Source organism: Serratia inhibens (assembly GCF_003591175.1).
Classification (GTDB): Bacteria; Pseudomonadota; Gammaproteobacteria; order Enterobacterales; family Enterobacteriaceae; genus Serratia; species Serratia inhibens.
This window is the reverse complement of sequence record NZ_QYYG01000001.1, coordinates 1,379,398-1,494,740: the sequence shown is the minus strand read 5'-3', so window position 1 is coordinate 1,494,740 and position 115,343 is coordinate 1,379,398. Positions and strand designations below refer to the sequence as shown.

General features: G+C 52.5%; 106 protein-coding genes (2 of these 106 only partly in view). 61 read left to right on the top strand and 45 right to left on the bottom strand.

What is annotated here, in order from left to right; genetic code table 11:
• The 4 genes in view from D4100_RS07090 to D4100_RS07075 are tightly spaced (at most 60 nt apart) and all read left to right on the top strand, a layout consistent with a single transcriptional unit that may run on beyond the window.
• Nucleotides 1-1,315, top strand: partial view of an MFS transporter gene (locus D4100_RS07090; RefSeq protein WP_119803765.1) — the 3' portion only. 107 nt of this gene lie to the left of the window's left edge; only the last 1,315 of its 1,422 coding nucleotides appear in the window; the start codon falls outside the window, past its left edge; the stop codon is at nt 1,313-1,315.
• 60 nt (nt 1,316-1,375) lie between these two features.
• Nucleotides 1,376-2,008, top strand: coding sequence for an FMN-binding negative transcriptional regulator (locus D4100_RS07085; RefSeq protein WP_119803763.1), 633 nt, complete (start codon nt 1,376-1,378; stop codon nt 2,006-2,008).
• 38 nt (nt 2,009-2,046) lie between these two features.
• Nucleotides 2,047-3,006: a DNA-binding protein YbiB gene (gene ybiB / locus D4100_RS07080; protein WP_065506118.1), complete on the top strand. Its 960-nt coding sequence runs from the start codon at nt 2,047-2,049 to the stop codon at nt 3,004-3,006.
• Nucleotides 3,007-3,055: 49 nt separating this feature from the next.
• On the top strand, nt 3,056-4,912 hold the full coding sequence (locus tag D4100_RS07075; RefSeq protein WP_119803761.1) for a M3 family metallopeptidase: 1,857 nt from the start codon (nt 3,056-3,058) through the stop codon (nt 4,910-4,912).
• 67 nt (nt 4,913-4,979) lie between these two features.
• Here the strand turns inward: D4100_RS07075 and bhsA are convergent, their stop codons facing one another.
• Nucleotides 4,980-5,240 carry a multiple stress resistance protein BhsA gene (gene bhsA, locus D4100_RS07070; RefSeq protein WP_119803759.1) on the bottom strand — a complete coding sequence of 87 codons (261 nt, stop codon included), beginning with the start codon at nt 5,238-5,240 and terminating at the stop codon, nt 4,980-4,982.
• 165 nt (nt 5,241-5,405) lie between these two features.
• Nucleotides 5,406-6,044, bottom strand: coding sequence for a flavin reductase family protein (locus D4100_RS07065; protein WP_119803757.1), 639 nt, complete (start codon nt 6,042-6,044; stop codon nt 5,406-5,408).
• A 120-nt stretch (nt 6,045-6,164) separates the two neighbouring features.
• Here D4100_RS07065 and rlmF point away from each other — a divergent pair, with 120 nt between their 5' ends.
• From rlmF to D4100_RS07045, 4 genes are all read left to right on the top strand, one after another.
• Entirely contained in the window at nt 6,165-7,130 is a 966-nt protein-coding gene (gene rlmF, locus D4100_RS07060; RefSeq protein ID WP_119803755.1) for a 23S rRNA (adenine(1618)-N(6))-methyltransferase RlmF, read from the top strand.
• Between the two features lie 308 nt (nt 7,131-7,438).
• Nucleotides 7,439-8,002, top strand: a complete 564-nt coding sequence (locus D4100_RS07055; RefSeq protein WP_119803754.1) for a TetR/AcrR family transcriptional regulator — start codon at nt 7,439-7,441, stop codon at nt 8,000-8,002.
• A 17-nt stretch (nt 8,003-8,019) separates the two neighbouring features.
• Nucleotides 8,020-8,649 (top strand): GNAT family N-acetyltransferase, encoded by a 630-nt coding sequence (locus tag D4100_RS07050; protein ID WP_119803752.1) that lies wholly within the window; start codon nt 8,020-8,022, stop codon nt 8,647-8,649.
• Entirely contained in the window at nt 8,646-9,656 is a 1,011-nt protein-coding gene (locus tag D4100_RS07045) for an alpha/beta hydrolase family protein (protein WP_065506124.1), read from the top strand. The genes D4100_RS07050 and D4100_RS07045 overlap by 4 nt, the downstream gene beginning before the upstream one ends.
• Before the next feature lie 139 nt (nt 9,657-9,795).
• Here the strand turns inward: D4100_RS07045 and glnQ are convergent, their stop codons facing one another.
• The 5 genes from glnQ to dps all read right to left on the bottom strand — a co-directional run bounded on the left by glnQ (nt 9,796) and on the right by dps (nt 13,352).
• Nucleotides 9,796-10,518 carry a glutamine ABC transporter ATP-binding protein GlnQ gene (gene glnQ / locus D4100_RS07040; RefSeq protein WP_006322077.1) on the bottom strand — a complete coding sequence of 241 codons (723 nt, stop codon included), beginning with the start codon at nt 10,516-10,518 and terminating at the stop codon, nt 9,796-9,798.
• A complete protein-coding gene (glnP, locus tag D4100_RS07035) occupies nt 10,515-11,174 on the bottom strand; it encodes a glutamine ABC transporter permease GlnP (RefSeq protein WP_006322079.1) in 660 nt (219 codons plus the stop codon). The genes glnQ and glnP overlap by 4 nt, the downstream gene beginning before the upstream one ends.
• A 105-nt stretch (nt 11,175-11,279) precedes the next feature.
• Entirely contained in the window at nt 11,280-12,023 is a 744-nt protein-coding gene (gene glnH / locus D4100_RS07030) for a glutamine ABC transporter substrate-binding protein GlnH (protein ID WP_006322080.1), read from the bottom strand.
• Between the two features lie 371 nt (nt 12,024-12,394).
• The gene (locus tag D4100_RS07020) at nt 12,395-12,661 is read right to left on the bottom strand and encodes a DksA/TraR family C4-type zinc finger protein (RefSeq protein WP_119803750.1); all 267 of its coding nucleotides are present in this window, start codon (nt 12,659-12,661) and stop codon (nt 12,395-12,397) included.
• Nucleotides 12,662-12,848: 187 nt separating this feature from the next.
• A complete protein-coding gene (gene dps / locus D4100_RS07015; RefSeq protein WP_119803748.1) occupies nt 12,849-13,352 on the bottom strand; it encodes a DNA starvation/stationary phase protection protein Dps in 504 nt (167 codons plus the stop codon).
• Nucleotides 13,353-13,746: 394 nt separating this feature from the next.
• Between dps and D4100_RS07010 the strand changes: the two genes are divergently transcribed.
• Entirely contained in the window at nt 13,747-14,286 is a 540-nt protein-coding gene (locus D4100_RS07010) for a P-loop NTPase family protein (protein WP_119803746.1), read from the top strand.
• 4 nt (nt 14,287-14,290) lie between these two features.
• On the opposite strand, the gene nanQ is transcribed toward D4100_RS07010, so the two are convergent.
• Together nanQ and rhtA are read right to left on the bottom strand one after the other, a co-directional pair.
• On the bottom strand, nt 14,291-14,758 hold the full coding sequence (gene nanQ, locus D4100_RS07005) for an N-acetylneuraminate anomerase (protein ID WP_043913176.1): 468 nt from the start codon (nt 14,756-14,758) through the stop codon (nt 14,291-14,293).
• Between the two features lie 146 nt (nt 14,759-14,904).
• Nucleotides 14,905-15,792 (bottom strand): threonine/homoserine exporter RhtA, encoded by an 888-nt coding sequence (gene rhtA / locus D4100_RS07000; protein ID WP_006322085.1) that lies wholly within the window; start codon nt 15,790-15,792, stop codon nt 14,905-14,907.
• A gap of 399 nt (nt 15,793-16,191) precedes the next feature.
• On the opposite strand from rhtA, the gene ompX reads away from it, so the two are divergent.
• On the top strand, nt 16,192-16,710 hold the full coding sequence (ompX, locus tag D4100_RS06995; protein ID WP_119803744.1) for an outer membrane protein OmpX: 519 nt from the start codon (nt 16,192-16,194) through the stop codon (nt 16,708-16,710).
• Between the two features lie 97 nt (nt 16,711-16,807).
• On the opposite strand, the gene D4100_RS06990 is transcribed toward ompX, so the two are convergent.
• Nucleotides 16,808-17,791, bottom strand: a complete 984-nt coding sequence (locus D4100_RS06990) for a nitrilase family protein (protein ID WP_006322089.1) — start codon at nt 17,789-17,791, stop codon at nt 16,808-16,810.
• A gap of 93 nt (nt 17,792-17,884) precedes the next feature.
• On the opposite strand from D4100_RS06990, the gene D4100_RS06985 reads away from it, so the two are divergent.
• Nucleotides 17,885-18,760: a LysR family transcriptional regulator gene (locus tag D4100_RS06985; RefSeq protein WP_119803742.1), complete on the top strand. Its 876-nt coding sequence runs from the start codon at nt 17,885-17,887 to the stop codon at nt 18,758-18,760.
• Between the two features lie 9 nt (nt 18,761-18,769).
• On the opposite strand, the gene D4100_RS06980 is transcribed toward D4100_RS06985, so the two are convergent.
• The 6 genes from D4100_RS06980 to D4100_RS06955 all read right to left on the bottom strand — a co-directional run bounded on the left by D4100_RS06980 (nt 18,770) and on the right by D4100_RS06955 (nt 23,063).
• Complete coding sequence (locus tag D4100_RS06980; RefSeq protein WP_119803740.1) at nt 18,770-19,300, bottom strand: GNAT family N-acetyltransferase; 531 nt, start codon at nt 19,298-19,300, stop codon at nt 18,770-18,772.
• Between the two features lie 66 nt (nt 19,301-19,366).
• Nucleotides 19,367-20,143, bottom strand: a complete 777-nt coding sequence (gene otnI, locus D4100_RS06975; RefSeq protein WP_119803738.1) for a 2-oxo-tetronate isomerase — start codon at nt 20,141-20,143, stop codon at nt 19,367-19,369.
• 255 nt (nt 20,144-20,398) lie between these two features.
• The gene (locus D4100_RS06970; RefSeq protein WP_119803736.1) at nt 20,399-20,932 is read right to left on the bottom strand and encodes a hypothetical protein; all 534 of its coding nucleotides are present in this window, start codon (nt 20,930-20,932) and stop codon (nt 20,399-20,401) included.
• 124 nt (nt 20,933-21,056) lie between these two features.
• The gene (locus D4100_RS06965; protein ID WP_006322095.1) at nt 21,057-21,824 is read right to left on the bottom strand and encodes a molybdopterin-dependent oxidoreductase; all 768 of its coding nucleotides are present in this window, start codon (nt 21,822-21,824) and stop codon (nt 21,057-21,059) included.
• Nucleotides 21,817-22,422 carry a cytochrome b/b6 domain-containing protein gene (locus D4100_RS06960; protein ID WP_006322096.1) on the bottom strand — a complete coding sequence of 202 codons (606 nt, stop codon included), beginning with the start codon at nt 22,420-22,422 and terminating at the stop codon, nt 21,817-21,819. Before D4100_RS06960 ends, D4100_RS06965 begins: the two co-directional genes overlap by 8 nt.
• 14 nt (nt 22,423-22,436) lie before the next feature.
• On the bottom strand, nt 22,437-23,063 hold the full coding sequence (locus D4100_RS06955) for a hypothetical protein (RefSeq protein WP_119803734.1): 627 nt from the start codon (nt 23,061-23,063) through the stop codon (nt 22,437-22,439).
• A gap of 140 nt (nt 23,064-23,203) precedes the next feature.
• On the opposite strand from D4100_RS06955, the gene D4100_RS06950 reads away from it, so the two are divergent.
• Together D4100_RS06950 and D4100_RS06945 are read left to right on the top strand one after the other, a co-directional pair.
• On the top strand, nt 23,204-23,875 hold the full coding sequence (locus tag D4100_RS06950; RefSeq protein WP_119803732.1) for a heavy metal response regulator transcription factor: 672 nt from the start codon (nt 23,204-23,206) through the stop codon (nt 23,873-23,875).
• Nucleotides 23,872-25,338, top strand: a complete 1,467-nt coding sequence (locus tag D4100_RS06945; RefSeq protein WP_119803730.1) for a heavy metal sensor histidine kinase — start codon at nt 23,872-23,874, stop codon at nt 25,336-25,338. Before D4100_RS06950 ends, D4100_RS06945 begins: the two co-directional genes overlap by 4 nt.
• Before the next feature lie 72 nt (nt 25,339-25,410).
• On the opposite strand, the gene D4100_RS06940 is transcribed toward D4100_RS06945, so the two are convergent.
• Nucleotides 25,411-27,450: a choline transporter gene (locus tag D4100_RS06940; protein WP_006322120.1), complete on the bottom strand. Its 2,040-nt coding sequence runs from the start codon at nt 27,448-27,450 to the stop codon at nt 25,411-25,413.
• Between the two features lie 388 nt (nt 27,451-27,838).
• Between D4100_RS06940 and betI the strand changes: the two genes are divergently transcribed.
• The 3 genes from betI (at nt 27,839) to betA (ending at nt 31,772) form a co-directional block, all read left to right on the top strand.
• On the top strand, nt 27,839-28,435 hold the full coding sequence (gene betI / locus D4100_RS06930; protein ID WP_006322121.1) for a transcriptional regulator BetI: 597 nt from the start codon (nt 27,839-27,841) through the stop codon (nt 28,433-28,435).
• Nucleotides 28,436-28,455: 20 nt separating this feature from the next.
• Complete coding sequence (betB, locus tag D4100_RS06925; protein ID WP_006322122.1) at nt 28,456-29,928, top strand: betaine-aldehyde dehydrogenase; 1,473 nt, start codon at nt 28,456-28,458, stop codon at nt 29,926-29,928.
• A gap of 176 nt (nt 29,929-30,104) precedes the next feature.
• Nucleotides 30,105-31,772, top strand: a complete 1,668-nt coding sequence (betA, locus tag D4100_RS06920) for a choline dehydrogenase (protein ID WP_119803726.1) — start codon at nt 30,105-30,107, stop codon at nt 31,770-31,772.
• A 101-nt stretch (nt 31,773-31,873) separates the two neighbouring features.
• On the opposite strand, the gene D4100_RS06915 is transcribed toward betA, so the two are convergent.
• The 3 genes from D4100_RS06915 to D4100_RS06905 form a co-directional block, all read right to left on the bottom strand.
• Nucleotides 31,874-33,496 carry an FMN-binding glutamate synthase family protein gene (locus tag D4100_RS06915; RefSeq protein ID WP_006322124.1) on the bottom strand — a complete coding sequence of 541 codons (1,623 nt, stop codon included), beginning with the start codon at nt 33,494-33,496 and terminating at the stop codon, nt 31,874-31,876.
• Nucleotides 33,497-33,671: 175 nt separating this feature from the next.
• Nucleotides 33,672-34,262, bottom strand: coding sequence for a LuxR family transcriptional regulator (locus D4100_RS06910; RefSeq protein WP_043913165.1), 591 nt, complete (start codon nt 34,260-34,262; stop codon nt 33,672-33,674).
• Nucleotides 34,263-34,284: 22 nt separating this feature from the next.
• Complete coding sequence (locus D4100_RS06905; protein WP_043913167.1) at nt 34,285-35,001, bottom strand: EAL domain-containing protein; 717 nt, start codon at nt 34,999-35,001, stop codon at nt 34,285-34,287.
• Nucleotides 35,002-35,474: 473 nt separating this feature from the next.
• Here D4100_RS06905 and D4100_RS06900 point away from each other — a divergent pair, with 473 nt between their 5' ends.
• The 4 genes from D4100_RS06900 (at nt 35,475) to D4100_RS06885 (ending at nt 40,500) form a co-directional block, all read left to right on the top strand.
• Nucleotides 35,475-36,032 (top strand): fimbrial protein, encoded by a 558-nt coding sequence (locus D4100_RS06900; protein WP_006322127.1) that lies wholly within the window; start codon nt 35,475-35,477, stop codon nt 36,030-36,032.
• A gap of 65 nt (nt 36,033-36,097) precedes the next feature.
• Nucleotides 36,098-36,826, top strand: coding sequence for a fimbrial biogenesis chaperone (locus D4100_RS06895; RefSeq protein WP_006322129.1), 729 nt, complete (start codon nt 36,098-36,100; stop codon nt 36,824-36,826).
• A gap of 78 nt (nt 36,827-36,904) precedes the next feature.
• Nucleotides 36,905-39,463, top strand: coding sequence for a fimbria/pilus outer membrane usher protein (locus D4100_RS06890; protein WP_119803724.1), 2,559 nt, complete (start codon nt 36,905-36,907; stop codon nt 39,461-39,463).
• On the top strand, nt 39,460-40,500 hold the full coding sequence (locus tag D4100_RS06885) for a fimbrial protein (RefSeq protein WP_006322133.1): 1,041 nt from the start codon (nt 39,460-39,462) through the stop codon (nt 40,498-40,500). The genes D4100_RS06890 and D4100_RS06885 overlap by 4 nt, the downstream gene beginning before the upstream one ends.
• A gap of 61 nt (nt 40,501-40,561) precedes the next feature.
• Here D4100_RS06885 and D4100_RS06880 read toward each other — a convergent pair whose 3' ends face one another.
• The 3 genes from D4100_RS06880 to D4100_RS06870 all read right to left on the bottom strand — a co-directional run bounded on the left by D4100_RS06880 (nt 40,562) and on the right by D4100_RS06870 (nt 44,076).
• Nucleotides 40,562-41,020: a helix-turn-helix domain-containing protein gene (locus D4100_RS06880; RefSeq protein WP_006322135.1), complete on the bottom strand. Its 459-nt coding sequence runs from the start codon at nt 41,018-41,020 to the stop codon at nt 40,562-40,564.
• A 204-nt stretch (nt 41,021-41,224) separates the two neighbouring features.
• Nucleotides 41,225-42,802: a malate dehydrogenase (quinone) gene (gene mqo / locus D4100_RS06875; protein ID WP_119803722.1), complete on the bottom strand. Its 1,578-nt coding sequence runs from the start codon at nt 42,800-42,802 to the stop codon at nt 41,225-41,227.
• 434 nt (nt 42,803-43,236) lie between these two features.
• Complete coding sequence (locus D4100_RS06870) at nt 43,237-44,076, bottom strand: NmrA family NAD(P)-binding protein (RefSeq protein WP_119803720.1); 840 nt, start codon at nt 44,074-44,076, stop codon at nt 43,237-43,239.
• Nucleotides 44,077-44,173: 97 nt separating this feature from the next.
• Between D4100_RS06870 and D4100_RS06865 the strand changes: the two genes are divergently transcribed.
• Nucleotides 44,174-44,797, top strand: coding sequence for a TetR/AcrR family transcriptional regulator (locus D4100_RS06865; RefSeq protein ID WP_119803718.1), 624 nt, complete (start codon nt 44,174-44,176; stop codon nt 44,795-44,797).
• Nucleotides 44,798-44,951: 154 nt separating this feature from the next.
• Here D4100_RS06865 and phoA read toward each other — a convergent pair whose 3' ends face one another.
• The 3 genes from phoA to D4100_RS06845 form a co-directional block, all read right to left on the bottom strand.
• The gene (gene phoA / locus D4100_RS06855; protein ID WP_119803716.1) at nt 44,952-46,379 is read right to left on the bottom strand and encodes an alkaline phosphatase; all 1,428 of its coding nucleotides are present in this window, start codon (nt 46,377-46,379) and stop codon (nt 44,952-44,954) included.
• Between the two features lie 131 nt (nt 46,380-46,510).
• Nucleotides 46,511-47,218: a glutathione S-transferase N-terminal domain-containing protein gene (locus tag D4100_RS06850; RefSeq protein WP_006322145.1), complete on the bottom strand. Its 708-nt coding sequence runs from the start codon at nt 47,216-47,218 to the stop codon at nt 46,511-46,513.
• Nucleotides 47,219-47,281: 63 nt separating this feature from the next.
• Nucleotides 47,282-47,965 carry an ArsR/SmtB family transcription factor gene (locus D4100_RS06845; RefSeq protein ID WP_119803714.1) on the bottom strand — a complete coding sequence of 228 codons (684 nt, stop codon included), beginning with the start codon at nt 47,963-47,965 and terminating at the stop codon, nt 47,282-47,284.
• A 74-nt stretch (nt 47,966-48,039) separates the two neighbouring features.
• On the opposite strand from D4100_RS06845, the gene D4100_RS06840 reads away from it, so the two are divergent.
• The 6 genes from D4100_RS06840 to D4100_RS06815 all read left to right on the top strand — a co-directional run bounded on the left by D4100_RS06840 (nt 48,040) and on the right by D4100_RS06815 (nt 53,187).
• Nucleotides 48,040-48,387: an antibiotic biosynthesis monooxygenase family protein gene (locus D4100_RS06840; RefSeq protein ID WP_006322149.1), complete on the top strand. Its 348-nt coding sequence runs from the start codon at nt 48,040-48,042 to the stop codon at nt 48,385-48,387.
• Nucleotides 48,388-48,583: 196 nt separating this feature from the next.
• Nucleotides 48,584-49,084 (top strand): P-loop nucleotide/nucleoside kinase family protein, encoded by a 501-nt coding sequence (locus tag D4100_RS06835; protein ID WP_119803712.1) that lies wholly within the window; start codon nt 48,584-48,586, stop codon nt 49,082-49,084.
• Nucleotides 49,085-49,545: 461 nt separating this feature from the next.
• Nucleotides 49,546-49,971: an MchS3 family protein gene (gene mchS3, locus D4100_RS06830; RefSeq protein ID WP_119803710.1), complete on the top strand. Its 426-nt coding sequence runs from the start codon at nt 49,546-49,548 to the stop codon at nt 49,969-49,971.
• Nucleotides 49,972-50,377: 406 nt separating this feature from the next.
• Nucleotides 50,378-51,049 carry a hypothetical protein gene (locus D4100_RS06825; protein ID WP_119803708.1) on the top strand — a complete coding sequence of 224 codons (672 nt, stop codon included), beginning with the start codon at nt 50,378-50,380 and terminating at the stop codon, nt 51,047-51,049.
• A gap of 585 nt (nt 51,050-51,634) precedes the next feature.
• Nucleotides 51,635-52,294 (top strand): TetR/AcrR family transcriptional regulator, encoded by a 660-nt coding sequence (locus D4100_RS06820; protein ID WP_147417743.1) that lies wholly within the window; start codon nt 51,635-51,637, stop codon nt 52,292-52,294.
• Complete coding sequence (locus tag D4100_RS06815) at nt 52,294-53,187, top strand: hypothetical protein (protein ID WP_119803704.1); 894 nt, start codon at nt 52,294-52,296, stop codon at nt 53,185-53,187. Before D4100_RS06820 ends, D4100_RS06815 begins: the two co-directional genes overlap by 1 nt.
• A 61-nt stretch (nt 53,188-53,248) precedes the next feature.
• Here D4100_RS06815 and D4100_RS06810 read toward each other — a convergent pair whose 3' ends face one another.
• Both D4100_RS06810 and D4100_RS06805 read right to left on the bottom strand, forming a co-directional pair.
• Complete coding sequence (locus D4100_RS06810; RefSeq protein ID WP_119803702.1) at nt 53,249-54,595, bottom strand: site-specific DNA-methyltransferase; 1,347 nt, start codon at nt 54,593-54,595, stop codon at nt 53,249-53,251.
• 255 nt (nt 54,596-54,850) lie between these two features.
• Nucleotides 54,851-55,066 carry a helix-turn-helix domain-containing protein gene (locus D4100_RS06805; RefSeq protein ID WP_119803700.1) on the bottom strand — a complete coding sequence of 72 codons (216 nt, stop codon included), beginning with the start codon at nt 55,064-55,066 and terminating at the stop codon, nt 54,851-54,853.
• Between the two features lie 153 nt (nt 55,067-55,219).
• Here D4100_RS06805 and D4100_RS06800 point away from each other — a divergent pair, with 153 nt between their 5' ends.
• The 3 genes from D4100_RS06800 to D4100_RS06795 all read left to right on the top strand — a co-directional run bounded on the left by D4100_RS06800 (nt 55,220) and on the right by D4100_RS06795 (nt 56,797).
• Nucleotides 55,220-55,708, top strand: coding sequence for a hypothetical protein (locus D4100_RS06800; protein ID WP_119803698.1), 489 nt, complete (start codon nt 55,220-55,222; stop codon nt 55,706-55,708).
• A 74-nt stretch (nt 55,709-55,782) separates the two neighbouring features.
• Nucleotides 55,783-56,019 (top strand): hypothetical protein, encoded by a 237-nt coding sequence (locus D4100_RS25580; protein WP_147417742.1) that lies wholly within the window; start codon nt 55,783-55,785, stop codon nt 56,017-56,019.
• 58 nt (nt 56,020-56,077) lie between these two features.
• The gene (locus tag D4100_RS06795) at nt 56,078-56,797 is read left to right on the top strand and encodes a hypothetical protein (RefSeq protein WP_119803696.1); all 720 of its coding nucleotides are present in this window, start codon (nt 56,078-56,080) and stop codon (nt 56,795-56,797) included.
• A gap of 479 nt (nt 56,798-57,276) precedes the next feature.
• On the opposite strand, the gene D4100_RS06790 is transcribed toward D4100_RS06795, so the two are convergent.
• Nucleotides 57,277-57,918 (bottom strand): recombinase family protein, encoded by a 642-nt coding sequence (locus D4100_RS06790; RefSeq protein WP_119803694.1) that lies wholly within the window; start codon nt 57,916-57,918, stop codon nt 57,277-57,279.
• Nucleotides 57,919-57,980: 62 nt separating this feature from the next.
• Entirely contained in the window at nt 57,981-59,492 is a 1,512-nt protein-coding gene (locus tag D4100_RS06785) for a recombinase family protein (protein ID WP_119803692.1), read from the bottom strand.
• Between the two features lie 38 nt (nt 59,493-59,530).
• Between D4100_RS06785 and D4100_RS06780 the strand changes: the two genes are divergently transcribed.
• Nucleotides 59,531-61,123 (top strand): ABC-F family ATPase, encoded by a 1,593-nt coding sequence (locus tag D4100_RS06780; RefSeq protein WP_119803690.1) that lies wholly within the window; start codon nt 59,531-59,533, stop codon nt 61,121-61,123.
• Between the two features lie 887 nt (nt 61,124-62,010).
• Here the strand turns inward: D4100_RS06780 and moeB are convergent.
• Nucleotides 62,011-62,766: a molybdopterin-synthase adenylyltransferase MoeB gene (gene moeB, locus D4100_RS06770; protein ID WP_119803686.1), complete on the bottom strand. Its 756-nt coding sequence runs from the start codon at nt 62,764-62,766 to the stop codon at nt 62,011-62,013.
• A 2-nt stretch (nt 62,767-62,768) separates the two neighbouring features.
• The gene (moeA, locus tag D4100_RS06765) at nt 62,769-64,007 is read right to left on the bottom strand and encodes a molybdopterin molybdotransferase MoeA (RefSeq protein WP_119803684.1); all 1,239 of its coding nucleotides are present in this window, start codon (nt 64,005-64,007) and stop codon (nt 62,769-62,771) included.
• A gap of 113 nt (nt 64,008-64,120) precedes the next feature.
• On the opposite strand from moeA, the gene D4100_RS06760 reads away from it, so the two are divergent.
• The 8 genes from D4100_RS06760 to D4100_RS06725 all read left to right on the top strand — a co-directional run bounded on the left by D4100_RS06760 (nt 64,121) and on the right by D4100_RS06725 (nt 71,989).
• Nucleotides 64,121-64,657: a DUF924 family protein gene (locus tag D4100_RS06760; RefSeq protein WP_119803682.1), complete on the top strand. Its 537-nt coding sequence runs from the start codon at nt 64,121-64,123 to the stop codon at nt 64,655-64,657.
• A gap of 389 nt (nt 64,658-65,046) precedes the next feature.
• Nucleotides 65,047-66,003 (top strand): isoaspartyl peptidase/L-asparaginase family protein, encoded by a 957-nt coding sequence (locus D4100_RS06755; protein WP_006322165.1) that lies wholly within the window; start codon nt 65,047-65,049, stop codon nt 66,001-66,003.
• Between the two features lie 19 nt (nt 66,004-66,022).
• Nucleotides 66,023-67,900 (top strand): dipeptide ABC transporter ATP-binding protein, encoded by a 1,878-nt coding sequence (locus D4100_RS06750; RefSeq protein ID WP_006322167.1) that lies wholly within the window; start codon nt 66,023-66,025, stop codon nt 67,898-67,900.
• 23 nt (nt 67,901-67,923) lie between these two features.
• Nucleotides 67,924-69,462, top strand: a complete 1,539-nt coding sequence (gene gsiB, locus D4100_RS06745) for a glutathione ABC transporter substrate-binding protein GsiB (protein ID WP_119803680.1) — start codon at nt 67,924-67,926, stop codon at nt 69,460-69,462.
• A gap of 52 nt (nt 69,463-69,514) precedes the next feature.
• Nucleotides 69,515-70,435: a glutathione ABC transporter permease GsiC gene (gene gsiC / locus D4100_RS06740; protein WP_119803678.1), complete on the top strand. Its 921-nt coding sequence runs from the start codon at nt 69,515-69,517 to the stop codon at nt 70,433-70,435.
• Nucleotides 70,436-70,444: 9 nt separating this feature from the next.
• Nucleotides 70,445-71,353: a glutathione ABC transporter permease GsiD gene (gene gsiD / locus D4100_RS06735; RefSeq protein WP_199685656.1), complete on the top strand. Its 909-nt coding sequence runs from the start codon at nt 70,445-70,447 to the stop codon at nt 71,351-71,353.
• An 82-nt stretch (nt 71,354-71,435) separates the two neighbouring features.
• Complete coding sequence (locus D4100_RS06730) at nt 71,436-71,678, top strand: type II toxin-antitoxin system CcdA family antitoxin (protein WP_006322175.1); 243 nt, start codon at nt 71,436-71,438, stop codon at nt 71,676-71,678.
• Between the two features lie 2 nt (nt 71,679-71,680).
• Complete coding sequence (locus D4100_RS06725; RefSeq protein WP_119803676.1) at nt 71,681-71,989, top strand: CcdB family protein; 309 nt, start codon at nt 71,681-71,683, stop codon at nt 71,987-71,989.
• A gap of 36 nt (nt 71,990-72,025) precedes the next feature.
• On the opposite strand, the gene fghA is transcribed toward D4100_RS06725, so the two are convergent.
• Genes fghA through ptrR form a run of 3 tightly spaced genes read right to left on the bottom strand, consistent with a single transcriptional unit; the run spans nt 72,026 to nt 74,956 of the window.
• Entirely contained in the window at nt 72,026-72,868 is an 843-nt protein-coding gene (fghA, locus tag D4100_RS06720) for an S-formylglutathione hydrolase (protein WP_006322178.1), read from the bottom strand.
• A gap of 14 nt (nt 72,869-72,882) precedes the next feature.
• Nucleotides 72,883-74,010, bottom strand: a complete 1,128-nt coding sequence (locus D4100_RS06715; RefSeq protein ID WP_006322179.1) for an S-(hydroxymethyl)glutathione dehydrogenase/class III alcohol dehydrogenase — start codon at nt 74,008-74,010, stop codon at nt 72,883-72,885.
• A 28-nt stretch (nt 74,011-74,038) separates the two neighbouring features.
• Nucleotides 74,039-74,956 carry a putrescine utilization regulator PtrR gene (gene ptrR / locus D4100_RS06710; protein WP_006322180.1) on the bottom strand — a complete coding sequence of 306 codons (918 nt, stop codon included), beginning with the start codon at nt 74,954-74,956 and terminating at the stop codon, nt 74,039-74,041.
• Between the two features lie 107 nt (nt 74,957-75,063).
• On the opposite strand from ptrR, the gene D4100_RS06705 reads away from it, so the two are divergent.
• From D4100_RS06705 to mglC, 7 genes are all read left to right on the top strand, one after another.
• Nucleotides 75,064-76,221 carry a YbfB/YjiJ family MFS transporter gene (locus D4100_RS06705; protein ID WP_006322181.1) on the top strand — a complete coding sequence of 386 codons (1,158 nt, stop codon included), beginning with the start codon at nt 75,064-75,066 and terminating at the stop codon, nt 76,219-76,221.
• 248 nt (nt 76,222-76,469) lie between these two features.
• A complete protein-coding gene (folE, locus tag D4100_RS06700; protein ID WP_004942347.1) occupies nt 76,470-77,135 on the top strand; it encodes a GTP cyclohydrolase I FolE in 666 nt (221 codons plus the stop codon).
• A gap of 189 nt (nt 77,136-77,324) precedes the next feature.
• Nucleotides 77,325-78,506 carry a DUF418 domain-containing protein YeiB gene (gene yeiB / locus D4100_RS06690; protein WP_043913173.1) on the top strand — a complete coding sequence of 394 codons (1,182 nt, stop codon included), beginning with the start codon at nt 77,325-77,327 and terminating at the stop codon, nt 78,504-78,506.
• Between the two features lie 129 nt (nt 78,507-78,635).
• The gene (galS, locus tag D4100_RS06685; RefSeq protein WP_119803674.1) at nt 78,636-79,673 is read left to right on the top strand and encodes an HTH-type transcriptional regulator GalS; all 1,038 of its coding nucleotides are present in this window, start codon (nt 78,636-78,638) and stop codon (nt 79,671-79,673) included.
• Between the two features lie 254 nt (nt 79,674-79,927).
• The gene (mglB, locus tag D4100_RS06680) at nt 79,928-80,920 is read left to right on the top strand and encodes a galactose/glucose ABC transporter substrate-binding protein MglB (RefSeq protein ID WP_006322185.1); all 993 of its coding nucleotides are present in this window, start codon (nt 79,928-79,930) and stop codon (nt 80,918-80,920) included.
• A gap of 176 nt (nt 80,921-81,096) precedes the next feature.
• Entirely contained in the window at nt 81,097-82,605 is a 1,509-nt protein-coding gene (gene mglA, locus D4100_RS06675) for a galactose/methyl galactoside ABC transporter ATP-binding protein MglA (protein WP_006322187.1), read from the top strand.
• 11 nt (nt 82,606-82,616) lie between these two features.
• The gene (gene mglC / locus D4100_RS06670) at nt 82,617-83,627 is read left to right on the top strand and encodes a galactose/methyl galactoside ABC transporter permease MglC (RefSeq protein WP_006322189.1); all 1,011 of its coding nucleotides are present in this window, start codon (nt 82,617-82,619) and stop codon (nt 83,625-83,627) included.
• Nucleotides 83,628-83,812: 185 nt separating this feature from the next.
• Here the strand turns inward: mglC and sanA are convergent, their stop codons facing one another.
• The 8 genes from sanA to metG all read right to left on the bottom strand — a co-directional run bounded on the left by sanA (nt 83,813) and on the right by metG (nt 93,673).
• Entirely contained in the window at nt 83,813-84,556 is a 744-nt protein-coding gene (gene sanA / locus D4100_RS06665) for an outer membrane permeability protein SanA (protein WP_006322190.1), read from the bottom strand.
• Between the two features lie 167 nt (nt 84,557-84,723).
• Entirely contained in the window at nt 84,724-86,421 is a 1,698-nt protein-coding gene (locus tag D4100_RS06660) for an NAD-dependent malic enzyme (RefSeq protein WP_006322191.1), read from the bottom strand.
• Nucleotides 86,422-86,642: 221 nt separating this feature from the next.
• The gene (gene cdd / locus D4100_RS06655) at nt 86,643-87,527 is read right to left on the bottom strand and encodes a cytidine deaminase (RefSeq protein ID WP_006322192.1); all 885 of its coding nucleotides are present in this window, start codon (nt 87,525-87,527) and stop codon (nt 86,643-86,645) included.
• A 137-nt stretch (nt 87,528-87,664) separates the two neighbouring features.
• The gene (locus D4100_RS06650) at nt 87,665-88,360 is read right to left on the bottom strand and encodes a CidB/LrgB family autolysis modulator (protein ID WP_006322197.1); all 696 of its coding nucleotides are present in this window, start codon (nt 88,358-88,360) and stop codon (nt 87,665-87,667) included.
• Nucleotides 88,357-88,764 (bottom strand): CidA/LrgA family protein, encoded by a 408-nt coding sequence (locus D4100_RS06645; protein ID WP_006322199.1) that lies wholly within the window; start codon nt 88,762-88,764, stop codon nt 88,357-88,359. The genes D4100_RS06650 and D4100_RS06645 overlap by 4 nt, the downstream gene beginning before the upstream one ends.
• Before the next feature lie 138 nt (nt 88,765-88,902).
• Nucleotides 88,903-90,129, bottom strand: coding sequence for an MFS transporter (locus D4100_RS06640; RefSeq protein WP_006322201.1), 1,227 nt, complete (start codon nt 90,127-90,129; stop codon nt 88,903-88,905).
• A 215-nt stretch (nt 90,130-90,344) separates the two neighbouring features.
• On the bottom strand, nt 90,345-91,421 hold the full coding sequence (locus D4100_RS06635) for a sugar ABC transporter substrate-binding protein (protein WP_119803672.1): 1,077 nt from the start codon (nt 91,419-91,421) through the stop codon (nt 90,345-90,347).
• 224 nt (nt 91,422-91,645) lie between these two features.
• A complete protein-coding gene (gene metG / locus D4100_RS06630) occupies nt 91,646-93,673 on the bottom strand; it encodes a methionine--tRNA ligase (protein WP_119803670.1) in 2,028 nt (675 codons plus the stop codon).
• A gap of 160 nt (nt 93,674-93,833) precedes the next feature.
• Here metG and apbC point away from each other — a divergent pair, with 160 nt between their 5' ends.
• Entirely contained in the window at nt 93,834-94,946 is a 1,113-nt protein-coding gene (apbC, locus tag D4100_RS06625) for an iron-sulfur cluster carrier protein ApbC (protein WP_006320981.1), read from the top strand.
• Between the two features lie 49 nt (nt 94,947-94,995).
• Here the strand turns inward: apbC and D4100_RS06620 are convergent, their stop codons facing one another.
• Nucleotides 94,996-95,625 carry a phosphatase PAP2 family protein gene (locus tag D4100_RS06620; RefSeq protein ID WP_119803668.1) on the bottom strand — a complete coding sequence of 210 codons (630 nt, stop codon included), beginning with the start codon at nt 95,623-95,625 and terminating at the stop codon, nt 94,996-94,998.
• 243 nt (nt 95,626-95,868) lie between these two features.
• On the opposite strand from D4100_RS06620, the gene udk reads away from it, so the two are divergent.
• From udk to dcuC, 4 genes are all read left to right on the top strand, one after another.
• On the top strand, nt 95,869-96,510 hold the full coding sequence (gene udk, locus D4100_RS06615) for a uridine kinase (protein WP_004942376.1): 642 nt from the start codon (nt 95,869-95,871) through the stop codon (nt 96,508-96,510).
• 126 nt (nt 96,511-96,636) lie between these two features.
• Nucleotides 96,637-97,218, top strand: coding sequence for a dCTP deaminase (gene dcd, locus D4100_RS06610; protein WP_004942378.1), 582 nt, complete (start codon nt 96,637-96,639; stop codon nt 97,216-97,218).
• Nucleotides 97,219-97,262: 44 nt separating this feature from the next.
• Nucleotides 97,263-99,095: an outer membrane assembly protein AsmA gene (gene asmA, locus D4100_RS06605; protein WP_119803666.1), complete on the top strand. Its 1,833-nt coding sequence runs from the start codon at nt 97,263-97,265 to the stop codon at nt 99,093-99,095.
• A 190-nt stretch (nt 99,096-99,285) separates the two neighbouring features.
• Nucleotides 99,286-100,644 carry an anaerobic C4-dicarboxylate transporter DcuC gene (dcuC, locus tag D4100_RS06600; protein WP_119803664.1) on the top strand — a complete coding sequence of 453 codons (1,359 nt, stop codon included), beginning with the start codon at nt 99,286-99,288 and terminating at the stop codon, nt 100,642-100,644.
• Between the two features lie 29 nt (nt 100,645-100,673).
• Here dcuC and D4100_RS06595 read toward each other — a convergent pair whose 3' ends face one another.
• Complete coding sequence (locus D4100_RS06595; protein ID WP_006320971.1) at nt 100,674-102,260, bottom strand: TerC family protein; 1,587 nt, start codon at nt 102,258-102,260, stop codon at nt 100,674-100,676.
• 682 nt (nt 102,261-102,942) lie between these two features.
• On the opposite strand from D4100_RS06595, the gene galU reads away from it, so the two are divergent.
• The 10 genes from galU to D4100_RS06545 all read left to right on the top strand — a co-directional run.
• Complete coding sequence (galU, locus tag D4100_RS06590) at nt 102,943-103,842, top strand: UTP--glucose-1-phosphate uridylyltransferase GalU (protein ID WP_119804116.1); 900 nt, start codon at nt 102,943-102,945, stop codon at nt 103,840-103,842.
• Nucleotides 103,843-103,887: 45 nt separating this feature from the next.
• A complete protein-coding gene (locus D4100_RS06585) occupies nt 103,888-104,781 on the top strand; it encodes a UTP--glucose-1-phosphate uridylyltransferase (RefSeq protein WP_119803662.1) in 894 nt (297 codons plus the stop codon).
• A 325-nt stretch (nt 104,782-105,106) separates the two neighbouring features.
• Complete coding sequence (locus D4100_RS06580) at nt 105,107-106,243, top strand: polysaccharide export protein (protein WP_119803660.1); 1,137 nt, start codon at nt 105,107-105,109, stop codon at nt 106,241-106,243.
• A 9-nt stretch (nt 106,244-106,252) separates the two neighbouring features.
• Nucleotides 106,253-106,687, top strand: a complete 435-nt coding sequence (locus D4100_RS06575; protein WP_119803658.1) for an arsenate reductase/protein-tyrosine-phosphatase family protein — start codon at nt 106,253-106,255, stop codon at nt 106,685-106,687.
• Nucleotides 106,688-106,698: 11 nt separating this feature from the next.
• Entirely contained in the window at nt 106,699-108,873 is a 2,175-nt protein-coding gene (gene wzc, locus D4100_RS06570) for a tyrosine-protein kinase Wzc (RefSeq protein WP_119803656.1), read from the top strand.
• Nucleotides 108,874-109,023: 150 nt separating this feature from the next.
• A complete protein-coding gene (locus D4100_RS06565; protein WP_244941641.1) occupies nt 109,024-110,163 on the top strand; it encodes a glycosyltransferase family 4 protein in 1,140 nt (379 codons plus the stop codon).
• Nucleotides 110,164-110,312: 149 nt separating this feature from the next.
• Nucleotides 110,313-111,473, top strand: coding sequence for a hypothetical protein (locus D4100_RS06560; protein ID WP_119803654.1), 1,161 nt, complete (start codon nt 110,313-110,315; stop codon nt 111,471-111,473).
• 39 nt (nt 111,474-111,512) lie between these two features.
• On the top strand, nt 111,513-112,670 hold the full coding sequence (locus D4100_RS06555) for a glycosyltransferase family 4 protein (protein ID WP_119803652.1): 1,158 nt from the start codon (nt 111,513-111,515) through the stop codon (nt 112,668-112,670).
• 189 nt (nt 112,671-112,859) lie between these two features.
• Complete coding sequence (gene wbaP, locus D4100_RS06550) at nt 112,860-114,293, top strand: undecaprenyl-phosphate galactose phosphotransferase WbaP (RefSeq protein ID WP_119803650.1); 1,434 nt, start codon at nt 112,860-112,862, stop codon at nt 114,291-114,293.
• Between the two features lie 54 nt (nt 114,294-114,347).
• Nucleotides 114,348-115,343 carry the 5' portion of a glycosyltransferase family 4 protein gene (locus D4100_RS06545; RefSeq protein ID WP_119803648.1) on the top strand. 72 nt of this gene lie beyond the right edge of the window, so 996 of the gene's 1,068 nt are visible here — the first part of the coding sequence; it begins with the start codon at nt 114,348-114,350; its stop codon lies off the right edge, out of view.

The window sequence follows — 115,343 nt, the reverse complement described above, 5'->3', positions numbered from 1 at the left end:
ACCGGTTATCCAGCAGCAGTTCGCCGCCGATTTTGCCGGCGTGGGGCTGATTATCGCCGGCTATGAGCTGGCTTTCGGCGTGTTGTTGATAGCCGGCGGGCGCTTGGGCGATCGCTTTGGCCGTCGCCGCCTGTTCAGCCTCGGCATGTTGGGGTTCACCCTGACTTCGGCGCTGTGCGGCATGGCTACGTCGCTCGGTATGCTGATTGCGGCGCGTTTTCTGCAAGGGGCGGCAGCGGCGCTGTTGTTCCCGCAGATCTATGCTTTGCTGCGCGTATTGTACGGCCCGCAACAGCGGCGGCGCGCCTTTGCCTGGCTGGGCATGACGCTGGGGCTGGCGGCGATTTTCGGCCAGATCCTCGGTGGGTTCATTATTGAGGCCGATGTTTTCGGCAGTGGCTGGCGCATGATTTTCCTGATCAACCTGCCGATTGGCGTGCTGGCTTTGCTGGCGGCGCGGCGCATTCCCGAATCGCGCCTCGAGCAGGCGCAGCGGCTGGATGGCGTTGGTCTGCTGCTGGCCGCTGTGGGCTTGTTGTTGCTGTTAGTGCCGTTACTGGAAGGGCCGTCGCGCGGCTGGCCCTGGTGGGTGTGGCCCGCGCTGGCAATGGCGGTGTCGGTACTCTGGGTTTTTGTGCGTTGGGAACGCCGGTTGGCGCTGCATACCGGCGATGCGGTGATCGATCCGGCGCTGTTCCGGCAGGGAAGCTTTGGCCCCGGGGTCGCGGTGGTGTTGGCAATTTACTCGACTGCCTCCTCGTTCTTCCTGTGTTTTGCGCTGCTGTTGCAGGCGGGGATTGGCCTGACGCCGTTTCAGGCGGGCAGTTTGTTCGCGCCCGCCAGCGCGGCCTTTATGCTGGCCTCGTTTCTTGCGCCAAAGCTGGCGCAGCGCTGGGGTAACGGCGTCTTGGCCGGTGGCGTGGCCGTCTACGCCGCCGGGATGATGTTGTTGGTGGCACAGGTGTTGTGGGGCGCGGCGCTGGCGAATCCGCTCCGGTTGCTGCCGGGGTTGGTGATCCTGGGATTTGGCCAGGCATTGAGCATGACGCCGTTGCTTAACCTGGTGCTCGGGCTGGCAAAGGAGCAGCAGGCCGGCATGGCCGCCGGGGTGATTTCCACCGTGCAGCAGGTGGGCGGGGCGCTGGGTATTGCCGCCAGCGGCGCGTTTTTTGTTCCGTTGTTGGCTGCGGGCGGCGGAGCGGATCGCTATGGGCAGGCATTTGCCGGTGCCATGATCTACAACCTGTCGGCGATGGGGGTGGCCTTTGTGCTGCTAAGGTGGATCATCCAACAACAGCCTAAACTGGCTCTTTAGCAAACCGACGGCGGGTGTTATTGCTAGTGGCTTCTACTCGACGTCAAAGGAGCCAAACGCATGTATCAACCCGCCTCATTCCGTGAAGATGACCTGGAAGCACAAATTGCGCTGGTGCGCGCCAACCCGCTGGGCATGTTGATCAGCCAGGGTGAGCAAGGGCTGGTGGCGGATCCGCTGCCGTTTTTGGTTGATGCCGACGCACAGGGAAACATCTGCTTGCGGGCGCACCTGTCACGCGCCAATCGCCACTGGCAAGGGTTGCAGGCGGTGCAGGAGTGTCTGGTGGTGTTTCAGGGGACGGATGGCTATATCTCGCCGGGCTGGTACGAAACCAAACGCCAGACCGGCAAGGCGGTGCCGACCTGGAATTACAGTCTGGTGCAGCTATACGGCGTACCGACGGTAACCGAAGATGCGGGCTGGTTGCGCCGGCAACTGGCAGGGTTAACGGCATTGCAGGAAGGCCGACAGCCTGAACCCTGGCGGATTGACGATGCCCCGGCGAACTATATCGCCGCGCAGATCAAGGGCATTGTCGGCATCGAAATCGCCGTGACCCGGCGCGAGGGCAAATGGAAGATGAGCCAGAACCGCAGCAGTGACGATATCGACGGCGTGATCGCCGGACTGCGCGCCGGTAACGCCGACCAGCAGCGGTTGGCGGATGAGGTTGAGCGGCGGCGTGGATAGGGTATGCTAATCCCAGACTGAATCAGGGGACGCAGGCGATGGATTACACCAAAATTATCAAAGAAATAGGCCGTGGCAAGAACCACGCGCGCGATCTGGACCGAGAAACCGCCTTCCAGCTTTATCAAAAGATACTGGCTGATGAGGTGGGTGAACTGGAGTTGGGCGGCATTCTGATCGCCATGCGCATCAAAGGGGAAGCCGAAGAGGAAATGCTGGGCTTTTACCAGGCGATGCAACAGCAGGTGATGCGCCTGCAGGCGCCGCAGGGGCGACCGATGCCGGTGGTGTTGCCCAGCTATAATGGCGCGCGCAAACAGGCGAATTTGACGCCGCTGCTGGCGCTGCTGTTGACGCGCGTCGGCCTGCCGGTGGTGGTACATGGCGTGCTGGATGACAGCACCCGCGTCACCAGTGCGGAAACCTTCCGTGCGCTGGGCCTGCCCTGGTCGCAAGATGCCGCCCATGCCCAGCAACGTCTGGACAACGGCGAAACGGTATTTATCCCGGTCAGCGCCTTATCCGCCCCGCTGGACAGGCAGCTTGGCCTGCGCTGGCGCATGGGGGTGCGCAACAGTGCCCATACGCTGGCCAAACTGGCAACGCCCTTTGCCGAACAGGATGTGCTGCGCATCGCCAGCGTGTCGCACCCGGAATATGTCGGCCGCGTGGCATCCTTCTTTCGCCAGATTGGCGCCCGCGGGTTGCTGATGCACGGTACCGAAGGGGAAGCCTACGCCAACCCGCAGCGCTGCCCGCAGATCCATTACATCGTCAATGGCGAGCAGCAGGTGCTGCTGGAGCGGCCGGCACAGGACGAGACGCCGGAGCTGCCGGCGACCAAGGATGCCGAAACCACCGCGCGCTGGACCGAACGTTGCCTGGCGGGGGAAGTGGCTATTCCGCTGGCGATCCAACGCCAGATTGCCTGCTGTCTGCTGGCCGCCGGTGAAGTCGACAGCCTGGAGCAAGGATTGGCGCGTTTACGCAGCGCGTAAATCCCTTGGCTATACTGGAACATCACGCATATTGGCCGAAAGGATGGTTATGCAACAGGCTCTCGATTACTTCAATCAATTGAATCAGGACTACCTCGAGGTTCACCGCACCAAAGAAGATCTGTTCTGGCAGAACTATATGGGTACCGGCGGTGATGGGGTTTCGGCGCGTTTCTCGGCGGCGGAAAGCGCCTACAAGCGTTTTATCGGCGAACCGCGTCGGTTGGCTGAAATTCGCCGATTGCTGGCCGCGCTGGAGATCCTGCCGCAGGATGCGCAGCGTGACGCGTTGCAACATGGGTTGAACGGTTGGCTGCGTTTCTTCGACTGCAACGCGATTGAAGATGTGCAAGCGCAAACGTTGCTGGATCAGATCATCAGCGCCGAGGCGGACCTTTATACCCGGCGCAAGGCCAACCCGGTCAGCCACCTGAATGCCGCAGGGCAGCGGGTGAATGCTTCGCTCGGCGAGCTGTTGACCAATCAGGCCACCAATGAAAACGAAGACTACCGCCGCAGTTCGCAAGAGGCGCTGCGCGAGCTGGAACAGTGGCTGCTGCACAATGGCCTGCCGGAACTGATTAGCCTGCGCAACCGCTTCGCACGCCAGATGGGTTTTCGCAACTATTTTGACTACAAGGTGAACAAAACCGAGCGTATGACGCCGGAACAGCTGTTCACCATCCTCGATCGTTTCGAGCTTCAGACCCGGGAAGCCAACTCACGCAGCTTGCAACAGCTGGCGGCGGAGAAGGGCGCGCAGGCGCTGGAGCCCTGGAACCTGCGTTTTGCCAGCGCCGGTGACGTGACCCGCCAGTTGGATCCCTATTTCCCGTTTGCTCAGTCGCTGGAACGTTGGATAAACAGCTTCAAACGGCTGCACATCGGTTTTCGCGGTGCGCAGATGGATCTCGATCTGCTGGTGCGCCCTGGCAAGTATGAAAACGGCTTCATGCACGGGCCGGTGCCACCGTTTATCCAGCAGGGCAAATGGCTGCCGGCGCGGATTAACTTTACCAGCCTGGCGCAGCCGGATCAGGTAGGCAGCGGCGCTCATGGCTTGAACACCCTGTTCCACGAGGGCGGGCATGCCGCGCACTTTGCCAATATTTGTCAGAACGCACCCTGTTTCTCGCAGGAGTTTCCGCCGACGTCAATGGCCTATGCCGAAACGCAATCGATGTTCTGCGACAGCTTGCTGGACGATGCCGATTGGCTGAAACGCTATGCGAAGAACGCCGCCGGCGAACCGGTGCCGGATGCGCTGATTGAGGCCAGTATCGCAGCACGCCAACCGATGCGGGCCTTCAACGAACGCCATATCTTGCTGGTGCCTTACTTTGAATGGGCGCTGTACCAGTGGGAGGATGAACAACGTACGCCGGAGGCGATTACCGCGCTGGCGCGCGAGGTAGAAAGCAAAATACTGGGTATCAGTGGCAGCCCGCGCCCGACGCTGGCGATCCCGCATCTGTTGTCGCTGGAGTCGGCCTGCTCGTATCAGGGCTATCTGCTGGCGTTGATGGCGGTTGAGCAGACGCGCCAATTCTTCCTGCAGCGCGACGGTTATCTGACCGACAACCCGGCGATTGGCCCGGATCTGGCGCGCCACTACTGGCTACCGGGCAACGGCGTCAGCCACGACGATACGCTGCGTAGCCTGACCGGCGAAGGCTTTAACCCGGACTATCTGGCGCAGGCCTGTAACCAGACGGTAGCGCAGTCCTGGCAGGAGGCGCGGCAGACTATTGCCGATGCCGCCGCCCGGCCGCAACCGGCGGCGGATTTCGATCTGGCGGCGCATATCCGGGTGGTGGATGGCGATCAGGTGCTGGCGGATAACGCTGAGGGCGACGATCGGATGTGTCGTGATTTCGCTGCGGCGATTAACGCTCGCCTGGCCTGACAGCCCATTGAAAAAAGCCCGCCGATAGCGCGTATCTGCGGGCTTTTTTTTATCTGAAATCAAATTCTTAGTTGTAGATTACCGCAGTGGCATGCATCAGGTTATTACCGCTGGTAGAGGTAATGGTAAAGGCTTTGGCGCCGGCCGCATCGGCTTTGGCCGCCAACTGAGCTTTCAGGGTGCTCAGGTCGGTAGCGCCGCTGGCGGTGATCACGCCGGCTTTTTCGAACTGGGCGGCGTCTTGTGCGCTGACATGCTCAGCGGCAAAAGAAGTGAAAGAAAGGGTAGCCAGAGCGATAGCAGCAGCAAAAGTTTTGATGTTTTTCATGAGAGTCATTCCTGTCAGTTTTGTAAGGGAGAAAGGGGCTTGCCTTTCGATGGAGTGATTATTGCGCAGTGACGGACAGGATGAAATCGGAGAGTATTGATAATCTTTTTCAGATTTTTTGATTGTTAACTCCCCCTTCTTCCCGCGGAAGAAAAGGGGGCTTGTTCAGCGCTTCAGGGCGTCCGGGCGCAGCAGATCGAAACGGTGCTGTTCCGAAATGCCGTAGTAGGCGCTCGGCCCGCCGGCGCGCAGGATCGGTTCGGCAGCGGCGGTTTGATACACGCCATGCTCGTCCAGCAACGCAGGGTCGATATGCACCGCGATCACTTCACCCAGCACCAGCCAGGTTTCCACTTTCTCGCCGGCGGCGCTTTGCAGCTGAATGCACTGCGTCAGGCGGCATTCAAAGTTTACCGGGCTTTCCGCTACGCGCTCGGCCTTCACTCGCCGGCCGGGCAGCGGCGTTACGCCGGCAAAGGCAAATTCATCTTCGCCGCGCGCCAGGCTGGCGGAACTGTTGTTCATGGCCTCGGCGAGCGGGCGCGTCGCCAGGTTCCACACAAACTCCCCGGTTTCCACGATATTCGCCACGCTGTCTTTCCAGCCGGTGCTGGCGAAGCCGATGATGGGCGGGCGGTAGTTGAAACAGTTAAAGAAGCTGTAAGGCGCCAAATTGCGCTGGCCGTTGGCGCCGACCGAGGAGATCCAACCTATAGGGCGCGGGCCGACGATGGCGTTCAGCGGATCGTGCGGCAGACCGTGGCCTGCGGCGGGTTCATAGTAATAACGGGACTCACTGCTCATAAATGACCTGGTGTGGATAAACCGAGCTTTTATTTTGACGGGTTTCTCGTCGGCTGCAAGTTTGACGTCGCTTTATGGTATCTTACGCGCCAGAAATGCCTTTAAAGAGAGCCCGTCACGGTGGAAAAAAAGAAAACCTTCCCGCAGCAGAAAAGCGGCCTGCACCCGCGTAACCGTCATCGCTCACGCTATGATTTTCCGGCGCTGATCGCCAGTTGCCCGGCTTTGGAGCCGTTCGTCAAACCGAACGCCTGGGGCGATATCTCGGTAGACTTTGCCGATCCGGCGGCGGTTAAAATGCTCAACCGTGCGTTGCTGCAACATTTTTATGGTATCGAACACTGGGATATTCCCGCCGACTACCTTTGCCCGCCGATCCCTGGGCGAGCCGATTACCTGCACCATCTGGCGGACCTGCTGGCCACCAGCAACGGTGGCGAGATCCCGCGCGGTAAAGGCGTGGCGATCCTCGATGTGGGCATTGGCGCCAACTGCATTTATCCGATCGTCGGCCTGCGCGAGTACGGTTGGCGTTTCACCGGTTCGGAGATCGACCCGGTATCGCTCAATTCGGCCAAGATGATCGTAGAGATGAACCCGACGCTGAGAAACAGCGTGCGTTTGCGCCTGCAGAAACAGCCGGAGTTTATTCTTGACGGCATTATCGGCGTGGCGGAGAAGTTTGACGCCACGCTGTGCAACCCGCCGTTCCACGGTTCAGAACAGGAAGCGCGCGCCAGCACTCGCCTTAAACTGCACAAGCTGGGTAAAGGCGAAGTGGCCGATAAGCCGATACAGAATTTCGGCGGCAAGAATAACGAACTGTGGTGTGAAGGCGGCGAAGAAGCCTTCGTGCGCAAGATGGTTGAAGAGAGCGTCGGCAAGGCACAGAACTGCCTGTGGTTTACCTCGCTTATCTCCAAAAATACTACTTTGCCAAGCATTTACCACGCACTGAAGCTGGCGGGCGCGGTGGAAGTGCGCACCATCGAGATGGCGCAAGGGCAAAAGATCAGCCGTTTCGTTGCCTGGACCTTCCATGACGCCGAACAGCAAGCTGCCTGGGCGGCGGAACGCTGGCATTGATTTTATCGGTGCTGGTTTTTTCGACCGGCACCTATAAATATTGTAATTTATTATCAATGAGTTGATGGATAATAAAGTTATTGCTCGTTTGTTTTTGAAAGAAAAATAGTCACCTCACTGAATAGAGCTACTCACCGGTCAGTCTTTCCCTCGTTTAACTATTCCCTGCCTCGATTGTTGAGCTTCTGTTTAAGCAAGCTGGCTTGACAGGATTTGAGTTACGCCTGAATATGAACGAACGTTCGTTCTTTATCAGTTTATTTAATCCTGGCGGCAATAGCCGTCTCTTCAACTGCAGGACAGGGCCGATGGGAAACCGTGAAAAAATCGTTGATGCCGCGTTGTACAGCTTTACCCACAAAGGGTTCCACCAGACCAGCATGCGGGATATTGCGCAGGTGGCAGGGGTTAGCGTGGGCAATCTCTACAATCACTTTGCCGGAAAGGAAGCGTTGATCGGCGAAATTGCGTTTATGGAGAGTCGTTTTTTTACCGAGCTGGCTACCCAATTGATGGCCGAAAAGGATCGGCCGAGGCAGGCGTTATCCGCTTTTTTTACCGCCTATTATGCTTTTGTTGCTTCACCGGACAACGTGCAACTGTCGGCGGAAATCGTGGCGGAAGTGGCACGAAACCCTGCCCTGGCCAAGACATTCAGCGCCAATCAGCAGCAACTGACGGATGCGCTGGAGCAGGTCATTACTCTGGCGCAACAAAGCGAAGTGATAGAGCCGGCATTAAATCCTCGCGAACTTGCCCAACTCATCCTTGACGCTATCGAAAGCCAGGCCTGGCGTCAGACGATTTTTCCATCCGGCACACCGACGGCGGTCACGCCAAACCCACTGCTGGAGCAGTTGATCTTCCGATAACAATAACGGAGACCGCGATGCTTGATGTGGAGCCTTATCGTGAATCCTGCCGTTTGCAGACGGCAGCGCTTATTTATTCCGCCTTCAGCGATAAATTTCGACGTCCGAGCGGTTTAAGCGCGCGTCAGCAGTGGCGGCTGTTTTACCGGCTGTGGAACTGGAAACAGCGTGACAGCCAAGAGCATAACTTTGTCGTCAGGCGATCCGGCAAGATAGTTGCGGCATTTGGATTGACCTTTGCCGACTCGTCGGGAAATGCCGTCTTACGGGGACGATCTCTGCCGATAATGCGTCTGTGCCGTTGCTACGGCCTGTGGAATTTTTGGCGGATGTACCTGCAAATTGCGGTGCTGCAGCATGTTCCTGCAGCCGATGAGGTCTATCTCTCATATCTGGCGGTGGATGAAACGCAGCGCGGAAAAGGCGTGGGAAAAATGTTGCTTCAATGGATAGACGAATATGCAGTGGCGCGTCGGCCGAACCTCCGACTATGTCTGCATGTGAGCCAACAAAACGTCGGTGCGCAGCACCTCTATCGGCAATGCGGCTTCAGGAGCGGTCAACCAAAGCAATACCTCTCGCTTTGGTTGCTGTTCCGCCAGGCCAGTTGGCTGGTAATGGAAAAAAACCTCGGAGTGGGACGATGAAAAAAATAGTGGCCTGCGCGTTGATGCTGATATTGGCGATGCTGGGGTGGGTCCTCTATGCCAATGATTACCAATTTATCACCGAACGGATCGCGCTGGAGGCAGGCGGAAATCGGTTGACCGGTACGCTAGTGCTACCTAAGCTCGCGTCCGGCAAACCGGGCGTGATCGTCTTCATTCATGGCGATGGCCCAGCCAACGCCAGCCTCGATGAAGGCTATTACAGCGTCTGGGAAACCATGGCGAAGCAAGGATACGCCGTCTTGGCCTTCGATAAAGCGGGTGTCGGCGGTTCCTCCGGCAACTGGCTGCATCAAACCATGAACGATCGGGCCAAAGAAGCGGTCGACATTATTGATTGGGCCAGAAAGGATGAGCGTTTTAATTCGCAATGCGTCGGACTGTGGGGGGCCAGTCAGGCCGGCTGGGTAATGCCGGAAATTGCCGGGCAACGACCGGATATCGCCTTTACGTTAGCGGTAGCGCCGGCAATTAACTGGCTTCGTCAGGGGCGTTATAACACCCGTGCGGAGATGGCCGCGGCGGCGATGACTGAACGACAGATTCAGACGCGCGAGGCGCAGGATCGACACCTGCTGTCGTTGCTTGGCCAGCCGAACGGCTATGCGCAGTACGGCAGAGAATATGGGCCTCTGGCGCCGTTAAGCGCCGATCGCTGGCGGTTTATTCGCGCCAATATGGCCAGCGATGCCACCAAGGGATTGCGTAACTTCACAACGCCGGTGCATCTGATCGTCGGTGGGCGCGATCTTAATGTGGATGTGGATGAAACCGAACGCGTGTATCGGCAAAATATTCCCGCCAGCCTGTTGACGGTCACGCGGATTGAGCGCGCTGACCACAAGATGTTAAAGCCACTGTTTGTCCGCCATCCGGTGCTGATCAATGTGATTGGCCTATTCGCCCCCCGATCGGTGCAGGATGAAGCTTATCTGCAGGACGTGGCGGCCTTCCTTGGCGACCAGCCTTGTAGCCGCGGTCGATAACCGCTTGGGGGCGGCAGGATGCTCGCCTGCGACTTAAAAAACAGGGAATACTCGGAAAATGGAGATGTGTGTGGCGTGAGAAAGCCGGCTAAAATAGAAACGGCGGGCGCAGAATGCGCCCGCCGCTGAGCAGGATAAATCAGGAAACGTGCTGCAGGAACTCTTGCAGGCGCGGGCTTGGCGGCGAGTTGATCAGATCGTGCGGGTTGCCGTCTTCGGCTATACGGCCCTTGTCGATGAAGATCAGACGCGACGCCACTTTCTCGGCAAAGCCGACTTCGTGGGTCACGATCACCATGGTCATGCCTTCTTCGGCCAGATCTTGCATAACCTTCAGCACTTCGTGACGAAGTTCCGGGTCAAGCGCCGAGGTGGGTTCATCGAACAGCATCATTTTCGGTTTTACCGCCAGCGCACGGGCGATAGCCACGCGCTGCTGTTGGCCGCCGGACAGTTCGGAAGGGTAGTGATGCGCGCGTTCCGCCAGGCCCACTTTGGCCAACAGTTCACGCGCCAGTTTTTCCGCTTCCGACTTTTTCAGACCGCGTACGCGGATCGGGCCAAAGGCGACGTTTTCCAGCGCCGTCAGGTGCGGGAACAGGTAAAACTGTTGGAACACCATGCCGGCTTCCTGACGGATCAGGCGATCGTCGACCTTGGGATCGTTGGCTTTCAGACCATCGACGAACAGATCGCCGCTGGTGATCTCTTCCAGTTTGTTGATGCAGCGCAGCAGCGTGGATTTGCCGGAGCCGGAAGGCCCGATAATCACTACGACTTCACCCTGGTTAATTTTCAGGTCGATATTGTGCAGCACTTGGGTTTGGCCAAAATGCTTGGAGACGTTTTTAAATTCAATCACAGGATTTTCATCCTTCTTTCCAGACGACGCAGAACGAAGCTCAGCACCAGGGTGATAATCAGATAGATAACCGCCACGGCGCTCCAGATTTCCAGCGCACGGAAGTTGCCGGCAATAATTTCCTGGCCCTGACGGGTCAGTTCCGCCACGCCGATCACGATGAACAGCGACGTGTCTTTAATGCTGATGATCCACTGGTTACCCAGCGGCGGCAGCATGCGGCGCAGCGCCAGCGGCATAATGACGTAACGGATGGTTTCACGGCGCGACAGACCCAACGCCAGGCCCGCTTCACGGAATCCGTTGTGGATCGACAACACCGCACCACGGGTAATTTCCGCAATGTAGGCGCCGGAGTTGATCATGATGGTGACCACCGCCGCGCTAAACGGATCTATGCGTAAATCGCTGAACGCCATTGGCAGGGCGAAGTAAATAAACATCACCTGCACCACGATTGGCGTACCGCGGATCACTTCGATGAACGCCAGGGCGATATGGTTGGCAATCCAACCGCCGTAGGTACGGGCAAAGCCGGCGACAAGGCCGATGATCAGGCCGCCAGTCAGACCGAGGACCGAAATCCACAGGGTCATTTTGGCGCCTTCTAACAGAATGGGGATGGCGGGCCAGATGGCGCTCCAGTCGAACTGCATGGTGTTTTCTCCCGATGATCCCAACGCTGGGAATCAGATACAACAAAGCGCAGGGGCTAAGGCACAACCCCCGTGCTCAAGTTAAACAGTGGCTGACTTCACCCGTTATTTAGGTTCGGTACCGAACCATTTTTTGTAGATTTCGTTGTAGGTACCGTTGTCGCGCAGCGTTTTCAACGCCCCGTTCACCTTCACGCGCAGATCGTCACTGCCTTTCGGGAAGGCGATGCCGTATTGCTGGGCTTCCAGAGATTCACCGACGGTTTTGAACTTGCCTGCGCCTGCGGTTTTAATGAAGTACAGGATGTTTGGCGTATCGTGCAGTACCGCGTCAGCGCGCTTGGTACCCAGTTCCATATAGGCGTTATCGATGTTCGGGAACTGACGCAGATCTTTGGTTTTGATGTTCTGCTTGGCGTAATCCACCGAGCCGGTGCCGCTCTTCACCGCTACCACTTTACCGTCCAGATCCTTCACGCTTTTTACGCTGTCGTCGTTGGCATTAACCATAACCAACAGGCCGCTTTTGTAGTAACCGTCGGAAAACTCGATGGCTTTTTTACGTTCTTCGGTGATGGTGATGCCTGCCAGCGCCAAATCGATGTTTTTGGTTTGCAGCGCCGGGATAATGCCGCTGAAATCCATAGGTTTCAGGGTGTAATCCAATTTCAGTTCTTTAGCGATCGCGGCCCACAGGTCGATATCGAAGCCAACGTATTTGTCGCCTTGTTTGAATTCAAAAGGAACGAATGCGGTATCGGTTGCGACGACCAGTTTGTCTGCTGCGTGGGAGCTTACGGCAAAAGCCAGCGAAAGTGCGGCCAGGGAGACTTTGAAAATTGACTTCATGTGAGGAATTTCCTGTACAGGTTGCGGATTACCCATTTTTTATATTGCAGTTGGTGCCATGAAAAAATCGTGCCATGTTTGCAACTACCATAAAAACAAAGAGTTGTGATGCGATGTTGTGCCTTAAAGGCGTATTATTATTTTTATGCACCAAACTGAGGCCCCAAAATGGTGCTTTTGGTTTCGTGCTGGTGCATTGGCCTATCATTAACCAAATAATGGGGGTGAAACAACCGATAGTTAACAGTTTCGCTTCAATATTGATAACTAACTCTAACTTTTATGATTCATGGTTGTTGCATATGGTGCAGGAGTGTTCGATAAGTACAGAAAATGGCTTCAGAACCCGGTGCTCTTGATTAGCCGCCACCTTAGCGCAACTGGCTGTCTTTGCTTCCGCGCCGGTTATACAAGCCGCTGTCGGCCTGCTTTTTGTCCTGTTCGGTTTGGCAGACCAGACAATAGCGGACGCCTTTTAACGCCTGGCGGCGCACCAGGGGGATTTCTTCGCCGCACTCCTGACAATAACGTTCGCTTTCACCTTGACCCAGTGCATGTCGTGCACGTTGCACTGCATCATCAACGGTGGAGTCGATTTGATCCTGTACGGCACCATCCGCCGCCCATCCGTTTGCCATGTTGACCTCGCTTCGGTGTCTTCGCCGTATTCCTCTGTATATAACGCGACCAGGCGCTGTCTGATTAAGTCTACTATGGGCGTTTTTTTGAGCAATTCAAGCGGCGCAAAAAGAAAAACAGGCCGGAGAAAAAGCCCGCAGCCTGTTTAATCCCGCAAAGCGGGTTGGGGATAACGCTTACCGGGGGTTATTCAATATTGGATTCGATAAACCACAGGTACTTGTCCAGATCGCGTGATGCGGCAGTGAACATATCGGCAGTATCTTCATCTTCTACTTCGGAGATGGCCTTGCGAATGTCGTTCGCCACTGCGCCATAACGATCCGCCAAGGCTTTCAGATGTTCTTGCACGCTGTGGATGTTGGTTGGGTAGCTTTTCAGGGGCGTTTTATCGTTCACCACCTGCACGGTACCCAGTGCCACGCCGCCCAACTGCACTATGCGCTCGGCGAAGGTATCCTGATGCTCGGTGATCGCGGTGCGGAACCCGTCCAGCATTTCATGGACGGCAATAAAGTTGGCACCGCGCATATTCCAGTGTGCCTGTTTGGTGATCAACGACAGGTCAATAAACTGCACTACCTGATGGTTCAGGGCCTTGATAGCAGCCAGTTTTGTTTTTTCGTCCATGTCATTACGGGTGTAAAGCAGATCAGAAGATTTCGTTTTCACCAGTTTAGCGGTACTCATATCAGATATCCTCTTTGTGGGTCGTTGTCCTATTTTTGTCACGGAAATAATTATAGCAGCCATATTCATTCTTGCAGCACGAAAATGGCTATTGGATAAATAGGTCATAACGAATGGAAAATTGGCATTAGAAATTAAAATGCAATTTTCTCCACTCGTTTTATTTAATTAACCAATTGAATTTTATGTATTTATATCTTTAAAGATAGAGTGTGATTCGAGCGATGATAATAATTTAAATATGAGGAGTTGCCGTTGTGGTTTTATTTTTCATAAGAATATATTTTTAATTGGTAGTTATTGTGTAAGCATATTAATTGACTGTTAATTCAGGTTGATAGCTTGATAACATCTGGTTAAAATAATTCCCCCTCTTATTTATCGCTATAATCCTATGAAAATTAACGTAGTGGGAACCAGCGGCAGTGGCAAAAGCACGGTGGCGCGCCAGTTGGCAGAGAAATTCGCAGTCCCTTATATCGAGCTGGATAGGCTGTTTTGGCGGCGGGACTGGCAAGGCACGCCGGATGACGAGTTTTTGGCCCGTCTCGCTCAGGTGTTGGGCGATGCGGACAGCGGCTGGGTGCTGGACGGCAATTATACCCGAACCAAATCGCTCAAGTGGCGTGAGGTCGATTGGGTCGTGTGGGTGGACTACGGGTTCTGCCGCACGTTGTTTCAGGCGGTGCGCCGTGCGGCCATGCGCGCCTGGACCCGCACTGAATTGTGGCCCGACACCGGTAATCGTGAAAGTTTTCGCCGCTCTTTTTTCAGCCGCGACTCGATAATTCTGTGGACCCTCAAAACCTACCGTAAAAACCGGGCCAGTTACCTTGATGATATGAATAATGCCCGGTATGGGCATATCCGTTTCATTCGGCTGCGTTCACCCGGGCAGACCCTGGAGTTTATTCGTTCTTTACCCCAAGGTTAATCGACTACAGCAGCAGGCTGTAATGCACGTTCACCACCGCTTTCTTGATAACCGTTGGGGCAGTCAACTGGCAGTTGGGTTGATGCGGCTCATGGGGCAAGAAGATGGCGTACATACCGGGAAACATATGCAGCGTTTGGCGATGGCGGCTGATATCCGACAGTTGCTGATCCTGCTTCTCGTCGTAGGGCTGATCGCTTTGCCAACCTCCCGGCAGCCCGTAATCGATGCGCTCTTCGCCGCTGATTAGCAGATGGATAGCGGCATATTCCCGATGCAGTTCGGCTCGATGGGCTTGCGCCGGCCCGGTTGTCAGCGACATTACCTCCATAAAGAGCTTCTCGCCGTCGATCTCATGCCGCCCCAGCGCCAGCTCAGGCAGATCGTATTGACGGAGGGCCGTAAGGGCTTTAACCAATATCGGCGACATGCCACGGCCGTAGCGTGGGTTAAACAGGGTGTTATAAATCACTTTAGTTTTCTCCATGTGATCAACCCAGCCGGGTTGGGTTCCATAAAAAGCATCGGTTGCTGTGGGAATAGTATGCCTGCTTATCAGTGCGAAAACAGTTAACCCGCCAGCATTCCGCTTCTGGCAAATGTGGGCGTATCCGATTTTCAGGACAGTTTTTCGATTTGCGGTTTGGATTTGATGGTCAGAGTCGAGCCCATCGATGCCGCGATAATCGCCGCCAGAGCCAGCCATTGCACCGGGGTCAGGTGCTCATTAAGGAACAGCATGCCGGAAAGTGCCGCCATTGCCGGCTCAAGGCTCATCAGAGTGCCGAAGGTACGCGCCGGGATTTTGGGCAGTGCGATGATCTCCAGCGAATAAGGCAGTGCGGTGGAGAGGATCGCCACCGCCAGCGCCGTGGGCAGAATATCGACATTCAGCAATACGCTACCGGCTTGCCAGGCCCCAATCGGGCAGAATACCAAAGCGGCTATCAGTGAACCGACCGCCACCGTGCCTGGCCCGTGATCGCCGCCGGCCTTCTGGCCAAAAATAATATAGACCGCCCAGCAGGCGCCTGCGCCAAGCGCACAGGCCGCGCCAAACGGGTCGATGCTGCCCATATCATGGCCAAGTGGCAACAGGAACCACAACCCGACCAGCGCCAGCGCTACCCATAAAAAGTCGATCGCGCGGCGTGAGGAAAACATGGCGACCGCCAGCGGCCCGGTGAACTCCAGCGCCACGGCGATACCGAGCGGCAGGGTGCGCAGCGAAAGGTAAAACAGGTAATTCATGGCGCCCAGCGCCAGGCCATAGACCAGCAGCGGCAGGCGGCTGCCGGCGGCGAAACGCATGCGCCATGGGCGGAAGATAATAAACAGAATCAACGTACCGATGCTTAGGCGCAGCGTGGTGATCCCTTCCGCGCCTACCAGCGGAAACAGGCTTTTGGCCAGCGAGGCGCCGCCCTGGATCGACACCATGGCGATGATTAACAAACAGATGGGTAGCAGCGCGGAAGACGCTTTAGCGGGTGTAGACGCAGACATCCTTATGAGCCTTTTGTTCGCCTTCCACAGCCTTGGGAAGACAGTCGAAATCTGGATGAGGGCAGTGTAAATGAAATGAGGTAAATGTGTCTGCGAAAAGCGTGCGAAACGATAAATGCTGCCACCTTCCTGCGCTACAAAAGCAGATTTGGTCAAAAAGTGCGCATTTATTTCGGAATTGTCTGGATATTAAATAGGTGATTGTTGTCACACAAAAGAGTAGAATGCGGCTCGAAAATAGAGCGAAAAGAAGCAGATACACTGTTCTTGAAATCTTATGTTACACGATATAAAGCGTTAGACACTCATTTTAAGGCAGAGTTTCACGCTAATTTTTGCTATATTTTCAATGCATGAACAAATGGATTTACTTAAAAATATAACGCGTTTGAGGTGGTTATGAAAAAAATTGCATGTCTTTCCGCAGTAGCAGCCTGTGTATTAGCAGTAACCGCAGGTACCGCATTCGCTGGTCAGAGCACCGTATCCGCTGGCTATGCGCAGGGTGATCTCCAAGGCGTTGCCAACAAAGCCGACGGTTTCAACCTGAAGTACCGTTACGAGTTCGACAACAGCCCACTGGGCGTGATCGGTTCCTTTACCCATCTGGAAAAGAACGGTTCTCAAGACGGTTACTACGGTAAAGCGCAGTACAACTCAATCACTGCCGGTCCAGCTTACCGCTTCAACGACTGGGCAAGCATCTACGGTGTAGTTGGTGTTGGCTACGGCAAAAACATCGCTAATGCACAAGATGGCACCGATCGTAACGGCAACAGCGACTACGGCTTCACTTACGGCGCTGGTCTGCAGTTCAACCCAATCCAGGAAGTTGCTCTGGACGTAGGTTACGAGCAGAGCCGCATCCGCAGTGTTGACGTTGGCACCTGGATGGTTGGCGTAGGCTACCGTTTCTAAGATTTCTCCATGCCTGCGGGCGTGAGCGTGCGGTGCAGTTGGCCGTACCGGATAAAAATCCGCCTTCGGGCGGATTTTTTTTGCCTGAAATTCGGCGCTACTTACCCAATTTTTGCGCCGGTTGCGACGAGAAACGGGCGCTGCGGGCATCACGCTCGTAACCCTGAGGTTCCGTAAGGATGCCATATAATGCCGGTCGACGACCGTGGATCCAGCGCCGCCCGGTGCTGAGCGGGATCAACGACAGATCGAGATCGGCGATCACCATTTTATCTTCTGCCGCCCATGTCTCCGCCAGAATACGGCCATAGGGATCGAGGATCATCGCGTTGCCGGTGCGCACTTCGTCGTCATCGCGACCCACGCCGTTGCTGAACAGAATAAACAGGCCATTGTCATGTGCGCGCGCCGGTAACCAGCGCATTAGCCAGCCGCGGCCATGTTCGCCCCGAAAGGCTTCTTCTATCGCCGCCGGATGCTCTTTGCGCTGCTGCCATAGTGCCAGCGGGATCGGCTTCATGCCGTGCGGGCTGCGCGAGTGGGTGCCACCGGTCTGGTGCGGTGCCAACAGCACGTCTGCTCCCAGCAGAGCGGTGGCGCGTACGTTTTCCACCAGGTTATTGTCCCAGCAAATCAGAACGCCCATCCGCACTCCCCAGGGGGTATCGAACAGGGTAAAGCTGTCGCCGCTGGCTATCGCCTCATGTTCAAAGGCGTGCAGTTTACGGTGAACGTGAAGGCCACCGTCAGGCAGGCATACGGCGTAGGCGTTGTAATAGTTGCCATCCTCGCCCAGCTCAATCAACCCGACGCCGATTGCCATATTATAGCGTTCCGACAACGGACGAATGCGCGCCAGCGAAGGGCTGTCGGCGATCGGTTCCGCCAGCGCGCCAATCTCGCCGGCGCTGAGGTGCCGTACGTGCCAGTAGCCGGTAATGCACATTTCCGGAAAGGTTAATACCTGGATCTGTTCGGCGGCGGCGCGGGCGATAAAGCCCTCCATCACCGACAGGTTGTAGTTTTTATCATTGGCGCGATGCTGAAATTGCACCGTCGCGGCGCGCAGAGAGGTTGTCATAAGGTTACCTTTGGCTGTTATCTGGCGTTGATTACAGCAGGCATATTGATTACTGTATAATCAATTAAATTCCTAAATCGATAACCTGGTGGAATGGATATAAAACAACTGCGCGCCTTCGTGGTGCTGGCCGAACAGGGTAATTATCGTCTGGCGGCGGAGCGGCTGTGCATCACTCAGCCGGCGTTGAGCAAACAGATCCAGTCGCTGGAAATGCTGCTCGGCGCCCGGCTGTTTAACCGTGGTCGCCAGGGCGCTCAGCTTACCGCCAGCGGGCAGCGGTTGTATCCCGAAGCCCAGACGTTGGTTGACCGGCATCTGCAGTTTCAACAGCACGCTTTGCGGGTGGTACAAGGGGAGGCGGGGCGGCTGGCGCTCGGGTTCGGCCTGTCCAGCTTTCATTTGGCGCCGCGGCTGGTCGCCGCCTTCCGTCAACGTTTTCCAGCGGTTGCCGTGGGGCTGGAGGATCTGCCCTCGGAGCAGCAATATCAGCTGTTATTGCAGGGAGAATTGCAGGTGGGGTTCGTGCGGTTACCGGTCAGTGCGCCGCTGCGGGCCACGGCATTGCTGAGCGATCGGCTGGTATTGGCGGCACCATCGACGCTGGCGCTGCGGACGGAAACCCTGATGGAGCAATTTAACTCGTTGCCACTGTTGCAACTGACGCCCAAGCGCGGGCGCGGCCTGAGCGATCAGTCGCTGCGCTTTATTGCCGCGCATCAACTGACGCCGCATGTGGTGCAGCAGGCCGGGGACATCCAGACGCTGCTGGCGCTGGTTGCCGCCGGCATTGGCGTGGCGCTGTTGCCGCAAAGCGTCACCCATATTGTGCCGACGGGCATCGACATTTTAGCGTTAAGCGGTGCTTTGACCGAATGGCAGGTGGGCATTGCCTGGAACCCGCAGCAACCCGACGCGTTACGGGATAATTTTATTCAGGTTGCGCTGGCGACGGCACAGGCGCCTTAAAGCCCGCGTTCATAAGGGGCAGTGCATCACCACAATCGGATTCTGATGGTATTCACTGCGGTGGCTTTCGCTAAAACCGACTTTTCTTGCCAGCGCCAGAGAAGGCTGGTTCTCCGGCGAGATAATGCATACCGCCTTATCGCCGGGTAAGTGCTCTTTCCCCCAGGCCAATGCCGCCCGCAACGCTTCGGTGGCATAACCTTTGCCTTGTGCCGCCGTTACCAGCGTCCAGCCCATCTCCGGGGCATCGAGCGCCGGGATAATAGTGCGCTGGAAGTCGGCAAAACCGATGCCGCCAAGATAAGCGCCGCTGATTTTATCGCGTACCGCCCAGTAGCCATAACCCAATAGCGCCCAGTGGCCGACGTAACGCATCAGGCGGCCCCAGGAGTCTTCACGATCCCTCGGCGTGCCGCCGATATAGCGCACCACCTCGGGATCGGCCCACATGGCGGCCAGCGATTCAAAGTCGTCAAGCCTATGCGCATCCAGGCGTAAACGTTCGGTCAGCAGCGTCGGAGCGGTGGTGATAAGCGGCATTGTTTTTTCCTGCACAGAGCCAAAAGTGGTGTGTGGAGTATGCCAGAGAAGTGACATCGCCAGCTATTAGAGGTAAGGCTTTATCCAGCCAAGACCGGCACCGGTTTCGCCACGGGGTTTGTACTCGCAGCCGATCCAGCCCTGGTAACCTATATTGTCCAACTGAGCGAACAGCCAGGGATAATTAAGCTCGCCATCGTCAGGTTCATGGCGATCTGGCACCGATGCGATCTGAATATGAGCATAGCGCCCGGCCAGCGAGGTTATCAGGCCGCCGATATTGCCATCCACCAGCTGAGCATGGAAAAAATCAAACTGAATGAAAACGTTCGGGCGATCGATAGCCTCGACCAGTTGCGCGGCCTGATGTTGGCTGGAGAACAGATACCGGGGCTTTACCTGCGGGCTGAGGGCTTCGATTAAAACCTTGATGCCGTGCCTGGCGAAGGTATCGGCGGCATAGCGGATATTGCCGATAAAGGTCTCGCGATAGCGCTGCCACTGCGCTCCCGGCGGGACCAAACCGGCCATCACGTGTACACAGGGGCAATTGAGAGTGATGGCGTAGACCAGCGCACGTTCGATATCGGCGCGCGCATCCTGTTCGCGGCCAGGGACTGCCGCCAGGCCCCATTCACCGGCTTCAACATTGCCCGGCGGGGCATTGAACAGCACCTGTTGCAGATCATTACGCCGCAGCCGTTCCGCCAGCAATTCGGCTGGATATTCATAGGGGAACAGGAATTCCACCGCCTTGAATCCTGCGCCCGCGGCGGCCTCGAACCGCTCCAGGAATGGCAGTTCGTTAAACATCATCGATAAATTGGCAGCAAATTTAGGCATGTCCCAACTCCGTAATCCGGTAATTTCGCGATGGTACAGGGCTGTATCGGTGCGCAGAAATGATTTTGCAGATGGATATCAGAAAATGAGGTTTAAATAGAGAAACCCCCAGGCGGGGGTTATTGCGGCGAAGTGAATTTATTGCTGAAGATAATCGGCCCTGGCTCGCCAAGGCTACCGCGCTCACGCCATTCCTGACATCTTTCCTCCCACCAGGCATCGTGGAAGGTTTGTATGGCTTTCAGTCGCTGCTCTTTAATGCTCAGATCTGTTGAAGCTTGTTCCTGCGGTTGTTCTGATACGCTGGATTTCGATAACATAGAGTCCGTCCTTTATGAATTCCATTCTGTATAAATACTGTACTCCTTGGGCGTGTTTTTTCAACAAAGAATCATAGATTTTGGCTAATGCGGGCCTTAATGGTGCGCTAAAAACAAGCCTGGCCTGGGATCGAGCGGCGAAATTGATGATTGCTTCGCCAACCCCTTTAACGAACAACAGTTCGCGTTCACGAAAGGTGTAATTCATGGTGGTGTAGGTATCGAATGCCGAATGCTTTTGTCCGACGGTAAAATTCAACGCTTCGATATTATAAAACTCCAGCATATAAGCGTTATCTAAAATTTCCGAATCGACATAAATATGCATAAACCAATGGTGCATTTCCTGGGTTATCTTTTTGATATCGAGATAGTATTTCGCTGCACGTCCCCCACCTTTGTTCACCGTTATCTGATATCTGAATGTGCCCGCCACCCAGGTGTGCCACGCCCTGACATCAATATCCATGATAAAATCCTTTTTGTTATTACTTTTCCTATAGTTACCTTCCTTGCTAGCGGTGAATTATTAACGGGGATTAATGTTCTTTTCCAGCCGGCGGGGTGGGTTCTGCGCAGTACTGCGCAGAAAACTAAATACCGCTAAACCAGTTATAGCCCTGATCTTCCCAGTAGCCGCCGGGATTGGTATCGCTGACAAAAATGGCAGCGATATGCTTGGCGTTCTTGAAGCCCAGTTTGGTGGGCACCCGCAGCCGCAGCGGGTAGCCGTAGTCCGCCGGTAGCGCCTTGCCGCCGAAATCCAGAGCCAGAAGGGTCTGAGGGTGCAGCGCGGTGGCCATGTCGATGCTGGAGTAATAACGATCCGCGCACTTGAAACCGACGTAGCGGGCGTTCAGATCTGCGCCGACATGTTGCAGGAAGCTGCGCAGCGGTACGCCGCCCCATTGCCCGATGGCGCTCCAGCCTTCGATGCAGATCAGCCGGGTTATCTGGCTTTGCTGCGGCAGGCGCTGCAATTGTTCCAGCGTCCAGGGGGCGTTTTTTTCCACCTTGCCGGAAACCTCCAGCCGATAGCTGGCGAGATCCACCTCCGGGACGTTGTACTCGGGGTAAAACGCGTTGAACGGGAAGGGGTGAGTAATCTGATCCGGCCGATAGGTTTGCGCCAGCCGCTGGCCGCTGAACAGCCAGGCCTGCACCCGATCGTTCCAGCGCGACATGGCCCACAGCACTTTATCCACCTGATCGCCGTCCTGCAGGTTACAACCGGTCAGCATGGCGATGCCGCCTAGCGTCAGGCCGGAGCGCAGCATCAGGCGACGTTGCAGGTTGACCAGCTGTTTTTTCTGATCCGGTTCCAGGGCCGGCGTCGAAGGGCGCCGTTGTTTATCATTCATGTTTGCCACCCGTAATCATTGCCCATAGCGTGCGTGGCACGATAATCACCATCAGCAGGTGAATCACTACAAATAACCCGATGGCGGACATGGCGAAAAAGTGCACGTAGCGCGCGGTGTCAAACCCGCCGAACAGGTCCACCAGGCCTTGTAGCTGCACGGGTTTCCAGATGGCCAGTCCGGAGAGCACCAACAGCAGCCCCAGTACCAGTACGCCGAGGTACATCAACTTCTGAATGGCGTTATAGCGGCCGTGTTGATGCTTCAAACGCAGCGTTAGCGCCTGCCCGATATCGCGCCGCAGCGCGCCGAGGCCGAGCGGCAGCAGATCGCGCCGAAAATGGCCGCTGAACAGGCTCCACAACAGGTAGCACAACGCGTTAAAAGCCAGCAGCCACATCACCGCCAGATGCCAACCAATCGCGCCGCCCAACCAGCCGCCGAGTGTCATCTGCGGCGGAAAACGGAAGCCGAACAGCGGTGAAGCGTTATAGATTTCCCAGCCGCTCATGAACATGCAAATCATGGCGAACAGGTTAACCCAATGGGTGATCCGGACCGGCCAACGATGCACCGGCCGCGGCGCGTTGGTTTTCATCTTTTTCTCCCGAATCACATTGGCGGCACGGTGCCGTCTTTACCGGCGGAAATGCGGGTGGCAACACGTTCGCCTTTATCGTCAGTGGCGGAGAACAGCACGATATGCGCGCCCGGTTTCAACAGGCTGCGATCGCCGGGATCCAGGGTGACGATCGGCACATCTTCCGGTACGGCGACGGTTTTCTGCTGGTTGCCGTAGGTCACGGTCAGGGTGCGGCCGTTGGATTTCACCAGCTTGCCGACGGTGCCGTTGGTCATGGTGTCTACCTTGCCGTCGGCGGATTCCCAGGCCGAATGACCCTCGCCGGTGCCGCGCAGGCTGGCGGCGAACACGTGCACTTCCAGCGCTTTCAGGGTGCCATCCGCTTGCGGTACGGCGGCGGTGCCGATAAAGCTGTCCGGCTTGATATCCTCCAGCGTGCCTTTCGAAACGCTGAACACCTTGGTTTGGTCGTTGATTTTTACGCTGACCTTTTCCCCTTTACGGTCAGTCAATTGCAGGCTGTTGTCGGTGATTTGATCGATGGTGCCACGCAGTGGGGCAATGACTTTTCCCGGTGCCGGGGCGGCGGCGGCAATGCCGCTGCACAGCATCAGGGTGGACAGCAATAAACCGGCAAAACGATGACGGGTAATCATAAAGTTCTCCTTTGTATGGGTTGCCGGTTAAGCATGGTCGAACAATAGGGACAGCACCATGTCCGTTTGATGACATTAATGTCATCAAGAATGTCCGCCGAAACTGCTAGTATTTCCGCAAGTGCAATGAGGTGACGACAATGCGGATACTGGTGGTTGAAGACGACATCAGCACGGGTGATTACCTGAAAAAAGGGCTGGGAGAGGCAGGGTACAGCGTCGATCTGGCGCGTAACGGCACTGACGGGTTGTTCCGGGCGCTGGAGCACGGTTACGACGCCATCGTGCTCGACGTGATGCTGCCGGGGCTGGACGGCTGGCAGATAGTGGAAGTGCTGCGCAAGAAAAGCGACGTGCCGATCCTGTTTCTGACTGCGCGTGACGGGGTGCAGGATCGCATTCATGGCCTGGAACTGGGCGCCGAGGATTACCTGATTAAACCCTTTTCTTTCACGGAATTGGTGTTGCGTATCCGTACGCTGCTGCGGCGCGGCACGGTGCGTGAAGCCGATCACTATACCCTTGCCGATCTGCAGCTCGACGTGTTGCGCCGCAAGGCGGTGCGGCAGGATGTGGTGATCCCGCTGACCAATAAGGAGTTTATGCTGTTGCACCTGTTGGTGCGGCGCGAAGGCGAGGTGCTGTCGCGCACCCTGATCGCCTCGCAGGTCTGGGACATGAATTTTGACAGCGACACCAACGTGGTGGATGTGGCGATCAAACGCCTGCGCGCCAAGATTGACCGGCCGTTCGATATCAAGCTGATCCATACCGTGCGTGGCATCGGTTATGTCTGCGAGCCGCGCTCATGAACGCACTGGCTCAACGCTGGCGCGCCCTGTCGCTGACGTTGCGCAGCGCCATGCTGTTCGCTTTGGTGGCGGCGCTGGTGGTCAGTGGCGCAGGCTGGTATCTGTATGGCGCTATGCGTCAGGAGATGACCACCCGCAGCGATTTTCAGGTTACCGGCCGGGTGGAGTATTTTCGTCATTTGCTGAGCCAGCGCTTTCCGCTCGACCGGTTGGTGGCCAACACCGGCCTGTTTGAAAACATGCTGGGTAATGAACAGGACGTATTGATTTTTCAGCAGCCGGGGCAAAAACCGTTAATCAACGTCAATCCGGCCAGGTTGAGCCTGCCGCCCGTTACGCCGACGCCGGCCGATGCGCCGCAGCTACTGAGTGCCATAAGAAGTGGGGAAACGGCGCAGGGCGTGCCATTGCGTGTCGCATCGGCGCTGGTGAGGCTGGATGACGGCAACCTGCTGCAGATCTCGGCGGCTCACGTGATGTTCAATGAACAGAAGATGCTGGCGCGTTACCTTTGGCGAATTGTGGCCGCTGTGGCGGTGGCGTTTGTGCTGATCGCATTGCTGGGTTATTGGGTGATGCGCCGTGGGTTACAGCCGCTGTGGCGCATGGCGGCGCAGGCGGCCGTGATCACGCCGAATACGCTGTCGACCCGCCTGAGCGAGCAGGGGGTGCCGACAGAACTGCAACAGCTGACCCGTTCGTTTAATGCCATGCTCGATCGGCTGAATGAAGGCTATCAGCGCCTGACGCAGTTTTCCGCCGATCTGGCGCACGAGATCCGCACCCCGGTGGGGGCGTTGATGGGGCATTGTCAGGTGGCGCTGTATCAGCCGCGCAGCGTGGAAGAGTATGAAACCCTGTTGTCGAACAATATGGACGAGTTGGAGCGCATTTCGCGCATGGTGGAAAATATTCTGTTTCTGGCGCGTGCCGGGGAAGCGCAGGCGGTGCTGAACTATAGCCGCCTGGATGTGACGCAGGAGCTGCGGCGGGTGGCGGACTATTTCGAAGGCCTGGCGGAAGAGCGGGGCATCACTTTGGTTTGCCAGGGCGAAGGGCCACTGCTGGCGGATGCGATGCTGTTCCAACGTGCGTTGAGCAATCTGGTCGCCAACGCGGTGCGTTATGCCGACGAAAACAGCCAGATACAGTTGCAGGTGGTCAGTCAGCCGACGGGAGAGAGAGTGGTACAGGTGGTCAATCAGGGACGGCCCATTTCACCGGTGCACCTGGACAAGCTGTTCGACCGTTTTTACCGTGTCGATGCCGCCCGCAGCGCCGGCAGCCATGCCAGCGGCCTGGGGCTGGCGATCGTTAGTGCGATCATGACGTTGCACGGCGGTAAGGCCCGTGCAGAATGCGCGCAAGGGGATAAGGCTGCTCGAATAACCTTTAGCCTGATATTTCCTGCTGCCGATGAATTCAACGTGGTTTGTAGAGCGACAGGTGCAATGAAGCTGTAATCGGCTCCAGTAGTGGCGAACTCCGCAGAAACAAAAGGCCACGTGGTGTGGCCTTTTGGGTTTTAGCGGGGGTTACATATCCGGGAAGGTCAGGGTATTGCCCGGCGCTTCGCGGTGAATATGCAGGAAGTTCAGGTGCTTTTCGTACTGATCGAGGATATCGCCGATCACCTGCTCCTTGCTGTAGTCCATCAGATCATTGCCCTGGGTGCCTTCCATCAGGAAGGTTTCCAGCCGGTAATAGTGCGATTTGCCTGAGCGGGCGCGATAGGTGAAACCCGGCACCGAATAACGCTGTGGCCAAATCTGATAGATAAAGTTCTGCTCTTCGCCCAAATGCACCAGCAGTTCCAGGTGGTTCAAACGCTCATCTTCTGCCGGCGGCACTTCGGTAAATTCCACTTTGGCACCGCGCAGTTCCAGCTCACGCGCCACTTCCTGCATTGCCGGTCGGCAACGGGTATCCAGCATTTTTTGCGTGTACTGGGTGCCGGGGTAGTTCATTACCCGCGACAGGCGTTGCTTCCAGTTCAGCACGTCATTGCTCGAAATCGGCATGGGTGCGTTGGTGTTCAGCGCGCTGGCCTTGCGATAGTCCTCGACCCGCAGCGATTTATACAACCCGGCCATCACGAAGAAGATCACAAAGCTGAACGGCAGGCCCATGATCACCGTCGTTTTCTGCAGTGCGGGCACCCCGTCGGTCATCAGCATGCCGATGGTCAGCAGGCCGATGGCCACCGACCAGAAAATCCGCAGCCAGTTGGGTGCATCGTTATTGATGTCGGCCAGGCGCGAGGTAAAGTTGCCCAGCACCAGTGAGCCGGAATCCGCCGAGGTCACATAGAACAGCAGGCCGGTAATGGTGGCCACCGAGGCGCTGAAGGTGAAGCCCGGGTATTGCGCCAGCAGGCTGTAGAAGCCGCGTTCCGGGTATTGCATCACTTCCTGCGCAAAGGCGGCATTGCCGTGGATAATCTGGTACAGCGCGCTGTTACCGAAGATCGACAGCCACAGCAGGGTGAACACGAAAGGAATGATCAGCGTGCCGACCACAAACTGACGGATGGTACGCCCGCGCGAAATACGCGCCAGGAACAGGCCGACAAACGGCGACCACGCCACCCACCAGGCCCAGAAGAACAGGGTCCAGTTGTTCATCCATTCCACCGGACGATCGAAGGCGAAGCTGTTGAGCGTCATGCCCATAAAGCGGTTGACGTAATCGCCGACGTTGAGCACCAGCGCATTGAGCAGGAACTCGGTATCGCCGCAGAACAGCACGAACAGGATCAAACCCAGCGCCAGCAACACGTTGAGCTCAGACAAAATACGAATGCCCTTGTTGACGCCTGAGGTCACCGAAATGGTGGCCATAATCACCGAAAGCAGGATAAGTGCGCTTTGAACCGTCAGGTTTTCCGGCACCTGGAACAGCACCTTCAATCCATAGTTGAGCTGTACCACGCCAATGCCGAGCGTGGTGGCGATGCCGAAAATGGTGCCCAGCACCGCCGCGATATCCACGCTGTGGCCGATAGGGCCGTTGATGCGTTTACCGAAGATCGGGTACAGCGCCGAACGTATGGTCAGCGGCAGGTTATAGCGGTAGCTGAAATAACCGAGGGCAATGCCCATCAACGCATACATCGACCAGCCGGTCAGCCCATAGTGGAACAGCGTCCACACCATGGCCTGTCGCGCCGCTTCCAGCGTTTGGGCATCGCCTTCCGGCGGCATCATATATTGCGTCACGGGTTCGGCGACCGAGAAGAACATCAAATCGATGCCGATGCCGGCGGCGAACAGCATCGCCGCCCAGCTCATCAGGCTGAACTCGGGCTTGGACTGTTCCGGCCCGAGCTTGATCGAACCGAAGCGCGAGGCGGCGATAAACACCACGAATACGATGTACAGGGTGGCGGCCAGCAGGTAATACCAGCCGAAGGTGGTTGAAACCCAATTCAGGGTGCGGGTGATCCATCGCCCGGAGAAATCGGTAAAAAAGATGGTCATCAGCGAGAAGGCCAGAATCAGCCCTGCCGAGGTAAAGAAAACCACAGGATTAAGGCGATCCTGTTGCGGTTTTGAGGAGGTTTCGCTGGTTGTCATCGTCGTCCTCTATTTTTAACAACTGAGTAAAATCGTGCCCACATTTCTGCTCTGAACGGCGCGCAGGCGTCGTCCGGAAAGTGCGGATAAAAAGCGGCACTGTTTGCCGTTTAGCCTGTTAACGAAACGGGAAATCGTTTCGTGGTGGGAACCGCTTACAGACACTGATTTTGGTCAGATTCGTTAAATACCTCACAAAAATCAGCCAGTTCCACAACCGAAAAGTACATTTTTGTAACCAGGCAGCAATAAAATATATGCAATTTTTATTGAACGTTCAATCAAAAAAAAGTTTAATAGTCCACATGAAGACCAAGTTCAGCAGGCTGAAAGTCGATGAAATTCGCCGCTGAGATGAGGCCGAAGTCGGTTTTGCGAGAGTCGAATTATGCCAAAGGTAGGAATGCAGCCAATAAGAAGGCAGCAGTTGATTGATGCCACGCTGGCCGCGGTAAACGAAGTCGGAATGCATGATGCCACCATTGCGCAGATAGCGCGCAGGGCGGGCGTTTCCAACGGCATCATCAGCCACTATTTCAAGGACAAGAACGGCTTGCTGGAAGCCACGATGCGCTATTTGATCAGCCATTTGGGCGAGGCGGTGAAGCTGCGGTTGCAGGCGCTCAACGACCAGAGCCCGGCTTCAAGGCTGCAGGCGATCGTTGCCGGCAACTTCGACGACAGCCAGATCAACAGCGCAGCGATGAAAACCTGGCTGGCCTTTTGGGCCAGCAGCCTGCATCAGCCGCAGCTTAACCGGTTGCAGCAGGTGAATGGCCGTCGTCTGTATTCCAATCTGTGCGCCGAATTCAGACGCACCTTGCCGCAGGCGCAGGCGCGTTTGGCGGCCAAAGGGCTGGCGGCGTTGATCGACGGTCTGTGGTTGCGCAGCGCACTGCGCGGTGCGGCGTTTAACCAGGCGCAGGCGATCGCGCTCACTACCGATTACATTACGTTTCAACTCCGGGGGCAAACGCCACCCTGAGGACAATCCAAGGAGAACCTATGTCCCGTTTTGGCTTGCAGAAGCTCTATATTAATGGCGCCTATGTAGACAGTACCGAGGTGAAAACCTTCAACGCAGTGAACCCGGCGAATGGCGAAGTGCTTGCCGAGATCCAGTCCGCCAGCGCTGAAGACGTCAACCGTGCGGTTGCCAGCGCAGCCAGCGGGCAGAAGGTGTGGGCGGCGATGACGGCGATGGCGCGTTCGCGCATTCTGCGCCGTGCGGTGGATATTCTGCGCGAGCGCAATGACGAACTGGCGGCGCTGGAAACGCTGGATACCGGCAAGGCGATGTCGGAAACCACCGCTGTTGATATCGTCACCGGCGCCGACGTACTGGAATACTACGCAGGGCTGATCCCGGCTATCGAAGGTCAGCAGATCCCGCTGCGCGACACCTCTTTCGTTTATACCCGCCGTGAACCGCTGGGCGTGGTGGCCGGTATCGGCGCCTGGAACTACCCGATTCAGATTGCCTTGTGGAAGTCCGCGCCGGCTCTGGCGGCGGGCAACGCGATGATCTTCAAACCGAGCGAAGTGACCTCCCTGACGGCGCTGAAGCTGGCCGAGATCTACACCGAAGCCGGCGTGCCGGACGGCGTGTTCAACGTGCTCACCGGCAGCGGCGCAGAGGTCGGCCAGTATCTGACCGATCATCCGGGCATCGCCAAGGTATCCTTCACCGGCGGGGTAAAAACCGGCAAGAAAGTGATGGCCAACGCCTCCGGTTCCACGCTGAAAGAAGTCACCATGGAACTGGGCGGCAAGTCGCCGCTGATTATCTTTGACGACGCCGATCTGGATCGCGCCGCCGACATCGCCATGATGGCCAATTTCTACAGCTCCGGCCAGGTGTGCACCAACGGTACGCGCGTGTTTGTTCCGGCGGCGCTGCAGGCGCAGTTTGAAGCGAAAATTCTCGAGCGCGTGAAGCGCATTCGTCTGGGTGATCCTACCGATCCGCAAACCAATTTCGGGCCGCTGGTCAGCTTCGCGCATATGGAATCCGTGTTGCGCTTTATCGAGAGCGGCAAGAACAGCGGCGCGCGTTTGCTGTGCGGCGGTGAGCGCGTGACCGAAGGCGAATATGCCAAGGGCGCCTATGTGGCACCGACGGTGTTTACCGATTGCCGCGACGACATGGAAATTGTGCGCGAAGAAATCTTCGGCCCGGTGATGAGCATCCTCAGCTATCACAGCGAAGAAGAAGTGGTACGCCGTGCCAACGACACCACCTTCGGCCTGGCCGCAGGGCTGGTGACCAAGGATTTAACCCGCGCCCACCGCGTGATTCACCAGCTTGAAGCCGGCATTTGCTGGATCAACACCTGGGGCGAGTCGGCGGCGGAAATGCCGGTTGGCGGTTACAAACAATCCGGCGTCGGCCGCGAGAATGGCCTGAGTACGCTGGAGCACTACACCCAGATCAAGTCGGTGCAAGTAGAGTTGGGCGAATACGCCTCGGTGTTCTGATATTCCCGTCGCCTTTCGCGCTACAGCGTTGTTGGGGCTTCCGAATGCTGAGGCCCCCCAAGTTCTTGACCCTACATATTTATACCCAATGGATTTCAAGCTGCAGCTAGGTGGCAAGTGCGTACACCCCCAACAACGCTGCGGCTTGAAAGACGAAGGGGATAAGGAGATCATTAATGGAATTTGACTACATCATTATCGGTGCCGGCTCTGCCGGTAACGTATTAGCCACCCGTTTAACCGAAGACGCCGATGTCAGCGTGTTGCTGCTGGAAGCCGGCGGCCCGGATTATCGGATGGATTTTCGTACGCAGATGCCGGCCGCGCTGGCCTTCCCGCTGCAGGGCCGCCGCTACAATTGGGCCTACGAAACCGATCCCGAACCCCACATGAACAACCGCCGTATGGAATGCGGCCGCGGCAAAGGCCTGGGCGGCTCTTCGCTGATCAACGGCATGTGTTACATCCGCGGCAACGCGATGGATTTCGACAACTGGGCAACGGCGCCGGGTCTGGAAGACTGGAGCTATCTGGACTGCCTGCCGTATTTCCGCAAGGCGGAAACCCGCGACATCGGGCCGAACGATTATCACGGCGGCGACGGCCCGGTCAGCGTCACTACCCCGAAAACCGGCAACAATGAACTGTTCCACGCGATGGTGGAAGCCGGCGTGCAGGCAGGGTATCCGCGTACCGAGGACCTGAACGGCTATCAGCAGGAAGGGTTCGGCCCGATGGATCGTACCGTGACGCCGAAAGGCCGCCGCGCCAGTACCGCTCGCGGTTATCTGGATCAGGCGCGTTCACGCCCAAATCTGAAAATCGTTACCCATGCGCTGACCGATCGTATCCGCTTCGACGGCAAACGTGCGGTGGGGGTCGACTATTTGCAGGGCGACGGCAATCAGATCAACAGCGCCAGCGCGCGGCGTGAAGTGCTGCTGTGCGCCGGGGCGATTGCGTCGCCGCAGATCCTGCAACGCAGCGGTGTTGGCCCTGCGTCGTTGTTGAAAAGCCTGGATATTGAGGTGGTGCACGATCTGCCGGGCGTCGGTGAGAACTTGCAGGATCACCTGGAAATGTATCTGCAGTACGCCTGTAAAAAACCGGTGTCGCTGTATCCGGCACTGCAATGGTTCAACCAGCCGAAGATTGGCGCAGAGTGGCTGTTCAACGGCACTGGCATTGGCGCCAGTAACCAGTTTGAAGCCGGCGGCTTTATCCGTAGCCGCGAGGAGTTCGCCTGGCCGAATATCCAGTATCACTTCCTGCCGGTGGCGATTAATTACAACGGCAGCAATGCGGTCAAAGAACACGGGTTCCAGGCTCATGTCGGATCGATGCGCTCGCCAAGCCGTGGCCGGGTACAGGTAAAATCGAAAGATCCGCGTCAGCATCCGAGCATCCTGTTCAACTATATGGCGACAGAGCAAGACTGGCAGGAGTTCCGCGATGCGATCCGCATTACGCGTGAAATCATGGCTCAGCCGGCGCTGGACGAGTACCGCGGTCGCGAAATCAGCCCGGGGCCGGAGGTACAGACCGACGAGCAACTGGACGCTTTTGTGCGTGAGCATGCTGAAACCGCCTTTCACCCTTCCTGTTCATGCAAAATGGGCGAAGATGAAATGGCGGTGGTCGACGGCCAGGGCCGGGTGCACGGCATGGAAGGGTTGCGGGTGGTGGATGCCTCCATCATGCCGCTGATCATTACCGGTAACCTGAACGCCACCACCATAATGATTGCCGAGAAGATTGCCGACAACATTCGCCGGCGTGCGCCGCTGCCGCGCAGTACCGCAGAGTATTACGTGGCTGGCGACGCCCCGGCGCGCAAACCGTAACCTACATGCCCTCTCGCCGCTGAGGGGGAGGGCCGCCGTAGCAAGCACCCCCTCTCCAATGCTCTTCCCCGAGGCGAGGGGGCAATACTTTCTCTCTTCTGTTAAGCCGGCAGCGAGATCGCCTGATCGAAACTGTTGGGTGTCGCCATGCGCCACATACGGGCGTAAAAGTCGCTTTTAATCTCTTCCTCCAGCAATGCGCCCGGCTCCAGGTAGTAATAGATGTCCGCATAGACCTTGATTTCGGTCGAGGTAATGCGCCTTAGCATATGGTGAGACGTCAACTGCTCCGGGCGGCTGACGCCGGCCGCGGCCAGCATTTCCGCCAGCGCTTTGACCGTATTTTGGTGGAAGTGGTAAACGCGTTCTGCCTTGTTCGGCACCACTAATGCTTTTTGCCGCAAAGGGTCCTGAGTAGCGACGCCGGTTGGGCAGTGGTTGGTGTGGCAGCTTTGCGACTGAATGCAGCCGACGGCGAACATGAAACCGCGCGCCGAGTTCACCCAGTCGGCGCCCAGCACCAGCACGCTGGCGATGTCGAAGGCGCTGATGATTTTGCCGCTGGCGCCGACCCTGACCTTGTCGCGCAGGCCGCAGCCTACCAGGGTGTTGTGGACGAACAGCAACCCTTCGCGCAACGGCATGCCCATATAGTTGGACAACTCAAGCGGTGCGGCGCCGGTGCCGCCTTCCTTGCCGTCTACTACGATAAAGTCCGGCAAAATCTGGGTATGCAGCATTGCCTTGGCGATGGCGACAAATTCCCACGGGTGGCCGATGCACAGCTTAAACCCCACAGGTTTACCGCCGGACAGTTCACGCAACTGCTGGATAAAATGCATCATTTCCACCGGGGTGGTGAAGGCGCTGTGCGAGGCCGGAGAAATGCAGTCTTCCCCTTCGGGCACGCCGCGCGTGGCGGCAATTTCGGCATCCACTTTTTTCGCCGGCAGAATGCCGCCATGGCCCGGTTTGGCACCCTGGCTGAGTTTGATTTCAATCATTTTTACCTGCGGGCTTTTTGCCTGCTCGGCGAAGCGCTGCGGATCGAAATGGCCGTCGGCGGTGCGGCAGCCGAAATAGCCGCTGCCCAGTTCCCACACCAGGTCGCCGCCGTGCTCGCGGTGATAGCGGCTGATGCTGCCCTCGCCGGTGTCATGATAGAAATTGCCTTTGGCTGCACCAAGATTAAGGGCGCGGATAGCGTTGGCCGACAGCGCGCCGAAGCTCATGGCGGAGATATTAAAGATCGAGGCGGAATAGGGCTGGCGGCAATCCGGGCCGCCGATCGCCACGCGAAAACTGGTGGGATCTGATGCTGTCACCGGGCGCATGGAATGGCCGATGCATTCATAGCCGGTTTGATAAACGTCCAGTTGGGTACCGAAGGGTTTGTCGCCCATTTCATTTTTGGCACGGCGATAGACCAGCGTGCGTTGAGTACGTGAGAACGGGATCTGCGCGTTATCTTCTTCCAGTAAATACTGGCGTATTTCCGGGCGGATAAATTCGAAGAAAAAGCGCAGGCGGCCGATGATCGGGTAGTTACGGCAGATGGCGTGACGTTGCTGAGTCAGATCGTAAATTCCCAGTGCGCTCAGGCAACCGAAAAGGATTGTCGGCAACCAGAACCAGGGCTGTTGCGGCGATAGCGCCAATGACGCCAGCGCAAGCAAGATGCTCAAAACAAAGCAGGTATAACGGCTGAATAAGGATGATTTCATAACATCTCCTGATGTTTTTATTTAATCCATACGACATGGCTCGCGGGAAAATCCGGTGGGCAAATCGTAACCAATAGACAGGAGGGTTATGTGGCTGTTGCTGCTTTGTTGTTAATTGTTACATTAATTTAACCTGACGCCACGAAGCCAGGCCGCAAGATAGCGGCCTGAAGGGTTATTTACCGGCGACGAAGATGGTGCTCATGCTGCGCAAACGCAGCTTTTTCATCGCGCTGTATTTTTGCGAGAAAATGGTTTTGGGGTGCGTGCCGCGCTTCTGGGCAATGTGCAGCAGGCTGTCGCCACGCAGCAGGTTGAAGATGACATCGCTTTCCGCCGGGCTAAGCTCACGGGTTTTCTGCATTTTTATCCCGCCGGCCTCTTTGCTTTCCAACAGGTTTTGTATTTTTTCCTGCAGCGAATAAAGTGGAATGCGGGTTGAGACCAATTCAACGGAAATACCCAGTATCGACAGCAGTTTCACTACGCGTTCATCATCATAAAACACCAGGATCCGCGTTTTGGTGTTGTATTGCTGATGCATTGACACCAGGCTTTCAATGACATTGACGCTTTGCTCCAGATTTTGCGAAGTAAAGATCAACGCTATATCGTGCTTAATTATCTTTTCCGCCTTGGATCCACCTTGCATAAAATCCGAAAACAGTCTGATATCGTACTTGCCGTAATGTTTTTTCACTAACACCGAAAGGCCGACATAGCTGTACTTACACTCACTAATAACAAGGACATTGTTTTTAGACATAATGGCAGATACCAATAATGAGTTAAAAGTATTCCGCTGTAAGAAGCGAGTTCAAATCCTTGATGTCGGATTCCTTCCACAGCTTTCCCTGCAGTGCGTAATATGGCATTTCGTCCAGCCATTTTTTATGGTCGGGAGTTTCAACTCCTTCGATGATTACCTTGTAATGATTAAGGTAAAAAAAACGCAATAAAGCGCGCATTAAGCCATCGCCGCCGGACTTTTTCATAAAATCCCATAACAAAAAACGGTCGAGCTTAACGAAGCGGAACTGGCTGTTATACAACGCGGAAAAACCGGCGTAACCAGAACCAAAATCATCCAGCCAAAATGAATAACTTTTCAGCGAAGGATCGCCATGAACCCGATCTTTTACCAACCGGGTTGAGTTCTCGCTGATTTCAAAATGAATACAATGAGTGGCGCGAATTCTTTCTGCAAAATGGTCGTTGGCCAGCGATCTCAGAGAATGATCGTCCACGTTCAATGTGGCGATAACCTGATTATCGCGAAACCAGTGATTATATTTTTCTATCAGACTGACTTGTTCTAACAGAATCTCAATTCGGGTGGCGCTATCGGCAGATCGAAAAAACTGTTCAGGGGAGAAATGAGCGTATTCGCTATTGAAAGTGAATCGGGATAAGCATTCAACGGCCAGCAATTGTCCGGATTTTCCGAACATTGGCTGGAAAACGTAATTAATTCCGTTATTTTTCGCTCTAAAAGAACTGCTCATTCCTCAATCCCTTGATTGATATACAACTGTTTGTTTTTTAAAGATAAAAAAATTAAAAACAGGCTGTTTATTGGTAATTATCTTATTTATCGTCACCGGGACGTGTCAGGGTGCTTGCAGACCATTAAACGCGCAATTTGTCGTGAAGTCCAAATGATTTCAAAGGTAACTAAATGTAAATTTACAGGATAATATCCTGATAATCATGACTTAAAGTAAAATGTTGCACTGCCTGGCTTTTCAAAACACAGATTATTCCTATTCAGTTAAATCGTCAACATCGATCGATAGGTATTTGTTGATAGTTTTTTCCTATCAAGGAGTGGGATATGAATGTTATAAACGATTTAACAATAAGAATATGCCTAGTCTATATTTCGCCGGGCAATGGATTCATCGGGGCTTCATTCCTGACAAGGAGTAGCATCGCTGAATGTACTTAATAGTTGTATTAATTCATCGAGAGTCTAAATATGAAAATTTCTAAACTGTCTGCCGTATTGGCATTGGCTGCAAGCGCCGCGACTATTTCTTCTTTCTCTGCACAAGCGGCTGACGGTACTATTACTTTCAACGGTAAAGTGACTGACCAGACTTGTACTATCAGCACCCCAGGCGGTAAAGACTTCACCGTAACTCTGCCAACCGTTTCTGCTTCAACTCTGGCAACTCAGAGCGCGACTGCCGGCCGTACGCCATTTGCAATCAACCTGACCCAATGTTCTAAAGGCCAGGTAGCCACTTATTTCGAACCAGGCGCAACGGTTGATTTCAACACTGGCCGTCTGAACAACCAGGCGCAGACTGATGCAGCGACCAACGTGCAAATTCAGTTGCTGGGTAGCAACAACCAGTTCCTGCCAATTCTGGCAGCCGGCACCAATGGCGCACAGAATAACTCTCAGTGGGTTACCGTTGCTAACGAAGGCGATTCTGCTGACCTGAACTACTACGCTGAATATTACGCGACCAATGCTGCCGGCGCTGGTGATGTGACTTCAAGCGTTCAGTACACCATCATTTACCAATAAGTCATATTCTTATTCGGGCGGGGGATAATACTCCCGCCGCTTTTCCCTACCCTAGTGATAAAATAATGAAAAATTCATTTAAAAAATACAGTGTATTGCTGATCGCCACGCTATTCAGCAGCAGCGTTTTTTCCAGTGTCATCATTAACGGTACGCGTATTATTTATCCGGGAAAACAACGGGAAGTTACCGTCCAATTATCAAATAATGGAACTTCACCGGCATTGGTCCAATCCTGGATTGACGAAGGCGATGCGAAAACCACGCCAGAGAACAGCAAGGCGCCGTTTATCGTTTCCCCGCCAATCAGCCGTGTTGAACCGGCGACCGGCCAGGCGCTGCGTGTTTCCCTGACCACGTCAGCATTGGCACAAGACAAAGAATCCCTGTTCTGGTTGAACGTACTGGAGATCCCTCCTGCGCCGACCGGGGCAAACAACAGCACGCCTGAGAACTTTTTACAGGTGGCTTTCCGCACCCGCGTCAAACTGCTGTATCGTCCGGCCGGCCTGACTGGCGAAGCGAACGATGCGCCTGAAAAACTGCAGTGGCGCTTTAGCGGCGCCGGCGTCAGCGTGAAAAACCCAACGCCGTATTACGTGTCGTTCACTGAAATCAATGCCGTCGTCAACCAGAAGAAAGTGCCGTTGGCGCCACACGGCGACATGCTGGCCCCAGGCCAGGAAAAAACGCTGTCGTTTTCCGGTGACAGCTCGCGCATTGCGGACGTTGCATTTACCACCATCAACGATTTTGGCGGACGCGTGTCCCGCACTAAGAATAAGCAAAAGTAACTCTTGGAAGAGAGACTCATATCCCAGAGCGCAAGCTGTCGGCGGGGTGAGCTTAATTTGGTAAAGGAATGCTTTTATATGAAAGAGTTGCCTATCTCCGCGGCCGTTAAACTGGCGCTATTTAACTATAAATCGATTCTGTTGTTGACCGGTGGCGCGCTTTTCCTGGCTGCCCCCGGCTTTGCCCGGGCGGAAATCGCTGCCGACAGCAAAAAGCCCACTGCACCGGTTGAAGCGACCTTCAACAGCAGCTTCCTGATTGGGGAGGCGCAAGGGGTCGATCTTTCGCGTTTCCGCGACGGTAACCCTATTCTGGCAGGCAAATACTCGCTTGATGTTTACGTTAACGGCGAGTGGAAAGGCAAAAAAAGTATCGATTTCAAAAACGTGCCGGGTAAAAACAGTGCCGATACCTGTTTTTCTCTGCTGTCGCTGGATGAATTCGGTGTGGATACTGCGGCGTTGAGCAGCGATCCGTCGGTCAATACCGATACCTGTAAGAGCCTGTCGCAGTGGGTGCCGGAAGCCTATTACCGCCTTGATACCAGTTCGCTGCGTATGGATATCAGTATCCCGCAGGCGTCGCTGCGCCGCAGTGCGCGTGGTTACGTTGACCCGAAATTCTGGGATCGCGGCATTACCGCCGGCAGCCTGTCGTATAATTTTAATGCCTTTAATACCCACAGTTCCGCCAACGGCAGCAGCGCGGATTCAACCAATGCCTACCTGACTCTGAACGCCGGGTTAAACGTGGCCGGTTGGCAGTTGCGCCACGACTCTAACGTCAACTGGCGCTCCAACGAAAGCACCCATTGGCAAAACACCGCCACTTACGCACAGCGCGCCATCCCGGCCGTGCGCGGCATGCTGACGTTGGGCGATACCTATACCAGCGGCGAGTTCTTTGATTCTATCGGTTTTCGCGGCGTGCAGGTCGCGACGGATGACCGCATGCTGCCTGACTCTCTGAACGGCTATGCGCCCGTGGTGCGCGGCGTGGCGCAAAGTAACGCGCTGGTGGAGATCCGTCAGAATAACCAGTTGATCTACCAGACTACCGTTGCCCCGGGTGAATTCGTGATTAACGATCTTTACCCTACCGGTTACGGCGGCGATTTGGACGTCACCGTCAACGAGGCCGACGGCAGCAAGCGTCAGTTCAGCGTGCCTTACGCTTCGGTAGCGCAGATGTTGCGCCCGGGGATCCAGCGTTATGCCCTGACCGCCGGCCGAGTACGCGATGATAATTTGAGCAAGGAACCCGATATGTTCCAGGCGACTTATCAGCGCGGGTTCACCAATATCATCACCGGTTACACCGGTGCTATCGCCAGTGACGGTTACAGCGCCGTGCTGTTGGGGAGCGCGGTGGCAACGCCGATCGGTGCCTTTGCTCTGGATGTGACCCAGGCCAATACCCGCCTGAAGCAGGGCGACCAATCCGGCCAGAGTTATAAGCTCAGCTACAGCAAGTTGATGACTGAAACCAACACCAACTTCACCATCGCCGCTTATCGCTATTCCACCTCCGGTTACCTTTCGTTGCGTGACGCCGTTTACTCGCGAGACAACGAACGCAAGAACCTGAGCGCCGACGCCGTTAACCGCCAGCGCAGCGAATACCAGCTGACCCTGAATCAGGGGCTGGGCGATAACTTCGGCTCTTTGTATATCACTGGTTCGGTTCGCGATTACTGGAACCGGGGCGGCAGCACCAAGCAATATCAGGTGGGTTATAACAACTATTATGGCCGCGTTACCTATGGCCTGTCCGCCATGCGTACCTCGGACATGTATAACCGCGATGAAACCCGTTATTACCTGACGCTGTCGATCCCGTTCAGCGTCGGTTCGCAGACCCTGAGCCTGAACAGTTCACTGGGCTATACCGATAACGGCTACGACAGCAGCCGCGTGGGTATCAACGGTTCTACCGGTGAAGATAACAACGTCAGCTACAGCGCGACGCTGGCCAACGATCAATCCGGCGGCACCAACAGCAGCGTAAGCGGCGAATACCGTAGCCGGTTCTCGACGCTGAACGGCTCTTACAGCTATGGCAAAGATTATCGCCAGTCGTCGATCGGCGCATCGGGCAGTGTAGTGGCCCACAGCGGCGGGGTGACCATGACGCCGCAGCGCGGCCAGACCATGGTGCTGGTCGAGGCGCCGGACGCCGCCGGGGCTATCGTGACCAACTCGCCGGGCGTGCGTATCGATGACAACGGCTATGCGGTGGTCCCTTATGTGGCGCCATACCGCATGACCAGCGTCACGCTCGATCCGAGCGGCATGTCGCGCGATGTGGAATTGGAAAGCAGCAGCCAGCAGATTGCGCCTTACGCCGGCGCCATCGCACGGCTGGAGTTCAAGACCATCAAAGGCCAGGCGTTGATCATCCATGCCCTCGGCCCGGACGGTAATGCGTTGCCATTTGGCTCGGAAGTGCTGGATACCCGCAATCAGGTGGTGGGCATCGTTGGCCAGGGCAGCCGTATCTACTTGCGTACGGAAGCGCAAAAAGGGTTGTTACAGGTGAAATGGGGCACGCAGCCGACGCAGCAGTGTTCTGTCAGCTACAGCGCGAAAGCGCAGGGCAATACTGACTACGAAATTATTGAAGCGAGTTGCAAATGATGAAATTAACGCGTGTTCTTTCGCTGAACAAAACGGCGGTTCAACGGTTGGCGCTGTTCGGCGTGTTGATGGCCGCCGGTCAGAGCGCTTACGCCAGCTGTACGGTCAACAGCGGTTACAAGGCTCAGGTGATCAATATGAAGCTCGGACGCGTGCTGGTCACGCCTGGCAGCCAGGTCGGTGATACCCTGGTCACCGGCCAGTTCCCGATTAATGCCGTGAACGGTATCGGTCGTTGCAACAGCAGTGGCGGTAGCGCCATCGGCCAGATATTGCAGGGGAGCCGCTCTACTCTGACCAACGTCTGGAGCACCAATATTCCGGGAATTGGCATCCGTTTGTATCGTGAAGCAGGATCGATCAGCACCTTTTACCCGCATACCTTACGGCTGGGCGGGAACACGACCGTTAACCTGAACGGCGGTTACTTCAAGATCGATGTGGTGAAAACGGCGGCTCAGACAGGCACCGGCCAACTGACAACCGGGTTATATACCAACTATTATATGGATGGTAGCGGTCCTGGGTTGCCCTTGCTGCAATCGATTGTCGACGCCAACAGCCTGACGATTGTCACCTCAACCTGTAACGTCGACAGTGGCTCAAAGGACAAGGTGGTCAATCTGGACAGCGTTACGGCCGCCTCTTTTGGCGGCGTTGGCTCAACCCAGGGTGAAAAAGCGTTTGATATCAACATTAACTGCGTTGGCGGCGTCGGTGAAGATCTGCTGCCGGGCAGTGCCGGGCAGGGGATTGTGAATGTGCGTTTCAATTACGATCAGGATACCTCCAATGCGCCAGGCGTGATCAAATCGCAGCCCGGTGCCAATACGGCCTCCGGCGTTGCCGTGCAGCTGTTGACGGGCACCACGACGCAACCTATCAAGAATGGCGATGCGGTCAATGCCGGCCGTACCGTGCCAAACCAGGCCAACACCCTGACCCTGCCGTTGAAAGCCCGTTACTACCGTACCGGTACCACGATCAAAGGCGGCAATATCAAGTCGACCGCAACCTTTACCATCGAATACAACTGAGTATTGCGGGCATTAAAAAAGCCAATGGGGTTGCCCATTGGCTTTTTGCTTTTTAGTCGCCTCAGCGCAGGCCCATCCAATGAGTGCAGGCGCTATCCACGCATTTCCCCGCATACCATAAATGCACGCCCGGCGACTCGTGCCGGTGCCCGTTCAGCGGCGCTATGGGTTGCGGACGCATTTCCACCACGTCCCAGCGCGTAGTGCGGCGATACACCGCCGGCGTTTTGCCGAACTGTTTTTTAAACGCGCGTGAAAATGACGGTTGGGAATCAAAATGGAACTGCAGTGCGATGTCGAGAATAGGGCGTGGGGTCGAACGCAGCGCCTGCGCAGCCTGTGACAGGCGACGCTCGCGGATATAGCTGCCCAGCGCATGGCCGGTGGTGCTGCGGAACATCCTTTGCAGGTGCCATTTGGAGTAGCCTGACTTCGCCGCCACGTTGTCCAACAGCAGCGGTTGATCCAGGTGAGTTTCAATCCAGTTCAGCAAATCGTGAATGATATTGACGCGATCCATTGTTTAAGTTCTCCCGCGGTACGGCATTCAGGTCACAGTAGGTAAGAGTAATTATCCAAGTTAGTTCTTTGATAATAGGCCGCGGAATCGGGTTACGCAAGTGTTAACTGGGGGGCTAAAGGTGGCTAAAAGTGCTTTCCCAGCCGTGGGGAAACAAAAAAGGCCGCGCGAGGCGGCCTTGATGGAAGGGAGAACAAACGTCGGTCAGTTGGTTTCCGGCTTCACTTCGATATAGTCCAACTGCAAGACGCTGCTGGTGTAGCCGCGGATCTTGTTGGTCATTTCAATATCGCCGTTCAGCTTGTGACCATAGGATGGAATGATCTCTTTCAGCTTGCTCTGCCATTCCGGCGTCGCCACTTTATCTTTGAACACTTTTTCCATCAGGTGCAGCATGATTGGCGCAGCGGTAGAGGCACCCGGTGATGCGCCGAGCAGGGCGGCGATGCTGCCGTCCTCGGAGCTGACCACTTCGGTGCCGAACTGCAACACGCCGCCTTTCTCATCATCTTTCTTGATGATCTGCACGCGTTGGCCAGCGGTCCACAGCTTCCAGTCGGCCTGTTTGGCCTCAGGGAAGTACTCTTTCAGCGCAGCGAAACGGTCATCGTCGTTCATCATCAACTGGCCAACCAGGTATTTCACCAGGTCGAAGTTATCCAGCCCGACGTGGGTCATCGGCATCAGGTTAGACGTGCTCAGCGAGTGCAGCAGATCGAACAGCGAACCGTTTTTCAGGAACTTGCTGGAGAAGGTGGCGAATGGCCCGAACAGCACGACGCGCTTGCCATCCAGCATGCGGGTATCCAGGTGCGGAACCGACATTGGCGGCGAACCTACGCTGGCCAGACCGTAAACCTTGGCCAGATGCTGATTCGCCACTTCCGGGTTGCTGGTCACCAGGAACTGGCCGCCGACCGGGAAGCCGCCGTAGCCGTCGGCTTCAGGAATGCCGGATTTCTGCAGCAGCGTCAGGGATGCGCCGCCTGCACCGATAAACACGAATTTGGCGTTAACGGTGGTTTCTTTACCGTCACGGTTCAGATCGGCCACGGTTACGCGCCAGGTGTTGTCGGCGTTGCGTTTGATGTCGCGCACTTCATGGCTCAGGTTCAGCTTGAAGTTAGGATTTTTGGTCAGCGTATCCACCAGTTGATGGGTGATCACGCCAAAGTTGACGTCGGTACCCAGCGGCATGCGGGTCGCGGCAATTTTCTGCGCCGGATCGCGGCCGTTCATCACCAGCGGCGCCCACTGTTTAATCTGGTTGGGGTCTTCGGAGTATTCCATCCCACGGAACAGGGTGCTGTGCTGCAGTGCCGCATAGCGTTTGCGCAGGAAGTTGACGTTATCGTCACCCCAGACAAAGCTCATGTGCGGCACGCTGTTAATAAAGGATTTTGGATCTTTCAGGACGTTATGTTTTACCTGATAAGACCAGAACTGACGAGAAATCTCAAAAGACTCGTTAACCACCACGGCTTTGCTGATATCAATGGTGCCGTCTTCTTTCTCTGGGGTGTAGTTCATTTCGGCGAAAGCGGAGTGGCCGGTACCGGCATTATTCCAGCCGTTGGAACTTTCTTCCGCAACGCCGCTCATGCGCTCATACATGTCGATGGACCAGTTCGGCTCCAGCTCATGCAGGTAAGTCCCCAGGGTGGCGCTCATGATACCGCCGCCAATCAGTACCACATCGACGGTCTTATTCTCTTCTGCTGCAGCCTGTTGCGTGACGCCGAACAGATTCAGACAGAAGATCAGGACGAGTAATTTTCTCATTAAATCAAATCTCTTATGTGTAAATTCTACTCATTGCAGGTGAAAGAATTTATCGGGAGTTACCCTGGAAATAAGTCAAAACAGACCGCCCGGCATGAGCCGAATTGCAGTGATAATGTCTTTTTGTTAATAGTTTTCTTTAACGAAAAGTGGATTATTACAGGCCATCTGGAGGCGGATTGTTCAACTCAGGTTACTGAGGGGATATTATTGTTTGCGAGAATGTTAAAAACTACTTTTGTAACTAAAAAAAGAGAAATATAGGCCGGAATAATTCATTTATTATTGCGGGCTAAATATAACCGCTGAATTAGCAGGGTTTAATTGTCGCCGATTTAAACGATATTGCCTTATCACACAATATTTAACGATCAATTGCAAAGCGTGGCCGGTAACAAAAAGAAAATGGCCGCCGTGAGGCGGCCAGCATCCGATTAGCGCGGTTGCCAAATACCGCGGGTTGCGGTGTCGGTGGCATAGGCGCTGAAATCGCGCGCCGGACGCCCAAGGCTGCGCTGGACGCCGTCGGTCAGTGACGCATTGCGTCCGTCCAGCACCGTACTGAATAAATACTCCAGCAAGCTGACCATCTCCTCCGGCAATTGCGCCTCGCGCAGATAACCGACGTAATCGGCTATCGGCACCTGCCGATAGAGAATCTCGCGTCCGCTGGCAGCGGCAATCTCGCTAATGGCTTGTTCAAACGTCATCAGTCGCGGGCCGGTTAACTCATACACAGCATTGCTGTGGCCGGGTTGGGTGAGAGCGGCGACCGCAGCGTCGGCGATATCGTCGGCATCAATAAAGGGTTCTGGAATTTCACCCGGCGGCAAATAAACCGTGCCGTTCAGCAGCTCATCGAGAATAAAGCTTTCGCTGAAGTTTTGCATAAACCAGCTGGCGCGCAATATCGTCCAGTCCGCGCCGCTGCGCTCTACCACTTCTTCTGCCTGGCGAGCTTCGTCTTCTCCGCGCCCGCTGAGCAACACGATCTTTTGCACACCGCCCGTTACCGCCTGTCGGCAAAAACGTTCAACGGTGTCGATGGCGCCCGGCACGGCCAGATCGGGTTGGAAGCTGAGATACACCTTTTTCACATCCTGTAAGGCCGGTTGCCAACTGTCGCTGTCCTCCCAGTCAAAAGGAATGGCGGCGCCACGATGGCCGGCGCGTATTGCCACGCCTTGCTGTTGCAAACGCGCCGCTACACGGCTGCCGGTTTTACCGGTAGCACCTAAAACCAGTATCGGTGAGGTCATATCGCTGTTATCCATCGTTCATCTCCAAAATGTGAGTATTACTCATGTTTTGTAAATATGATAAACCCTCGTATTATTGTCAAGGTAGTTTTTGGGTCAAAGGACGATGCTGATGAATGACAAGCAAAAAAATCCGCCTGCGTTGCGGCGTAAACCCAGCCAGACGCGGAGCCGCGAGAAGGTGGAACTGATCCTGGGTTGTGCCACCGCGCTGATAGCCCGGCAGGGTAGCGATGCGATGCGCATGAGCGAAGTGGCGCAAAATGCCGGTATTTCCATTGGGGCGCTGTATCAGTACTTCCCGGATAAGACCGCTATCGTGCGCGTGTTGGCACAGCGTTATAATCAGGAAGCGCGTGAGTGCATTGAACAGTGTTTAACTCAGGTGCAAGATTTTCCTCACTTGATTGCAGCTTTTGGCTGCCTGATTGACGAATATTATGCCTTGTTTATGGCCGAGCCCGTCATGCGGGACATCTGGGCGGCGACGCAGGCCAACAAAACGCTGCGCGAAGAAGAGGTGGCGGAAAGCCGGTTGAACGGTGCGTTGCTGGCAGCGGCGATACGGCGTTTGCGGCCACAGGCGGATCCCGTTGCGGTTGAAAATGCCGCTTTTCTGCTGATGCATTTGGGGGAGGCGACGATGCGCCTGGCGGTCAGTACCGGCCCCGATGAGGGCCGTGAACTGGTGGAGAGCTATAAGCAAATGGCGGCGAAGATGCTGGCAGATGCCTAGAACGCGCTATGGCAGCCTGCGCTGTCACTCTGGGTTCAACAAGGCGTAAATAAACTCGTCGCCCATTCGCCGTTGAAACGGGCGTTTTGCCGCAGGTGTGCCTCTTTGCGCGGGCCCAGCCGCTCGACTACGCCGACCGAGCCGGGCCACCAGCTTACTTAATCGCCATCGCGTCGCGCATGGTATAGAACAGGTCGGTTTGATCGGTCAGGCCCACGACGTTAGCGGCATGCGGGCCGTAGGCGGCAACGCGCAACTGGGTGCCGGTGTGTCCCTGAGAGCCTTCTTCCGAATTGCCATAGCTGATGGTCATTGGCGCACCGTCTTTGGTGGTCAGTGTTTGCGTCAGGCCTGGGGCTTTGGCATCGACGGCAATAATCTGGCTGGAGTGGGCATGGTCGGCAGTGACGATCACCAGGGTGTTGCCGTCGGCGCGGGCGAAGGCCAGCGCTTTCTGTACCGCTTCATCCAGATCGACAGTTTCGCCGAACTGGCCGCAAGGGTTGGCATCATGATCCTGCTTGTCTATCGATGCGCCTTCCACCTGCAGGAAGAAACCGTTCTGCTGGGTCTTCAACAGGTCGATCGCTTTTTCGGTCATCGCCGCCAACGTTGGGATGTCGGCAGTACGCGCCGGGTTGTTTTCGCAGGTGACCGCCGGTTGGTCGATATTACCGTGATGCGAGGCTTTCGGGCCCTGCCAGCGCACCGGCATATTGCCGGCGGCAAACAGCCCCAGCAGCGGTTTTTGCTGATTGGCCACGCTGACGGCATTCAGGCCATCGAGGTTTTCCACCCACTGATAGCCGAGTGCGGTTGCCTGGTCTTTCAATGATTTCCCCTGCCATTCGCCGCTTTTCGCCAGCTGATTAAAGGATTTCGCCCCGCCGCCCAGCGTGACGTCGGCGCGGGTTTTGAGCAATTGCTCGGTGATCGAGCCGCGGCCGCCATTTTCCAACGCATTGGTGGCGCATTTTTCGCTGGTTTCTTCCGGGCCGTAACATTTGCGTGAGGTGACATGCGAAACCTGCGCGGCCGGCGTGGCATCCTGCAGCTCGGCGGTGGAGACGTTGCCGGTGGCTTTACCCGCTGCCTTGGCGATTTCCAGCAGCGTCGGCTGGTCCTTGCCGTTGACGTCAACCGCCAGCGCGCCGTTATAGGTTTTTACGCCGGTGGACCACGCGCTCGCCGAGGCGGCGGAATCCGTCACGTAATTCGGTTTGTGGGTTTTCTTATCCAGCGAGTAATGGGTGTATTGGCCGGTCAACGGCAGGGCATCGATACCTTTAAAATAGCCGCCCGCACCTTCTGCATAGTTGCGTGCCGAGGTGATTTCAGAATCGCCCATGCCGTCGCCGATCAATAAAATCACGTTTTTGACCGTTTTGTCAGACAGCGAGGCTTTCAGCGCGGCGGTTTGATCGCCGCTCAGGCGGCGTGCGCCGCCGGGCTCAACGATGTTGCCGCGAGCCGCGCGCTCGGAAAGACCAGCGGTATTGGCCGGTGTTTCATCGGCGAAGGCGGCAGAACAAAGCAGGGCGGATAACACGGCACCGGCGATCAGGGAAAGGGATTGCTGCATGGGGAAAACTCCTTGTCATAATTCAACATATATCAATTTGTTAGGCAGGGAGAGTAGTGCAGGGATGTGACACTTTTATGACGATACGGGGGGCTGAAATGGGATAGCCGGCGGCTATCCCAGGCAATAAATTATTCGTTGCGAGCGGGAATATTCAGACCGCGTTGTACTGCCGGGCGCGCCAAACCGCGCTCCAGCCATTGCCCCACCCGTGGGAAACTGTCGAATTCCACCAGTTCGCGCGCCTCATAGAAACCGATCAGGTTGCGCACCCAGCCCAGCAGTGAAATGTCGGCGATGGTGTAATCCTCGCCCATGATCCACTCGCGGCCTTCGAGGCGGCTTTCCAGCACGCCGAGCAGGCGTTTGGATTCATTTTTATAACGCTCCAGCGGGCGTTTATCTTCGTATTCGCGCCCGGCGAACCGGTGGAAGAAGCCGAGCTGGCCGAACATCGGGCCGACCGCGGCCATCTGGAAAAATACCCATTGGATGGTTTCGTAACGCTGCGCGGGATCCTGTGGCAGGAATTGACCGCTTTTCTCTGCCAGATACAGCAGGATGGCGCCGGATTCAAACAGCGGCAGCGGCTTGCCGCCTGGGCCTTCGGGATCGATGATTGATGGTATTTTACCGTTCGGGTTCAGCGACAGAAATTCCGGCGTCCAGGTTTCATTCTTGCCGATATCGATCAGATGCGCTTCATACGGCAGGCCGATTTCCTCCAGCATGATGGAGACTTTTACGCCGTTAGGCGTTGGCAGCGAGTAAAGCTGCAGCCGTTCCGGATGCTGTGCCGGCCACAGTTTGGTGATGGGAAATTGAGTTTGATCGAGCATGAAGAGTCCTCGGGTTGACGGTTTGCCTAATAAGTATTGCACCAAAGCTAGCGCGTTGCGGGGTTAAACAGTGAGGTCAAAATGTGCTTTCAGGGCATTCTTGCCGGCGGCGGTGAGTTGCAGCTCGCGGCTATCGAGCCGGCGCCTTATCCAGCCGCGCTCGATAAAAGCGTTAAGCATCGCTGAGCCAAGTGCGCCACCGAGATGAGCCTTGCGTTCGCTCCAGTCCAGGCAACCGCAGGCGAAGCGCCGCCGCGAAGGCGCTGGCGTACAGTCGACGCCCAACCGCGTCAGGGCAGTCTGCCCCGCCTCGCTCAGCCGGTAGTCTTCTTCGCCCACCAGCCAGGCCAACTGATGCAAACGGTCATGCAGTTTTACCGCCACCTCGCCGGCCATATGATCGTAGCAGGTGCGGGCGAATTGCAGCGAGGTGGGGGTAGTGGTTTTCACCGTCGGCCGTTCGACACCGGCCAGCGCCATCAGCGTTTCCAGCACATCGGCCACCGGTTGCCCCGCCAGGCGGAAATAGCGATAGCGCCCCTGTTTGACGCAGGCGATCAACCTCTGTTCCTGCAAACGCGCCAAATGCCCGCTGGCGGTAGAGGCGGCGACATCCACGGCGGCGCTGAGCTCGGTGGCGGTATAGGCGCGCCCGTCCATCAGCAGGCACAACATGCGCGCACGGGTACGGTCGGCGATGGCGGCGGTCAGGGCCGCCAGGCGATCTTCGATATCGATGTCATTCATACTTCGAGGTTAGACGAAGTATGGCTGTAGGTCTAGCCTTAGGATAGGGTTAATCTTCCTGACAGGAACTCTCTATGATTGCCGTTATTTTTGAATTGCAGGCCGCCGACGGGCAGCGTGAAACCTACCTTAAGCTGGCGGCAGAGCTAAAGCCGCTGTTGGCGGAGATTGACGGATTTATCTCCATCGAGCGCTTTCAAAGCCTGGCCGATCCGCAGCGGTTGCTGTCGCTGTCCTTCTGGCGGGATGAAGAGGCGGTAAAACAGTGGCGCAATATCGAGCAGCACCGGGCTGCGCAGGCGCGTGGCCGCCATGATGTACTGGTGCAGTATCGCCTGCGGGTGGCAGAGGTGGTGCGTGACTATGGTTTGGATCAGCGGGATCAAGCGCCGCCGGATAGCTGCGGCTATCACGCAGGTTAATGCGAGACGGGTTTTGCTGTTGACAGAACTCCAGGCTTTATTCTATTGATAGTGGATGAACAAAAAACGTTTTGTATTCGCGCTGATTATTATCACCATTCTCAGAGTGGTGGGATAGCGCGTCTCTTTCAAGCCAAAACCCGCCAGTAAGGCGGGGCAATCTCTCCTCCTGCTGGCCATCACCCAGGAGGACGTCATGGAAAATCACCCCCAGGCTGTTTTACATCTGATGTGCGGCAAAGCCGGTTCAGGCAAGTCGACGTTGGCAAACCGCTTGTCGCAGCAGCCACAAACGCTGTTGATTGTTGAGGACAGCTGGCTGGCGACGCTGTATGAACAACAGATGGCCGGATTGCAGGATTACGTCCGCTACTCGGCCCGGCTGCGGCAGGTATTGAGTGAACATATTGTACAGCTGCTGCGTCATGGATTGTCGGTGGTGCTCGATTTTCCGATGAACACGCCGGATCGTCGTCTTTGGGCCAGACAACTGGCGGACGCCGCCGGTGTTAGCCATTGCCTGCATTTTCTGGACGTCAGCGATACGCAATGCAAGAGCCGGATCAAACTGAGAAATGAGCAGGGCGATCATCCTTTCGTACTAAGCGAAGAGGCTTTCGATCTGCTTACTCACTACTTTGTTCCCCCTTCCGGGGACGAACGCTTGAGTGTTGTCAGATACGGCGAGCATGCCTGAGTCAGCGGGTTTGAGGGACGCGGTTTTAAATGCGGCATAGACAGCGACCCCCGCTCTGCGGTGCAGAGCGGGGGTTATCCGGAAACCTATGCCAGCGTGTTCCAGCATGTAAGCTCCATTCATTAAATTATCAGAGGTCGTTATTTATCTGTTTTTTGTAAATTGAAGTGCGCTGTTATAAGTTATCTAAATGGTTTCCTGTGATTTATTTTTCACGTGGCAAATAATTACAACTGGGTACAGAAGTAAGGGGGCTTGGTTATTTGATATTTTTAAATGTCTGCTGTCATTTATGTTGCGGTGTGATAATTATAAAAACCATATAAAATAACAAGTTGTTTTGAGTTTTATAGATTTTAAAAAAACATGTAATTAATGCGGTTATAATTTTTATTTGCCATACCTTTATTCATATGGTCAGATTGGATGTAAGGTAAACTTTTTAGAATACAGGAGAGGTTATGAAAAGGATTTTTATAGTTACTACTTTGTTTTTTACTTCGTTATGTTCTCTCTATTGCTACGCAAATGAAAATCACTATGAAACTATAGAAACCAACTTATCCCAGGTTGGTTATTTTTCCTTAGGCATGAATGGCTTTGTTGGCAGGATTAGTGAGGGAGAAGTTGCTGTAATAGACATACTTAAAAGCAAGAGTGCAACGGATATTTTTTTGAGAATAGCCAATAATCCCAAGGCAACGGCAGAAAGTAAACTTTATGCAGCTTGTGGATTGAAGCAACTAGGTAAACTAAATCACAATGACGTCAAATCCATTTTTGAGAAAGAGTGGGGTGAGGATGTTTCGGTATTGAAAGCAGACATTCTAAGAAAAGAAAAATTCAAATATTTATATTTTGGTATTTTAAATCATGGGTGCATGTGAGTGTATTTACTGAATTACTCTATGTCTTGGTGAAGTGGCCCATGGCAACCTTCAAGCGGTAATAGCTTAACCGGTATCCCTCCGTCAGCGGGCAGGCTTGCATTGCGCCGAGTCATCGGGCCCGGCATGTCGGGTTAACCGCATGATCCTCTGCCGCCGCACCTTTGCTCAAATTGTCACCGAAACTTCCCGCGATCTCTTATCCTCGTTATGGCATAATGCGCGCCAAATCACATTCCCAATGATATGAAGAGCGAGCGCTGTGTTAAGCACTAACAACATCACAGTGTTGTTTCATATGTAAAAATAAAGCGTCCTACATTATCACTATGAATAATGGTAGAATGCGGCTACCTTACTAAGTTGTAATAATTAGGAATTAGCAGAGTAACTTAAGGATTTGGATATGATTTTTGAACAGCAAGATATTTTGGCATTTGAATATTTTAACAAAGAAAAATTTGTGGCCATGCCTATAGAATGGCTCGAAAATGAATTCGACTATGCCGATAGCCCCTTGGTTAAATTTATTAAGGTGTACGATGAAGGTGTTTGGCGTTCGGTGGTCTCAAAAGAAGAATACGTAAAGTTTCTAGAGAAAAATGATAATTCAGAAATAAAATACGATGATAATTTGAATTCTTATATTGATGCATATAATAATGACGAGAATATAAAGGTGATTGTTGATAATGATATTACTTTATCAAATCCAGAATATAAATTAGTTGACATAATTGATATTTACGAAGAGCGTGCTGACTATGATTTTAAAGAGTTAGTAAAGCAGTCTAAGTACACCAAAGAAAATGATTATGGTGTATTTTTGACCGACTTATCGGCCAATAGTCTAGTCATGATTGAGGGGCGTAAGGAATCATATAATCAAGATTTAGTTGTGCGATGGATTAATGAATCTGAGGTGATTCGCAGACGAATACAAAGAAATCAGCCATATAAAGATATTAAAGTCTTTGCGGTTTTCGAAGGCGCCGTATTAGAGTTGAGTTATGGTGATATTTATAAAAATAAGTACAACCTATTTAAAAAAGAAAAAAGAAATCGATGTTTATTATAAGGACGACTTCATAAGGGAGTGTTTGCTCCCTTTTTTAAACGTAATGCTCAAGAAAGAATAAATTTTTATTATTAGCTAATGAAAAATATCAACATATATAAATCAACACTAAGTTGATATGTATATAACCAAAATCATGGCATGTTGAATTTCTATATGATGAATATCGTTTGACTCCCAGAGATAAAAATTGATAGTACTAATGGTACGGCATGCCAGAAAATGCTGTTAAAGTTAGCGTGTCAATGCGTCGCGCTCGAATAACTGACTTTCTATTGTTAATTAATAAAATATCAACAATATATCGTGAGGAAGGCCGTGGGGCGTCCCATAGCACATGTCATGATGGAGTTAAGTAATAAATTTGATTTTTTTATGAGAATGTTGTCAATTAGCGTATTATTCTCAATATTGTCCATTTAAGGGAGGTTCATTGCCAGTCCTAATGTTATATTTTACAGCAAGACTAATGGGAGCTGTGACTACAAGCGTGATTTTTTGTAAGGTGTGTAGTCAGAGTTTCTAATTCATATCGCCCCTATTGCTTGAAATCACATTGCTAACAGTAAGATATATTGTGTTTTGTTGACAATCTTACCATTGCATGCTATTTGTTTATGGTTAATGGTGGTTGAGGGCTTAGTTATTGCTATCCAAAATACAAGGAAAAATCGCGGAAGGCCAAGAACTTTTGACTTAGAGCTTGCTCTAGGGAAAGCTATTCTCTTTTTTAAAAAAACGCCATTTAAAGACTGCTCTCTTGATGCATTGATGTTACACATGGGTCTAACGACAGGTAGTTTTTATAAGGCTTTTAGTAGTAAAAATAAAATATTCCAAGATGTATTTGAAGTTTTTATTAATGAAATTAACAATGAAGTTAATGTTATACTGTTTGGCTGTGATGGGAAAAAAGATAAAATTAAAAAATACCTTTATTTTTTAATGTCTTTTGATGGTGTGTATGGAAATCAATTATTGAGGACTGCAATTTTAATTTCTAACGATGATGTTACTGTAAGCAAATACATCGACCAACTATCAAATATTTTACAAGATGGTTTTAACTTAATATTTGATGTGAGTTGTAATAAGTATGAACGCGAATCATGTGATTATAAAACAAAAATAGTATCTAATTATTTGTTAGGGGTTTACATTTTAAATAAAGAACAAAAATATTCGTTCGAATTAGATAAAGAATTAGATGAGCTAATATTAAAATTTTTAGAAGGATGTAATTAATGTACAATGAAAATTCGTTTTTTTATAAAATACCCAACCCTCATGACGTAATTACGGCAATACCCAATTCCAGAACTTTTCCTGAGTTTTTAGAACAACGTGTAGAGACCTATTCCCCAGCTATTAATACTTTTTGTGAATTAGTAAAAAGTAATTGCTCAAGCTTTACTTTATTAGAGGAAATCAGGCGGCAGGGTAGGTTTGATGCTGTATCAAGAATGTCACTGCTCAAAATATTTAGACGGTGTGTGTGTACTGTATTAGATACTGAGGCAACTAAAAAAATCACAAAGGTCAGCACTGCCAGTTTGGTTTCTTCTTATGGTTATTTGTTTAAAGATATTGATCAGTTAAGAGAACAGTTTTTAAATATTAGTCAATCTGAAGTATATGCGTTATCCATGCTTTTAGGTGAGTATGATGATCGAGGCCAGCAAGGCTATATACTTTCAGATTTATTTTTTGACTGGTTTGAAAGTAATTTTAAAGATAAGTTTTGCATCGAAGGTCCCCGCGGTGCTGGTAGAGATATTGAGTTAAGTTCTGTGTTTCCTGATTTTACGGGGTCGTACCCCTGCGATTTTATTATTCGTGATATTTTTACGCAAGAAGTTAAAGCAATAGGATTCGCTCGTTATGATAGCACTAGGGGAGGTTCTCAGTCTGACGATAGGACTGGTGGCAATAGTGATAAAGTCCATAAGGCAATGAATTATAATGCGTTGACAAATAAAAACTTCAAAATTATATTTTTATCTGATGGGCCTGGACTGACCCATAGAGATACTTGGCATGAAGCATGTCTATTGGATGGTTCTTGGAGCGGAAATGTAAGGGCTAGTACATTAAAAACAGCAGATGTAAGGATTACTGAAGAGTGGTTACGTTCATAATATCCTAATTATTAATTAAAGCCACATTAAATTAATCACATGTGGCTTTAATGGTATCCCTTTATTTCTTTAGTGAAAATAGATATTCTATTTCGTCCTTGTGATGGTCGTATACATCCTTATCGACAATCAAATTGTAGTTAATATAAGGTCTTTTTGACAAACATTCTTCACTGTTATGATCAGAAAATAAAGAAGGTTGTTCGATTTTCTTATTTACAAAGTCACCCATTGGGTTTAAACCATTTTGTAATCTTTTAATTGATGTCTCAATGGCTAAAAACGATTGATCTATACCAATCCATTGACGTTTTAATTCGTGCGCAGCATGTATAGTTGTACCTGAACCACTGAAAGGATCTAATACAAGATCTCCTTCGTTAGTACTTGCCTCAATGATCTTTTTAAGCATGTCGAAGTTTTTTTCTGTGGGATAACCTGTAATTGGGATACTTTGGTGGTGTGCATCTCTGAACTGGTCCCAATAATCAGTAAGTGGTAATTTTTTATCTTCAGGAAGATATACTTTTCTTCTTGGATTTCCATTTTTAGACCAATGAATTTCTCCTTTAGAATCAAGAATATCTAATTTAGAAGGAAGCATTTGCCAATGTTTACCTGCTGGAGGTAACATTCCTTTCCATGGCATTCCTGTCTCCCCATTCCTTACTCCTGGAGCATGAATAGGTACCAGTTTAAAGGATCCTTTATCATCTTTTTTATTATATTCTTTTGACATCCATTCTTTATCGGCAGGCATTCCTGGATTTTTAAAATGGGTGTTTTTGCTCTTGCCGTAAAAAAGAATATAGTCATTGATATTTGGATACTGTTTTTTAGTATAGTTTTTTGAACTACATTTCTTTCTAACTATCATGTTCCTAAAGTTATCTTGGCCGAAGACTTCGTCCATGACTAACTTGAGATGGAATAGCATTTGATGCCCAATGTGAACATAAATACTGCCATCGTCAGTAAGAAGCTCTCTCATCAGTATTAATCTTCTCCGCATAAATTCTAACCACGGAGCTAATCCCATTACATCTTTATATGCATGTTTTAGTTCACGGCTTTGAAAGTCAAACCCGGTTCCGTATGGCGGATCTAAATAAATAAGTTTTACGCTATTCTCATAATTGGTGATTAGTTTTTTTAGTCCAAAAAAATTATCGGCAAGCAAAATGGTATTTTCAGGGATGTTTTTAATTTCTACAGCACTTTGAACGTTGTCAAGGTGAACAAAATCTAGCGCTTGCTTTTTTAATAGTTGCTCTTTAGTTATTTTGTTTTTATAGTTAATGGATATTACTTCATTGTTTTCTGGTAATTCAAAAATTTCACTTTTAACAGAACCAGCTAAAAGTGAATCTTTTGAGCTTTTTTCGTTTTTAGAAACACCAGTTGCCATTTTGACCTCTTGCTTAACTGTTTCCTTTATTATAACTCAATGCTGTTTATATGTACAGTTAAAAAGGATGTGACAAATATGTTTGCTCACTTTCTAGGAGGTTTAATTTCACGATTGAATAGACTATTTGAAAAAAAACCACTCGGTAGTGGTGTTTTTTTTATAAAAATTATTGCGTTAATGTTGATTCTCCCCAAGGAACTAATTTAAATTTTTCTAAATTATTTTGTTATTCTGATGTTTTAATTAAGTTTATTAAAATTCTAGAAATATATTTCTCACTGGTATTTTTAATCCGATTGCAATGGCACCAATCACCTCTAAGGTAGGGTTCCTTACCCCACGCTCTATCCCACTGACATAGGTGCGGTCTAGCCCGCACTTATCAGCGAACTCTTCCTGTGACCAGCCACGCTCTTTGCGTAACTCTCGAACACGTTGGCCAAATTTGACTTGAAGTTCATTTTTCATCTAACAAGCATCATGTTTTGTTGCTTATCAGACCACGGACTATGAGTCACATTTCGTTTGTGTTAATGTGACTTATAGTCATCAATGAGTTGTACGAAAAATACTCTTTTTGTTAATATTCATGCTGTTAGTAATTGATAGGAGCGAATGATAATGAAGAAATGTATGTTGCCACTTTTAGTGGCATTCCCAGCAACAGTCTTGGCATGGGCGCCGGCAGACCCTTTCAAGTATCCCGACGAGTATACAAACCCTTATAAGCAGAGTGAATGGAGCAAAGCTGCCCCATACGAAATGGCTCTCTTCTACAACAACAATACAGATCAGTTCTCAATGGCATTCCGCGCTCTTCGTAGCGATAGACTCACCAGATTTTCGAGTGAGGATACGCCGAACAATGTGGAAATTTCTGGTTGCAGGAAAGAAATGAAAGGTTCTTTAGAGTATGGGACAGGGCTACCGAAACTAACGCTGAAAACTGCAGGAAACCTCGAGCTGAAAACTCTTTTCCTTGACTGTGCAGATGTCTTCTTCCGTGTTTCAGACGGAAGTAGTCAACAAACCTATAAGCCAGTCGCAGGAAGCATAAGTCGGATGCAATGGAGAGACTTAGTTAAAGACGGCACTATTTCTATTAAATGACAGGGATGTCTACCGAGTACCACCAGTTACTCGGTGGACAAGTTGTTAAATATTTGTATTCAAAATGGTGAAAAATGAACAATCATGAAAAAGAGACTGCATCAGAACAAGTAGATCCTTGGAAAGGTCAAGAACGAACAACTCTGTCCTCTAACGGTCCAATCCCACTACTGAAAGATTTTTTTGCTATTTTGGGGCTTCTATTCGCGTTGGCAATTTTTTCATATTTTTTATTTGGGAATATTCAAATAGGCAAACTGAGCATCGGCCACAACATATTGCTTGGTTATTACATTCGCTACGGCGTGTAGTTTATAAGTGCACCATTTAACGAATAGTAATCATATGTTAATTTTTATGGCAAATAGAATGAATATATTAAAAAAGAAATTTATGTCTTGCATAAAGAGAATCTGTTGTTTAGCTATCCTGGTCGTATCTATTGATGTAAGTGCGGCTGGGTTCGATTGTTCAAAAGCGTCTACCGCCGTAGAAAAGATGATTTGCAATCATAGGGCGCTAAGCGATCTTGATTCTGCAATGTCCAATTTGTATAACAGTAAAAAGGACGATAAACTCAAAGTGATCCAGTTAGATTGGATCAAAAACAAAAGAAATAATGCACACTCTACAGATGAGTTGAATGCACTATATGCAGAGCATATTCAGTTTTTATCTACATATGCCGCAAAAACTGACAAGTATGATTCTGAAGGTAAATTAGTAGATGCATCAAGGCCCGTAGAGGCACGCCAATCAGTAGCCAAAGAAAAGGATAAATCAGATAAATTACAGTTATCAGATTTTGAAAATGAATTTATATCTGTCGATGGCATGGAGTACTCTACTAGATACCAAGAGATGAATAAATCGAATTATGTTATACGATGTACTGACGCTATGATGATAGATGTAATGAATGCATGGAGGAAAGATTCTGCCAAGAAAAATAAAAGTCGTGAGTTCAGCAGACTGAGAAAAAATCTCTATAATGGATTATGGAATGTAACTGTAGATAATATAGAGAGTAAGGTAAACACTCGAGAAATGAGGATGATTTGTGATTTGCTGAGCGCCGCTAATCGATAAGGAAGAATGGCCTTTACAAGGCCATTTAAACTACGATGAAAAGTGACTATGCGTCTGCGACGCAGTGGCGAGCCACACATTTATATTACTCCTTGGAATGTAAGGAGTAATATAACAGAGGTAATATTGGCCATTATAATAATATTAATTAAAATATAGAGAGTATAGATATGCGTCTTCGACGCAGTGGCGAGCCACATGTTTTTAAATCTTCTTTGCTGGCAGGTAGTATTAGTTGTAACGGTAAGAACCTAGATTCATTATAACATTGCTGTTTTAAAGCGAATAACAGGATAGAAAATAATTTTATTAATCAGATTATAATGTTGGCGGATGTAATAGTTGGAAAGGCATTATAAAGATAATAACACACTTTTTGAGATTCCTTTGAAAGTGCGAAAAAAGATTAAAATTCACAAGGTTTAAATTATTTGTTTATGTATATCATAAGGTTATGTATGCGCAGCATAGGAATCGCTTCAGCGATTTAAGGCTTTACGCAATGTTGTCCGTGAGATTGGCAAGCCTATCTTGGTTAGATGAGCGAGCATTTGAGCCTCAGAGGCTCCCTGAGCGATTTTACCCTTAAGGTGATTGGTAATCATAAAGTAGCGTTCCATGGCCGCCTGGTGCCTTGCTGACGCTTTTTTCGCTATACCTTGGCGTACTGCCTCAATCTTATAACCGTAAGCTTTACCATTATGGCGGCCATTGCTAAATCCGTCTTTGATGCGTTCTGCGATACGTTTACGCTCAAATGTGGCGACAGAAGCCATGATGGTTAGAATCATCTCGCCGATCGGTGTTGACACATCAAGTGCGATATCAAGGATCTTGAGAGTAATTTTCTTTTGCTGGAGCCATTTCACGGTGTTCAAACAATCAGCAGTATCGCGAAAACCACGATCCAACTTGGCAATGACGATGGTATCACCAGCGCTGAGTTTCTCGATAAGCTTCTGTGCCTCAGGTCGTTTTTGAAAAGGCATCGAACCTGAAATATTCACATCTGAAAAAACACTGTCAATTCTATGCTGTGACTCTATCAGGGTGATTTGGTTATCGGTCGTACCGGTTTCATTCTCGGCTTTTGATACACGGGTATAGGCAAAAATGGTCATATTCTCCTCCTGCGAATAATTATATCCAGCCTACAGGAGGAGTACATTACGTTATGATAATTCTAACTATTCTCCGTTGGTTCGCGAAATCCAGCCAATAGATTTTGCAATGCAATGGTATCGCTCAAGAACTTGATCTTGCCATCAACCATCAGGAAGTTTTGCTTATGGCCAGACAGGTGGAGAACTTTCACCGCCCAGCCATTACCTGAGCGGATAACAGTGATGCTTTTTAAAACGCGTTTCAGCAACAGGTTAAGTTCTAAACCATCCGTAATGCTGGAGAGCTTCTCACTTTTAACGGCTTCGATACCACGTTGCTCACGCTCGTCCTTTGCTATCTGATCGGTAATCTCTTTCAGTCTGGATTCCATTGTGCCGATGCTTTTAATGACGGATAAAGGGATGTCATCCAGAACTTGCAATTTGCTGTTCAGATCATTAATACGAGCCTCAAGTTGTTGCCTTTCTTGATGAATGGATTGGTCCAGCGTCTGTTTCTTCTTGAACTCTAACCGGCCAAGAATAGTGGTTAGCGCGCCATCTAATCCTTTGATTGAAATATTTTGTGTGCAACGACCATCCTTGGCATTTAAGCAGCCATGATAAACGTACAGTTTCTCTTTTACGGTGTGCTTTCGTTTTACTAATGCACCACCGCATTCACAGCGTAATAGGCCACTATAAGGGTTATCAGCGCTGCGGCGTCCTCGTTTGGATTTGCTTTGGTCTGATTGCAGCAATAGCCATTCTTCTTTGCTGATCAGGGCAGGGTAGTACGCTTCAACCAGTTCTAGCTTGATCAGTTCCCTGTCTTTGGTTGTTTCACCCGTCTGATAGGCACCATACAGCGCAGGATTTTTTAGCATTTTGGTGATAGAGGCATGATTCCATTGTGCCGTCCGGACTCCGGCAATACCCAGCTTATTGAGCGCTTTTGCTATCATATTGCTGCCTTTTCCTTCTTGCTTGAGCTGAACGATTTGCCTGGCGACTCCTGCTTTATCGCTGAAGGCATAACCGGTTTCGGTACGCTGTAGCCAAAAAGGCAGGATTTTATTGATAGGTTTCCCGCTAAGTGCTGCTTGCCGTTGTTGTCCTTTGGTTTCACGCAGGCGTATCGCTTTACGTTCTGACTCTTTGTGAGCCAGATCGGCTGCTACCGCTATGCGAATGACACTTTGCAGATCATTCAGACTGTTTTTGGTTAACAGCAAACCATCGGAAAGGCTGACTACCTGAACGTCTTTGCGTAGAATCTCTTTCACCGTTTCCAGCGTTGCATCGATACCACGGCGTGAAAGCCGGTCTAATGCTTCGATAATGATTGTTGATCCAGCAGTAATCTGGCCTTCTTCAATGGCGGCAAGCATATCAACCAGAGATGCACGTTTACCTTCCCGGAAGGCGCTGATACCAAGGTCTTGGAAGTTTTTGCTGGAGAGTTTAAGTCCATTTTTGATGGCGTATTCTTCCGCCATTTCCGTCTGCCTGCGCAGACTGTCGCCCAGTTCTTGTCGCTTGCTTGAAAAACGAACATAACTGTAGGCGATCCCGTTGTTCCGTTGTGGCATAATGTGTCCAAAATCACGTTTCTATAAGAGTAAATCCTTTGCTATTAAGTAACAACATCACTATGCAGTTTGGCAGTAAGCCGTTGTTTGAAAACATCTCCGTCAAGTTTGGCGGCGGTAACCGCTACGGTTTGATCGGGGCCAACGGCTGCGGCAAATCCACCTTTATGAAAATTCTGGGCGGCGATCTGGTGCCGAGCGGCGGCAACGTGTTCCTCGATCCGAACGAACGCCTGGGCAAACTGCGTCAGGATCAGTTCGCTTTCGAACAATACAGCGTGCTGGACACCGTCATCATGGGCCACCACGAGCTGTGGGCGGTGAAGGAAGAGCGTGACCGCATTTACGGTCTGGCCGAAATGAGCGAAGAAGACGGCTATAAAGTGGCCGATCTGGAAGTCGCTTACGGCGAGATGGACGGTTACACCGCCGAAGCGCGCGCCGGCGAACTGCTGCTTGGCGTGGGCATCCCGGTTGAGCAGCATTACGGCCCGATGAGCGAGATCGCGCCGGGCTTCAAACTGCGCGTATTGCTGGCGCAGGCGCTGTTCTCCGATCCGGAAATTCTGCTGCTCGACGAACCGACGAACAACCTGGACATCGATACCATTCGCTGGCTGGAGCAGGTGCTGAACGATCGTAACAGTACCATGGTCATCATTTCGCACGACCGTCACTTCCTGAACATGGTCTGTACTCACATGGCGGATCTGGACTACGGCGAGCTGCGCGTTTATCCGGGTAACTACGACGAATACATGACCGCGGCCACTCAGGCGCGTGAACGTCTGGTTGCGGACAACGCCAAGAAGAAGGCACAGATTAACGAACTGCAGTCGTTCGTGAGCCGCTTCAGCGCCAACGCCTCCAAATCCAAGCAGGCGACCTCTCGCGCCCGCCAGATCGACAAGATCCAACTGGAAGAAGTGAAGGCCTCGAGCCGTCAGAACCCGTTCATCCGTTTTGATCAGGACAAGAAACTGTTCCGTAACGCGCTGGAAGTGGAAGCGCTGACCAAAGGCTTCGATAACGGCCCGCTGTTCAGCAAGTTCAACCTGATGGTTGAAGTCGGCGAGAAAGTGGCGGTGCTGGGCCCGAACGGTATCGGTAAATCCACTCTGCTGAAAACGCTGGTGGGCGACGCCCAGCCGGACAGCGGCAGCGTGAAGTGGTCCGAAAACGCCAAGATCGGCTACTACGCTCAGGATCATGAATATGAGTTCGATGACACCCTGACGGTATTCGACTGGATGAGCCAGTGGAAGCAGGAAAAAGACGACGAGCAGGCGGTGCGCAGCGTGCTGGGCCGTTTGCTGTTCAGCCAGGACGACATCAAGAAGAAAGTTAAGGTGCTGTCCGGTGGTGAAAAGGGCCGCATGCTGTTCGGCAAGCTGATGATGCAGCGCCCTAATATTCTGGTTATGGATGAACCAACCAACCACCTGGATATGGAATCCATCGAATCGCTGAACATGGCGCTGGAAATGTACGAAGGTACGTTGATCTTCGTTTCCCACGACCGTGAGTTCGTCAGCTCGCTGGCGACGCGCGTGCTGGAAATGACGCCGACCAAGGTTGTCGACTTTACCGGCAACTACGAAGACTATCTGCGTAGCCAGGGTATCGTTTAACTCTGCTTAGGCAGTCAAAAGGCGGGAGCATTCCCGCCTTTTTTGTCTCCGTTATAGTGCAGAGTAAAATGTTCTGTTGAAATTCTGACATACACTCCTCAAATATCGTTCACTATCTGCATTTTTCCCCGTAAGCATAAAATCTGGAATGCATGTCTTTTATTTATCGTAAAGCGAGTGTAGAAGCTTAATTTTATTATTTTAAGCTGGCCGTATATTTACCTGGTTCGTTAATGCCATTAATTAACCTTGCCATAAAATTCGTTAAAAATCGGTTATGCGAATGACTTATATATTGAAGTAGTTGCTGTTTTTAGTCTGTTCACCTTGCTTTTAATAAGGATGAAAATATCTTGATGTTTTCTCGCGTAAACGTTAGTAATAATCGCTATCACACATGATGAGAGGTTTTTTCAGTATTTTAGGGGGGGTTAATGCAGTCTGTTAGAACTAATGGCATATTTTTTCGGAAATGGATGCGCTGCTCTACATACATATTTATGATATTTACTGCTGTGAATTATATTGGTAACAGTATTCATGGTGGAGATTTTTATTTCTTTTTCTTGATTGTTCTTTTATGCCTTTTGGGCGGCTTTGTCTTTGTTTTTTTCAACATTATCAATGTAAAGGATGACAAAAAATGAATGAGCTTGGCTTGCGTGAAATTGCTCAGATATCGGGTGCTCCAGGCAATGGCTGGGCAAGGTTTCAAAAAGATGTTTGGGGTGGATAGCATCGGTCAGGTTCAGAAGATGATTGGGTCAGGCATAATATAGGGCGAACCACCAAAGTCATGAGGGTTTGCCCTATATGTTATTCATCAGAATGGGGGCTTACGTGGAGGTTCTGTGGTCCGGCATGATTACCCGTTTGGCCAATACTGACTATTCTCCGCCGCACACTTCGCACTGCGGGTTTTTCGGCAATTTCATCTCGCGGAACTGCATCGTCATGGCGTCGAACATCAGCAGTTTTCCGGTGAGGGGTTGGCCGTATTGTGCCAACAGCTTAATCGCTTCCAGAGCTTGCAGCGTGCCGATAGTGCCTACCAGCGGCGCCATAACCCCGGCCTCGACGCAGGTCAGGGCGTTCTCGCCGAATAACCGGCTCAGGCAGCGGTAGCAGGGCTCGTCCGGCTGGTAGGTGAATACGCTGAGCTGCCCCTCCATGCGGATCGCTGCGCCGGAAACCAGCGGTTTGCGTTGCGCATGGCACTGGCGGTTGAGTAGATCGCGTGTCGCTACGTTGTCGGTGCAGTCCAGCACCAGATCGCAGGCGGCAATGTGCGTCGCCATCTGTTCGTCGTTCAACTGCCCGTCCACGGTATCAATACGGATATGCGGATTGATGGCGCTCAGCTCGAGGCGAGCCGATTCGACCTTCGTCATGCCAAGGCGCGCATCGCGATGCAGGATCTGGCGTTGCAGGTTGGAGAGGGACACGGTGTCGAAATCAACCAGCGTCAAATGGCCGACGCCCGCCGCAGCCAGGTAAGGCGCAGCAGCGCAACCCAGCCCGCCGAGGCCGACAATCAGCACTCGAGCGGCCTTCAGTTTTTCCTGGCCGTCGAAGTCAAAGCCGCGCAGGATAATCTGGCGGTTATAGCGCAGCGTTTCGGCGTCGGTTAATTCCGGCAGCATGTTCAGCTCCTCAGCAGGTTGTTGAATGGCTCGATTTCCACCATTTCGCCCACCGCCACGGAACCGCGTTCGCGCTCCAGCACGATGAAACAGTTCCCCTGGCTGAATGAACTGAATACGTGCGAGCCCTGATGGCCGGTGGTGCCCACTACCAACTCGCCCTGGGCATTGCTGCCAAACACGCCGCGCTGGAAATCCAGGCGACCCGGTGCTTTCTTCAGCGGCGTCAGTGCGCGTGCGCGCAGGCGCGGTGGCAGATGCCACTCGCTGTGGCCGGCCAGTTTTGCCAGCAACGGTTGCACCAACTGGTAGAAGGTCAGAGCGGCGGAAACCGGGTTGCCCGGCAGGCCGCAGAACCAGGCGTGCTTCAGCTTGCCAAACGCAAAGGGTTTACCGGGTTTGATCGCCAGTTTCCAGAAACTGACCTCGCCCAACTCATCGAGCATTTGTTTGGTGTAGTCGGCTTCACCCACCGACACGCCGCCGCTGCTGATCACTACGTCCGCCTGGCTGTCCGCCTGCTCGAAGGCGGCGCGCAGCGCGTTCTGGTCATCACGGATAATGCCCAGATCGAGCGTTTCGCAGCCCAATTGCTCGAGCATCAGGCGTACCGCAAAGCGGTTGGTGTCATAAATTTGCCCGGCCTCTAGCGGCTGGCCTACCGGCTGCAATTCGTCGCCGGTGGAGAACACCGCGACCTTCAACTTGCGGATCACCAACACTTCGGCGACACCGAGCGAGGCCAGCAGCGGCAACTGCGCAGCGCCCAATTTGACGCCGGCGGGCAACACGCCGGCGCCCTGTTGGATATCTTCTCCCGCCAAACGGATATTTTGCCCGGTGCGCACCACGGTATTGAAGCGAACGCCGGCATCGCTCACCTCAGCCTGCTCTTGCATGATCACCGCTTCGGCGCCGGTGGGAATTGGCGCGCCGGTCATGATGCGTACGCAGGTACCTGCCGGCCAGTCACCGTTGAACGGCGCACCGGCAAAGGCTTTGCCTGCGACCGGTAGCGGGGCGTTGCCATGCAGATCTGCGATACGCACCGCATAACCGTCCATGGCCGAATTGGCGAACGGCGGCACGTCGATCGGTGAAATCACCGGCGCGGCGGTAATGCGGCCGGCGGCGGCGTTCAGGGGGATGGATTCGGTCTGCTGCAGGGGGGAGAGTTGGCCGAGCATCTTCTCCAGCGCCTGCTCAAGGGAGATGAGATCGGAAGTATGGCAATGATCCATAAAGGAACTCCGTATTCGGGGTGCGCGAAAAATAGCGGCAATGTGGGGGTATTATGGCAGATAACGCCGGAGGGTAGAACGGGTTACACTGAGTAAAACAAGGGAGAAAGGTTATGCATAAACAGGTCATAGATTTCTGGTTCGAGGAAATCGATCCGGTGATGTGGTTCAAGAAAGACGATGATTTCGACAGCCGGTTGCAGGTGCGTTTTGGCGAATTGTGGCACGCGGCGGCCGCGGGGGAGTTGGCGCACTGGCGCGAAACTATTGAAGGACGGTTGGCGGAGGTGATCGTGCTCGATCAGTTCAGCCGTAATCTGTATCGGGGTACGCCCCGTGCATTTTCCAGCGACTGCATGGCGCTGGTGCTGGCGCAAGAGGCGATCCGCTCCGGGCAATGTGAACAACTCAGCCGCGAACAGCGCGGTTTTCTCTATTTACCCTTTATGCATTCGGAATCGGCGGTGATTCATCAGCAGGCGCTGGCGCTGTATACCGAACTGAATAATGGCGATCAGTTGGAATTTGAATTACGGCATAAGGCGATCATTGATCGTTTTGGCCGTTATCCGCACCGTAATGCGATATTAGGCCGGGTCAGCACACCGGAGGAAGCGGCATTTTTACTGCTGCCGGGATCGGGGTTCTGAATATTGATTATCTGCGTTCAACCGGCGAAAACACAGCAGGTTGAACGCTAAGCGGCTATTTATCCAGAGCGATCGGCTGCGGTTTTTAACAAAAATCCCAGCTGCTGTTTCCGTGCTGATGCGTTAGTCTAACCTTCTGTTTTTATTCCATTAAGCTATTTCAATGTGCGAAATAATCTAAGCGGGCTACGCTAAATGCTGAGTGGCGACTTTATGCTTTACTTCGATAGCCAGGCTAAATATAGTCGAAAAAAGTCAGAATAATAATTATACCCGTGGTATTTCAAGCATACCTGGGGGCTCCCGAACTGGCCGCCTGGCTGCAACTTGAAATCCATTGGGTATAGGCGTCTTGGAAAGGGTTGGGTTTAACACAGGGTGTCAGGCAAATGAGCAAACCAGTGATTGCCATTCATGGTGGCGCGGGCGCAATTACCCGTGCGGCGCTGAGTGCTGAAAAAGAACAAGAGTATATTCAGGCGTTGTCCTCTATTGTCGCCGCAGGCCAGAATATTCTGGCCCAGGGCGGCAGCGCGCTGGATGCGGTCACCGAGGCCGTCAGGCTGCTGGAAGAGTGTCCGCTCTTCAACGCCGGAAAAGGCTCGGTGTTTACCCATCAGGGTACCCACGAACTGGATGCCTGCGTGATGGACGGGCGCACCTGCGACGCCGGTGCCGTCGCCGGGGTCAGCCGCATTCGTAATCCGATTTTGGCCGCCCGCGCGGTATTGGAAAACAGCCAGCATGTGCTGTTCGCCGGTGAGGGCGCAGAAAAATTTGCCGCCGCACACGGCCTGGAAATGGTTACCCCCGATTTCTTCTTTACCCAGGAACGCTTCGATCAACTGCACCGCGCCCAGGCGGAGCAGGGCCGAGTGCTGCTCGATCACGACGGTGCGGCGCAGACCGGCGATCCGATAGACCCCGATCGTAAATTCGGTACCGTCGGTGCGGTAGCGCTGGATGCTTTAGGCAATCTGGCGGCCGCCACCTCAACCGGCGGCATGACCAATAAACAGGCCGGCCGGATAGGCGACACGCCGATCATCGGCGCCGGCTGCTATGCCAACAACGCCACGGTAGCGGTCTCCAGCACCGGCACCGGCGAAATATTCATGCGCGGCGTGGCGGCTTATGACGTTTCTGCATTGATCGAGTACGCCGGTCTGAGCCTGCAGCAGGCCAGCGACCGGGTGGTGATGGAAAAACTGTCGGCAATGGGCGGCAGCGGCGGGCTGATCGCCATCGATCACCACGGTAACGTGGCTCTGCCTTTCAACAGCGAAGGGATGTACCGCGGTTTTGGTTATGTCGGCGATGCGCCGTCCATAGGGATTTATCGCTAACCTATCACCAGGAGGGTGCATGACCGATACTGCAATGCCGCTTGCGGCTGACTCCGAGTTATTTTTGCCACCGCAGCGCGTACTGTCGGTGCGCAATCTTGGCATCAGGTTTAACCAGCAAGGCGATACCGTCGAGGCGGTGCGCAACCTGTCATTTGATATCGATCGCGGTGAAACGCTGGCGATTGTCGGCGAGTCCGGCTCGGGCAAATCGGTGACCTCTCTGGCCTTGATGCGGCTGGTTGAGCAGGGCGGCGGCGCTATCGTCAGCGGCGCCATGCCGTTTCGCCGGCGCAACGGCGAGGTGCTGGATCTGGCGCGAGCGCGTCAGAGCACCTTGCGAACCCTGCGCGGTGCCGATATGGCGATGATTTTTCAGGAGCCGATGACTTCGCTGAATCCGGTGTTTCCGGTCGGCGAGCAGATCGCCGAGTCTCTGCGGCTGCATCAGGCGATGGGCGGCCGTGCCGCGAAACAAGAAGCCTTGCGTATGCTCGATCTGGTGCGTATTCCCGAAGCCAAAGAAGTGCTTAACCGTTATCCGCACCAGCTTTCCGGCGGCATGCGCCAGCGGGTGATGATCGCCATGGCGTTATCTTGCAAACCCGCGCTGCTGATTGCCGATGAACCGACCACCGCACTGGACGTCACCATTCAGGCGCAAATCCTGCAACTGATTCGCGTGTTGCAGCAGGAAATGCAGATGGGGGTGATTTTCATCACTCACGATATGGGCGTGGTGGCGGAGATTGCCGACCGGGTGCTGGTGATGCATCAGGGCGAGCAAGTGGAGCAAGGGCCGGTGCGCGATCTGTTCGCCGCGCCGCAACAGCCCTACACTCGGGCGTTGCTGGCGGCAGTACCCAAGCTGGGTTCGATGGCGGATAAAGACTTTCCGGCCAAATTCCCTCTGCCCAGCGGCGAAGACAATGGGCTGCCGCAGGATACCGTGCCGCCGGGCGCAGCACCGATCCTGCGAGTGGAAAACCTGGTCACGCGCTTTGATCTGCGCAGCGGCATCTTCAACCGCGTCACCCGTCGGGTACATGCGGTGGAAAACGTCAGTTTTGATCTCTATCCCGGCGAAACGCTGGGGCTGGTGGGGGAGTCCGGCTGCGGCAAATCCACCACCGGCCGTTCGCTGTTAAAGCTGGTGGACAGCCAGCACGGCACCATCACCTTTGACGGCCGTCAGATAAACCAACTGAAAGGCCCGGCGTTGCAGCACCTGCGGCGCGATATCCAGTTTATCTTCCAGGATCCTTACGCTTCGCTGGACCCGCGGCTGACCGTCGGCTTCTCGATTATGGAGCCGCTGTTGGTACATAACGTGGCACGTGGCAAGGCGGCAGAGGAGCGCGTGGCCTGGTTGCTGGAGCGCGTAGGGCTGAAACCTGAGCATGCGCGGCGTTACCCGCATGAATTTTCCGGTGGCCAGCGGCAGCGTATTTGCATTGCGCGTGCGCTGGCATTGAACCCTAAGGTGGTGATCGCCGACGAGTCGGTGTCGGCGCTCGACGTGTCGATTCAGGCGCAGATCGTCAACTTATTGCTCGACTTGCAGCGTGAGCTCGGCATCGCATTCTTGTTTATCTCGCACGATATGGCGGTGGTGGAACGCATAAGCCACCGCGTGGCGGTCATGTACCTCGGCCAGATCGTCGAAATTGGCCCGCGCCGGGCGGTGTTCGACAACCCGCAGCACGCTTACACCCGCAAGCTGATGGCGGCGGTACCGGTGGCAGATCCGGCGCATGCTCACAAACGCCAACCGCTGTTGGCGGATGAAATTCCCAGCCCGATCCGCGCGCTGGGCGATGAACCCGTTACCGCACCGCTGGTACAGGTTGGGCCGGGGCACTTTGTTGCCCGCCACCCGATCGCCGGTGCTTATTAAAGACCTCAGGAGAGACAAGCGACATGAAGCACACATTCAAACGTAATGCGTTGGTGGCCGCCGTGCTGCTGGCTGCGGTGGGGGCCGGCCCGGCTTGGGCGGCGAAGGACGCGGTGATTGCCGTGGCTTCCAACTTCACCACGCTGGACCCGTATGACGCCAACGACACGCTGTCTCAGGCGGTGGCCAAGTCTTTCTATCAGGGGCTGTTCGGCTTTGATAAAGATATGAAGCTGGTTAACGTGCTGGCGGACGGCTACGAGGTGAGTAAAGACGGACTGACTTACACCCTCAAGCTGCATCCGGGGGTGAAATTCCACGACGGCACCGAGTTCAACGCCGAGGCGGTGAAAGTTAACCTGGATCGCGCCAGCAACCCGGACAGCCATCTCAAGCGCTACAACCTGTTCAAGATGATCGACAAAACCGAAGTGGTGGACGCCAATACGGTGAAAATCGTGCTGAAGGCGCCGTTCTCGGCGTTTATCAACAATCTGGCACACCCGGCGGCGGCGATCATTTCGCCGGCGGCGTTGAAGCAGTATGGCAAGGAGATTGGCTTCCATCCGGTGGGTACCGGGCCGTATCAGTTCGTTACCTGGAACCAGACCGACTTCGTCAAGGTGAAGAAATTCGACGGTTATTGGAAGCCGGGGTTGCCGAAGCTCGACAGCATCACCTGGCGCCCGGTGGTGGACAACAACACCCGCGCGGCGATGCTGCAAACCGGCGAAGCGACCTTTGCCTTCCCGATCCCCTACGAGCAGGCCAAGGTGCTGGAAGGCAACGGCAAGCTCGACGTGGTGGCGGCTCCGTCGATCCTGCAACGTTATATCAGCTTGAACGTGACTCAGAAGCCGTTTGACAACCCGAAGGTGCGTCAGGCGCTGAACTACGCCATCAACAAGGATGCGCTGATCAAAGTGGCGTTCTCCGGCTACGCGGTACCGGCGGAAGGGCCGGTACCGCCGGCGATCGACTTCGCGACCCGCTACAAGCCGTGGCCGTACGATCCGGCCAAGGCGCGCGAACTGCTGAAAGAGGCCGGTTACCCGAACGGTTTCACCACCACGTTGTGGTCTTCGCATAATCACAGCACCGCGCAGAAAGTGCTGCAGTTTGCCCAGCAGCAGCTGGCGCAGGTCGGGGTGAAAGTGACGGTGACCGCGATGGATGCCGGCCAGCGCGCCGCGCAGGTGGAAAGCATCGGGGTGAAAGATACCGGCGTGCGCATGTTCTATACCGGTTGGTCGGCGTCGACCGGTGAGGCGGATTGGGCGCTGTCGCCGCTGTTCTCCACCCAGGCTGCACCGCCCAAGCAGTTCAACACCGCGTTTTACAGCAACCCGCAGGTGGACAAGGATCTGACCGGCGCGCTGGCGACCACCGATCGCGCCGAGAAGCAAAAACTCTACAAGGATGCGCAGGATCGTATCTGGGCCGACGCACCGTGGATCTTCCTGGCGACCGAGCGCCTGCTGTCGGCCAACAACAAGCAGCTGAGCGGTTTCTATGTGATGCCGGACACCTCGTTCAACTTTGATAATGCCGATCTCAAATAAGGCGCCAATCCCCGCCCTCTATCCGGGGGCGGGGTGAGGGGATTAACCCGACATGCTTAATTATTTTCTGAAACGACTGCTGGGTCTGATCCCGACGCTGCTGATTGTCGCGGTGCTGGTGTTTCTGTTCGTTCACCTGTTGCCCGGCGATCCGGCGCGGCTGGCGGCGGGGCCGGATGCCGACGACGCGGTGGTGCAACTGGTGCGCAAGGATCTGGGGCTGGATAAGCCGTTGCCTCAGCAGTTCGTCCATTTTTTTGTCAACGCGCTGCAGGGCGATTTCGGCACTTCGATGGTGTCCAAGCGCCCGGTGAGCGAAGAGATAGGTTCGCGCTTTATGCCAACGCTGTGGCTGACTCTCACCAGCATGCTGTGGGCGGTGATCTTCGGCATGGCCATTGGCATGGTGTCTGCCGTGTGGCGCAACCGTTGGCCGGACCGCCTCGGCATGACGCTGGCGGTCTCCGGCATTTCATTTCCCGCCTTTGCGTTGGGCATGCTGCTGATGCAGGTGTTTTCCGTCAACCTCGGCTGGCTGCCGACGGTGGGCGCCGACAGCTGGCGGCACTATATTCTGCCCTCCATTACGTTGGGCGCGGCGGTGGCGGCGGTGATGGCGCGTTTTACCCGCGCTTCATTCGTTGAGGTGATGCAAGAAGACTATATGCGCACCGCCCGGGCCAAAGGGGTGCGGGAAATCACGGTGGTGGTGAAGCACGGGCTGCGCAACGCGATGATCCCGGTGGTGACCATGATGGGATTGCAGTTCGGTTTTCTGCTTGGCGGCTCGATCGTGGTGGAGAAAGTCTTTAACTGGCCGGGGCTGGGCAGGCTGCTGGTCGATGCCGTCGAGATGCGCGATTACCCGGTGATACAGGCCGAGGTGCTGTTGTTTTCTCTGGAGTTCATTCTGATTAACCTGTTGGTGGACATGCTGTATGCGGCAATTAACCCGGCGATACGCTACAAATGAGGGCGCTGCATGATTAAGCATTGGCGACGTAATGCCGCACTGAAGGCGATGCCGACGATCAACCCTAACGCGGTGCGCACGCCGTGGCATGAGTTTTGGCGGCGTTTCCGCCGGCAGCATGTGGCGCTGGTGGCGGGACTGTTTGTGTTGCTGTTGGTGGTGGCAGCGCTGTTTGCGCCGTACCTGGCTCCCTTTGATGCGGAAAACTATTTTGATTATGACCGTCTGAACGAAGGCCCTTCGTTGGTGCATTGGCTGGGTGTGGATTCACTTGGGCGGGATATCTTTAGCCGCATTCTGATGGGCACGCGCATTTCGCTGGCCGCCGGGGTGTTCTCGGTACTGGCCGGCGGGTTGATTGGCACTTTGTTGGGCCTGTTGGCGGGCTATTATGAAGGCTGGTGGGATCGTATCACCATGCGCATTTGCGACGTGCTGTTCGCGTTCCCCGGTATCCTGCTGGCGATTGGCGTGGTGGCGATCATGGGCAGCGGCATGGCCAATGTGATTATCGCGGTGGCCATTTTCAGTATTCCGGCGTTTGCCCGGTTGGTGCGGGGCAACACCCTGGTGTTGAAGCACCTGACCTATATCGAGTCGGCGCGCAGCATTGGCGCTTCGGACTGGACCATCATCATGCGGCATATTCTGCCGGGTACCCTTTCGTCGATCGTGGTGTATTTCACCATGCGTATCGGCACCTCGATCATTACCGCCGCCAGCCTCTCGTTCCTCGGCCTGGGCGCGCAGCCGCCGACGCCGGAGTGGGGCGCGATGCTCAACGAGGCGCGTGCCGATATGGTGATTGCGCCGCACGTGGCGATTTTCCCCAGTTTGGCGATTTTCCTCACCGTGCTGGCGTTTAACCTGTTGGGCGACGGGCTGCGCGATGCGCTGGATCCGAAACTGAAGGGGTAAAGGGCATCGCTGAATTGGCACACCCCTGCTTTACGAGTATAATTGATGAAAATTTGACCCGTGTATATTACAGGGATGAGGTATGGATATGGCAAATAGCAATGTGACGAAAAAGACAGTCAACGTAACCATCGATCGCGATCTTTTCCAGCGTGCAAAATCCCTGGGTGTCAATGTGTCATCCGTATTAACGGATGCATTGAGCGTACGTGTTAGAGACATTGAGATTCAACAGTGGCGTGAGCAAAATCGCGCAGCGTTAGAAGAGCTTAATCGCATCACTGAAGAAAATGGTTTGTTGTCTGATGAATATCGGGCATTTTGAATATGCAGTTTACCGTATATGACAATATATATCCGGCATCGGCTTATCCATATTTGCTGGACGTTCAAAGCGATCTTATTGATGTCCTCTCTACTCGGTTAATGATCCCACTTTATTCTTTGGAGAAAGTCAGGGTCAAAATTTCTGCGCGTTTATGCCCGGAAATTGAGGTGAACGGCGAAAAGTTTTTAGTTATGACGCATGAGATGGCTGCCGTGCGTATTTCGCAGATAGGGGAGGCCGTTGGTAATGCCAATGAGCATAGGAATAAAATTAAAGCCGCCATCGATTTTCTGATTGATGGTTTTTGATGAAATCCGGGCGGCTAAACCGCCCGGATTTTTTTATCAGCGGAACAGGTGTTCGGCGTGGAAACGCAGGTGGTCTTCGATAAAGGTGGCGATGGTGAAGTAGCTGTGATCGTAGCCTGGTTGAATACGCAGCGTCAGCGGCCAGTCGCGCTGGCGTGCCAACTCGGCCAGTTTCGCCGGTTGCAGTTGATCCGCCAGGAACTGATCGCCGTCGCCCTGATCCACCAGCACCGGCATTTTTTCCGCGCCGGTGGCCAGCAGGTGGCAGCTGTCATATTGCAGCCACTGGCTTTCATCGTTCCCCAGATAGGCGGTGAAGGCTTTACGCCCCCAGGGCACCTGGCAAGGGTTGACGATCGGCGCGAACGCCGACACCGAACGAAAGCGCTGCGGGTTGCGAAACGCCAGCATCAGCGCGCCATGGCCGCCCATTGAGTGGCCAAAGATCGACTGGCGATCGCTGACGCTGAAATGTTGATTGATCAACGCCGGCAGCTCATCGCTGAGGTAATCGTACATGCGAAAATGCTTGTCCCACGGCGCCTGCGTGGCGTTCAAATAGAACCCGGCGCCCTGGCCCAGATCGTAGCCTTCATCGTTCGGCACATCGTCGCCGCGCGGGCTGGTATCGGCCATCACCAGCACCAGGCCCAGTTCGGCGGCGATGCGCTGCGCACCGGCCTTCAACGTGAAGTTTTCATCATTGCAGGTCAGCCCCGACAGCCAGTACAGCACCGGCGGCGGGTTATCGTCACGCGGCGGCGGCAGATAGATGCTGAAAGTCATGTTGCAATTCAGGCTCTGCGCTGCATGGCGGTAACGCTGTTGCCAGCCACCGAACATGCGGTGCTCTTCGAGAAGTTCTAATGACGAGTTCATCTCTGCCTCCTGGCTTATTTTTTGTCGAAGTGAATAACCGAGCGGATTGATTTGCCTTCATGCATCAAATCGAACGCTTCGTTAATCTGCTCCAGCCCCATGGTGTGGGTGATAAAGTCATTCAGCGCGAACTCGCCGTCCAGATAACGCTGGACGATGCCCGGCAGTTGCGAACGGCCCTTCACGCCACCGAAGGCAGAACCGCGCCAGACGCGGCCGGTGACCAACTGGAACGGACGGGTTGAGATCTCTTGGCCGGCACCGGCTACGCCGATAATCACCGATTCGCCCCAGCCTTTATGACAACATTCCAGCGCGGAGCGCATCACGTTGACGTTGCCAATGCACTCGAAGGAGAAATCAACGCCGCCGTCGGTCAGTTCGACGATCACGTCCTGAATAGGTTTATCGTAGTCTTTCGGGTTGATCAGATCGGTTGCACCCAGTTTACGGGCCAGATCGAACTTGCTGGTGTTGATATCGATGCCGATGATGCGGCCTGCGCCGGCCATCTGTGCGCCGATAATCGCCGACAGGCCAATGCCGCCGAGGCCGAAGATAGCCACGGTATCGCCTTTTTGCACTTTGGCGGTGTTGATCACCGCGCCCATGCCGGTGGTGACGCCACAGCCCAACAGGCAGACTTCTTCCAGCGGCGCTTCTTTACTGATTTTCGCCAGCGAGATTTCCGGTACCACGGTGTATTCGGAGAAGGTCGAGGTGCCCATGTAGTGGAAGATAGGCTGGCCGTCCTTGTAGAAGCGGGTAGTGCCGTCCGGCATCAGGCCTTTGCCCTGGGTGGCGCGGATCGCCTGACACAGGTTGGTTTTACCGGATTTACAGAACTTGCACTCGCCGCATTCCGGGGTGTACAGCGGGATCACGTGATCGCCGACCGCCACGCTGGTCACGCCTTCGCCAATGGCTTCCACCACGCCGCCGCCTTCATGGCCGAGGATCGCCGGGAACACGCCTTCCGGATCGGCCCCTGACAGGGTGTAAGCGTCGGTGTGGCACACGCCGGTGGCGACGATCCGCACCAGCACTTCACCTTTTTGAGGAGGCATCAGATCGACTTCTTCAATCTTCAGCGGTTGGTTCGGGCCCCAGGCAACGGCGGCACGGGTTTTGATCATTTCCATCATAGTCTCCAGTGGTCTATTTTTTAAATCAGGCTATGTCGATAGCGTCTGATGAAACGAGGTTTGTGTTGTCAACAGCGGCGGTTTCCGCCTGTTCGATAATCAGTTCTTTCAGCGCACGCACGTTGGGGCCGAACGCATCGCGCCGCCACAGCAACCAGGTGGCGGTTTGGGCGATATCATCCGGCAGGGCATGCACTTTCACCCGTTCATGGCCAGGCAACAGGCTGAGCACCGAATGCGGGATCATCGCCAGCCCGGCACCGCTGGCAACGCAGGCCAGCATCGCGTGGTAGGACTGGATTTCCATAACCTGGCCCGGCAACACGCCTTCGCGCTTGAACCAGGACTCCAGCCGCAGGCGGTAAGAACAGCTTGCCCGGAAGGCAAACAGCGTTTCGCCTTTGGCGTCTTTAGCGTTATGAATCGGCAGGTGGTCAAGGCAGGAGATCACCACCATGTGTTCCGGGAAGGCGATACAGCCGTTGAGTTCGTCATACTGAACCGGCCCATCGACCAGCGCCGCCGCCAACGTACCGGCGCGCACCCGTTCGGTGATTTCGCCCGAGGTGCCGGTGGTCAACGACAGCGACACCTGCGAAAAGCGCTGGTGATAGGCTGCCAGCAGATTGGGTAGTCGGGTGGCGGCCGTGCTTTCCATCGAGCCGATAGCGAAGTTACCCGCCGGCTCGCCGGCATGGGTGATGCTCATGGCTTCTTCGCTGAGCGCCAGAATGCGGTTGGCGTAGCAGAGAAAATTGTGACCCATCGGCGAAAGGCGCAGGCGCTGCTTTTCGCGGATGAAAAGATCGGTACCCAGTTCTTGTTCGAGCTGACGCAGGCGCGTGGTCAGGTTCGACGGCACGCGGTGCAACTGTTCGGCGGCACGGGCTACGGAGCCGGTTTCGGCGACGCTGCAGAACATGCGAAGCTGGGTAAGATCCATGGTCTTCTCTTTTTGTGATGAACTTGGTGAGTATTATTCAGTTTTTGTGAGTTTAATACTGCGGCATGATGCTGGCAACTTTCTTTTAACAGTCTGGATAACTCTACATGGCCTTAAGAATTGCCCTGAGCGGTTTTATTGCGTTGATCGTCGCCATGGGGATTGGGCGCTTCGCCTTTACCCCGCAGGTGCCGCTGATGATCGCCGAACACCAGTTTACCCTGACCGGGGCCGGGCTGGTGGCTGCGATCAACTACCTGGGGTATCTGTGCGGCGCTTACGACGCCATGCGCGCCAGCCGCCACGTTGAACGCCGGCTGTGGCTGGGCGTGTGGGGCGCAGTGGTCTTGACGCTGCTTTCCGCCGTGGTGCAGGGCGAGTGGTGGCATGGTGCGGTGCGATTTTTCATCGGCTGGGCCAGCGGCTGGTCGATGGTATTGGTGGCGGCCTGGACTAACGAGCGGCTGGCACATTATGGCCGGCCGGCGCTGAGCGCGGCGGTATTCGCCGGCCCGGGCGCGGGAATTTTTATCAGCGGCATGATGGCGGTGGGCATTCATAGTCTGGCGCTGACGGCGTCGCAGGCCTGGATGGTATACGGCGTATTGGCGCTGGCACTGATTGGCGCCATCAGCATCAACCTGCCGCGTGCCGGTGAGCTGCATCGCCCCAACGTGGCAGCGGAGCCGCTGCAACTGACCCCGGCGTTGAAACGCCTGGTATGGAGCTACAGTCTGGCGGGCTTTGGCTATATTTTGCCGGCGACCTTTTTATCGCAAATGGCGGCGGCTCGCTTTCCCGATAGTCTGTTCGCTCAGTTCGTTTGGCCGATCTTCGGCGGTGCGGCAGTATTGGGGATCGTTCTCGGCATTCTGACTCGCCACCGGCTGACCACTCAGTCACGTCTGGCTATTACCCTGTGGGTGCAGGCGCTGGGGGTATTGTGCGCGGAAGTGGTACCGGGTGTGGCCGGGTTGGCGCTGGGGGCGTTACTTACCGGCGGCGGTTTCCTCAGCGTGGTGCAGCTTTCCATCCAGCATGGCCGGGAGTTGGCGCCCAACCATGCGCGTTATATGGCGGGATTGTTGACTACCGGTTATGCGCTGGGGCAACTGGTTGGTCCTACGTTGTCGGCACTGTCGACGGCATTGACCCACAGGCTGGAACCGGCGTTGTATGTGGCGGTTGCGGGTCTGATCGTGGCCGGTCTGCTGGTGGTGAATACGCCGGCGCGCGAATTGGCGCGAAAACCGACGCCGCTGTGATTAAATTCCGTACAAAAAACACGGGATACCCGCAGCCGGCCTGATTGTGCTAAATGCGAATATTTCACCTGCGGTTGAAACACAATCACTGGATAATCCCCTCACTCTCATCTAGAGTGGGGGGCAAAATCTTGACCGGGTTCACGTTATCAACTACGGAAACTTCTGCCGTCAGGAGAGTATGCAATTCACCTATCTGTCCGGTAAAGCCGTCGGGCGGGTGAATTCAAGTCCGTTGGAGAGAATAAATGACATCATTAAGTAAAGAAGCTGCCCTGGTTCACGCAGCGCTCGAAGAGCGTGGTCTGGAAACCCCGTTGCGTGGTGAAGTGCTGGATCGCGAAACGCGCAAACGTCGTATTAAAGAGCACATGACGGAAATCATGCAGCTGCTTAATCTCGACTTGTCCGACGACAGCCTGGCGGAAACCCCGCACCGCATTGCCAAAATGTATGTCGATGAGATTTTCTCCGGCCTGGACTACGCCAACTTCCCAAAAATCACCGTCATCGAAAACAAGATGAAGGTAGATGAAATGGTGACGGTGCGCGATATCACACTGACCAGCACCTGCGAGCATCACTTCGTGACTATCGACGGCAAAGCGACCGTGGCCTACATTCCGAAAGATGCGGTCATAGGTTTGTCGAAAATCAACCGTATCGTGCAGTTCTTCTCCCAACGCCCTCAGGTGCAGGAGCGTTTGACTCAGCAGATCCTGGTGGCATTGCAAACCTTGCTCGGCACCAATAACGTGGCGGTATCGATTGATGCGGTCCATTATTGTGTTAAGGCACGCGGCATCCGTGACGCGACCAGCGCCACCACCACCACTTCTCTGGGTGGGTTGTTCAAGTCCAGCCAGAACACGCGCCAGGAGTTTTTGCGCGCGGTGCGTCATCACCAGGGGTGATGGCGGGCCATTTCTACCCTGGATAATTGGAGTTGCATCAAGGCGGCAAGGGCGCTTATCCCGATGAGCTTACTCAGGTAAGTGATTCGGGTAAGTGCACGCAGTCAACACAGAGGCAGCTTCAAGTATGACGGGTATAACAGGCGCCTGCGGGCGCCTTTTTAATGACCGGCATACAGCGGTAAAATAATGAACACTAGCTCCACGGCCCCTTTGCCACGCATCGCCACGCTGGACTGCGTACGGGGTATCGCCATTCTTGGCATTCTTTTGCTGAATATCAGCGCCTTTGGCCTGCCAAAGGCGGCCTACCTTAATCCTGCCTATCTGGGGCTACCAACCTCTCGCGACGCCTGGACCTGGGCGCTGCTGGATATTTTCGCGCAGGCCAAGTTTCTGGCGATGTTTGCCCTGTTATTCGGCGCGGGCCTGCAGATGCTGCTGCGCCGCGGCAAAGGCTGGATACGTGCGCGCCTGTCGTGGCTGGTGCTGTTTGGCCTGGGGCATGCCATTTTCCTCTGGGACGGCGATATCCTGTTGGCTTACGGCTTAATCGGCCTGGTGTGCTGGCGGATGATCCGCGACGCGAAGGACACTTACCAACTGCTGAAAACCGGCGTGGTGTTATACCTGATTGGCGTTGGGGTACTGCTGCTGCTGGGATTCGTTTCGCACGGGGAGCCGGGCGGTTTCTGGCAGCCAGGCGTAGCTGAGTTGCAGTATGAGAAGTTCTGGAAATTGCAGGGGGGCATGGAGGCATGGCGCAGCCGTGTTGACCTGTTGTCTTCCAGCCTGCTGGCGATTGGTGCCCAATACGGCTGGGAATTGGCGGGATTGATGCTGTTTGGCGCGGGGCTGATGCGCAGTGGCTGGCTGCGCGGTACCTATTCGCCGGGCTACTATCGGCGACAGGCGGCTTGGCTGATACCGCTTTCATTGCTGATCCAACTGCCGGGGATAGCCTTGCAGTGGCATCTGCACTGGGATTACCGCTGGAGCGGCTTTTTATTGCAAGCGCCGCGTGAGCTGGGCGCACCCTTGCAGGCGATGGGTTATCTGGCGCTGTGTTACGGTTTCTGGCCGGCGCTATCGCGCCTGCGTATCGGCCGTTGGCTGACGCAGGTCGGGCGTATGGCGCTGAGTAATTACCTGCTGCAAACGCTGATCTGCACCACGCTGTTCTATCGTTTTGGTTTGTATCAGCAGTTTGACCGCCTGCAACTGTTGGCGTTTGTGCCGCTGGTCTGGCTTGCTAACCTGTTGTTTTCCAACCTGTGGCTGAGTTATTTCCCGCAGGGGCCGGTAGAGTGGCTATGGCGAAAATTGACCCATCTGGCCGCCGGCCAGGCAGAACCGAGGGCGCTGAACTGAGATCTGGCGCAGGCAGGTTAAAAAAATGTATGTAAACGTTTTCTTTCCTGTGACGTAATTCACGCAGAGGAGGATGACAAACGGGGTAGGATAGTGCCACTGTCAACGACCCCGACCTCAGGATCTTTCATGGCCTCTGTTCACCCAATCACCATTCGCGACGTGGCGAAACGCGCGGGCGTGTCCGTGGCGACCGTCTCCCGCGTGCTGAACAACAGCGCTCTGACCAGCAAACAGACACGTGAAGGGGTGTTGCAGGCGGTGGCGGAACTGGGCTACCGGCCCAATGCCAACGCGCAGGCTTTGGCCACCCAGAGCAGCGATACCCTTGGCGTGGTGGTGATGGACGTTTCCGATCCCTTCTTTGGCGCGTTGGTGAAAGCGGTAGACACTGTGGCGCAGAAAAACCACAAATACCTGCTGATTGGCAACAGCTACCACCAGGCGGAAAAAGAGCGTCATGCCATCGAAGTATTAATTCGTCAGCGATGCAATGCCTTGATTGTTCATGCAAAAGCTTTGTGTGACGCCGAATTGATCGCCTTTCTCGAGCAGGTGCCGGGCATGGTGCTGATTAACCGAATCATCGCCGGCTATGAACACCGCTGCGTTGGCCTGGATAACGTCAGCGGCGCAGAGATGGCGATGCGCCTGCTGCTGTCGCAGGGTCATCAGCGTATTGGCTACCTGGGTTCCAATCACCCGATCGAAGACGGACCGCTGCGTCAGCAGGGCTATGAGCAGGCGATGAACGCGGCGAGTCTGGCGACGCCGGACAGCTGGCGTGCTTACGGTTCGCCGGATCTGCAGGGCGGGGAGGCCGCGATGGTCGAGCTGCTTGGGCGCAACCTGCACCTGAGCGCGGTGTTCGCCTATAACGACGCGATGGCCGCCGGTGCCATGGCGGTGCTGAAAGAAAACGGTATCACAGTGCCGCAAAATTTCTCGATAGTGGGGTTTGATGATATCCCCATTGCACGCTACACCAGCCCCAAACTGACCACGGTACGCTATCCCATTGTTACCATGGCGACTCTCGCCACCGAATTGGCCCTGCGGGGCGCGGCTGACGGGCTGGAGCCCCAGGCCCGTCACCTGTTTATGCCCACTCTGGTACGCCGCCATTCCGATGCCCCCTGGCAAAGTGAGGCGGCGGTCACTCTCTGAAGATTTAATCTTGTGTAACCGTTTTCAATCTGTGAGAAAATTCACAGATTATTAACATCGCCCCGTCTATGCTCTAGGCGTTTTCCGGCGCAAAGGCACTTGCCGCTGCCATTTTGATCTCGCGCTGACACAGCACTTTTCAGGAATAACATGATTCACGGATGACAGGGAACCTGCCAGACCCGGTCGTGCACCCACCGCCGGTTACCTTTGGCTCAATACCGAGTACGACCTACATAAACCGGAGACAGACAATGAATAAGAAGGTTTTCACCCTGGCCGCGACGGCCGCAGCCATGATGTTTGGTGCCGCAGCTCATGCAGATACCCGTATTGGCGTCACCATTTATAAATACGACGACAACTTTATGTCGGTAGTGCGCAAGGCGATCGAGAAAGACGCCAAGGCTTCTCCTGATGTCACTCTGCTGATGAATGACTCGCAGAACGATCAGTCCAAGCAAAACGACCAGATCGACGTGCTGATCGCCAAGGGCGTAAAAGCGCTGGCGATCAACCTGGTTGACCCGGCGGCGGCCCCGGTGGTTATCGATAAGGCGCGCGCAAACGATATCCCTATCGTGTTCTACAACAAAGAGCCTTCCCGCAAGGCGCTGGACAGCTACGACAAGGCGTTTTATGTCGGGACCGACTCCAAGGAGTCCGGCGTGATCCAGGGCCAACTGATCGCCAAGCACTGGAAAGCCAACCCGAACTGGGATCTGAACAAAGACGGCCAGATTCAGTATGTGTTGCTGAAAGGCGAACCGGGCCACCCGGATGCCGAAGCGCGCACCACCTACGTGGTGAAGACGCTGAACGAAGGCGGTCTTAAAACGCAGCAACTGCAGATGGACACCGCCATGTGGGATACCGCTCAGGCGAAAGACAAAATGGACGCCTGGTTGTCCGGCCCCAACGCCAACAAAATTGAAGTGGTTATCGCCAACAACGATGCCATGGCGATGGGCGCGGTAGAAGCGCTGAAGGCACACAACAAATCCAGCATTCCGGTATTCGGCGTGGATGCATTGCCGGAAGCTCTGGCAATGGTCAAATCCGGCGCAATGGCGGGGACGGTGCTGAACGATGCCGACAATCAGGCTAAAGCCACCTTCCAATTGGCGAAAAACCTGGCAGCGGGCAAACCTGCCGCCGACGGCACCCAATATAAAATCGAAAATAAAGTGGTGCGCATTCCTTACGTTGGCGTAGATAAAGACAATTTGTCTCAGTTTGTTAAGTAAGTTCTGAGCTAACCCGTAATGACCCCGCCTGGGGTGCGCTCAGCGCCGACACCAGGAAAGCCGCAGGCGGGGGAATTTCTTTATTAAAATGACAGCCTATACCTACGAATTTCATCTTGCAGCTAACCAGGCTGCGGTTTGAAAGTTGATGGGTACAATAATAGCCAGGTGTATTTATGGCCGACAGCCCACGCGAATTCCTCCTGGAAATGACCGATATCAGCAAGTCATTCCCCGGCGTCAAGGCATTGGATAACGTTAACCTGCGCGTTCGTCCGCACTCCATTCATGCGTTAATGGGGGAGAACGGCGCCGGGAAATCGACATTGTTAAAATGCCTGTTTGGCATTTATAAAAAAGATGCCGGCAGCATTGTTTTTCAGGGCCGGGAAATTGATTTCAAAAGCTCAAAAGAGGCGCTGGAACACGGCGTTTCAATGGTGCATCAGGAGTTAAACCTGGTCCTGCAGCGCACCGTAATGGACAACATGTGGCTGGGGCGTTACCCGACCAAAGGCATGTTTGTCGATCAAGACAAGATGTTGAAGGATACTCAGGCGATATTCGACGAGCTGGATATTGATATCAACCCACGGGATAAAGTGGGTACGTTATCGGTATCGCAAATGCAGATGATCGAAATCGCCAAGGCGTTTTCCTATGACGCCAAGATTGTCATTATGGATGAGCCGACCTCATCACTGACGGAAAAAGAGGTGAACCACCTGTTCACCATTATCCGCAAGCTGAAAGAGCGCGGCTGCGGCATTGTCTATATTTCGCACAAAATGGAAGAGATTTTCCAGCTGTGCGATGAAATCACCATCCTGCGCGACGGCCAGTGGATCGCCACCCAGCCGCTGGAAGGGCTGGATATGGACAAGATCATCTCGATGATGGTGGGGCGTTCGCTCAGCCAGCGTTTCCCCGACAGGCAGAATACGCCGGGAGAGGTGATTCTGGAGGTGAAGAACCTGACGTCATTGCGCCAGCCTTCCATTCGCGATGTTTCTTTCGATCTTCACAAAGGTGAAATCCTTGGCATTGCCGGGTTGGTGGGCGCCAAGCGCACGGACATTGTGGAAACCCTGTTCGGTATCCGCGAGAAAGTGGCGGGCACCATCAAGCTGCATGGCAAGGCCATCAACAATCACAGCGCCAATGAAGCGATAAACCACGGTTTTGCACTGGTAACGGAAGAGCGCCGCTCTACCGGGATTTACGCTTATCTGGACGTGGGCTTCAACTCGCTGATATCCAATATCCGCAACTATAAAAATAAAATCGGTCTGCTGGACAACGCCCGGATGAAAAGCGACACCCAATGGGTGATCGACGCCATGCGGGTCAAGACGCCGGGTCATCACACCCATATCGGTTCGCTGTCCGGCGGCAACCAGCAGAAAGTGATTATCGGCCGCTGGCTGTTAACCCAACCGGAAATATTAATGCTGGATGAACCGACGCGCGGCATTGACGTCGGCGCCAAATTCGAAATTTATCAGCTGATGACCGAATTGGCGAAGAAGGGCAAGGGGATCATTATTGTCTCGTCCGAAATGCCGGAGCTTTTGGGAATTACCGACAGAATACTGGTGATGAGTAATGGTCAGGTTGCGGGTATCGTTAACACCAAACAGACCTCGCAAAATGAAATTTTACGTCTCGCATCCCTGCACCTTTAAGGATCAGAATTATGAACGCGCTGAATAAAAAAACTTTGTTCACCTATTTTAAAGAAGGTGGCATTTACGTGGTATTGCTGGTGCTGCTGGCAATTATTATTATCCAGGACCCGACGTTCCTCAGTTTAATGAACCTGAGCAACATCCTGACCCAGTCATCGGTGCGTATTATTATTGCACTGGGTGTGGCCGGATTGATCGTCACTCAGGGTACCGACCTGTCCGCCGGGCGCCAGGTCGGGCTGGCAGCGGTGGTGGCGGCAACGCTGCTGCAGTCGATGGACAACGTCAATAAGGTGTTTCCGCATATGGAAACCTGGTCGATTCCGCTGGTGATCCTGCTGGTGTGCGCCGTTGGCGCGGTGATCGGCCTGGTGAACGGCCTGATTATTGCCTACCTCAATGTGACGCCGTTTATTACCACCCTGGGTACCATGATCATCGTCTACGGCATCAACTCGCTGTATTACGATTCGGTCGGCGCTTCGCCGGTAGCGGGGTTCGATCCTAAGTTCTCTACCTTTGCCCAGGGGTTCCTGCGCTTTGGCGACTTTAAGCTGTCGTACATTACCTTCTACGCCATTATCGCGATTATTTTTGTCTGGATCCTGTGGAATAAAACCCGCTTCGGCAAAAATATCTTCGCCATCGGCGGTAACCCGGAAGCGGCAAAGGTTTCCGGCGTGAACGTGCCGTTGAACCTGATCATGATCTATGCGCTGTCCGGCGTGTTCTACGCTTTCGGCGGCCTGTTGGAAGCCGGCCGTATCGGCAGCGCCACCAATAACCTCGGCTTTATGTATGAGCTGGATGCCATTGCCGCCTGCGTGGTGGGCGGGGTGTCCTTTGCCGGTGGGGTGGGAACGGTGCTGGGCGTAGTGACCGGGGTGATCATCTTTACCGTCATCAACTACGGGCTGACCTACATAGGCGTTAACCCTTACTGGCAGTACATCATCAAGGGCGGCATCATTATCTTCGCCGTGGCGCTGGATTCACTGAAGTACGCCAAGAAGAAGTAATCTTATACCCGTCGTCTTTCAAGCCGCAGCGTTGTTACCTGCACTCGCTCACCCCAGTTACTTACTAAAGTAAGCGCCTGGGGATGAGCGAGCTGGTCGCCTAGCTGCAACTCGAAAGCCATAGGGTATAAAATATGGAAAAAACGGTCGGCAAATGCCGACCGTTTTTATGTTCATCGTTGCAGCTAAGGCTGTTTGGCCTTTTGTTTTTCCGCTGCCAGCTTGTGTTCCAGCTCAACCAATTGCTCCGGCGACACCGCCGGATAACCCTGGGCATCCTCCGGCACGGCGTGCATGGCGGAAATGGGGATCAGCGGGCCGAGGAAGCGCGGTTCGCGCTTGAGTATGTACAGATCGGTCAATGCGCCAAGGCGGGCGAAGATCTCGCGAGCACGCACCGTCATCATGTCTTTCGGCGACGGCACTGCATAGCACTGGGCCTGGATCCCCATATGCAGGGCGATAAACAGCGCGCGCTCGCAGTGGAAACGCTGGGTGATAATGATGAAGTCATTGGTGTCGAACACCTTGCGGGTGCGCACTATGGAGTCCAGGGTACGGAACCCGGCGTAATCCAGCACGATATCGCTGGGTGCCACGCCTGCGGCGATCAGATCGCGGCGCATGGTCATGGGTTCGTTATAGCTTTGCTGGGCATTGTCTCCGCTCAGCAGCAGATATTTCACCTTGCCGCTGTTATAGGCGTTAATCGCGCCCTGAATGCGGTAACGGTAATATTGGTTGATGACGCCGGTACGGTAATATTTGGCGGTGCCAAGTACCACACCGACCTGGCGATGAGGCAGCCCCTGGAGTTCGTCATAGACGTAAGGTGCGGTTTTCCAACTGATCCAGCGATCGAGCGCGAGCGCCGAGAGCATCAACACCGTAATGATGATGAACAGGCTGATTATCAGGCGTTTCCACATGTTGTTGCCTTACGCGCAGGGGTTGAAAAAGAGGGTTCAAGGCTACTTTACCTGACTGGTTGAAGCAAGCTGTCCGCTGCCTGAAGCACGTATTGCGCCGCATTTTTAGGCGGTTTTGACCATAAAAAAGGCCCGGCGTGCCGGACCTTGTGTTTCACCTGCGCAAATCAGAACGAGGTGCGCTTGTAGCTGCGGTACTGTGGCCGCCAGAAGTTGTGTTCAATGGCCTTCGACAGCGCTTCTTCAGAGGTGACTACCGCCATTCCCTGCAGCTGCGCCGCTTTGCCCACTTCCATCGCGATGCACTTGGATACGCCCTGAATATCGTCGATATTCGGCAACAGCGCGCCATGTCCGTCGGTTGCCAGCGGCGAACAATCTGCCAGCGCGCGGCTGGCGGCCATCAGCATGGCGTCGGTCACGCGGGTAGCACCGGAGGCCAGCACGCCCAAACCAATCCCCGGGAAGATATAGGAGTTGTTGCATTGGGCGATAGGGAACAGCCGGTCTTTATAGCTCACCGGCGCAAACGGGCTGCCGGTCGCGACCAGCGCGGCACCGTCGGTCCAGTTGATGATGTCTTCCGGGCGGGCTTCCACGCGCGAAGTCGGGTTGGACAGCGGCATGACGATCGGGCGCGGACAATGCTTGTGCATTTCGCGGATCAGCTCTTCGGTAAACAGGCCCGGCTGGCCGGAAACGCCGATCAAAATGCTTGGTTTGGCGTTACGCACCACGTCCAACAGGGAGATGGCGTCGCTGGACGTCTGCCATGAAGCCAGGTTTTCGCTCTTTTGCACCAGTTTGCTCTGGAAATCGAGCAGGTTGGGCAGCTTGTCGGTCAGCAGGCCGAAACGGTCGACCATGAAGACCTGGGCACGGGCTTCGTCTTCGCTCAGTCCTTCGGATTTCATCTGCGCGATAATCTGCTCGGCGATGCCGCAACCGGCTGAACCGGCGCCAAGGAAGGTCACGGTTTGGTCGCGCAGCTGGCTACCGGCGGCGCGGCTGGCGGCGATCAGGCTGCCGAGGGTGACGGCTGCGGTGCCCTGAATATCGTCGTTGAAGCAGCAAATCTCATCGCGATAGCGGTTCAACAGCGGAGTGGCGTTGTTCTGTGCGAAGTCTTCGAATTGCAGCAGCACGTTTGGCCAGCGGCGTTTTACTGCCTGAATGAACTCTTCGACAAAGGCGTGGTATTCATCACCGGAGATGCGCGGGTGGCGCCAGCCCATGTACAGCGGATCGTTGAGGCGCTGCGGGTTGTTGGTGCCAACGTCCAGCACTACCGGCAGGGTATAGGCCGGGCTGATGCCGCCGCAGGCGGTATACAGCGAGAGCTTGCCGATAGGAATGCCCATGCCGCCGATGCCCTGATCGCCCAGGCCGAGAATGCGTTCACCGTCGGTGACCACGATCACTTTAACGTTTTGCTTGGTGGCGTTTTGCAGCATGTCGTCGATGCGATCGCGGTTTGGGTAGGAGATAAACAGCCCGCGCGCGCGGCGGTAGATATCGGAGAAGTGCTCACAGGCTTCGCCGACCGTCGGGGTGTAGATGATGGGCATCATCTCGCTCAGATGCGCATCCAGCAGGCGGTAGAACAGGGTTTCGTTGGTATCCTGGATATTGCGCAGATAGATGTGTTTGTCGTTATCGTTCTTGAAATCCTGATACTGACGATAGGCGCGCTCAACCTGCTCTTCGATGGTTTCCACCGCTTCAGGCAGTAAACCGTGCAGGTTGAAATGGCTGCGTTCATCCTCGGTAAAGGCGCTGCCTTTGTTCAGCAGCGGAAATTCCAGCAGAATCGGGCCGGCGTAAGGGATGTAGAGAGGGCGTTTGCTTTCGTATTCAAGTTCCATTGTTTTGCTCTTCAACGTATCGGATAACTTTTATGATGCCGATCCTAAAAGATCGGGAAAATATGTACAGCAATTGTTATCGGATCATGAGGTAAATTGGCGTAATTATCGACGATCACGTCATAATTTAACTAAAGAAAGTGTTTTAAGACGTGAATGCCATTGTAATCGGCTTACGGGGCTGTTAACAGCGGTGCCGGGCGGCACCGCCGTGATCGGGATCAGAAAGTGATGCGGCTGACGTTTTGGCAACCCAGCGCTTCCAGCGTGGCGCGGGTGGCGTCCCACTGGGTGAGGATAGCGGTTTGTGGTTCAGCCAGCACTGCACGGCGGATTTTCTGGCAGTCGTGTCCGGAGACGTTCAGCAGAATCAAAGCAGCTTGCAGCGGCGGCAGGCTCGGGTTAAAGGCGGCGTTCTCCGCATAGCGCCCGGCGTAAATTGTGCCGTCTTCGGCTTCCAGCGCGACACCGCTGTGGGCATTGCTGTAGGGCGCATGGCTCTGGTTAGCGGCGGCGAGCGCGGCTTTCTCCAGTTCGTCAGACAGCGTCAGTTGGTAGCCCTGATCGACCCGATCCATCAGCAGCGTGGCGATATCCAGGTCTTTCGGGCCGAACGAATCCGGCAGATAGTCGCCAAGCGTGGCCGGCTCACGGCCGGGCAGGCGAATTTGCAGGCCGGCACCGCTGTTCAGTTCATTCATAAACTGGCGGCAGTGGCCGCAAGGCGTGTAGTTGACGGTGATGGAGGCCAGGCCAGGTTCACCGCGCAGCCAGGCGTGGGTCACTGCACACTGTTCCGCATGAATGGTTTGTTGCATCGGCGCACCGCTGAATTCCATATTGGCGCCAAAATACAGATTGCCGCTCTGACCGCGGGCAATGGCACCGACGTGGAAATGGGAGATCGGCGTTAACGAGCAAGCCGCTGCCAGAGGCAGCAGGGCAAATGCCAGAGCATCATCATCCAGCCCGCAGCGCTGCTTGATCGCGTCTACCTGCTGCGCCTCGAACATGGCCGGGAAAGCAGGCGCATCAAAATAAGGCAGCAGGACGGATTGCAATGTCGCGGACAGTTCGCCGAAAGCGGTGTGAAAACGCGGGTGCATAGAAACTCTCTCTACAGGTTAACGGGATAACATTTTAGGCAGCCTTGCGGTAATAAAGTGTGATTTAAGTCTCCTTATTGATGAAATCAATGCAATGAAAACGATAAATGCGGGATGTATCGCAAGTTTCCAGCCCGTTAACCGAACAAATGCAGCAGCACCGGGAAGACGAAGGGTGCCAACAGCGAAGTAATAATCCCGCAAATCACCAGCGCCAGCGAGCTGAAGGCGCCTTCCTGATAGTCCATTTCCGCACAACGTGCCGTGCCTATCGCATGCGAAGCGGTGCCCATCGCCAGGCCGCGCGCAGAACGGGTGGTGATGTTCAGCAGCCTGAACAGCGAATGGCCGAATACCGAGCCAAAGATGCCGACGAAAATAACGCAGACGGCGCTGATAGCGGGGATGCCGCCAAGGGATTCAGCTACCGCCATGGCGATCGGCGTAGTGACGGATTTCGGCATGATTGATGCGGCAATCTCCGGCGTTGCGCCCATCCACAGCGCGATGGCGCCACCGCTGATCATCGCCGTCATGCTGCCGATAAAGCACACTGCGATAATCGACTTCCAGCGGGCGCGGATCTGATGCAACTGCTCATACAGCGGGAAGGCCAGCGCCACCACCGCCGGTTGCAGCAAGTCGTTGAGGATCTTGCTGCCCTGAAAATAGCGTTCATAGGGAACACCGGTCAGCAGCAGCAGGGGAATGATCACCGCCATGGAAACCAGCAGCGGGTTCAGCAGCGGCATCTTCAGCCGCTGAGCCAGCCAGCGTGCCGCAAAGTAGACCAGCAAGGTTAACGGCAATGACCACCAGATTTCATGGATCATTTTTTACCCTCCGCAGGATCGTCACTGCCGATGATTTTACGCTCGCGATGAAAGTAGTGAGAGGTGCAGGCGACGACGATCAGTACCATCAGGGTACTGATAACGCAGGACACCACCAGCGGGCTGAGATGTTCGATGATTTGGTTGTAATAGTTCATCACACCGACGCCAATCGGCACGAACAACAGCACCATATAGCGGATCAGCAGATGACAGCCGGGTTTGACCCATTTCGCCGGCAAAATCTGGCTGGAGAGCAGGGCGAACAGGATCAGCATGCCGATAATACTGCCGGGAATGGCGATCGGCAGTAGCGTTGCGATGGCATTGCCGGCAAACAAGCAAAGGTAGATAAGGACGATTGCCCTCAGATATTTCCAGCACAGTGTAAGCACGTTGGCCATCACCTTTTCCCGTTTAACTGATGTATTCATCATACAATTAAACTGTGACCTGCGCCACAAATCACACCATGAATTATCTCTATGACATCCATGCCTGTTGGGCAGGTTGACAGCCCCGGCGAAAGATCGCGCGTGACCTTATTCCACGTGGGTGGCGATAATATTTGGATGCGGTTTCTGCGCCAGCCGGTGGCCGAGGAAAAAGAATAACAGGCTCAATAACGCGGCGGCAATCAATGTCAGAAACATCAGTGATGGTGCGGCATAGCTGAGGATAAAACCGCAGAGCACCGGGTTGATGGCGCCCCCCAACGCACTGAGGTTTTGCACGCCATAGTAGCTGCCTTTCAAATGCGGCGGTGCGATAAAGTCGATAAACATATATTCCACCGGGATGACGATAATCTCCCCCAACGTGAATATCGCCATGGCCACTGCCCACAGCCACACGGATTGCCCCGCCAGCATAAAACCGATCAGCCCGACAATGAAAAACACTGTGCCCAGCGCCAGCCAGCGCAGCATGTTTTCCTGGCGCATGCCCCGGCTCAGCAAATACTGCAACGCGATGACGATGCTGGCATTGACGATCATCACCACGCCAATGATTTTGTACGCAAATTCGGCGTTCGAGACGATGATCAGGTATTGCGACAGGTAGCCGGTGAACTGGCCGAAAACGACCGCCCCCAGCGTACTGCCGAGCGTAAAGTAAATCAGCCGACGATCGCTGCGCAGGATGGCCAGCGTCTGACGAAAATCAGGCAATGTGGTCGGTGCGGATTCGGCTGCCGCAGGCTGCCCGGAGTGCCGTTGCCCACGCAGACGAAAGCTCAGTGTCGCCACCGTCAATAAGGCCAACCCGCCGGAGAGATAGAACGGTAGCAGCGGACTCAGCCCGGCGACCATAACGCCCAGCGATGACCCCACAGCCCAGCCGACATTCACCAGCGTATAGTTGAGGGAAAAGGCTTTTATACGCTGTGCGACCGGCAGCCAGTCGGCAAAGCACGCTTTAATGGTGATGCCCAGCACCGAATAGGCAGTATGCAAGATCGCCAGTACCAGAACTATGCCTCCTGGGCGCGGGATCCATGGGATGGCGAAAAAGCTCAGGGCGAACAGTAAAATGGAAAGCAGGATCAATGTGTTCTTGTTGAACTTGTCAACCAGATAGCCGCCATACAGGCTGGCGAAAATGCCGATCGTCAGGCTGATGCCCAGAATAATGCCGACGCTTTTCGGCAACAGGTGGAAATGCCCGGTCAGATAGATAGTAATGAACGGTAGCGTGGCGCCACGGCCAATGGTCAATACCAACGAGCTAGCCAGCAATGCGACGATAAGCGGTGGGAATCCCTTCATGTCAGACCTGTTTATGCATACAGCTATTGAGCGATATTGATAACATAGCTCATTTTGGCCGACAGGGAAGGTGTTGCGTAAAAAAAGAAGCAACATCCGAGACTTTCAAACGGCTGTTGCCCTAATTATTGTTGGGGGCGAATATATTTTGCCCCGACCACTGCGGGTGCTGCATACAGCACCCTTATTCAAGCTGAGGATGAGCGCAAAGAGGATTATTTGCCTGCTTTGGCCTGCAGCGTGGCGAACCACGGCTGGATAAAATCGTTGCTGCTGCCCCAGCCCGGAATGATTTTTGCCAGCCCGGCCACATTGACCGGCCCCGGCTGGCTGGCCAGCAACGCCTGCGGAATGGACGCCGCCTTGAATTCATAGGTGGCAGGCGTAGGTTCACCGGCAATCTTGTTCGCCACCAGGCGCAGGTTTACCGCGCCAATCAGCTTGGTATCCACCGCTACGCTGACTTTCCACGGGCTATTGGCTTCGCGCATCAGTTGCAGATCCTGATTGGAGATGTCGATGCTATACAGCTTGATCTCGGTACGGCCGTTTTCTTTCAGCGCCTTGTAGGCGCCCTGACTAAAGGCATCCCAGGTGCCCCAGATCGCGTCGATCTTGCCTTTCGGATACTTGGCCAGCACGGCTCCGACCTTGTTGGCGGTATCCCCCTGCACGTCCGATGACACCGCGCCGATCGATTCCAGTTCGTGGATGCCCGGATTTTGCTTCAGCAACTGTTGGTAGGCTGCCTGACGACGCTCCATCGGCGGGAAACCGGCGACCCAAAGCTTGATGATATTGGCTTTCCCGTTGAAGTCTTTAATCAGTTGGCCGAACGACTCATTTGCCAGCGAAGCGTCATCCTGCTGCGACACCGTTACGCCGGGAATGCTGCCGCTGACGTCGGTATCAAATACGGATACGGCAATGCCCGCCGCCGCAATGCGTTTCACCAAATCGGTGGAATAGGGTGCACGGCCCTGCGAGAGAATAATGCCGTCATATTTTTGGCTGATGGCCTGGTTTACGAAGTCTTGAAAACGCGCGTCGTCACCGTTGCTGAGGAAGGTATCCACCTTAAAGCCCAGCTTGCGTCCCTGCTGGATGGCACCGGCCAGAAACTGAGTGGTGTTGTCGTCGGAACCCAGATTACGAATCACCGCAATGCGGATCGGCCCCTGATGCTGGGCGATGGCGGTTGGCACCGGAGCTGGCGTGGACGATTCTGCGGCGAATAGCGGCAGGGCGGCCAACAGGCCAATGGCCAGGATTGGGGTTTTTATCGTTTTCATTATTATTGGCTCCAAAAGCAGGTGAGAATCGTCCTTGCATGGCAGTCTTTCTGTCTGGACGTCTATTTGTAGTGTTCAAGCATCATAACCAGATGAGTTTTGATAAGGAATTATCCTGGTGATGAATTTTTTTCAGGTAGGAGAAGGGCGCTTACAGGTAGAAAGGGCAACAAATAAAAAAGGGCCAAGCTGTTGCTTGACCCTTACGGCAGTGAAAACGGAAGTTACTTCACCTGCATTCCCGGCTGGGCGCCGCTGTCCGGGCTGAGCAGGAAGATCTCTTTGTCGCCTGGGCCGGCAGCCATCACCATGCCTTCGGAGATGCCGAAACGCATTTTGCGCGGCGCAAGGTTGGCGACCATGATGGTCAGGCGGCCTTCGAGCGCTTTCGGATCCGGGTAAGCGGAGCGAATGCCGGAGAAAATCTGACGAGACTCACCGCCCAGATCCAACTGCAGTTTCAGCAGTTTGTCAGAGCCTTCGACAAAGTCGGCGCTCTTGATCAACGCGATACGCATATCAACCTTGGCGAAGTCGTCAAAGGTGATGGTTTCCTGAATCGGATCGTCAGCCAGCGGGCCGCTGACCACTTTAGCCGCTGCCATGTCTTCTTTTGAAGCGCTGACCATTTCATTCACCTTGTCCAGATCGATACGGTTGAACAGGGCTTTGAACGCGTTAACCTGATGGCCCAACAGCGGCTGCTGGATCGCATCCCAGGTCAGTTCGCAGTTAAGGAAGGCTTCGGTACGTTCCGTCAGCGATGGCAGCACCGGTTTGAGGTAGGTCATCAGCACGCGGAACAGGTTGATGCCCATCGAGCAGATGGCCTGCAACTCGGCATCGCGGCCTTCTTGTTTCGCCACGACCCATGGCGCCTGCTCATCCACATAACGGTTGGCCAAATCGGCCAGCGCCATGATTTCGCGGATTGCACGGCCGGACTCACGGCTGGCGTAGGCGTCGGCGATGCTTTGCGCTGCGTCAACGAAGGTTTGGTACAGCGCCGGATCGGCCAGGTTATCGGCCAGTCGGCCGCCAAAACGCTTGCTGATAAAGCCGGCGTTGCGCGAAGCCAGGTTAACCACCTTGTTCACGATATCGGCGTTCACGCGCTGCACGAAATCTTCCAGATTCAGGTCGATATCGTCGATGCGTGAGGACAGCTTGGCGGCATAGTAGTAACGCAGGCAGTCGGCATCCAGATGTTGCAGGTAGGTGCCGGCCTTGATAAAGGTGCCGCGGGATTTGGACATCTTGGCGCCGTTTACCGTCACGTAACCGTGCACGAACAGGTTGGTCGGTTTGCGGAAGTTACTGCCTTCCAGCATCGCCGGCCAGAACAGGCTGTGGAAATAAACGATGTCTTTGCCGATGAAGTGATACAGCTCGGTGCTGGAGTCTTTGCGCCAGAACTCGTCGAAGTCCAGATCGCCGCGTTTGTCGCACAGATTTTTGAAGGAGCCCATGTAGCCGATGGGCGCATCCAGCCAGACGTAGAAGTATTTGCCCGGTGCGTCCGGGATCTCAAAGCCGAAGTAGGGCGCGTCGCGGGAAATATCCCACTGTTGCAGACCCGACTCAAACCACTCCTGCATCTTGTTCGCTACCTGCTCTTGCAGCGCGCCGGAACGGGTCCAGGCCTGCAGCATTTCGCTGAACGAAGGCAGATCGAAGAAGAAGTGCTCTGAATCACGCAAGATCGGCGTGGCGCCGGAAACAACGGATTTCGGATCGATCAGCTCGGTCGGGCTGTAGGTCGCGCCGCACACTTCGCAGTTGTCGCCGTATTGATCCGGCGATTTGCATTTCGGACAGGTGCCTTTCACGAAACGGTCAGGCAGGAACATGCCTTTTTCCGGATCGTACAACTGGGAAATGGTCCGGTTCTTGATAAAGCCGTTTTCTTTCAGGCGGCTATATATCAGGCTCGAGAGTTCACGGTTTTCATCGCTATGGGTAGAATGATAGTTATCATAGCTGATGCCAAAACCGGCGAAATCCTGTTGGTGCTCCTGGCTCATTTCCGCAATCATTTCTTCCGGCTTGATGCCCAACTGCTGAGCTTTCAGCATGATCGGCGTGCCGTGCGCGTCGTCCGCACAGATGAAATGAACCTCGTGGCCGCGCATTCGTTGGTAACGAACCCAGATATCTGCCTGGATGTGCTCGAGCATGTGGCCGAGATGGATGGAACCATTTGCGTACGGTAGCGCGCACGTCACCAATAATTTTTTCGCGACTTGAGCCATAGTGAGAACTTGCTTTCTGTAATGAATAAAAAGGGTCTTCGATGTTACCCGATCGCGCTCTCTACGGCTAGGGCGGTTTCTTTCCGCAGACACACGCCAGCGGACCTGCAGTTCTGATATGCTTAGCGGGAAGCTATCCATTCAAAATCAAGGAGCCGGGATGAGCGCAAAATCCCCTGAGCAGACCAACCCTGAAGTTCTGCGTGCCCTGGTGACCGGTGTACTGGCCGCCTTTGAACACCCGACGTTAAAAAACAATCTGACCGCGCTGAAGGCAATTCACCATTGCGCGCTGTTGGATCATGTATTGCACATTGAATTGGTCATGCCGTTCGCCTGGCAGAGTGCCTTTGAAGTACTGAAAGATCGCGTGAGTGCGGAACTGCTGCGCGTCACCGGCGCAGAGGCGATCGACTGGAAGTTGAAGCATGACATCGCCACGCTGAAACGGGCCAACGATCAGGCCGGCATCAAGGGCGTGCGCAACATCATCGCCATCAGTTCCGGCAAAGGCGGCGTGGGGAAATCCACCACCGCCGTCAATCTGGCATTGGCTCTGGCAGCCGAAGGGGCGAAGGTCGGTATCCTGGACGCCGACATCTATGGCCCGTCGATCCCCAATATGTTGGGCACCGAGCATGAGCGACCAACCTCGCCGGATGGCCAGCATATGGCGCCGATCCAGGCGCATGGCCTGGCGACCAATTCCATCGGTTATCTGGTGACCGACGACAACGCCATGGTGTGGCGTGGCCCGATGGCCAGCAAGGCCTTGATGCAACTGCTGCAGGACACGCTGTGGCCGGATCTGGACTATCTGGTACTGGATATGCCGCCGGGCACCGGTGATATTCAACTGACGCTGTCACAGAACATTCCGGTTACCGGCGCGCTGGTGGTTACCACGCCGCAGGATATCGCCTTGCTGGATGCGGCAAAGGGCATTGTGATGTTCGAAAAGGTTCATGTGCCGGTGTTGGGCATTGTGGAAAACATGAGCGTGCATATTTGCAGCAACTGCGGTCATCATGAGCCGATTTTCGGCACCGGTGGGGCAGAGAAGTTGGTGAAGAAGTACAACAGCCGCTTGCTGGGTCAACTGCCGTTGCATATCTCGCTGCGTGAAGATTTGGATCGCGGCGCGCCGACGGTAATCAGCCGCCCGGATAGCGAGTTCGCTGAGCTGTATCGCCAGCTTGCCGGCCGTGTCGCGGCGCAAATGTACTGGCAGGGCGAAGCCATTCCTACGGAAATTTCTTTCCGCGCGCTGTGATCGTCATAGGTTAAAAAGCAAAACCCCGGCGCAGGTCCGGGGTTTTTGTTTATGGCGTGAGGGGGCGTTTGTGTAAATCCGCCCTAGTGTATGGGTGTTCAATCTGCGCCAACGCGGTGGCGATTTGCTCCAGGAGTCCCTGGGTCGGGGCTGGCTGCCGCACACCCATGAGCACCAATGGCAAAGCTAGTGCAACGACGATCTGTGGCAGGGAAAGCTGCGGGCGCGGTTTACCGCGTTGTAACCACAGGAACAGCGTACTTGCCATGTAACCTAACACCAGACCGCTAACCACCTCCGACGGGGAATGTACACGGATAGCTAACCGCGAGAGGCCGATGGTGAGAGGTAATATCAGACCCACTACCAGTGTGATGCTGCGCACTATATGCGGGAAACGCCCGGTCAGCGTCCAGAGAAGTACCGGCCAGATACTGGCCGCCAGCGCCGAATGGCCGCTGAAACCAGTGAAGTCGTAACTTTTTATGCCGATGCCCCAACCCATAAAGGCCAGTTTGGATGCGCATACCATGCCACCGGCACAACCGAAGATCAGTGCCCATTGCCAGCCCGCGGTGCGGGTGGCGCGCGGAGCGATTAACGCGACAAAAAGAATCAGCGCGCAGGGCAACAGCAGCATGCTGTCGCCAAAAAATGTCAGAAAATACCAGTCCAGCACGTCAGTCTCCGGTGAAATACATCATCCCATCAGCAGGATAATGAACAAGCTACGGAGTTTACCTTGCCGTATCGGATTGCCCTAGACGCAATAATCTTAAAAACTTGAAGCCGCTTCTGGCGAAATAACCGGAGGTAGCGGCCCAGCGATGACAATATAGGGTGGCGCAATGCCCGCTAACTCCCTATAATTGTCGCGTTTTAGTTCCCTCCCTCACACTTCGAAATCAGGTCTTTAAATTTTATGACTGACAAGCCGCATCAGTGCGTCATTATTGGTATAGCTGGCGCATCTGCCTCCGGAAAAAGCCTTATTGCCAGCACGTTATATCGCGAACTTCGCGATCAGGTTGGCGATGAACACATCGGCGTTATTCCTGAAGACAGTTACTACAAAGACCAGACGCACCTGACCATGGAAGAACGGGTCAAGACTAACTACGACCACCCGAGTGCCATGGATCACAACCTGCTGTTCCAGCATCTGCAAATGCTGAAATCAGGTAAGGCGATAGAGTTGCCGCTGTACAGTTACACCGAACATACGCGCAAGAAAGAGACTATCCACCTTGAACCGAAAAAGGTGATTATTCTGGAGGGGATCCTGCTGCTGACGGATATCCGCCTGCGTCAGGAAATGAACTTTTCAATCTTTGTCGATACGCCGCTGGATATTTGCCTGATGCGCCGCATGAAGCGTGACGTCAATGAGCGTGGCCGTTCCATGGATTCGGTAATGGCGCAATACCAGAAAACCGTCCGCCCGATGTTCCTGCAGTTTATTGAGCCTTCCAAACAATATGCCGACATTATCGTTCCGCGCGGCGGCAAAAACCGCATTGCGATCGACATTCTGAAAGCCAAAATCAGCCAATTCTTTGAATAATGTCGTTCAACGGCCGGGAAACCTGTGTTTCCGGCCGACGGGCAAGTATTTACGCCGTGGCGTAGACCTTTCGTCCGTTGTGTGGCAATTTTTGTTTTAGTGATACGCCCTGATGGAGATGAAGAAATGAGACTGTGCGACCGTGATATAGAAGCCTGGCTGGATAGTGAAAAACTGGTGATTTCGCCGCGTCCGCCGATTGAGCGTATTAACGGGGCTACAGTGGATGTCCGTTTAGGCAACCAATTTCGCGTGTTTCGCGGCCATACCGCCGCGTTTATCGATCTCAGCGGGCCAAAAGACGAAGTCAGCGCTGCGCTGGACCGTGTGATGAGTGACGAGATCGTACTGCCGGAAGGGGAAGCCTTCTTCTTGCACCCGGGCGAGCTGGCGTTGGCGGTGACGCTTGAGTCGGTTACGTTGCCCAGCGATCTGGTGGGCTGGCTTGACGGCCGTTCCTCATTGGCGCGCCTTGGTCTGATGGTTCACGTTACCGCGCACCGTATCGATCCCGGCTGGCAGGGCCGAATTGTTCTGGAGTTCTATAATTCAGGCAAGTTGCCGCTGGCGTTGCGCCCGGGCATGTTAATAGGCGCACTGAGCTTTGAACCGCTTTCCGGGCCGGCGGCACGTCCTTACAACAGCCGACAGGATGCAAAATACCGCGATCAGCAGGGCGCAGTGGCCAGTCGAATCGACAAGGACTAGCAGCGCAGGAAGCACTGTCGGTGTGGCGTTGACAAGAGGATGGCATGAGAAGATTACTGACGACTTTGGTGATTTTGCTGGTTGTTCTGGTGGCGGGAATGTCCGCGCTGGTGCTGTTGGTTAATCCGAATGATTTTCGCGCTTATATGGTGACGAAGGTCGAACAAAAGAGCGGTTATCATCTGACGCTGGATGGCGATCTGCGCTGGCATATCTGGCCGCAGCTCAGCATTCTGGCCGGGCGCATGACGTTGACGGCACCCGGTGCCAAAGTACCGGTGGTGAGTGCGGACAATATGCGTCTTGATGTCAAACTGTTGCCGTTGTTGTCGCATCAGCTGTTTGTGAAACAGGTGATGCTGAAAAATGCCGTCATCCGCCTGACACCCGACAGTGAAGAACAAAATCAGCCAAACGCGCCAATTGCCCCTGCGGGCACCTCCGAAGAGACCCTGGACACCCCGTGGAAATTTGATATCGATAATCTGCGGGTGGTGGACAGCCTGCTGATCTGGCAGCGCGCCAATAATGAACAGATTAACGTCCGCGATATTAATCTCACCCTGCAGCAAAATGCCAAACGTCAGGCGCAAATGGAGCTTTCCAGCCGGGTGAACCGCGATCAGCGCGATCTGACCTTCAGCATGGCGGCAGATATCGATCTGCAGCAATACCCGCGCCGCATCGCGGCCAAGGTCACTCAGTTCAATTATCAACTGGAAGGTGCAGATATTCTGGGCGGCGGTATCAAAGGTGATGGCAGCGCCCAGGTGGTGTATCAACAAACGCCGCAGCAAATTGCCCTGAGCCAGTTGCTTCTGAGCGCCAATGACAGCAAGTTCTCTGGCGGCGGCAGCGTCAGATTCGGCGAGATGCCGGTTTATACATTGAATCTGGCATCGACTGCACTGAGTTTGGACGCGCTTTCCGGCTGGCAATCCAGCTCGGGCACGCCACAAGCTGTGAGTATGACTGCGGCGCCGGTGATAGCCAACCAGGCGGAAGACCCGCAACAAAATCTGGACGTGCTGCGAGACTTTACTGCGCAGCTCAATTTGAGCGTTGACCAACTGACCTATCGTGGCATGAACATCGCCCATTTGGCACTGCAAGCCGATAACCGGCAGGGTCTGTTGACGGTGCATAGGCTCTCCGGCCAATTGGCTGGGGGGGATTTTGCGTTACCGGGCTCGTTGGATGCACGCGGCACCAGGCCGGTGATCGCGGTGCAACCGGTGCTTAAGCAGGTTGAGCTGGGTACCGTACTGAAGGCGTTCGAAATGCCGCAGGTGTTGACCGGCAAATTCAGCATGCAAGGGGATTTAACGGGCGATCGTCTGACTTCGCAGTCGTTTGAACATCGCTGGAAGGGCACAGCGCAGTTAGCCATGCAGGACGCGCAACTGCACGGCCTGAATATTCAGCAGTTGATTCAGCAAGCGGTAGCGCGTAACGACAGCAGTGTGCGCGGGCAGGATAATTACCAGCGCTTTACCGAAGTGAAACAGCTTTCGGCTAAAGCCAGCCTGAGTGGGGGAACGGTAAACATCAGCGAACTGAGTGCGGATTCCCCATTGTTGAATCTGAGCGGCGGCGGTACGGTGAATATGCCGGGTAAACAGTGCGATATGTCGCTTAACGTGCGGGTGACCGGTGGCTGGCAAGGGCGCGGCGAACTGATCGAACAACTGCAGAAAACGCCAATTCCGCTGCGGGTCTATGGTCCTTGGCAACAGCTTAACTACCAATTGCAGGTCGATCAGGTCTTACGCAAAACGCTGCAAAACCGGGCGAAGGACGCGCTGAACAAATGGGCCGAGAAGAACAAAGAGTCCCGAGAGGGTCAGGATCTTAAAAAGTTGTTGGATAAGCTTTAACCTCAGTTGGATGCGGGCCGGTCAGCGGCCCGCACATGCTTTGATCCCCGCAGGTATTTGCCTTTCCCAATTATTTCCTCCCGTAACTTTGACAGAAATCACGACGCCTTCTGCTGTGTTTGTGCAGAGTATCGCCCAGTTATGCGATTTCTGGGCTTCAGCACGGTTAAAAACAACAAGTTGAGGGAATATGATAGAACTTTTTATTGGTGCAGCCGTTGCGGTTGCCGTGGGCCGATACATCATTAAAGGCTACTCCGCCACCGGGGTACTGATGGTCGGCGGCCTGCTGTTGCTGGCTATAAGCGCTGCGATGGGGAAAAACCTGCTGCCTGCCGGCGCTGCGCCTACCGGATGGCGTGCCACCGACATCATCGAGTACGTTAAAATTCTGCTGATGAGCCGCGGCGGCGATCTTGGCATGATGATCATGATGCTGTGCGGATTTGCGGCTTATATGACGCACATTGGCGCCAATGATGTGGTGGTGAAGTTGGCCTCCCGTCCGCTGCAGATGATCAATTCCCCGTACCTTTTGATGGTGGCAGCCTATTTTGTCGCCTGCCTGATGTCACTGGCGGTCTCTTCCGCTACCGGCCTGGGCGTATTGCTGATGGCTACGCTGTTCCCATTGATGGTTAACGTCGGCATTAGCCGGGGGGCTGCGGCAGCGATTTGCGCTTCGCCTGCAGCGATTATCCTGGCACCGACGTCCGGTGACGTGGTGTTGGCCGCCAAGGCGGCGGAAATGCCATTGGTTGACTTCGCTTTTAAAACCACCTTGCCCATTTCGATTGCGGCGATTGTCTGTATGGCCATTGCGCATTTCTTTTGGCAACGCTATCTCGACAAGAAGAATGACGAACAGCACCACATTATGGATGTGAGTGAAATTACCACGCATGCGCCGGGTTTCTACGCCGTTTTGCCGTTCACGCCGATCCTGGGCGTGCTGGTTTTTGACGGTAAATGGGGGCCGGAGTTGCATATCATCACGGTGCTGGTTGGCTGCATGTTGCTGGCGGCGGTGATTGAATTCCTGCGTAGTTTCAGTGCCAAACAGGTATTTACCGGTCTGGAGGTCGCTTATCGCGGTATGGCGGACGCTTTTGCCAGCGTAGTGATGCTGTTGGTCGCCGCAGGTGTATTCGCTCAGGGGTTGAGCACTGTCGGCTTTATCAGTGGGTTAATCAGCCTGGCGCAGTCTTTCGGTACTGGCGGCATTATCATGATGCTGGTGCTGGTGGTGATTACCATGCTGGCGGCGATGACCACTGGTTCAGGGAACGCGCCGTTTTATGCTTTTGTGGAGCTGATCCCCAAATTGGCAGCGCAGATGGGCGTTAATCCGGCTTATTTGGTGATCCCGATGTTGCAGGCTTCGAACCTGGGGCGCACTCTGTCGCCGGTTTCCGGTGTGGTGGTGGCGGTATCGGGCATGGCGAAAATCTCGCCGTTCGAAGTGGTGAAACGCACCTCGGTACCGGTGATTGTAGGGTTGATCGTGGTAATTGCGGCAACCGAACTGCTGGTGCCTCAGCATCTATAAAAGGTGGCCGGGCTTAGCCCGGCACCCATTTAGACCTCGTAGTCAGACTCTGGCGTCGACAGCGGGGTGATTCTCACTTTCAAGATACGGTGGCTATTGACCTCCAGCGGTTCAAACAGATAGTCACCGATCTGCAATTGCTCACCTTCCTGGGGAATGCGCTGACTGTGTTCCATCAACAAGCCGGCTATGGTGTGGTATTCGCGTTTATCCTCCAGTGGCAGAGGCAGATACAGCACCAGGTCTTCCAGTGGCATATGGCCGTTGGCGGTCCAACTGCCATCTTCGTTTTGCTGAATGTCATGCCGTGCGTCAACGTCCTCGCCCGCTTCCGGCAGGTTGCCGGCGATGGTTTCCATCACGTCAGTCAGGGTCACTACACCCTCGACCGAACCGAATTCATCGACTACAAAAGCGAAATGCGTTTGCGCCTGCCGGAACTGCTCCAGCGCGCTCAGCAGCGTTAACTGCTCCGGGAAAATCAGCGGTTGACGCACCAACGTGCGTAAATCGAGCGGTACCTGGGTCAACTGCTGCTTCAGGACATCAAGGGTATGGATAACGCCGAGAGGTTCATCACTGGCGCTGTTTTCGACCACCACAATGCGCGTATGCTGATTTTTTTCCAGCAACTGGGTCAGCTTTTCCTGCGGATCATTCAGCTCAAGGTATTCGACGTCATGGCGGGAGGTCATGATGCTGCTCACGGTACGCTGCGCCATGCCCAGCACGCGTTCTATCATGTGCCGTTCCTGCTGGTTGAATATCTCCCCGCTTTCGCTCGCGCTGTCGGCCAGCAGGTTGGCTGAGTGGCTGTCTACCTCGGCTTCTTCATGTTTGCCGTTCAGCATGCGCAGCACCGCTTCTGCGGTTCGTTCGCGCAGTGGCCGTACCTTTGACAGAAAACGACGACGGTTAAACTGAGCCAGCTGGTTTAATGCTTCAATCATCACGGAGAAGCCGATCGCTGCGTACAGATAACCCTTGGGAATATGGTAGCCGAACCCTTCCGCAACCAGGCTGAAGCCGATCATCAGCAGGAAACTCAGACACAGAATGACGATAGTCGGGTGGGCGTTGACGAATCGCGTCAGCGGCTTGCTGGCCAGCAGCATCAGCCCGATAGCGATACAGACCGCAATCATCATTACCGCCAGATGATCAACCATGCCGACGGCGGTGATCACCGAATCGAGAGAGAAGACAGCGTCCAATACCACGATTTGTGCCACCACAGGCCAGAAGCGAGCGCCTTTGCGTGGTCCTTGCTGCTCTTCATCTTTGCCTTCCAGCCGCTCGTTCAGCTCCATAGTGGCTTTAAACAGCAAGAATATACCACCGACCAGCATAATGAGGTCGCGGCCGCTGAAGGGGTGCTCCGCGACCACAAACAGCGGTTTGGTCAGTGTCGCCAGCCAGGAGATAGAGGCGAGCAGCGCCAAACGCATCAGCAAGGCCAGCAACAGGCCTACGACACGAGCTTTATCTCTTTGTTGTTTAGGTAGTTTTTCCGCCAGAATGGCGATAAAGATAAGGTTGTCTATACCCAGAACGATTTCCAGCACGACCAAAGTGGCCAGGCCGGCCCAAATTGTTGGATCTGCGATCCATTCCATACGCCCAATTTCACCTGTAAGTTCGACGGCTTATGCCGTAGGGGAATGATGGGTGTTGGACAGGGAAAATTCAACTTTAAAACTATAATGGGATGGCGAAGAGGGCGGCATCATGATTTTAAGCCAAAATAATGCATAAAAAATCATCTTTCTTCAGTTTTTTTGACATCCAACGCATAGATAAACCGGCATTTTTCAGCAGAGAGTTGTGGTTACAGAACATGATGCTCATTGCTTGTTGATAAAAACGGCAGAAAAAATAACTTTTTAAATCAATCTATTATGAATGAATCTGGCTGCTGCACTTTGTGCTGAAAAACCCCGGTAGTAGTCTTATTCTGAAAAGGGCACCCAACGGACATCTTAGGCTTGTATCGCTAAGGCAATAGTATAAGAATCTTAGGCACATAAACATTTACAAGTATCATCGTTTGGTTGTAAGGGCGTATTTTTTTGTTTTTCTGTGACCTAACTATCGCTTAAGGAAAGTGCACTGCCCTTAATTTACATTCAAAGTGCGATTGGAACACCCCAGTCGTCCATAGAAAACGATGACAGCGCATTGGTAGCTGAAAGCCAAGGGCGGTAGCGTGTCTGAATCATTCCCGCTCCGTGCCTCATGAGCAACTTGGATAAGGCTTAGTTCGGCTACATTATAGTTATTTGATTGTGGATGAAAAACATGCAAAAGAGACTGAAGGCTGTGATTCCCGTAGCTGGCCTGGGAACCCGTATGTTGCCGGCAACAAAAGCAATCCCTAAAGAAATGCTGCCTGTGGTCGATAAACCACTGATTCAATACATCGTTAACGAATGTGTTGCTGCGGGGATAAAAGATATTGTTCTGGTGACTCATTCCTCCAAAAATGCGATTGAGAATCACTTCGATACCTCCTTTGAACTCGAAGCCGTTTTGGAATCGCGCGTTAAGCGCCAGTTGTTGGAAGAAGTGCAGACCATCTGCCCGGCGGATGTGACAGTCATGCAAGTCCGTCAGGGGCAGGCGAAAGGTCTGGGGCATGCAGTATTGTGCGCTAAGCCGATGGTCGGTGACGAGCCTTTTATCGTGTTATTGCCGGACGTATTGCTGGATGACTCTACGGCAGATCTGCGTAAAGAGAACCTGGCCAAAATGATTCAGCGTTTTGCTGATACCGGCTTCAGCCAGATCATGGTGGAACCGGTACCGGAACAGGACGTTTCGAAATACGGCGTTGTAGATTGTGGCGGTGCTGCGCTGGCAGCAGGTGAAAGCACACCAATGACTGCTGTGGTCGAAAAGCCGACAAGAGAGGAAGCGCCTTCCAATCTGGCAGTGGTAGGTCGTTATGTGCTGTCTGCTGATATCTGGCCTTTGCTGGAAAAAACCTTGCCGGGTGCCGGTGATGAAATTCAGCTTACCGATGCCATCGCAGCCCTTATGGGGCAAGAGACCGTAGAAGCTTTCCATATGAGCGGCAAGTCGCATGACTGTGGCGATAAATTGGGCTATATGAAGGCATTCGTACAGTATGGCCTGCGTCATGCTTCAGAAGGTGAAGATTTTACCCAATGGCTGAAGCAAACATTGAACAGTAAATAAGTTTTGCGGCTTAAACGCGATCACAATATTGAAAAGAGGATTACCATGACCAAGTTGAAAGCTGTCATTCCTGTTGCAGGCCTGGGTATGCGAATGCTGCCGGCAACCAAGGCGATTCCAAAGGAAATGTTGCCGATCGTTGATAAGCCGTTGATTCAATACATTGTCAATGAGTGCGTTGCTGCTGGTATCAAAGAAATAATCTTGGTGACTCATTCTTCCAAGAACGCGATCGAAAACCATTTCGACACCTCTTTCGAGCTGGAGGCGATGCTTGAGGCACGTGTAAAGCGCCAACTACTGGATGAGGTGCAGTCGATTACGCCTAAAGGCGTGACGCTGATGCACATCCGCCAAGGTCAACCTAAAGGCTTGGGCCATGCGGTATTGTGCGCTAAACCTTTGGTAGGCGACTCACCATTTGTCGTGTTGCTGCCGGACGTGCTGCTTGACGACGCAAAGGCCGATCTGAAAAAAGATAACCTTCCGCACATGATTGCTCGCTTCGAACAGTCTGGGTTGAGCCAGGTACTGGTTCAAGCCGCTGATGAACATGTGTTGCACGATTACTCGGTCGTTGAATGCGAGACCAACAGTTTGCAACCTGGTGAAAGTTCCCACATGACCTCGATTATCGAAAAACCGGGTCGTGACGTTCAGTTTAAATCCAATTATTCGGCGGTAGGGCGCTATGTCTTGTCTGCCGATATCTGGCCGTTGTTGGAAAAGACCGAACCCGGCGCTTGGGGCCGCATTCAATTGACAGATGCCATTGCGGAGTTGCTGAAAAGTAGACCTGTAGAAGCAATGGAATTGGTAGGCGAATCCTTCAACTGCGGAGAAAAAATGGGCTATCTGCGGGCATTTGTAACTTATGGTTTACGGCATCCTACCCAAGGGAAGGCATTCCGTGAGTGGGCAGAGCAGTTGCCGTTTTAGTCGTTGAAAAAATCATAATTGGTTATACTTGCCTTTAGAACGATGAGTTAGTCAAACGAAAAGTTGGCTAGCTCATTCATATTGGCAAAAGTGCACATAGAGAATCATACTCTCTAGCAGTACAATCATGCCATAATGCAGGCAACCTTTTCTTTATCATAGCAAGTCCGACTTCAACGCCCGCTCAATGAATGCGTTTCTTACTTGATATGTATAAACTCAAGATTTACCCAACATCCATTTTGCTGAGTGCCGCAGCAAGCGCCACGGTTGGCCGGGGACTTAGCACTGCAAACATTTTTACTTTGAAAGTGATGATAATTCGATGGCAAAAAAACAATGGAAACTGATACCTCTCATGGTATCGCTCAGTGTGATTAGTGGTTGCACAATCATCCCCGGCACCCATCTTTCAACCAGCGGTAAAGATGTTGTCAAACAACAGGATAGTGATTTTGATATCGATAAGCTGGTGAACGTTTATCCAATGACGCCTGGCTTGATAGATAAAATGCGACCAAAGGCTGTAGTGGCCCAATCCAATAGTGCATTAGAACGCGAGTTGCAAAATTATGAGTACCGCATTGGTGTAGGTGATGTTTTGATGGTCACCGTGTGGGATCATCCAGAGTTAACTACTCCTGCTGGTCAATACCGCAGCGCAAGTGATACCGGTAACTGGGTAAATTCTGATGGCACTATATTCTATCCTTATATTGGCAAGGTAAAGGTCGCCGGTAAAACAGTTGCCCAAGTTAGGAATGAAATATCATCCCGTCTAGCCCAATACATTGAAAGCCCTCAAGTTGATGTCAGTATTGCAGCGTTTCGCTCTCAAAAGACCTATATCACTGGGGAGGTTTCTAAATCTGGGCAGCAAGCCATTACTAATGTGCCATTGACAGTGATGGATGCTATCAACGCAGCTGGCGGTTTGGCCGAGAATGCGGATTGGCGAAATGTGGTATTAACTCATAATGGTAAAGAGCAGCGAATTTCTTTGCAGGCTTTAATGCAGAAAGGCGATCTGACGCAAAACCATCTTCTTTATCCTGGTGACATTCTATACGTTCCCCGTAATGATGATTTAAAAGTATTCGTCATGGGTGAAGTTAAAACGCCGGCAACGCTGAAAATGGACAGAAGCGGTATGACGTTGACGGAAGCCTTAGGAAACTCAGAAGGTATCAGCCAGTCCTCTGCAGATGCAACAGGTGTGTTTGTTATCCGTCCACTACACGGCACCGAAGGAAACAAACTCGCGAATATTTACCAATTGAACATGGCGGATGCAACAGCAATGGTTATGGGAGCTGAGTTCCACTTGCAACCATATGATATCGTTTATGTTACCGCTGCACCGATAGCCCGTTGGAACCGTTTGATTAGTCAGTTAGCGCCGACTATTTCCAGTTTTAATGACCTCAGTGAAGGTACATTGCGAATTCGTAATTGGCCGTAGGAATAAACAATGTTTGACTCAATATTGGTTGTTTGCGTTGGAAATATTTGCCGTTCCCCTACGGGAGAACGGCTATTGAAACACTATATTCCCAATAAGAGAATAGACTCTGCTGGCATCGGTGCGCTTGTCGGTAACGCCGCTGATGAAATGGCGCAACGCGTTGCGAGTATTCATTCATTATCTTTACAAGGGCATGTTGCAAAACAACTTACAAAGGCAATGTGTCGCGAGTACTCACTCATACTAGTGATGGAGAAAGGTCATATTGATGCTGTTTGCCAACTCGCTCCAGAAGTAAGAGGAAAAACAATGCTTTTTGCTCATTGGCTCAATCAGCAAGATGTACCTGATCCCTATAGGAAAAGCCAAGAGTCATTCGAGTTCGTATACAAATTACTTGCTGAGTCTGCTCAGAAGTGGTCACAAGCGCTAAACCGTTAATAGAGATGACAATGATTGAAAATAGGAAAAACACTACTGCAATTAGCAGTAAAAATGATGATATAGATATCGGTCATTTATTAGGTTCACTTGTCGATCATCGCTGGTTGCTGATAGGTATAACTACTCTATTTGCTGTGATTGGCATCGTGTATTCTTTATTCTCAACGCCGATTTATGAATCAGATGCATTAGTTCAAGTTGAAAAGAATACGGGGAGCTCGATCCTATCTAATTTATCTGAAACGTTCTCTGCTGGTGATACCGGATCGACAGCAGAAATAGAATTAATACAATCACGTATGGTGACTGGAAAAACTGTTCAGGAGCTTAATTTAGACAGTGTGGTTGAGCAGAACTATTTTCCAATATTTGGCAAAGGTTGGGCCCGATTAAATGGAGATACTCCTGCAGAACTTGCATTGTCGCGATTTAATGTTCCTGATTATTTACAAGGAAACTCACTATTATTAACTGTACTTGATAAAAATAACTATACTTTGAGTTATGACGGTAAGGAAATTCTTAAAGGCCAGGTCGGAGTTTTAGCTACAGGCAATGGTGTAACATTGTTAGTCAGTGATTTTAAAGGTGAGCCGGGAACTGAATTTACGTTAACGAAAAGACCTTTCCTCAATGCAATCAATCAATTACTGAAGAATTTAGCAGTTGTTGATAAAGGTAAAGACAGCGGTGTGTTGAATCTTAGTTATGCTGGTGAAGATCCTAAGTTAGTGCGTAAAACGCTAGACAGCATTAGTAATAATTATTTATTGCAAAATGTGGAAAGAAAGTCTGAAGAAGCAGCTAAAAGTTTAATGTTCTTAAAAGAACAACTACCAAGCGTGCGTTCGTCATTGGATGAAGCTGAAAATAAACTGAATTTGTTCCGTCAGCAAAATGATTCGGTTGATCTTTCTTTGGAGGCTAAATCAGTTTTAGACACAATGGTAGCTACGGAAACTCAGCTCAATGAGTTAACTTTCCGAGAGGCGGAAATATCAAAACTGTATACAAAAGAACATCCGGCATATCGCGCGTTGCTAGAGAAAAGAAATACTCTTGATCAAGAAAAAAACAAACTAAATAAACGTGTCAGTGCAATGCCGAAAACTCAGCAGGAAATAATCAGGTTGACGCGTGATGTGGATGCGGGCAAAGAAATATATATGCAATTGCTCAATAAACAGCAAGAGCTTAGTATTACCAAGGCCAGTACCGTAGGAAATGTCCGCATTATTGATCCGGCAATTACACAGCCTAACCCGGTGAAACCAAGAAAGATGCTTGTTATTTTATTGGCAACTATTCTGGGTGGAATGATTTCGGTGACAGTTGTCTTGGTGAAAACCATGATGCATAAAGGTATTGAAACACCTGATGAGTTAGAACAACAAGGGATCAATGTTTATGCGAGCATTCCGCTTTCGGAGTGGCAGCAGAAAATCGATCGGGAAAGCATCCTCCGTACTAAAAGGAAGTCTAACACCGATTCAATTTCACTTTTGGCGACCAGTAACCCAACCGACCTTGCTATCGAGGCTGTACGTAGTTTGCGTACCAGTTTACATTTTGCAATGCTTGAAGCCAAAAACAATGTTTTGATGATATCTGGTGCAAGTCCTAATATTGGTAAAACGTTTGTCAGCACTAACCTTGCTGTAGTCATTGCACAGTCGAATAAAAAAGTTCTGATTATCGATGCCGATATGCGTAAAGGTTATTCGCATAAACTGTTGGGGACCGGGTGGGAAAATGGTTTGTCAGATATCTTGTCTATGCAAACTCAGTTAGAGAAGGCTATCAGAAAGACATCTATACCAGATATGGATTTTATTCCGCGTGGACAAATCCCGCCAAACCCATCGGAGTTGTTGATGAGTTCTCGTTTTGGAGAGTTGATTGATTGGGCAAGTAAGAACTATGACCTGGTACTTATAGATACACCTCCGGTATTGGCCGTAACAGATGCAGCTATTATTGGCAATCATGCGGGAACAGCATTGATGATAGCTCGTTTCGGTATGAATACGGTGAAAGAAATTGAAGTTAGTATTCGCCGATTTGAGCAAAATGGTGTGGATATCAAAGGGATTATTCTTAACGCGGTAGAAAAAAGGGCGAGTAGCTATTATGGTGGTTATGGCTACTATCAATATGAATATCGCTCTACAGAGAAAGCATAATTTTTATTTTTAATTCATCGGCCAATTGCGCTTTCTAGGTAGTTGGCTGATGATTTTTTAGTATATCTCAAGATGTTTTTATTGCTGCGATTAAATGCTTATAGACTTTTTTATAGAGATGTGTCCTCATGAAAATTGGTGGAAAATAAAATGAATATCATGATGATCAACACCATTTATTCACCATTCAAAATTGGTGGAGCAGAAGTATCGGTTCAGTTACTTGCAGAAGAATTAGAAAAAAAAGGGAATACTGTAACTGTATTAACCTTGCATGATGAAAAAGCAAGAAAGGTCTCAACAATAAATAATGTTACCGTTGTTTACCTTCCATTGAAGAATTTGTATTGGCCATTCGATGGCAAGCAACAATCAAAAATAAAGAAATTATTTTGGCATATTATCGATAATTACAATCCTTTAATGGCGCGTAGTGTAGCTAATGAACTGGATAATTTCAAGCCTGATTTGGTCCACACAAATAATATTGCTGGCTTTTCAGTGGCAATTTGGGAAGTCATAAAAAGAAAAAATATAAAACTGATCCATACAAGCCGCGATTATTACCTTTTTCATCCTAACTCGACAATGTACGAAGGAAATGGAGACCTTTCAGTCAATAAACCTGTTGTGAAGTTTTGGTCCTTTCTTAAGAAAGTAAAAAGTAAGCATGTTGATGTTTATGTCGGAATAAGTGAATTTATAAAAGACTTTCATGTTGAAAATGGATTTTTTGCAAAGGCCAGAAAAAAATACATTTATAACTCGGTCGATAGCATTAAATTTGAAAAAAAAGAATCGCCTTCTTGGCGCGTTGGGTTTATCGGCCGTCTTACCAGGGATAAAGGCTTCGATGATTTTTGTCATTATGTAAAAAAACTTAAAAAAAACAACTCAGATATAAAAGCAGTTGCAGCTGGTCGTTTTAATAGTGGTGGTGATAGCCAGGAATTGAAGGTTTTAGCGGAAAACTGTTCTGTTGAACTTCTTGGATTTATATCTTTAGATACTTTCTTCTCTTCAGTGGATGTTGTCGTATTACCGGTAAAGTGGCGTGAACCTTTTGGCAGAGTTGTTGTTGAAAGTGTATTTGCAGAAAAAATGGTGCTAACTAATGCGGTAGGGGGGATTGCAGAATTAGCCCTATTATTGCCCAATATTCATGTTATTGATGATAATGTTCTAGTGGAATTAGATAAACTAGAAATTAAGTCTGTTGATAGCGATACGATTGGAATGTTTAGCCCAAAAAAAATAGCAAAAGAGTATTTTGAAGTGTATAACTCTTAAAGTATCTTATCCGCAAACATATTTTTATTAATGAAGTAATAAAGTACGGGTGAATATTAATTTTCATTGAGTTATTTTTTCGGCAGACATTAAATGGCACTTTATAATTGTAATAGTCAACATAACGAGATTAGAAAAGGCACTATAATATGACTCAAGCTCTGGAGATAGTCGAAGAGAAAGAAAGAACTGGTGTCTTTCTTTCTATCTTACGATGGGCTATTGCATTCTTCTTTATCGCGACACCATTCAACCCATATGTCAATTCGATGACTTTATACTTATGGATACCGTTGGTTTTCCTTGATATACAGTTTTTATCAAAACTTAAGGTAATTAACTTAAAAATCAGCATATGCCTTTTTTCGTGGTTATCTCTTTGTATCCTCTTCGGGCGAATAGATCTCGCTGTAAAATCATTTGTTCTAATTCTTGGTGTTACTTATATTGTTACATTAAGTAGTGCTATCTTAGATAAAATATATGCATGTATGCTAATTTCAGCAGGATGGTGTATTCTACAATTTATTGTTTATCAGTTTGGTCAAAATTATTCTGCAATGATCGGCCCTAAAGCAATTTCTATTTTTGTTTGGGGGGAGTACGCTACTAAAACATTTACTAACCAATATGAGGTTTTCTTCCTGCCGAGAATGTCTGGGCTCTCTCGAGAGGCTGGTTTTTTTGTTTCACTTTTAATCATATCGTTCATGATCAGGATTAGAGACCATAAAATTAATAAATATGAATATATAGTTTTTTCCCTTTCCTATCTGTTTAGCCTGTCCAAAGCATCCATCTTTCTTGTCATATTTTTCGTCTTATATCCGATTCGAAAGTTGATGGCAAAGATTCCTGTTATTTTGAGTATCATATGCTTTGTTGTATTATGTGTTGTTGTTGCTCAATATTTAAATGTCGGGGTGCCATCGTACTTCTATGAATATGAATCCATCGCGCATCGATTTTCAGCTCCATATTTAATGCTTGATATGGAAATCCCTAACTTCATCTATGGCTGTGATGTAGATTATACTTGTTTCAATAGTTATCAACCGATCGTGGATTTCTTGAATGGTTTCGGATTTAAGCCAAATGTTGGTTTAGCTGGGATAGTCCTTGACTTGGGAATTGTGGGACTTATTGCTATTATTTTCTTTTTGGTGTTTTTAGGACTAGATAGCTATGACGCAGCGATTTTAGTTTGTTTTACATCAACAGTCACATTCTTTACAGTTGATAGTTTTATTATTCTTACCTATTATTATGTTATTAGTAATAGAGGACGTTTTTCTTTCGTAAATAAATAATTATGAAGCTAAATACCTACGGGAAATTGAGAATGACTAATGAAACTTGAGGATTGCCGTGTCGGAATTGTTACTGACTGGTTAGTTTCTTATGCAGGCGCTGAGCGTGTTCTGAAGGAAATGGTTGCCCTATTCCCAAGTTCGGATATCCATGCAGTCATTGATTTTCTCAACGATTCTGACCGTCAAGAAATTTTAGGCAAACACAGCCAAACAACATTTATTCAAAATTTACCAATGGTCAGTAAGTTCTATACCAAATATTTACCATTGATGCCTTTAGCTATTGAGCAACTAGACCTTTCTAATTACGATTTAGTGCTTTCCAGCAGTCATGCTGTAGCAAAAGGTGTGCTTACAGGACCTGATCAACTGCATATTAGTTATGTGCATAGTCCAATGAGATACGCTTGGGATTTACAAAATCAATATTTAAAACAAGTTGGCTTGGATAAAGGGCTTAGTGCAATCTGTCTTAAATGGATGTTGCATAAGTTAAGGTTATGGGACGTTCGTACTGCTCATGGTGTAGATTACTTTATTGCTAATTCGCACTATATAGCTCGGCGTATTAAAAAGGTTTACGGCCGTTCTTCCGAGGTAATATACCCCCCAGTTAATGTTAATGCTTTCCCATTGGTTACCAAAAAAGACGAATTTTATCTGACTGCATCAAGATTAGTTCCTTATAAACGGATTGATCTCATTGTGGAAGCTTTCTCGCACATGCCTGATAAAAAATTAGTTGTGATCGGTGATGGGTCAGAAATGAGGAGAGTTAAGAGCAAGGCTGCAAAGAATATCTCTATTTTAGGGTACCAGGATAATAATACCTTGCTTGGTTATATGCAAAATGCATCGGCTTTTGTTTTTGCAGCTGAGGAGGATTTTGGTATTATTCCAGTTGAGGTCCAAGCATGTGGAACTCCTGTAATTGCGTTTGGTAAAGGTGGTATTTTGGAGACTATCCGTCCTTATGGAGTAGAAAATCCTACAGGACTTTTTTTTGCGGAGCAGAATTGTAAATCTATTATTGAAGCTATTCTTCTTTTTGAAAAAATAAAAGGTTCTATTCTGCCTGAGAATTGCCATGTTAATGCATTACGTTTCAGCGATGAACGGTATCGTATGGAAATTTTAGAGTTTATAAAAGATAAATGGGATAAGTTTTCAGAGAGTAAAAAAATTATCTTCTAAAATGCGAGGTGATATTATGTATTGCAAAGCGAGGGAAGGTTAACCGGGCGTCTCTATTGATTTATAATCTTTCTACTGCTGATAGTTATCGTTTAATTAATACGGATTCGTGAATAATATATCGATGTGATTATCAGATTAGCAGAAGGAATTTAATTGTCGTGGTTTACATTATGTTCAGGATTTCATATGAATAATTCAAAAGGGCTTTTTGATAATCTTGTCACAAAGTTCGCTTTAGCATTTTCTGATGTTTTTTTCTTTAATGTTTCAGTGTATTTAGCTTATTTTATTATTTATAAAGTGTTTGGGGGAATTGATGAGTTCGTTCCTCGCGATGAAATGACTATGCGAGGAATGGCTCAATTTTGCCTATCCCTGGTTTGTGTCGTATGGTTTTGGACTCGGTTACGTCATTATACTTATCGCAAACCATTTTGGTTTGAGTTAAAAGAAATTTTTAGAACTTTACTTATCTTTGCTATATTAGATCTCGCTTTGGTTGCATTCTCAAAGTGGAATTTTTCGCGAACTGTATGGTTATTTACGTGGACTTTGATCATCATTCTTGTCCCTATCGGTCGTGCTGTAGTTAAGAAGTTACTTGATAAGTTTGGTCATTGGAAAAAACAAACTATCATTATTGGCTCCGGAAAAAATGCCTTCGAGGCATATGCGGCACTGCAAAGTGAAGAAGTTCTTGGTTTTGCAGTGTCAGCGTTTTTTTGTACGGATAAGCCTTGTGAAGCATCTTATTTTGGCGTGCCTTTTATTAGTAGTGAAGAAGAACTTTGGGCTTCTGTCGATGTAGCAAATACACAATTTATTGTTGCACTTGAATTTGAACAACATGCATTGCGGGACACCTGGCTAAAGAATTTAGCCACTCACAATTGTCGTTCCGTTTCCGTGATACCAACCCTTCGTGGGGTTCCGTTATACGGAACTGAAATGTCATTCATTTTCAGTCACGAGGTTATGATTTTACGTGTTAACAATAACTTGGCGAAACATTCTTCGCGATTAATTAAGCGCTGTTTCGATATTGTAGGTTCTTCATTGATCATGCTTGTTTTGGCACCGGTATTGTTATTCCTTGCATATAAAGTGTCACGTGATGGAGGCAAGTCTATCTATGGGCATGAGAGAGTTGGTCATAATGGTATTAAATTTAAATGCTTGAAGTTTCGCTCCATGGTGACGAATTCTCAAGAAGTTTTGAAAAACCTTCTTGAGAACGATCCAGAGGCTCGTATTGAATGGGAAAAGGACTTTAAACTAAAAAATGATCCGCGGATTACGAAAATTGGTGCTTTTATCCGTAAAACGAGTCTTGATGAGCTTCCTCAATTGTGGAATGTTTTCAAAGGTGAAATGAGTTTGGTTGGACCAAGACCTGTTGTTGAAGCCGAATTAGAAAGATATGCGGGAGACGTTGATTACTATCTAATGGCTAAACCGGGTATGACGGGTCTTTGGCAGGTTAGTGGTCGAAATGATATTGATTATGGAACTCGTGTGTATTTCGATGCTTGGTATGTGAAAAATTGGGCATTATGGAATGATGTTGCTATTTTATTTAAGACGATTGCGGTAGTTCTTAAACGTGATGGAGCATATTAAAACGAATTGTTGCATAACCTGATGAATTTGTTTTGATTTTTACTGGAGTAATTTATGATTTATGTTAACGCTCGTTTTCTTACACAAGAGTTGACGGGGGTGCAACGATTTGCAGAGCAATTGTCATTGTCCCTTTCAAATATTAGAAATGATCTGGTTTTTGTTTCCCCCGATAATATTGTCAGGAGTTCAGTTGCTGATAAACTCAATGTGAAAGTTATCGGTAAGAAGCAAGGGCATATGTGGGAGCAAATGGAACTTCCTTCATTCTTAAAAAAACATGGGAAGCCATTGCTACTTAACTTGTGCAGTACTGCGCCAGTATTTTATAAAAACCAAGTTGTAACCCATCATGATGTAACTTATAAACGCTATCCTGAAAGCTTTTCTAAAAAATTCAACTTACTCTATGGTTTTTTAATTCCTTTGATGCTAAGGAATTCACACAGATTACTTACTGTGAGTGAGTTCTCTAAGAAGGAAATAGTTGATGTTTATAAAATAAAAGAAAACAAAGTCTCTATTATATATAATGCTGTTGATGCGAATTTTCACTCATTAGATAAAGATAAAGATAAAGATAAAGATAAATATCTTCTGGCTGTATCCTCGCCTAATTATCATAAAAATTTTCATGGTATGATTGAAGCATTTCTTAAATTAAAGGATATAGATTGTCGATTGAAGGTTATCGGTAAGACAGCAACTAGTTTTGCGACCCAGGATTACAGTCAATTAATCAAGGAGACTGATAATATTGAGTTTCTTGGCCGCGTTGATGATGAGGAGTTGATTAAGCTCTATCAAGGGGCGTTGGCATTTGTTTTCCCTTCTTTCTATGAGGGGTTTGGGATCCCTCCGCTGGAAGCGCAGGCTTGTGGATGTCCTGTTATTTCCTCAAATGCAGCTTCTATGCCAGAGGTTCTTGGGGATAGTGTAATTTATTTTCCCCCTGAAGATACTAATATGATGGCTGAGTGTATGAGGCGCATCATCACGGAAGAGACATTGCGAACCCAGTTAATTAACGCAGGGATGGAAAATATTAAA

What these genes read in the sequence shown, in the direction of transcription:
- D4100_RS06965 (WP_006322095.1), bottom strand. Translation starts at nt 21,824, where the DNA reads ATGAATGATAAACAACGGCGCCCTTCGACGCCGGCCCTGGAACCGGAT.
- D4100_RS06660 (WP_006322191.1), bottom strand. Translation starts at nt 86,421, where the DNA reads ATGGAACTTGAATACGAAAGCAAACGCCCTCTCTACATCCCTTACGCC.
- asmA (WP_119803666.1), top strand. Translation starts at nt 97,263, where the DNA reads ATGAGAAGATTACTGACGACTTTGGTGATTTTGCTGGTTGTTCTGGTG.
- D4100_RS07050 (WP_119803752.1), top strand. Translation starts at nt 8,020, where the DNA reads ATGCTTGATGTGGAGCCTTATCGTGAATCCTGCCGTTTGCAGACGGCA.
- D4100_RS06815 (WP_119803704.1), top strand. Translation starts at nt 52,294, where the DNA reads ATGTACAATGAAAATTCGTTTTTTTATAAAATACCCAACCCTCATGAC.
- D4100_RS06970 (WP_119803736.1), bottom strand. Translation starts at nt 20,932, where the DNA reads ATGGATATTGATGTCAGGGCGTGGCACACCTGGGTGGCGGGCACATTC.
- gsiB (WP_119803680.1), top strand. Translation starts at nt 67,924, where the DNA reads ATGAAGCACACATTCAAACGTAATGCGTTGGTGGCCGCCGTGCTGCTG.
- D4100_RS06575 (WP_119803658.1), top strand. Translation starts at nt 106,253, where the DNA reads ATGTTTGACTCAATATTGGTTGTTTGCGTTGGAAATATTTGCCGTTCC.
- ptrR (WP_006322180.1), bottom strand. Translation starts at nt 74,956, where the DNA reads ATGGATCTTACCCAGCTTCGCATGTTCTGCAGCGTCGCCGAAACCGGC.
- D4100_RS06985 (WP_119803742.1), top strand. Translation starts at nt 17,885, where the DNA reads ATGGATATAAAACAACTGCGCGCCTTCGTGGTGCTGGCCGAACAGGGT.
- D4100_RS06885 (WP_006322133.1), top strand. Translation starts at nt 39,460, where the DNA reads ATGATGAAATTAACGCGTGTTCTTTCGCTGAACAAAACGGCGGTTCAA.
- fghA (WP_006322178.1), bottom strand. Translation starts at nt 72,868, where the DNA reads ATGAACTCGTCATTAGAACTTCTCGAAGAGCACCGCATGTTCGGTGGC.
- D4100_RS06825 (WP_119803708.1), top strand. Translation starts at nt 50,378, where the DNA reads ATGATTTTTGAACAGCAAGATATTTTGGCATTTGAATATTTTAACAAA.
- D4100_RS06795 (WP_119803696.1), top strand. Translation starts at nt 56,078, where the DNA reads ATGAATATATTAAAAAAGAAATTTATGTCTTGCATAAAGAGAATCTGT.
- D4100_RS06955 (WP_119803734.1), bottom strand. Translation starts at nt 23,063, where the DNA reads ATGATTACCCGTCATCGTTTTGCCGGTTTATTGCTGTCCACCCTGATG.
- D4100_RS06870 (WP_119803720.1), bottom strand. Translation starts at nt 44,076, where the DNA reads ATGGATAACAGCGATATGACCTCACCGATACTGGTTTTAGGTGCTACC.
- D4100_RS06790 (WP_119803694.1), bottom strand. Translation starts at nt 57,918, where the DNA reads ATGACCATTTTTGCCTATACCCGTGTATCAAAAGCCGAGAATGAAACC.
- dcuC (WP_119803664.1), top strand. Translation starts at nt 99,286, where the DNA reads ATGATAGAACTTTTTATTGGTGCAGCCGTTGCGGTTGCCGTGGGCCGA.
- D4100_RS06595 (WP_006320971.1), bottom strand. Translation starts at nt 102,260, where the DNA reads ATGGAATGGATCGCAGATCCAACAATTTGGGCCGGCCTGGCCACTTTG.
- phoA (WP_119803716.1), bottom strand. Translation starts at nt 46,379, where the DNA reads ATGCAGCAATCCCTTTCCCTGATCGCCGGTGCCGTGTTATCCGCCCTG.
- D4100_RS06565 (WP_244941641.1), top strand. Translation starts at nt 109,024, where the DNA reads ATGAATATCATGATGATCAACACCATTTATTCACCATTCAAAATTGGT.
- D4100_RS07045 (WP_065506124.1), top strand. Translation starts at nt 8,646, where the DNA reads ATGAAAAAAATAGTGGCCTGCGCGTTGATGCTGATATTGGCGATGCTG.
- ompX (WP_119803744.1), top strand. Translation starts at nt 16,192, where the DNA reads ATGAAAAAAATTGCATGTCTTTCCGCAGTAGCAGCCTGTGTATTAGCA.
- moeB (WP_119803686.1), bottom strand. Translation starts at nt 62,766, where the DNA reads ATGCTGCCGGAATTAACCGACGCCGAAACGCTGCGCTATAACCGCCAG.
- D4100_RS06805 (WP_119803700.1), bottom strand. Translation starts at nt 55,066, where the DNA reads ATGAAAAATGAACTTCAAGTCAAATTTGGCCAACGTGTTCGAGAGTTA.
- D4100_RS06880 (WP_006322135.1), bottom strand. Translation starts at nt 41,020, where the DNA reads ATGGATCGCGTCAATATCATTCACGATTTGCTGAACTGGATTGAAACT.
- D4100_RS06730 (WP_006322175.1), top strand. Translation starts at nt 71,436, where the DNA reads ATGGATATGGCAAATAGCAATGTGACGAAAAAGACAGTCAACGTAACC.
- D4100_RS06940 (WP_006322120.1), bottom strand. Translation starts at nt 27,450, where the DNA reads ATGACAACCAGCGAAACCTCCTCAAAACCGCAACAGGATCGCCTTAAT.
- D4100_RS06715 (WP_006322179.1), bottom strand. Translation starts at nt 74,010, where the DNA reads ATGGAAATGATCAAAACCCGTGCCGCCGTTGCCTGGGGCCCGAACCAA.
- dps (WP_119803748.1), bottom strand. Translation starts at nt 13,352, where the DNA reads ATGAGTACCGCTAAACTGGTGAAAACGAAATCTTCTGATCTGCTTTAC.
- D4100_RS06840 (WP_006322149.1), top strand. Translation starts at nt 48,040, where the DNA reads ATGATTGCCGTTATTTTTGAATTGCAGGCCGCCGACGGGCAGCGTGAA.
- D4100_RS06950 (WP_119803732.1), top strand. Translation starts at nt 23,204, where the DNA reads ATGCGGATACTGGTGGTTGAAGACGACATCAGCACGGGTGATTACCTG.
- cdd (WP_006322192.1), bottom strand. Translation starts at nt 87,527, where the DNA reads ATGCACCCGCGTTTTCACACCGCTTTCGGCGAACTGTCCGCGACATTG.
- D4100_RS06960 (WP_006322096.1), bottom strand. Translation starts at nt 22,422, where the DNA reads ATGAAAACCAACGCGCCGCGGCCGGTGCATCGTTGGCCGGTCCGGATC.
- D4100_RS06635 (WP_119803672.1), bottom strand. Translation starts at nt 91,421, where the DNA reads ATGAAAACGATAAAAACCCCAATCCTGGCCATTGGCCTGTTGGCCGCC.
- moeA (WP_119803684.1), bottom strand. Translation starts at nt 64,007, where the DNA reads ATGGATCATTGCCATACTTCCGATCTCATCTCCCTTGAGCAGGCGCTG.
- D4100_RS06750 (WP_006322167.1), top strand. Translation starts at nt 66,023, where the DNA reads ATGACCGATACTGCAATGCCGCTTGCGGCTGACTCCGAGTTATTTTTG.
- mglA (WP_006322187.1), top strand. Translation starts at nt 81,097, where the DNA reads ATGGCCGACAGCCCACGCGAATTCCTCCTGGAAATGACCGATATCAGC.
- betI (WP_006322121.1), top strand. Translation starts at nt 27,839, where the DNA reads ATGCCAAAGGTAGGAATGCAGCCAATAAGAAGGCAGCAGTTGATTGAT.
- D4100_RS06800 (WP_119803698.1), top strand. Translation starts at nt 55,220, where the DNA reads ATGAAGAAATGTATGTTGCCACTTTTAGTGGCATTCCCAGCAACAGTC.
- D4100_RS06895 (WP_006322129.1), top strand. Translation starts at nt 36,098, where the DNA reads ATGAAAAATTCATTTAAAAAATACAGTGTATTGCTGATCGCCACGCTA.
- yeiB (WP_043913173.1), top strand. Translation starts at nt 77,325, where the DNA reads ATGAACACTAGCTCCACGGCCCCTTTGCCACGCATCGCCACGCTGGAC.
- D4100_RS06890 (WP_119803724.1), top strand. Translation starts at nt 36,905, where the DNA reads ATGAAAGAGTTGCCTATCTCCGCGGCCGTTAAACTGGCGCTATTTAAC.
- D4100_RS06810 (WP_119803702.1), bottom strand. Translation starts at nt 54,595, where the DNA reads ATGGCAACTGGTGTTTCTAAAAACGAAAAAAGCTCAAAAGATTCACTT.
- D4100_RS06725 (WP_119803676.1), top strand. Translation starts at nt 71,681, where the DNA reads ATGCAGTTTACCGTATATGACAATATATATCCGGCATCGGCTTATCCA.
- D4100_RS07085 (WP_119803763.1), top strand. Translation starts at nt 1,376, where the DNA reads ATGTATCAACCCGCCTCATTCCGTGAAGATGACCTGGAAGCACAAATT.
- D4100_RS07055 (WP_119803754.1), top strand. Translation starts at nt 7,439, where the DNA reads ATGGGAAACCGTGAAAAAATCGTTGATGCCGCGTTGTACAGCTTTACC.
- D4100_RS06905 (WP_043913167.1), bottom strand. Translation starts at nt 35,001, where the DNA reads ATGAGCAGTTCTTTTAGAGCGAAAAATAACGGAATTAATTACGTTTTC.
- D4100_RS06580 (WP_119803660.1), top strand. Translation starts at nt 105,107, where the DNA reads ATGGCAAAAAAACAATGGAAACTGATACCTCTCATGGTATCGCTCAGT.
- D4100_RS07065 (WP_119803757.1), bottom strand. Translation starts at nt 6,044, where the DNA reads ATGAGCAGTGAGTCCCGTTATTACTATGAACCCGCCGCAGGCCACGGT.
- D4100_RS06585 (WP_119803662.1), top strand. Translation starts at nt 103,888, where the DNA reads ATGACCAAGTTGAAAGCTGTCATTCCTGTTGCAGGCCTGGGTATGCGA.
- mglB (WP_006322185.1), top strand. Translation starts at nt 79,928, where the DNA reads ATGAATAAGAAGGTTTTCACCCTGGCCGCGACGGCCGCAGCCATGATG.
- D4100_RS06850 (WP_006322145.1), bottom strand. Translation starts at nt 47,218, where the DNA reads ATGCTCGATCAAACTCAATTTCCCATCACCAAACTGTGGCCGGCACAG.
- D4100_RS06845 (WP_119803714.1), bottom strand. Translation starts at nt 47,965, where the DNA reads ATGAATGACATCGATATCGAAGATCGCCTGGCGGCCCTGACCGCCGCC.
- D4100_RS06755 (WP_006322165.1), top strand. Translation starts at nt 65,047, where the DNA reads ATGAGCAAACCAGTGATTGCCATTCATGGTGGCGCGGGCGCAATTACC.
- metG (WP_119803670.1), bottom strand. Translation starts at nt 93,673, where the DNA reads ATGGCTCAAGTCGCGAAAAAATTATTGGTGACGTGCGCGCTACCGTAC.
- mglC (WP_006322189.1), top strand. Translation starts at nt 82,617, where the DNA reads ATGAACGCGCTGAATAAAAAAACTTTGTTCACCTATTTTAAAGAAGGT.
- D4100_RS06990 (WP_006322089.1), bottom strand. Translation starts at nt 17,791, where the DNA reads ATGACAACCTCTCTGCGCGCCGCGACGGTGCAATTTCAGCATCGCGCC.
- galU (WP_119804116.1), top strand. Translation starts at nt 102,943, where the DNA reads ATGCAAAAGAGACTGAAGGCTGTGATTCCCGTAGCTGGCCTGGGAACC.
- D4100_RS06705 (WP_006322181.1), top strand. Translation starts at nt 75,064, where the DNA reads ATGGCCTTAAGAATTGCCCTGAGCGGTTTTATTGCGTTGATCGTCGCC.
- D4100_RS06835 (WP_119803712.1), top strand. Translation starts at nt 48,584, where the DNA reads ATGGAAAATCACCCCCAGGCTGTTTTACATCTGATGTGCGGCAAAGCC.
- D4100_RS06650 (WP_006322197.1), bottom strand. Translation starts at nt 88,360, where the DNA reads ATGATCCATGAAATCTGGTGGTCATTGCCGTTAACCTTGCTGGTCTAC.
- gsiC (WP_119803678.1), top strand. Translation starts at nt 69,515, where the DNA reads ATGCTTAATTATTTTCTGAAACGACTGCTGGGTCTGATCCCGACGCTG.
- sanA (WP_006322190.1), bottom strand. Translation starts at nt 84,556, where the DNA reads ATGTGGAAACGCCTGATAATCAGCCTGTTCATCATCATTACGGTGTTG.
- D4100_RS06900 (WP_006322127.1), top strand. Translation starts at nt 35,475, where the DNA reads ATGAAAATTTCTAAACTGTCTGCCGTATTGGCATTGGCTGCAAGCGCC.
- D4100_RS06640 (WP_006322201.1), bottom strand. Translation starts at nt 90,129, where the DNA reads ATGAAGGGATTCCCACCGCTTATCGTCGCATTGCTGGCTAGCTCGTTG.
- D4100_RS06945 (WP_119803730.1), top strand. Translation starts at nt 23,872, where the DNA reads ATGAACGCACTGGCTCAACGCTGGCGCGCCCTGTCGCTGACGTTGCGC.
- D4100_RS25580 (WP_147417742.1), top strand. Translation starts at nt 55,783, where the DNA reads ATGAACAATCATGAAAAAGAGACTGCATCAGAACAAGTAGATCCTTGG.
- bhsA (WP_119803759.1), bottom strand. Translation starts at nt 5,240, where the DNA reads ATGAAAAACATCAAAACTTTTGCTGCTGCTATCGCTCTGGCTACCCTT.
- D4100_RS07020 (WP_119803750.1), bottom strand. Translation starts at nt 12,661, where the DNA reads ATGGCAAACGGATGGGCGGCGGATGGTGCCGTACAGGATCAAATCGAC.
- mchS3 (WP_119803710.1), top strand. Translation starts at nt 49,546, where the DNA reads ATGAAAAGGATTTTTATAGTTACTACTTTGTTTTTTACTTCGTTATGT.
- udk (WP_004942376.1), top strand. Translation starts at nt 95,869, where the DNA reads ATGACTGACAAGCCGCATCAGTGCGTCATTATTGGTATAGCTGGCGCA.
- apbC (WP_006320981.1), top strand. Translation starts at nt 93,834, where the DNA reads ATGAGCGCAAAATCCCCTGAGCAGACCAACCCTGAAGTTCTGCGTGCC.
- D4100_RS06980 (WP_119803740.1), bottom strand. Translation starts at nt 19,300, where the DNA reads ATGCCGCTTATCACCACCGCTCCGACGCTGCTGACCGAACGTTTACGC.
- rhtA (WP_006322085.1), bottom strand. Translation starts at nt 15,792, where the DNA reads ATGTCTGCGTCTACACCCGCTAAAGCGTCTTCCGCGCTGCTACCCATC.
- D4100_RS06865 (WP_119803718.1), top strand. Translation starts at nt 44,174, where the DNA reads ATGAATGACAAGCAAAAAAATCCGCCTGCGTTGCGGCGTAAACCCAGC.
- wzc (WP_119803656.1), top strand. Translation starts at nt 106,699, where the DNA reads ATGATTGAAAATAGGAAAAACACTACTGCAATTAGCAGTAAAAATGAT.
- glnH (WP_006322080.1), bottom strand. Translation starts at nt 12,023, where the DNA reads ATGAAGTCAATTTTCAAAGTCTCCCTGGCCGCACTTTCGCTGGCTTTT.
- galS (WP_119803674.1), top strand. Translation starts at nt 78,636, where the DNA reads ATGGCCTCTGTTCACCCAATCACCATTCGCGACGTGGCGAAACGCGCG.
- D4100_RS07075 (WP_119803761.1), top strand. Translation starts at nt 3,056, where the DNA reads ATGCAACAGGCTCTCGATTACTTCAATCAATTGAATCAGGACTACCTC.
- otnI (WP_119803738.1), bottom strand. Translation starts at nt 20,143, where the DNA reads ATGCCTAAATTTGCTGCCAATTTATCGATGATGTTTAACGAACTGCCA.
- D4100_RS06785 (WP_119803692.1), bottom strand. Translation starts at nt 59,492, where the DNA reads ATGCCACAACGGAACAACGGGATCGCCTACAGTTATGTTCGTTTTTCA.
- gsiD (WP_199685656.1), top strand. Translation starts at nt 70,445, where the DNA reads ATGATTAAGCATTGGCGACGTAATGCCGCACTGAAGGCGATGCCGACG.
- D4100_RS06645 (WP_006322199.1), bottom strand. Translation starts at nt 88,764, where the DNA reads ATGGCCAACGTGCTTACACTGTGCTGGAAATATCTGAGGGCAATCGTC.
- D4100_RS06555 (WP_119803652.1), top strand. Translation starts at nt 111,513, where the DNA reads ATGAAACTTGAGGATTGCCGTGTCGGAATTGTTACTGACTGGTTAGTT.
- folE (WP_004942347.1), top strand. Translation starts at nt 76,470, where the DNA reads ATGACATCATTAAGTAAAGAAGCTGCCCTGGTTCACGCAGCGCTCGAA.
- D4100_RS06560 (WP_119803654.1), top strand. Translation starts at nt 110,313, where the DNA reads ATGACTCAAGCTCTGGAGATAGTCGAAGAGAAAGAAAGAACTGGTGTC.
- mqo (WP_119803722.1), bottom strand. Translation starts at nt 42,802, where the DNA reads ATGAGAAAATTACTCGTCCTGATCTTCTGTCTGAATCTGTTCGGCGTC.
- ybiB (WP_065506118.1), top strand. Translation starts at nt 2,047, where the DNA reads ATGGATTACACCAAAATTATCAAAGAAATAGGCCGTGGCAAGAACCAC.
- D4100_RS06910 (WP_043913165.1), bottom strand. Translation starts at nt 34,262, where the DNA reads ATGTCTAAAAACAATGTCCTTGTTATTAGTGAGTGTAAGTACAGCTAT.
- D4100_RS06915 (WP_006322124.1), bottom strand. Translation starts at nt 33,496, where the DNA reads ATGAAATCATCCTTATTCAGCCGTTATACCTGCTTTGTTTTGAGCATC.
- D4100_RS06760 (WP_119803682.1), top strand. Translation starts at nt 64,121, where the DNA reads ATGCATAAACAGGTCATAGATTTCTGGTTCGAGGAAATCGATCCGGTG.
- glnP (WP_006322079.1), bottom strand. Translation starts at nt 11,174, where the DNA reads ATGCAGTTCGACTGGAGCGCCATCTGGCCCGCCATCCCCATTCTGTTA.
- dcd (WP_004942378.1), top strand. Translation starts at nt 96,637, where the DNA reads ATGAGACTGTGCGACCGTGATATAGAAGCCTGGCTGGATAGTGAAAAA.
- wbaP (WP_119803650.1), top strand. Translation starts at nt 112,860, where the DNA reads ATGAATAATTCAAAAGGGCTTTTTGATAATCTTGTCACAAAGTTCGCT.
- D4100_RS07010 (WP_119803746.1), top strand. Translation starts at nt 13,747, where the DNA reads ATGAAAATTAACGTAGTGGGAACCAGCGGCAGTGGCAAAAGCACGGTG.
- betB (WP_006322122.1), top strand. Translation starts at nt 28,456, where the DNA reads ATGTCCCGTTTTGGCTTGCAGAAGCTCTATATTAATGGCGCCTATGTA.
- betA (WP_119803726.1), top strand. Translation starts at nt 30,105, where the DNA reads ATGGAATTTGACTACATCATTATCGGTGCCGGCTCTGCCGGTAACGTA.